The organism is Epilithonimonas arachidiradicis, from assembly GCF_003610695.1.
Classification (GTDB): Bacteria; Bacteroidota; Bacteroidia; order Flavobacteriales; family Weeksellaceae; genus Epilithonimonas; species Epilithonimonas arachidiradicis.
Map to the genome: position 1 here is coordinate 1 of NZ_RAQH01000007.1, position 115,343 is coordinate 115,343.

Sequence of the window (115,343 nt, forward strand, 5' to 3'; positions counted from 1 at the left end):
TAAAAAGTTATTTCCGAAAATTATTTTTGAGCTTTAGAGGGCTCAAAAATTTTTCAGAATAACTTTTTAACTTACACAGTTAGTGAGACGCTACCTCCTTAGAATTTTACTTATAAAAACAAAAAATGTCTGCACTACTGCAGACATTTTTTATATGGTATTTTCAGATTCTTAATCTTCATCGTCTTCTTCGAAAACATCATTATAACCAGTTTCTTCTTCGTCATCGTTGTAATCGTCATCTTCATCTTCGAAACTTGTTTCCTTGAATTCTGCATCGAAATCGTCAAAATCATCATCCATAAAAGGCATAGCGGATTTTTTTCCTTTTCCATTGTCGTTTCCGGACTTGCTTGGCGCTTTCAAAGGTACATTTCCAAACCTGTAAACTGTAATTGGATAGTTAACAGCAGGCTTCTCGTCATTAATTTCCAATAATTCACAGAAGAATTCCCAAAGGTCGATAAATCCGTACTGAAATCTCATTTTGCTTCCAACAGCAGGAAAACCTTCATTAAGGTAAACATCAGACATAATTTCTCCGTCACCTTCGTCGCTCATATCTTCCAAAGGCACAGCGTTTCCTTCATTCCATTCATCATCAGAAAAATAAAAAGATGACAACTCTTCGCCAGGTAAGCTGAAGGCACTTTTTATACCCAGATGCAGATTCCAAAGTGTTTGCTTGTCTTTGATTTCGATGTCTCGGAAAATTGTGTCTTTGGCGTCTAGAATTACTCTTATCTTATAAACCATTGTCGTTTTACTTTAACTTTATATTAGCTTGATTACAGTTGCAAATATAAAACAAATGAAATTCCAGAAAAGTTTCTTGGAAATTTTTTTTAAAAAAAGTTTTTTATAAATTTTGCGCTTCTCCAGGTCAGATTATTCATTAGAAATCTGTTTCATTTTTCTCAGTCTCTCCAGAGGTGATTTTTCTAATTTAAATTTAAACTTAGTTCCCGATAGATAAACACTTTCCACAATGATACCTTGTTTGTGGGCTTCCAGGATGTGTTTTACGATTGCTAAACCTAATCCGGATCCGCCGTCTTTCCTGTTTCTGCTACTCTCTACACGGTAGAATCTCTCAAAGATTCTTGGCAGATTTTCTGGTTTGATTCCCATCCCGTTGTCTTCTACGGAGATATGGATATTTCTGATTCCTTCTCTGGTAGAAACGATGATTTGAGCTTCCTCGCGGTTCGCATATTTTACCGCATTAGAAATCAGATTAATCAAAACCTGCGAAATCCTTTGCTTATCTGCGTAGACAAATAATTGGGACTGCGTGGTTTGTAGCAGCATCGTCATCGATTGCTTATCGGCCTCCATTTCTAAAAGATCAAACACTTCCTGAATCAAAAGATTGATATCAAAAGTGCTGTATTTCAAAGCAATTTGACCAGATTCGAAACGGTTGATCATATCCAGGTCTTTCACAATGTTCAGTAGTCGCTCTACAGAACTGTCGATTCTTTGCAGGTATTTGTCTCTGATATTAAGATCTTCCACACCGCCGTCCCGAAGCGTTTCTATGTAACCTTGGATGGAAAATAATGGCGTTTTCAGCTCGTGGGAAACATTGCCGATGTATTCTTTTCGGTAGTTTTCCATTTCCTTCATCATATCGATTTCCGCATTTCTCTGGTTCATCTCGTGAACTTTTTCTTCAAGCTCTTTGAAACCGATGTCGGAATCGAAGTCGTGAATGATATCTTCCGGAAGAATATTTGTGATTCTCCGGATTTGATTTTTACTGTAAAAGCTAAACAGAAATTCTAATACAAAATAATTAATAATGAATACCAGAAGAAGTGTGAAAATCACAAAGTAGTTAAAATCTTTGGTCTTGAAGTAGATGTCATTGGTATAGATCTCAAAAAGAACCACGACAAAACCAACCACAGCTACCAAAGTGAAGGATGCTGCGATAGATAACCAATTGACTTTAACCGAATTTCTTATTCTCATTTCAAAAAAAAGATTTTCTAAAAAGAAAATCTTAAACTACTAATTTATAACCTATTCCCTTGAGTGTCTGGATCGTATTGATTCCCAGTTTTTCTCGCAGTCTTCTGATGTGGACGTCAATGGTTCTCTCGCCTACAATCACGTCATTGCCCCAGACTTTTTCCAGAATCTCTTCTCTTTTGAAAACTTTCTCCGTATTAGAAGCCAAAAGATATAACAAATCGAACTCTTTCTTAGGTAGCAAGAACTCTTCTTTGCCTTTGGATACTTTGAAATTATCTTTATCAATAATCAAGTCGCTGATCTCGATATAATTAGCATTTTCCTGAGACTGAGCGCCCAGCTGTAGCAATGCCGCCACTTTGGAAATCAAAACTTTTGGCTTGATCAGTTTTACGATATAATCATTTGCTCCGGCTTGGTAACCTGCTAGCTGGGAGAATTCTTCGCTTCTTGCAGATAAAAACACGATCAGGGTTTTTTGTAATTCCTTGATTTTGCGAAGATCCTGGCAGGTTTCGATGCCGTCTTTTTCCGGCATCATAACGTCTAACAGAATAAGATCCGGCAATATTTCTTTTGCTTTTTCTATTCCTTCGTTACCATTACTTGCAGTAAAAACCTGATAACCTTCTTTTTCCAAATTATAAGAGATGATCTCAAGAATGTCCTGCTCATCATCAATTAAAAGGATTTTTTTACGATTCATTTCGATTTATTAATTATCCCAAAATTAAAAAAAAATGAACTGTATATCACTAATTGTTTAAAGTTCACAGAAATTTAACATTTACAAAACAATTATTTCAGCTTTTGGAAGAATTTTCGATACAGATATTCATCTATTTTTATAAGCTCGAATCGTTTTATTTTTCGAGGAAATTAAATTAAATTTGCACCTCACGTTCAGATTATGGAAGAAGAAAAAAAATCACTCAATTTTATTGAGCAAATTATAGAAGATGATTTGGAAAATGGCTTGGATGCGTCTAAGTTGCGTTTTCGTTTTCCACCGGAACCCAACGGTTATCTTCATATTGGCCATACGAAAGCTATCTGCATCAACTTTGGTTTGGGGCAAAAATATAATGCGCCTGTCAACCTTCGTTTTGATGATACCAATCCGGCTAAAGAAGAGCAGGAGTTTGTAGATTCTATCAAAGCAGATATCGATTGGTTAGGTTTCAAATATGACCAGGAACTATATACTTCAGATTATTTTGAACAGTTATATATTTGGGCTGTGGAAATGATCAAAGAAGGGAAAGCCTATGTTGATGAGCAATCTTCCGAAGAAATCACGGCACAAAGAAAAAATCCATTTGAGCCGGGAGTTAACTCACCTTTCAGAGATCGTCCTGTTGAAGAGAGTCTTGAACTTTTTGAAAAAATGAAAAATGGTGAATTCGAAGAAGGAGCGATGAGTTTGCGTGCCAAGATTGATATGGCTTCTCCGAATATGAATATGCGTGATCCTGTGATGTACAGAATCCTGAAAAAACCGCATCACAGAACCGGAGAAAAATGGAAAATCTATCCGATGTACGATTGGGCACACGGAGAATCTGATTATATCGAGCAAATTTCACATTCATTATGTTCATTGGAGTTTGAAAATCACCGTCCATTGTATGAATGGTATCTTGACCAAGTTTATGATAACGAAAGTGTGGCACCGAAGCAAAGAGAATTTGCAAGGATGAACGTTTCTTATATGGTGACTTCTAAAAGAAAACTTCAAAGATTAGTTCAGGAGGGCGTTACAACAGGCTGGGATGATCCAAGAATGCCGACTATTTCCGGACTGAGAAGAAAAGGTTATACACCTGCATCAATCAAAAACTTCATAGAAAGAGTTGGCGTCGCCAAAAGAGAAAACCTGATTGATATCCAATTACTGGAGTTTTCGGTAAGAGAAGACCTTAACAAAGTGGCAACTCGTGTAATGGCGGTTGTAAATCCTGTAAAATTAATCATCGATAATTATCCTGAGGATAAAGAAGAATGGCTGGAAACTGAAAATAATCCTGAGGACGAAAATGCAGGAACAAGACAAGTGCCGTTCTCAAGAGAGCTTTACATCGAAAGAGAAGATTTCCAGGAAGAAGCAGATAAGAAATTTTTCCGTTTAAAATTAGGTGGAGAAGTTCGTTTGAAAGCGGGCTATATCATCAAAGCTGAAAGAGTAGAGAAGGACGACAAAGGTCAAATCACTACAATTTTTGCAACTTACGACGAAGATTCCAGATCGGGAAGTGGAACCGAGGCAAGTCTAAGAAAAGTGAAAGGAACATTGCATTGGGTTTCTGCAAAACACGCTTTACCAATCGAGATCAGAACTTACGAAAGATTGTTCACAACAGAACAACCGGATGCTGAAAAAGAAGTAGATTTTATGAATTTTATCAATCCTCAATCTTTGAGAATCTCTCACGGTTTCGCGGAGCCAAGTTTAAAAGATGCCACTTTGGATGATCATTTCCAGTTCCAAAGAATCGGTTATTATATCAAAGACAGAGATTCTTCTGATGATCAATTGGTCTTCAACAGAACAGTTACACTTAAGGATGGTTACAAGCCTTAAAATAATATAAAATAAAATATTAAATTGAAAATCAGTCGTTTGGCTGATTTTTTTTGTTTGGATGTAACAGAAATAATTTTGTTGTTGTCTTATCATCAAGTAAGATAAAACTATGAAAACTAAATTTTGTATTCTTATATTAACACTCTTTTTTTGGCAAGTTTCTGCACAGAAAACGATAGCTGCAGATAGTATCTCCAGAAAGAAACTTCAAGCCATCAAGAAAGACCAGAATATAAAAATTGATGGAATATTGGATGACGAAATTTGGAAAAATGTTCCGGTTGCAACCAACTTCGTAGAAAGACAACCTAACAACGGAAAGCCTCAGGCTGATAGTTTAAAAACGGAAGTTAAATTTCTTTACGACGATACAGGATTGTACATTGCTGCACAAATGTACGACCCAGAACCTTCAAAAATTTTAAAAGAATTAACCGAAAGAGATAACATTGCAAATGATGATTTCTTTGGAATTATCATCAATGGTTATAATGATCATCAGCAGAGCTTAGAATTTATTGTGACTGCAGCTGGCGTTCAGGTTGACGGAAAATTAACCACAGAAAACGAAGATATGTCTTGGAATGCCGTCTGGTATAGCGCAGTTAAAATCAATGAAAAAGGTTGGGCTGTGGAGATGAAAATTCCTTTTTTCGAACTGCGTTTTCCTAAGAAAGATTTGCAGGAATTTGGTCTTAATATGATTCGGAAAATCAAGAGAACCAACACGATGTATGATTGGAATCACGTGGACAATCAAAAAGGAAATTATACCTTATATGATGGTGTTCTGAATGGAGTCGCAGAAGTGAAAACGCCAACCAGACTATCTTTCACACCATATTTTTCGACTTATGTTAACAGTTTCGACGGCAAAACAGAAATGAATGTCAATGGCGGAATGGACCTGAAATACGGGATTAATGATGCTTTCACATTTGATATGACTTTGATTCCGGATTTTGGCCAAGCCAACTTCGACAATTCGATTTTGAATCTGACACCGTTCGAGCAACAATTCGCCGAACAACGTTCATTTTTTATGGAAGGAACGGAGCTATTCAGCAAAGGCGATTTGTTCTATTCCAGAAGAGTTGGCGGAAGTCCGTCGAGATATCCAACCATTGATGAGGAAAAAGAAACCGTCACCGAATATCCGGGAAAAGTTAAGCTATTCAATGCTTTCAAAATTTCGGGAAGAACCAAAAAAGGTTTGGGTATTGGGATTTTCAATGGCGTAACGGAAAAAATGGAAGCTGTAATTCGGGATAATGAAACTGGCGCAACCAGAAAAGAAGTGGTGGAACCCTGGACCAATTATAATGTATTGGTTTTTGACCAGAGATTTGGAGATAACTCATCTGTAACTTTGGTTAACACAAGTACGCTGAGAATGGGTGATTTTCGCGATGCCAATTCCACAGGACTTTTATGGAATATTGCCAACAAAAAGAATACTTATAATTACTATGGAAACCTGAAGGGAAGCTGGGTAATGGATGATGCAACTAAGTTCGGAAACAGAGGAACTGTCGGAATTGGAAAATTCTCGGGCAAAAATCGTTTCGAAATTAATGCCAATTACGTCAACAAAGATTGGGATATCAACGACCTCGGATTTTCGACCAAAACCAATTACGGAAATCATAATGTTTGGTACGGTTACAGAATTCTTCAGCCAACCGAAAAGCTGAATAATATGTACTTGAATTTCAATCTGAACTATTACCACAGGTTGGAACCTTTTCTGAATCAGAAATTGATATTCAATCATAATAACTCTTTTACAAACAAAAAATTTCAAAGCTTTGGAGGCGGAATCGAATTCACTCCTTATGGCGAAAAAGACATCTACGAACCAAGAACTTTCGGACGCCATTTGAATGTTCCTGGCTATTTCGACAGCTGGCTTTGGTTCGAGAGTGACAGCCGAAAAAAACTTCAGTACAACATAACGGTTGATTATTATGCTTACGACCAAAAAGGCAGAAACTATGTTGTTCCATCATTGTATCTGCGTTACAGAGCTTCTGATAAAATGAAAATAGTTTGGCAGTTCAATCCGGTTTTTAGTAATAATGAGGTTGGATATTCCGGCAAAGATGCAAGCAATATTTATATGGGAAGAAGACAGAGAAATACCTATGAAAATGCGATTACAGGACAATATACCTTCAATGAAAAGATGACTTTGGCTCTGGCTTTCAGGCATTATTTTTCGGATGTCACATACAAGCAGTTTTATATTCTGAACAATGACGGAAGCTTGGATGCCAATACGGCCTACCACCCCAATCTCAACGGGACATACAATTCCTGGAACGTAGATTTGCGCTATTCTTGGTGGTTTGCGCCGGGAAGTCAGCTGACTTTGCTTTACAGAAACGCGACCAGCAATTATCTGGAAATGTCCAGAATGCGTTTCAAAAATAACTTTGATGAATTGTTCAATGCGCCAATGATCAATAATTTTTCACTGAGAATCTCTTATTTCTTAGATTACAACAGGATGAAGAATTGGTTCTAAGATTATAATACTTTGGGCAGCTTAATCCGCCTTCCGCTCCCAATCTTTTCACTCCACTACGTTGCGTAAAAAGGATTTCCGCTCAAGTCGGGCTGCGTGCAATTCAAAAATAAAAACTCCATTTCAAAACTGAAATGGAGTTTTTATATTATTCATAATTTATCATTAATCATTTATAATTCATCATTCATCATTAATAATTATAATACGTCTCTTATTTCTTCATTCTTCTGGAAAGTTGCTTTAGCAAAAGGACAAAGCGGAATGATTTTCAGGTTTTTTTCTCTGGCGAATTCTACAGCTTTGTAAACCATTGCTTTTCCAACACCTTTTCCGTTATAAGCAGGTTCAACTTCCGTGTGGTCGATAATAATTTTATCATCTCCAGCCCAGGAATAGGTCATTAATCCTGCAGGTCTTCCGTCAAATGTCGCGACAAATTCTCCTTTTGTTTCCCAGTTATGTTGTGTTACTTCTAGCATTTTTATTTGATTTTAGTTAATACTTCTATATCGTTGGTTAATATTTTATGAACCGGACAAGCGTCCGCAATTTTGAACAATTTATCACGGATGTCTTCGCTCACTTCCGTTGTTCCAAAGTCAATAACCCTGCAAAACTGTGCCGTTTTGGTTTGCGGATAATTTTCCAGCTCTACTTCTACATTAATTTGTGGGATTTCCCAGCCTTTTCTGTCAATATACATTCTGAGAGTTGCCGCTGTGCAGCTTGCTAATGAAGTTGCCAAAATCTCAAATGGATTGAAACCTTTGTTTCCACCACCTTTATCAACTGGTTCATCCGTAATGAGTTTGTTTTCTCCGGCAATCACTTCGGTGTAGTATTTTTCTCTTCCCAGACTTGCTCTTACTGTTACTCCCATTTTTTATGAATTTAATTTAAAGCTCAAAGCACCGGAAGGGCAGCGGTTGATTTGATTTTTCAATTCTTCGGCTGTTGCATTTTCTGGTTTCAGCCAAGGTCTTTCTTTCGGGTTATAAACTTTTGGCAACATTTTTACGCAAACAGCAGCGTGGATGCATACTTTTGGTTTCCAGATGATGGTGATTTCACCAGCATTATATTCGTGAGTTTCCATTATATTTGATTTTTAAAGTTTTCGATTTTAGAATTAAGTTCACTTAGAAGCTGAGGTTCAATAACGCCATTGTCAGCATCAAAGTTTTCATAGAATTTCGGAAGAGAAAAAGTCTCTTTGATATCTGCGCCAAATGCAGGAAAGAATTTCGCCGCCTCTGCCATTACATTTCCTCCACCATAACCGCCTGGTGAAGTTGTCATCAAAAACATTGGCTTATCCTGAAAAACTTTCACGTTGATCCTGGAAGCCCAGTCAAATATATTCTTAAACGCCGCACTGTAAGAACGGTTGTTCTCTGCTAATGAACAGATGATAACATCAGAATCTTCAATATTTTTCAGGAATCTGTGCGCTTCCTCAGGAAAACCATTCTTTTCTAAATCAACCGAGAAAACCGGCATCAGATAATCATTCAGGTCGATCAGGTTGATGTTATCGTTTGGGAAACTTTTCAGAACAAATTTCACCAGTTGTTTGTTAATCGAAGTGGAAGAGTTGCTTCCGGCAAATGCAAATATTTTCATAAGTTTATTATAGTTTGAGATTTGATTTTAAAGTTGATCGTAACCACCGAATTTTTCATCGACAATCGCTTTCCATTCCGGATGTTTTTTGATGTATGCAAAAACATAAGGACAGAATGGCAACAGTTTTTTACCGCTTTCTTTGATGAATTCTAACGTCTTTTCTACCACAGCAGCTGCAGCTCCGGTTCCTGCTAGTTCCGGTTCGGCTTCTGTATGGACAAGCGCGATCTGATGCTCTCTTTCGCCGTAATTGATAAAAGCAAAATGACCGTTAACTTCTATTTCAAAACGTTTTTTAGTTTCGTTTTTCACAAGCGGGATATTTTCGAATTCTGGTTTCATAATTTATTTTTTTAAAGTTACTTATTATTTGATTCCAAAATTAGACAAAGCAAAACTGCTGAAAATTGATGTAGGATATTTTCTTAAGATGGATGTAATTGCAACAAAAAAATCCTGCAAATTAGTTCTGCAGGATTTCTGGGTTAAATAAATTGTTTCAGAAACAATTATGAATATGCATTTGTGTTTTTAGAGTTGATCTTCAAACTTCATCCGTGAGCGCTTGATGAAGTTGGATATATTTTCCAGTTTTTCTGTGTTTTTTTCCGGCAGATTCCCTATCCTGTAATAGAAGCTTCTCATTCCCCTTTTTGTATTGATATTGATAACCATAAAATAGTTAACAATCCCTTTTTCCACCTTGAAGAAAAGAACTTTTTGTAACGGCACTTCCAGAACAGGATGATGGATGTGCGACAAAGGATGCTCATACTTCACAGAGAGGATGTGCTCAGAAACTTCCAGAGAAAAGGTCTTCAACATAGCTAACCTCCATACACAAAACAAAAGAATGAGTAACGAAGTGCTGTATAAAACGGCTTTACTAACTACTATAAATTGTTTGGCGAATATTAAAAATAATATATCCAAAACAAGAAGCAGGAAGAATCCATACATCGCCAATGCGATTTCTTTTCGGTTATTTATTTTCATTTCTTGGTGTTTTTGCCCAGCCCGATTTCTGGATTTGTGTTTTTTATTGGTCCTCCTTTATTCCATTAAAATGTTTTTCTTGGCTATTAGTTTATTTCTATGGAAAATTGTACTTCTCATTAGTACCTTTTACAGAGCCGGTGAAGACTCTGTAAATGGATACTAAGATTTCATTATTGTGTGTTTTCAGAATCAAAGTTTCAAATTGTAATCGGTTAATAGAATCTCTATTTTTTCTGATTATAATTATTAACTTTTTATTGATACAAAAATATCAGTATAGTAATATTGTATCCAAGAAAACACAATAGATGTATGTCGATAAGGTTGTAGATATTTTTCTACAAGCAACAATTTTAGAAATGAGGATTATTAATTGGATCTGAATTAATTATGATTATTTTTAATTAATTCTGCCAATTCTACGATATTTTCGATATTAAGCTTTTCAAATATCCTTTTTTTTACCGTACTGATGGTGTTTTGTTTCAGGTCTAACCGGCTCGCTATTTCCAGATTTCCCAAACCTTTGGCATATAATTCTGCGATTTCCAATTCTCTTTCGGTCAAACTTTCCAAGGGGTTGATAAGCTTGGGGTTTTGCATAGAATTCATCATAAGGGCTTGGGTCAGCGGTGAGATATATTGCCCGTAACGCAACATTCTCAGGATTGCCTGCTTTATTTCCTCTTCTTCGCTCAGTTTGCTTAGGAATCCGTTGGCGCCGGCATTGATGAATTTCAGAGACTGTGTCGCTTCATCAATACCTGTGAAAATCAGAACCTTGATCTCTGGATTAATTTCTTTTATCTTGGGTAAGATCGTCAGACTATTGCCATCAGGAAAATGTGCATCAATGATTGCAATATCTATTGCTTGGCTCTGAACAGTATCCAAAACCTGCGACAGGTTAGAAGCCTGAAAAATTTCGCAATCCAAACCAATTTCTTCCAGCATAAACACAAGGCCTTGTCTTATAAGGCTATGATCGTCGGCAAGTAGGAAAGTGGTTTTGTTATCTAACATTATTGATTAATATTTAAATTGATTGAAAATTTCACAGTTGTACCTTTGTTCAGTTCACTTTCAACAGAGATGTCTCCGGAATATAATTCTACAAGTTCCTTGCAAAGGCTCAATCCTAATCCTGCTCCCAGATTTTCGACATCTTCGGATAATACACCTTGATAATAAGGTTCGAATATTTTTTCTAAATCGGATTCCGAAATTCCCGCACCTGTATCGCTGATTGCTGTAACCAGACGAACGGTTTTGTCATCTACAGGTTCCGTTCTTGTATTAACGGTGATTTGTCCGTTTTCTGTAAACTTATTAGCATTTCCAAGAATGTTCATAAAAACCTGATTGATTTTTGCCTTGTCAGAATAGATCTCCAAATCCGGACTGATATTTTCATTAACGACAAATCTGTTGTTTCTGGTTTCTATAAATGGTTCTATCGAAGTCAGGATAGATGATACTTCATTTTTTAGATTAAATACTGTTGGAACCAATTTATTTTCCTTGTGCTGATTTTTGGTATATTCCAGGATTTGATTGGCTTGTAATAATAATGAATTGTTGGTAAAGCTGATCGATTTCAGGTATTCTTTGATGCTTTCGTCATTAGTTTTTTTATTGATTCTGTTAATAAAAATTCCAATAATCTTCAGAGGTGATCTCAACTCGTGGCTCAGCATTCCCAGGATTCTGTTTTTGAAGTTAAGATTTTCACTGATTTTTTTGTTTGCGGAATTGAGTCGCTTTTCATAGATAAAGGCGATTCTCGTAAAATACATGATCAGGATGGAAACGATAAACATCAGGATCATCGCACCAAAAACCAAATACATTCTGATTTTGTTGCTTTTGGAATTTTGCTTTTCGTATTCCTTTTCCAAGTCGGATTTAGAACCTTTGATCGCATCATCATAGATGTTCATCAGGTCGTTACCATAGATCAAAAGGCTGTTGAATATTTTGTAGAATTTGCTGCTATGATTTTTATTCCTGATTACATTAACCTGGATTTTCTGCACTTCCTTTGAATAGTGATTATTAATCGTTTTAACAATACTGTCCATATCAGATTTGATTCTTTCTGCATTGGTGATTCCGCCATTGTTGACTGTGATGACAGTACTTTCTTTTTGCACATCTACCTTGCCAGAGATCGCATCTCCCAAACGTCCGAAAAGGCCTTTCTTCTTAACAGTATCTGAAACGGTTTTGGTTTGGATGTCAAATTTTTCGTAGTTATAATTATTCAGGTTATATTTCTTGAACTTTGGAGCATCTTCGCCAATTTTGAAAGTCGATTTTGTCGAAAACTGGTACGTAGAATCAGCCAGCAACTTCAGTTTTTTGAACTCTGACGAATCTTTTTTCTGTGGCAGCAATATGTTTTCAAGCTTTGGATTTTTGTAGCTGTTAATGCTGTCTAGATTTTTTGTAAGCTTGTTGACAGATTCGAAATAGGAATCCAAATATTTTTTATCATCCGTAATCAGGTACTTCTGAAAATGATCCTGAGAATTCAGTAACTCTCTCTTAGAATCTTCTGTCAGGTTTTCTAATGAATGGATCTCCTTCAATTGATTTTCTATAAAGGTCAAATTCTTTCTGGACATAAATTCGTTATAGAAAAATCCTGCTAGAATAATCTGAATCAACAAAATGCATAGAATCAGGAAATAATGAACTATTTTTCTGAATCGGAAGCTTAGTGATTTTGAAGAATTGTTGGACTTCATATTTGTGTTATTAATTTAATTAATCAGTTATTGAAAAAAAAACCGATTGCCATAGTCTGTAAAATTAAAAAATCTAATAAAAATATCCTTTTATCATGTGTGTTTTCATATGATTTGTAAAATTAAACCTTTTACAGTGAGTTATCTATATAAAATTAATAAAAAATCCTGTAAAACTGCATTTACAGGATAGGATTAATATGTATAATATAGTACTTACAATGTTTTGAACTGCTCCAGCATTCTGATATCATTTTCAAAGAACATCCGGATGTCGCTCATCTGATAAAGGAGCATTACAATTCTTTCGATTCCCATTCCGAAAGCATAACCTGAGAATTTGTCAGGGTCAATATTAACATTCTTTAGAACTGCAGGATCTACCATTCCGCAACCCATGATTTCTAGCCAGCCTGTACCTTTTGTGATTCTGTAATCCGTTTCAGAATTCAGTCCCCAATAAACATCCACTTCTGCGCTCGGCTCGGTAAAAGGGAAATAAGAAGGTCTCATTCTGATTTTTGACTTTCCGAAAAGTTCCGTTGTAAAGAACTGAATGGTTTGTTTAAGGTCCGCAAAACTCACATTCTCATCAATATATAAACCTTCTATCTGGTGGAAGATACAGTGCGAACGGGAAGAAACCGCTTCATTACGGAAAACCCTTCCGGGAGCTAGGATTCTCATCGGCGGTTCATTGTTTTCCATATAGCGGATCTGAACCGATGAGGTGTGCGTTCTCAACAACACATCCGGATTTTGCTCGATGAAAAAGGTGTCTTGCATATCTCTTGCCGGATGATATTCTGGTAAGTTTAATGCGGTGAAGTTATGCCAGTCGTCTTCAATTTCCGGTCCGTCTGCCACAGCAAAACCGATCGATTTGAAGATGTCAATAATTTTATTTTTAACCAGATTAATAGGATGACGAGAACCTAATTCCAAAGGGAAAGCCGGTCTTGTAAGGTCTTCTTTTTCGAGAATAATTTTACTTTCCGAAGAAGATTTAAGTTCCTCCAGTTTTTCGTTAACAGCATTTCTTAAGATGTTGATTTTCTGTCCAAAATCTTTTTTCTGCTCATTTGGAATTTGTTTTAAGGAATCATAAAAATCATTCATAATTCCTTTTTTTCCGTTGAACTTCAGTCGGAATTGCTCAATTTCATCCTTGGCAGAAGATTGGAAATTTTGTACTTCTATCAGCAGGTCATCAATTTTCTCTAGCATTATCTCGTGTAAAAAAATAGACTGCAAAAATACGATTTTTAAAATAAAGTTGCCATAAAAAATCTGTTCCCGAAAAGAAACAGATTGTAGATTATCATTTATAAGACAAATTATTTTTTCTCAATCGCTTTCACTTTCATCTGAACATTAATTTCATTTTTGATTAATCCTTCAGCAGCAGGCATCTGGAATTTGATCCCGAACTCATCTCTGTTGATGTCTTTTGGTTCGGTTGCGATGCTCAGTTCACTGTCTTTTATTTTCACATTCGCGTTGAAGGTGGCCGGTTTTGTGATGCCTTTCAAAGTCAGATTACCGTCCAGAACAGTGTTGTAGTCGCTTCCTGCAGGCGCTTCGGATATTTTTGTGATTTCGAAAGAAGCCGTCGGGAACTTTTCTACATCAAAAAAATCAGCACTTTTAAGATGACCAATCAATTTTCCGTTGCTTTCCGAATCTTTCAAATCTTCATTGGCAATAGATGTCATATCAATCACGAATTGTCCGCTTTCCAGCTTCCCGTCTTTTACGGTCACTTCGCCACTTTCAAATTTCAGAGTTCCGATGTGGCTTGTATTGTCAGATTTTACAACTTTGAATCCTTTCCATTCCGCTTTACTGTTGAGGGTGTCCACGACATAGATTTGTCCGTCATTGGTCGTCAATACCTCGTTGCTCTCGCTGGTTACCGGTTTGTCCTTCCCACAAGAGATGACCAATACCGAAGCCGAAATGATTAATAATGCGGAGATTAAAGTTGCTTTTTTCATTTTAAAGTTTTATTTGTTACTTAGTTTTACGTTCTTTGCTAAAATAATAAAATTATTACACTTCCAAAAATACTATTTCCGTAAAATGTTGTTAGAAGTCAAAAATCTTTATTTCAATTATCAGACCAACCAGCCCCTTTTTCAAAACCTGAATCTGAATGTCGACGAAGGTCAGATTATCGCCCTGGCAGGCGAAAGTGGTTGTGGAAAATCCACTTTATTGAGTTTGATTTATGGTCTAATGGACTGGCAAAGCGGGGAAATTATTTTTGAAGGACAAAAGTTGTTCGGACCTAAAGGAAATCTGGTTCCCGGTGAATCTCAAATGAAATTCGTGGCTCAGAATTACGATTTGATGCCTTATGCGACGGTTGCCGATAACGTTGGGAAATTCATCTCTAACATCAATTTAAAATCGAAAAAAGAAAAGGTCGAAGAATTATTAGATATTGTTGGTTTGAAAGATTATGCTAAAGTCCTGCCCAAAAATCTTAGCGGTGGACAACAGCAGCGTGTGGCAATTGCCAGAGCTTTGGCGATTCTGCCGAAAATGCTTTTATTGGATGAACCTTTCAGTAATCTCGATTTTTCCAGAAAATTTGAATTGCGGGATAAGCTGTTCAATTACGTCAGGCAAAATAATATGAGTCTTCTGATTTCAACGCATAATTTGGAAGAAGTTTTGCCTTGGGCAGATAAAATTGTGGTTTTGCAACAAGGGCGATTGATTCAAAATGATTCGCCGAAAGAAACTTATGAAAATCCTTATAATGATTATGTTGCAAAGCTTTTAGGCGAGGTCAATATTTTTTCAGAGGAAGAAAAATCCGAATTTAATCTTTCCAAAAAACATTATTTTCCGCATCAGATAAAAATTGCAGAAAATGGAGTAGAAGCTGTTGTTTTAGAAAGCCTTTTTGCCGGTTCTCATTACCGGAACAAGCTTAGAATTAATGATAAACCAATCGTTGTTTATTCTCAAAATGTACTTTCCGGAAACGTATTTTTAAAGTTTTAATTATCCCATTTTATATATTGTTGATAAAATATGGATAACTTATACATTATCAGTTGGTTGGAAAATAAAATTTTCTTAGCTTTGGTTTACGAAAATTTAAAGGAATTTTTTGGTTAATTCTCTTTCTGCCTTAGGGACTGGAAATTAGTCTTGTTCAACACGGGACAATCAGAGTCTTTGAAAGTTTACCCTGCCAAAACTTTCCTTTTTTTATGCTTTCTTCACAAACTCAGATTTCAAAGCCATAGATCCGAAGCCGTCAATTTTGCAGTCGATATTATGGTCAGAATCCGGACGTAGGCGGATGTTTTTAACTTTTGTCCCTGCTTTTACAGGTTTGGGTGCGCCTTTCACCGGCAAATCTTTGATGACAATTACAGAATCGCCGTTTTGTAATTCCTTGCCAAGCGAATCAAAAATTTTTCCTTCAGATGAAACTTCCTTCGGGTCCCATTCGTGGAAACATTGTGAACAAACTTGCAAGTTATCTTGTTCGTAAGTAAATTCGGATTGGCATTTTGGGCAAAGAATAGTGTCGCTCATAGTTTTTATAGATGATAATTAATGAATGATAAATGATTTTTTATCACTTTAATGTTGCAAAGGTAACTTAATTACAAACAGACATCAACTAACATTTATCATCTTTTATCGTGAAAATATTTATTTTTGAAAAAAAACTTTATGAAGATTATTAGACGATTGATTTTTATTGGTTTAATGGTATTACTGGGCTGGATATTTGTAATTAATCTTTATGAGATTGATATTGTTCCTGTTAAAAATAAAGCTTATCAAAGAGAGCAAATAATGGAAATTGAGGAATCCAATTCTATCTTCGAACTTAAAAAAATTGCAAAATCAAAAGTACTTGTAATTCATAAAATTCATAAATCAAATCACGAAAAGTCTACAAAAGAATTATACTTATTGTTTGCAGTTATTACAATGATATTATTTTTATATATCACTCCAAAACCAAGCAAAACTCATAATTCATAACTCAAAACTAATTCTTAGATTTGTGCGCAACTAAAATAAATCTTCCTTTTAAAATGAAAAAAACCGCTTTATACGATAAACACGTTTCTCTGGGCGCTAAAATCGTTCCGTTTGCAGGATTCGAAATGCCTGTTCAGTATTCAGGAGTTACAGAAGAACATTTTGCTGTCCGCGAAAAAGCGGGAATTTTTGATGTCTCTCATATGGGACAGTTTTTCATCGAAGGTCCTTCTGCAAAAGCCTTGTTGCAGTTTGTGACTTCCAATAATGTGGATGCTCTGGAAAATGGAAAAGCGCAATATTCTTGCCTTCCGAATGAGACCGGCGGGATTGTAGATGATTTGATTGTTTATAAAATTGAAGATGAAAAATATTTCGTAGTAGTCAATGCTTCAAATATCGACAAGGACTGGAACCATATCGCCAAATACAATGAAAAATTCGGGGCAAAAATGACCAATGCTTCTGATGAGATGTCATTGATTGCCATTCAAGGCCCAAAAGCAACCGAAATTCTTCAGAAATTGACTGAGGCAGATTTGTCGTCAATTCCATATTATCATTTCACAATAGGTTCTGTGGCTGGTTTTTCGGATGTGATTATTTCGAACACAGGTTATACAGGAAGTGGCGGATTCGAAATCTATTTCAAAAATGAAAATGCTGAGCAACTTTGGGATGCGTTGACAGAAGCCGGAAAAGAATTTGGGATGATTCCTTGCGGATTGGCTTCCAGAGATACTTTGAGATTGGAGAAAGGCTTCTGCCTTTATGGAAATGATATTGATGATACAACGTCTCCACTTGAAGCTGGTTTGGGTTGGATTACAAAATTCGATAAAGATTTTGTGAACAAAACATTTCTGGAAAATCAAAAGGCTGAAGGTGTTTCCAGGAAATTAGTTGGTTTCGAAATGCAGGAAAAAGCCATTCCAAGACACGACTATGAAGTGATTGACGTGGAAGGAAATATCATCGGGAAAGTGACGTCCGGAACAATGTCGCCAATGAAAAAAATCGGGTTAGGTTTGGCTTATGTTGATAAACCGAATTTCAAATTAGGTTCAGAAATCTTCATCAGAATTAGGAATAAAGATATTCCTGCGAAGGTGGTAAAATTGCCTTTTGTTTAAGGATTAGGATTTAAAAATAAAAAAAGCGGCTGTTTTTGGTCGCTTTTTTTATTTCTGAGATTTTATTATAGTAAAAGTGAAGGTATTTTATTTGTATTTCTCAACAATTCCGGACAGGTAAGGTTTATATTTTTCGCTGACCGGGATTCTTTCATCACCAATCATTAAACTATTTTTTCCGACACTCTGAAGATACTGAAGCGAGATAATATGTGAGTTGTGAACCCGGATAAAATTCTCGAAATTGATTTTATCAACTATGGACTTCATGGTTTGATGGACAATAAACTTTCCTCCGGTAGTATAGATGACAATATAATCTTTGAGTGCACTGATTCTGACGATATCACTCATATTGATTTTGATGTTCTCATTATTGAAGCGAACGAATATGAACGCATTTTTCATTACATTGTCTTTTTCATGTAAGATTTGTGTATTATTATACATGTCAAAGCTTTTATAAGTAGCTTTCAAGAATCGTTCGAACGAAAAAGGTTTAAGGAGATAGTCTATGACATCCAGCTCAAAGCCTTGAACTGCACAATCATCATAAGCTGTTGTTATAACAACATCAGGAAGCTTTTTGGAACTTCTGAGAAATTCTATTCCGGAGATATTTGGAAGATTGATGTCAAGAAAAATAAGGTCTACAGTATTATTTTTCAAAGCCTGAACAGCTTCCTGAATATCATAGCAATTGGCCGAAAGATTTAGGAAGGGGATTCGGGAGATATATTCTTCGATGACGTGATGTGCCAGTACCTCATCATCTACAATTATGCAATTCATTGGTGTTGGTCTAATGTGAGTTTTAATTTGATTTCGTATTCTGAGTTATTATCGTTGATCTCAAGATGATATCTTCCGGGGTAAAGCAAGTCTAGCTTCATCTTTGTGTTTTTGATTCCGACATTGTTTTTTCGGTATTTTCATTTGATTTCCTATCATAAGAATTTTTTACAACAAAATACAAAACATTCATCTTTTAACTCAATCTTTATTATAGTGGCCACTATTTTCCAATATAAACTCCCGGTCAAATTGATTGTCTTTAACAATAGAAGCCTTGGCATGGTGAAACTCGAAATGGAGGTAGGCGGAATGCCTGATAACGAAACCGATATGATAAATCCTGATTTTGCTATGGTGGCCCACGCTATGGGATATCCGGGGAAAAACGTCCACAATCCGGAAGAAGTGGAGCAGGCTATCAAAGAATGTCTGGCGTACGACGGACCTTACCTTTTGAATATTTTTACCAACCCAAATGCCCTGGCGCTGCCTCCGAAGATTGAACTCCAACAAGTATTAGGGATGACTAAATCAATGGGACAGTTGATGCTAGGAGGAAAGCTTCAGGAAGCAATGGACACTGTGAAAAGTAATTATAAACATCTTAAAGATATTCTTTAAAAAGTCAGTACAGATCAGAAAGTCACACAAAGAGCAATATCTATGTGATATTGCTCTTTATTTTGATCCTTTACTGCTATTAATTTGTCAAAATAGGCTGGATATAATTATTTAATATTTAAAGAAATAGAAAAATTTCACACACATAGAACATACGACTTTATAATCCTTTAAATGGTTTTAATCTTCCTACCTTGCGGTAAGATTAAGAGAAATAGTCTGCATATTGCCGCTTCCTTCATATCTTTCAGCCCAGATTTCTAGATAATCATCTTTCTTCAGCTGAACGGTTCCGATAATAGGCAGTGCCAATATCCCGGACGTCGTAAAAAGACCGGTGGTACCTCTACCGTAGACTTTGGTTTCAGTAATGACAACACCATTCTTCGCAATATAAAGGATAATAGTCAAATCACTGTTACCTTGATAAGATACAGAGCCTGCGACCTGGAAATACCTTGGCTTGTTTCCTCTGTAGGTTATAATATTATCACCATCTCTTGTAAATCGGAACAGATTGTTAGAAGTAGTGGTTCCTGTAATTTTTCTACGCCCGGCAGTACCTGTCGTTGTAAATGTGGTCGTAAAACCGGTTCCTACCGCAGCCGATAAGTTGATATCCCCAGTAGCAGCATCATCACTTTCACGGGGTGTACCCGGAGCATCTACGGTCCAGGCATTACTGAAATAATAACCGGGATAGGCACCTGTCGTATAGCCTTTTATCACACCAGATGCTGCTGAAGTAGTACCAGAAAATACAGTACCCTGCAAAATGCCTGTACCCACGCTTAATGTGTTACTGCTGACATCCAAAGCGATATCGTTACCGTTAACGTTGCTGAAACCACTGGCTTTCTGAATGTGACCAAAAGTTCCTGTAAATGTTTCAAAAGTGCCGTTATTGCTGTCCGGCCAAGCCTGTGTATTAAGCAGTAGATTCCCAATGTTGGAATAGATAATACCGTTAGCATTATTAATAAAGTTGACAATATTACCAAAATAAAGACCATAGCCGGAGATGTTTCCCACACTTATGCTGGTATTCTGTACAATGGTGTTCTGAATTAAAAGCGAGGTGTTGGAAGAAGCGCCAGGGCCTGTCATATCAAAAGCTCTTGCACCGGTTATAGTGATATTTCTGATACTACCACCGGTATTACCTCTGAATACAGTGCCTCCTGGAAACGACAGAACATCCTCATTGGCATCAAGCCCCGAAACGTAGGCATCATTAAGATTAATCGGAAAAGCTAAAGCGATAGTGCCGTTAATCTCATAATACTTATTGCTGTCCAAAAGGTAACTGCTACCACCGCCAGCGGCCAGTTCAGGTGCTAAATCTGCTGCTGATTTGACAATTTTAAAATTATCTCTTTTGCTGCTGAGGTCGTTGGCAAGTTTTAGCCAGGAATTGTTTGCTGTATTGTAATAAAAAAATGCCTTCTCTGTGGTGTCAAAAACCAAAAGACTTTCTGCCGGATTGCTGATCGAATTACGTTCTAAGGTAGTCATCCGTGGTATAAGAACACCTCTTTGTGTGTTACCTGATTGGATTTCCAGTGCTGCAGATGGATGTGGATTAGCAGTGTTAACGCCGATTTGTGCGTAGGCGGATGCCATCGATAGTAATAGAACGAAAAAAGTAAATAATCGCATAATCAATGATAAAAATTAAATAATGGTATCGTTAAAAAGTTTCAATTTCAATTTTCAGATATACTGTGTAGTGAATAGTATTAATTTTTTACAAAACTAAAGCTATGATTATTAAAGAATTATGATCTGGATCATACACCTTGCCGTCATTACTGAAATCTGGAATAAAATTTTATGGCAAATAATTAATAGAAGAAAGATCAGGTTATCCGAAGAAAGTAGAAGCCAAAGTAAAGGTTTGCATCTGGGAACTTATCGATTTAAATTAAAATATGAAGATTTGTATCTGACGTTCACCAGTTTTGACAATCAATATTAATTAATTATTTCAAGTTTACAATTCAAAAATAGGTTACTGTTAAAATAGGATGAAGAAAAACGGTTATAAATTCATTGATATTTAAAATAGAATTACAGGTCAGGTAATATAGCAGTAATAGCTTAGCACAAAATCTATAAAAGAAATGAAAAGACTATTACTTATTTGCATGATGCTGATTTACGGTTTAATTTCAGCGCAGGAATTATTTCCTTATCTGCAGGCACCTTCGCCTTCATCTATTTATGTTAACTGGAAGACCGCATCAAACCCCGAATCTGTCGTTGAATATGGTTCCTCTCCAAATCAGTTGTCATTGACAAAAACAGGAACGAATAAAGTTATGTCAGATACGGGCTATCCAGCCAATTATTTTTACCACTCTGTAAAGATCGACGGTTTGGATGCCAATACAAAATACTATTATCGGATAAAGACAGGAAACAGTGTTTCCCAGGTGTATTCATTTAAAACCCTTCCTTTGCCTGGGCAGGCTGCTACAGCTGATGGACACATAAGGTTTTTGGTTCTTGGAGATAATCAGATGAAAAATGTGCCGCGTTTTGATTCATTGGTATCTGCAGCTAAAAGGCAGATTGCCAGAAAATGGGGCTATGACAAAGATCCTGCTGACAATATAGCAATGACGATTATGGTTGGGGATCAAGTGGATGTTGGAACCCTGGATCATTATGAGAATGTCCATTTCTCCAAGAATAAGGAACTGTCAGGTTTTTTACCCATCCAGACACTGGTCGGCAATCACGAAACTTATGGTACATTAGGAATGCAGGCTTATTACGATCATTACATTCTCGACGATGTTAGTTATAAAGGGATTTCATCAGGATCAGAAGCCTATTACGCAAGACAGGTTGGTAATGCTTTATTTTTAGCATTTGATACAGAGCATCCATCCAATGATCAAATCGCCTGGCTTGACAAAATCCTGCCTTTAGCTAATCAGGACAGTACTGTTGAATGGATTATTTCTTTAGGACACAGACCTTACCAGGCAGAACAATATGTTGGTGATATCTCTACCTGGATCAGAAATACAGTGATGCCCATTCTTAATACCAGTTCAAAACATATCCTTCATATAGGCGCCCATCACCATTTATATCATAGAGGACAGCTGAAAAACTTCCCGTCTTACCAGATCATTTCAGGCGGTGTTGCTTGGGATCAATACTGGGGTATGGCATCCGAACAGGATTTTGATGATGTTCAGAAAACTATCTCCAACTGGATTTACCAGATCGTTGATATTGATACGGTTAAAAAAACATTCGAAGTCGAAGCCTATTCCATTGGCAGTATATTCGAGTGGAAAGACAATGAGTTGATGGACAGTTTCCATCACGTTAAAAATAAACCTGCACCTGAAAAACCTTCGATACTAAATAACTATGCCGGTCAGGAAATGGAACTTCCCATCACTGTTGAAAGTTCGTCTTACCAATCGACTTCGGATGAGCTGTTGAATTCCACAGAATTTCTTTTTTCAAAAACCCAGGATTTTAGTATTATCGAAAAAGATATTTACAGAGATTTCGAAAATCTCTACGGGCCGGTAGGTAACAGAACGGATATCTCAAAAGACTTGAATGCAGGCGTTGATATTACAAAGGCGACAATTCCTTCAGGAGGATTGACCAACGGAAAGTATTATGTAAAAGTCCGCTATAGGGACAGGAATCTTCAGTGGTCGGACTGGAGTGACATAAAATCTTTCAAGATCATTAACAGTACAGTACTGAATACCCAGATTGTCCCGGATGCTATAGAATATGAGCAGAATAAACCGATAAAGATCAGTTTTACAGATACACCCGGTGGTGCGAAAGACTGGATCGGTCTCTATAAAAAAGGACAGAATCCGGGATCGGCGACACCATCGCAAACCTGGAAATATACCAATGGTCAGGTAAGCGGCAGCATGACTTTTACTTCCGGATTACCCAATAAAGGACAATATTATGCAGCAATAATGATTAATGATGGCTATACGGAAATTGCAGACAGAAAACCTTTTTATGTTGGTCCATCAGTAAGCTTATCTACAGATCAGAATACATATCCGGTAGCAGGAACCATAAAGCTTACTTATAGCAATGCTCCAGCATTGTCTAAGGATTGGGTGGGAGTTTATAAAGTGGGAACTACACCAAGCGCTGTGACTTCTCCTAAATGGGCTTATGTAACAGGTGCGAATGGCACATACACATTTAACGGATTGCCAAAAGGTTACTATTACGCGCAATATTTCCTTGAAGATGGCTATACAGCGATAGGTAATAAAATTTTCTTCCAGATAGGAGATGATATTACTCAGCTGATGATCAATAAAACCATTTACAACCTTAATGAAAATATCATTGCAACATGGACAGACTCTCCGGGGATAGTGAAAGACTGGTTGGGAATCTATCATAAAAATGATAATCCAAATGTAGATCCCTTGGTGAGCTATACTTATTTTAATGGTACAGCAAATGGTACGACGGAGATTCCTGACGACAAGCTGCCGACGGAACCAGGAAGCTATTTTATCGTGATGTTTACAGACGATTCTTATAATGAAGTTTCGAACAGGGTAGAGTTTGAAGTCGTAGGAGAAACCCTAGGAATCAATGACAATTCCTCAGAAAACGGAATCCAGGTTTATCCAAACCCCGTTAATAGCGGTGACAGAACTTACATCAAAGCTAAATATCCTATTGATAAGATTGATGTATATGATATGACAGGAAGTTTATTCTACACTTCAAAAAATATCAACAATAATTCAACATCCATCATCAATCAGAGTTTGCCAAAAGGGGTTTATATTTTAAAAATCTTCTCAAACAAGCTTTACACTGTAAAAATGATTGTTAAATAGATCAACACCAACTTCCATATTTTTAAAATATCCCAGTGCTTGCATTGGGATATTGTTTTATTGATAAAGTAAAAGCCCATTATATGGGCTCTTTATGTCATTATTAAGAGGTCTACATCAATTTCCTATTTGCAGATAATGTTAACAATCATAACGTTAGAAGATAAAAAGTGCAGTTTTTTAATAAAGCAAATGTTGTGAAGCAGATTGAATACAATAAAAAAGTCGGAAGATGTACTTCCGACTAATATAGGTTTTCTAAACCTGTTAAACGCTTGAAATTATGATATTTAATTTTTATTCTTTGATAAGTTTAAACGATTCATCTTTTCCTTCAGATTTAACTCTTAACAGGTAATTCCCGGCCTTCAGATCACCGACATTAATTTGCTTGGAATCCTTACTAAACGTTTTAAGTAACTGGCCTGTCATCGAAAATAGTTCTATACTCTTAACTGCTAGATCTGTACCAATATTCACTACATTTTTTGCAGGATTAGGATATATTTTGACAGTATTATGTTTAGCTATATCATTCACATCAAGTGCTGAAGTATCAACGACGGAAACGTTGTCAATATCAATTCCTCTTGCCCAGTTGGATGTTCCTTCAAAAGCGATCAGGTAATTTGTAGATTTATTCGGAAGAGGGATACTTACATCAATCCAAGTGGAATTTTCTGTGACGTAAGAACTTCCGATTTGAGTCCAAGCATCACCTGGATTAGCCTTATAATAGACTCTTAGTTCATCCACATCACCAAACCAGTTGACATTCGCTAAACTGAATTTTAGCTCCGGTGTTGTCAACGCAGAAATATTAAAAGGAGGCATTACCAATTTAGCTTTGTTTCCTGCGGTTGTCGTTCTGAATTCTGCCATTCTCGGAGCAGATCTAGGAGTAATACTGCTGTTACCGTTAGCAGTTACGTAAGTCCATACAGACGAACCTCCGCCAGAAACAGCTTCGTTAAGCCAACAAGAAGGAATGGTTGTAGCATCAAAGTTTTGTACATATGGGAATGTAGCAATTACTTCACAAGTTGTTGTGAAAGATTGCACTGCTGACCAGGCACTGAAGCCCGTTTCACCACAATTTGACCTAATATAAAACTGATAGGCTGTGGAAGGGGTAGGAAGTGAAAGTGTAGCAGACGCAGTGTTTGATGTAATAACTGTTCCAGTACCTTGAGTAAAGCCTGCTGGTCCGTACTCAATCTGATACGTTGCTCCTGCCGTACTTGAAGGAGTCCAGCTTATGTTGGCGGAATTTGAAGTTACACCACTCACTGATATCGTTGACGGAACATCACAGGAAGGTATTGCTCCGTTAAAAACGTCATCTATATCAAAATAAAATTGATCTGTAGTCGTAGAATAAAAGCCTACATAAATGGTTTGCCCCACATATTCGGACAGATTATACGAATATTTATAAAAGGTAGCTCCACTTGCAGGTGCAACAGATGCTGCCAAAGTTTTTGTAAAGGCATCCGCTGTAGGCGTAGTAGTTGAAATTTTAACACTGATTGTCTCAGGATATAAAGGATCTCTGCTTCTTGCATAAAAAGAAAGAAAGTCGCTTACTCCAGCAGTCACAGTAATGGCCGGCGTAACTAAATAATCATTGTGAGCGGTAGAACTGTAACCTATTGAGACTGTATTAGTACCACTATAGGCTGAAATATTTCCGCCAGTATAATTTACAATAGCCCAAGTATTTGTATCGCCGCCATTTAGAGCCGTCCAGCCGGCGGGAAGTGTCGCTGAAGCATCAAAATTTTGAAGAAATTGCGCAGTTGCAATTGAAGGGATTGCAAGCAACGCCAACAGTAATTTTTTTACCATAATATTTATTTTTTTTTAAATTCTTGGTTAAAATACAAATATTCTATCATTTAAACAAAAATAAATTATTATAATTGATATTTATTTGTATTTTTATCTATTAATGTTATTATTCTGTTAATGAATTCGATTAATGATAGCTTTCACAACAAGCTGTGCGGATAAAATTGTGCATTCAGTTATAGAATTATATTATTCTGACATTGTATGCGATTATCTTTTTACAAAAGGTACTAAATAAGTTAAGATGACATATAAAAAAATCTGAACATATAAGCCCAGATTAATTATTTGTTTATAAAGAGTTTTAAAAAGTTCTAATAAAACTTTCTAATTTTCGTGATCTATTGTGATACTAACGTTAAACAAAAACGCTGTAAACATTGATGTTTACAGCGTTTTAGCTTATTTTGGTTTCTAACCTGGCGGAGAGTGAGGGATTTTGTGCCCATTCCTCATCGCTTTATTGATAAGATTTTCGCTGTAGCATCTCTGTGGATGGCCTTAAATAGGACATTTGCAAAAAAATGGTAAAATCCTAATTTAAATTTTACGTAGTAAAACTAAAAATTTCTGCTCAAATCTGCAAGTAAAAAGACCAAAATTTGAACAAGTTTTTTAAAGTTCAAATCAAAAATTTAATCCTTCTCTTTCGCCTGAAATTTCTCAACTGAAATATTTCTAAAAGAAAACGAAGAAAAAAAATTTTAAAAAAGAAACAAAGAAAGCCTTTTGAAAATGAGCGTGGCATTCTGTCAAGATTTTTCAGAAAAAGTTTTGCGTAGATTTTATACGTAAAAACTTTTTCTGAAAATCCGGAGGACTTGACCTTGACAGAATTTAGCAGTTGGACTGGGAAGCGAATTATCTTTGGCTTCTATTTTTTTATTTTAATTTGTAGTTTTCAATATCCTTTCTGTTTGGTTTAAGTTTCAGAAAGGATTTATTCAGAGATTTATGAGGAGTTAATATTTTTTGTGACACGGGTTTGGTTTTTATTGATGTTTATCTAATTTGTTTTTTAAATTCTTCTTTACTTGGAAGTATAGCTTTGTATTCTTTCGCAAAAATGGTCTTATTATTTTCCAGAAGTGTAAATTCTATAACTGTTTTGTTCTCCTCTTTACAGAGAATGATTCCTATTGTAGGATTTCCATCCTTCGTCTTTATCTTTCTATCATAATAATTTACATACATCTGCATCTGTCCAATATCTTGGTGGGTTAGTCTTCCAATTTTTAAATCTAATAGAACAAAACATTTGATCAACCGATTATAGAAAACCATCCACAAAAAAGCTGTCACCGTCAAAAGCAAATCGCCGTTGCCTGCCTTCAAAAAGGAAACCTTTACCTAATTCTAATATAAAATGCTCCAGCTTATTGATGATTTCTGTTTCCAAATCACTTTCGGAATAGCGACTATCTTCTTTCAAATCCAGAATTCCAAAACATAATGACTTTTTAGAACGTCAGTTGGCTTTTCTATAATTTGCCCTTTTTGAGCTAATTGTTTCACACCTTCTTTATCCATGCTAAGAGCTAATCTTTCATAAATTGCAGAATTATATTGTCTGGCCAGTTCTCTTACGCTCCAATTGTTTTGAGAAGCTTCTATTTCATAAAAGTTTCTCATCTTCATTTTCAATTTTAAGTAATTGTACATAATGAGTCCACGATAATGTAAATGGTAAATTACGAGACGGCGTTTCATCATTTAAATTTTCTGCTGAAAGAGGCTGTCCCAAAAGTGAGACGGCCTCTTTTCTAAATTCCCAGTCATCGATTGGGAATTCTGTCTTGAAATGTTAAATAAAATTTTCTGAAATATGATGGAATACTAGATAGTTGCTTGTAAGTACCTACTAATTGCTGCCGGGTCCATTTCTTTTCAATTCTCTTTCGATTTCGTTGACTTCCGGCAGTGGCAAGTTATAACTGTTATTCATTGATTGCATTATCCGCTCATCATTGATATCATTTACTTTGTTAACGAAGAGACTATTACTTTCCGTCAGGAATTTCAGAAACTGGTTATAATAATTGTCTTTGCCTATCAGCGGTGGATTAAAAGTCGCTCTTTTGTCATCGTTCACAATAATATCATGGAAATCGGTATTCATTAAAACGGTCTGGAAGAACGATTCCGCTGGAAGCAGGGTGTGGAGATAATAGTCTTCAAAGTCCATCACCTTCTCATTGTTGATCAGGAAGGAACAGGTATCACGGCTAAAGATAAACCATTTGCCGCCTATATAAGGAATAACATTCCTCATAAAGTCTCTCTTGTATATCAGTGAGGATATCTTGTGACTGAGTTCCGTAAAATGATTCTGGATCCTTTGCAATGTGTCAGGTCTGTAAAACTTCTGGTCATAGTAGAAAATATAGTTTCTCCCTACATTGGCCGTCAGGAACTGCCTGATAATGTCTTGGGATCGTAAGGGAAGGTCCTCTCCGCTGAGGTTGATCAGGTAATCCCAATCCTTACTGGCATTAAGTAAAAATTCCATGGCGTTAAGCTCCGCCTGGATCATGCTGAAGCCACCTGACACGATATTTGTGCTTTCCAGAATGTAGACATTCGGATATTGGACGACATAATTCTGGATGGCTTCTGTTATTTCGGAGCTCGCCTTACGGTCAATATGGATCAGGTAGAACTGATCGCGGGTATATATTTTTTCAATCAAGGTTTTAAAAGCCTCAGGTCGTTGGTGTACCATGATGAAATAAGCGATACGAACCTGTGTTGAAGAATGCTCTTCAGAAGTTTGAGGCAAGGTCTGTGGTATTGTTGATGGAATCTGCATGTTTACGGAATTTTTGATCATCCGCACTGTGCAAATAATTCTTATGTGCACGTAATGTACGAATAAAATAATGATAATCAACTATTTATATTTTTTAATTTTAAGCAATATTGATCTACATTTGCAAAGTATTCATAAAGAAAGGTTCCTGCCTTCGCTTAACCGGTCCAATGACACCGATCGGTCTTGCTTCTACAGTTCCCCCGTTTATAGATCCGATTTTTTAATGATATTGCGAATCACGATTCCTTTGATCCTAAAAAATGAACAATATTGCCGGTATAGATGTTTAAATATCTTACACTTAGTATCAAAAGCCACGCAAAGCATGATTAGTCGAAGCGAAAGTTTCCCCTCTTATCAACATTTATAACAAAAATGAAATCTGTAAAGTGTACAGATCCCATTATATTAATTTTTAATTTTATTACAATGCAAAAAGGCACCGTAAAATTTTTCAACGAAGCGAAAGGCTTCGGTTTCATCGCACCATCAGAAGGTGGCGCAGATATCTTTGTACATACTTCAGGACTTGAGTCAAGAGGCATCCGTGAGAACGACGAGGTTGTTTTCAACGTACAGAAGGGAGATAGAGGTTTAAGCGCTATCAACGTTAAACTGGCATAATCTGATCGATATAGTAACTTATTATATTAATTGTATTACTGGCCTCCCGCATATTGCGAGAGGCTATTTATCTTTTTACGGAAATCATACTGCTGCCATTGAACTATTAAATCAGAAAATATATGCGTATCATCAATAATTACGAAGAATATAAGTCATTGGAGGGCGTCATAGTAGGCAGTTCGCCCTGGCATACGATTGACCAAAAGCAGATCGATCTGTTTGCAGATGCCACCCTGGATCACCAGTGGATCCATGTGGATAACGACAGGGCATCTAATGAAAGTCCTTATGGATCAACAATAGCTCACGGATATCTTACGCTTGCGCTGATCCCTTATTTGTGGAAGCAGATCGCGTTAGTACAGAATGTAAGCCTCGAAATCAATTACGGGATTGAAGACCTGAGATTCGGTATGCCTGTAAAGGTCAATTCCGAAGTCTCTTTGCAGGCAACTGTCAGATCGGTGAATGACCTCCGGGGAATGGTCAAGGTTATTGTCGGTGCAAGACTCGTCATTAAAGATGAATCGAAACCTGCCTACACCGGCAATGTGGTGTTTCTTTATCAATTCAGATAGAAACTCTCAGGTCTTTGTATTAGAACTCTTTAGATAAAAGTTTTATCAGAGTATTGATCATTTATCTTATTAGTATGATAGCGAACTGTAGTACTATACACATAATTAAATTGCATTCTTCTTTATGAATCAACACAAATATTTACGGTATTGGACGATTGTTGTGCCGGTTTTATCTTGGCTCTTCTACTTTGGGAGCTTCATTTTTTCATCAGGCTATTATTCGATCCTGCTAACGGCATTGTTACTGGGAAGCGTTCTCACGGCAGTCTATCACTCCGAAGTACTTGCACATCGGCTCGGTGAACCGTTTGGTACTCTTCTTCTTGCGTTTGCTATTACGGTCATTGAGGTGGGACTGATCATTTCCATTATGCTGGGAGCAGAAGGGCTGGAGACCATTACCCTGGCAAGGGATACTGTTTTTGCGGCAGTAATGCTGATTCTCAACGGAATTATCGGTATCTGTATTGTTATCGGATCAATAAGATACAGGGAGCAGACCTTTACTCTGAAAGGTGTAAGCACGGCTCTGATCACTCTTACAGCGGTGGTCGTGTTCGTTCTGATTTTGCCTAATTACACGGTAAGTCATGGAGGAGGCGAGTATACCTCTTTTCAGCTTTTATTTATAGCATTGCTATGTCTGGCATTGTATCTCGGATTTACGATGGTGCAGACGATCAGGCACCGCAGTTTTTTTATATCGCCAAGTGACAAAGCGAAGGAAAAAACTGTGGAATATAAGGCTAAGATCAAAGTTTCCGGAAAGACGATGTATATCAGCAGTTTCATGTTGATCGTCAGCCTGGGGGTGGTTGTTCTGATGGCTAAGCTTCTCTCGAAGGATGTTGAATATCTGGTGGTGGCCGTTGGTGCTCCAAAATCCGCAGTTGGGGTTATAATTGCGGGAGTGGTGTTGCTCCCGGAAGCGCTTGCAGCAATCAGGGCAGCCAGAAATGACCGGATACAGACCTCGCTGAACCTGGCATTCGGTTCTGCTTTGGCGAGTATCGGACTGAGCATTCCCGCCATTGCGGTCATATCGGTGATCAGCGGGATCCGGATGACATTGGGAATCGACATCAAATCAACCGTTTTGCTGGGATTATCGTTATTCATCATCACCATTTCACTGGCCACCGGAAAGACCAATATCATGCAGGGATTTGTGCTTCTCGGTATATTTTTGATCTACCTTTTTGTTACGATCGTCCCGTAATTCTATTTTAAAAGCTGGTCGCCAAAAAAGATTCTTATGCTGCAGATCATAAAATAAAGATGGGATAATGTCTACATTCATCAACAGTAAATATAATAGTATGATTGACGAGAAATGTTTGCGATCGCACGGCGCCGTGCTCAGAATATTTAACAGAGATACCTTTCTTTTTAATAAAGGAAGTGAGTTGGAGTATCATTTCCAGATTGTCAGTGGTCTGGCCAAGTTTGTCAGGGAGGACCAGGAAGGTCATCGAATCACCTGTCAGATCTTAGGTAGTGGTGATGCCAATTACCTCATATTGGCTGGATTACCACTTCCTTTTGACATGGTGGCCATTACAGACTGCACGGTCCTGATGATGCCGAAAGATGACTTTCTGTCGATGATAATGTCTGAGGAAGGAATGCTGAGGCATATCATGAAGTATATTTCCGAGCTGATGTATATTCAAATGGAAAGAAATCGCAAAGAGTTCAATAAAAGCCCCTCGGACAGAATCACAGAGCTCTTTCAGTTTCTTAAATATGAAGAGACAGATCAGGAAATTTTTTCCTTTGAAATCAATTTGAATGTTCATGAAATCGCTGAGATATCCGGAATCAGTTTGGAAATATGCATTGACACTCTGAAAAAGATGAAGGAACATGGATCTGTTAAAATACTGAATGCTCGAATACTCTTCTGAGCAGACCGTAAAAACGATCTATTCTGACGACTGGTATTATTTAAAGATTAAGCAGGTCCTATGAAACTATGAACCCGGGCCAAAAGATCATCCAGATCAAAAGGTTTGGAAATAAATGCATCAGGTTGACATTTCTTCTCAATTTCGAACGTTTTTGCATGTGCACTCATCATAAGAACAGGAGCCTCAATAGGATTACTTTTTAGAGTATTGCACACATCGATGCCGGACCCGTCAGGAAGCCTGACATCCAAAATAAAAAGATCTACCCTATCGGTTGAATACAATCTGTTGAAATCGCTTATAGCTGCAGCTTCTATGATATTGTAACCCTCAATACTGAAAAAGACATTCAGTAGGTCGCGGATGCTATCCTCATCTTCTAATATAAATATTGTCTTCATAATTTTGGAACTTTACGCAACGGACTATTTATATGAGCCAGATAAAAATGGCATGCTGCGGAATGGGTTATGCAAATACTATGCGACAAATATTTATTTTATATATAATTTTAGTAACGGTGGAAATGAAAGGAATTTTACGTAGCGTTTTTAACGTCTTTGTTTAAAGATAATATTATGTAAGAATTATAATGCTTACGTTAAGTCAACAGATCTTTTGTGATGGATTACTCTAATTAATATCTATTGACATCAAAGCATGATTACTGCTCAATCTTGCTAATTTTCTAACCATGTTAATATGCCTGAAGCTTGAAATATAATCTTTCAGCAGTAAAGCTAGATCAACAAGCACCTTGAGTTTTAGGTATTTTTTTTAACGACATCCACCAGGTGATCAATGTCAAAAGGTTTTTCAATATAGTCATCAGCTTTGCATTGTTCTGCTTTTTTAGCTAATTCGGGCGAGGTGGAAGTTAGTACAGCTGATAAGTCTTCAGTGGTAGGATCTGACTTTAATTCCTCAATCACCTCTGTTCCTCTTTTATCTCCTTTGATAAATTCATCAACAATAACAACATCAGGATTGATATCGTCAATCTTATCAATGGGATCGGTGTTTAATGATGGTGTTACATCATATCCTTCATTGCTCAAGATGTGATCCATAATTTCCAATATCTGTTCATCATCCTGGATAAGCACCACTTTTTTCTCCATAAGTCACTAATTTTTACGTAAATATATGAAAAAAAATGATCTAAATCAGCGTCCTTAAATATGTCCGTCACACTATAGAAGTGAAATGCCAGTATTAATTTATTAGGTTTATTTAACTACTTAATTAATTAAGTATTTAATATTCACGTTGTCTTCAGATAATGTTAAAATAACTGTTCAATCTTGGAATTTATGTACTATACTTAATGATGTAACTTGGATGCGCAAAAATTTGCGATAAAATGAGCTATATTCGTTAAACCAATCTTGATTATATTGTTTTATATGAAAGTTATATAAAAATATACAAATGGAGTATTTTTAAGTAGTAACTTTGATAGTATGAATTTGGGAATCAGATTTAAATTTAATTACAAAGAGAAAAATTGCACTACTTGTCTTAAATGGCGCCGTTTGGCTTTTTGTGACTTTGACGAGCATATCTTCAAACACTTTTATAGATGATTTGGTTCGATTGAATCAAATTAAACAGGAATTCCAAAGATCATCTTTATCAAGTATTTTTTATAGTTGAAGTTTCTGTCAACCTAAAAAATTGATATCTCTAATTAATCAAAACAAAGTCTTGCCATCACATAACTGATGGTGGATTCTGCACCTTGGTTTAGGTTTACGTTTTTTTCTTCGAGCCCGTCGTAACAGCCACCTGTAGCAGGATTGTAAATAATTTGATTCAAATGATTTTTTCCCAAAAACCAGTTAAAGGAATTCTTCATCATTTGCAGATACTTTTCATCTTTAAAAGTTTTATAAAATGAAGATAAAGCCAGAACGGTGTAGGCAACATCAATAGGTTGCTCTCCACCAATGGCTGGTGATACATTTTCAGTATTTTCTTTTTGCAGCCAGCCTTTATTGGAAATCACATTTATGCTGTCATCAATCATAATTTTAGACATTAAAAACTGGAAAGACTCTTCAGCAATATGCTTGTAAAGTTCATCCTTAGTAGAAATCCACGCACACAGTAAAGCTTCCGGCAATACGCTGTTTCCGTAGGTCAGATAATTCTCAAACCAATGCCAATCGTCTTTTGCTTCATGTTGATACATTTTCACCAGACGATTTGCTAGTTCTTTTAATAAAGGAAGGTTGTTTTCTGAGTTTTGATAATACAATCCTTTAATAATAAAAGCCATTGCTCTTGTAGAATGAATTTTTTCTGCCCAGACAAGATTTTTCTGAATGATTTTTTCCGCATTCTCAGACAATTCCTGTGGCAAAATTTCTTTTAATGAAATCAAATAACCTAAAGCCCAGATTGCTCTTCCATTGGAGTCATCCAGATTAGTTTCATAGTTTTGATTAGTGAATTGTTTTTGTTCATTTACATAGTTCAGGAAACTCCCGTCTTTATGCTGGCAAAATTTAATAAAGTTTAAATAAATTAAAATCAATTGCAAATCTGCTTTGTTTCTACTGCTTTGAAAATGCATGCAAATAGCGATCATCGCCCGTGAATTATCATCCAGCGTATATCCTGAATTGATATCCGGTTTGCTTATCTTTGAAAACTGAATCATCCCAAAATCGGTTGTCATATTTTGAATATGCCCAAGATTGATTTCCGGCAGAGTATAACTAAGTTCTGTTTTATTATTTCTTAGTTTCTGAAATAACAAAGCGTGTAAGATAGATGAATTTTCCCACGCTGTCGGAGCCATTTTTTCCAATGATTTCTGACGTAGCTCCTCTCGTTTGCTTTCATTTTCTAATAATGTGTTTACCGCAACAGCCAACTGCTCCGGAGATTCAAAATCGATAATAATTCCTGTATCTTCCTTTAAAACTTCCAAAGCATGTGGAATTGGAGTAGAAACAATGGCACATCCGCTGCTGATTGCATAGGAAAATGTACCGCTTACTGCCTGGTTTCTGTCTTTTGAAGTGAAAAGATAAACATCGGTAAGCTGAAGATATTCTAGTAATTCCGGGAGTGGAAGATAATCATTGATAAAGCGGATGTTGTTTTCCAGATGAAGGGTACAGGTAAGGTCTTCCAAAAAGTCACGATATTTTTCGCCTTCATGCCTTACTAATGCAGGATGTGTTTTGCCTAAAATTAAAAAAATAACATCAGGATTTTTAGAAATGATTTCCGGTAAGGCTTTCATTGTCGTTTCAATATTTTTTCCGGAACCTAATAATCCGAAAGTGGAAAGAACTTTTTTATTTTTAAGATGATACTTTTCTTTCAAAGTAATTTTGTCTACGAAGGGCAAAAGGTGTGTTCCGTGAGGGATTACCGTAATTTTATCAGGATAAATGTCATAAGTGTTCAAAAGAATGTCCGCTGAAATACTTGTCATTACGATAATAGATTTTGCATAATCTGCGATTTCTTTCACTTTTTCCTTCAGCTCTTTATCAGGGTTTGGCAAAACAGTGTGAAAGGTGATGATAATATCTTTTTTTAAGTTCTTGAGAAAAAGTAACAAACCATTTTGGGTTTCATTAAAAAATCCGAATTCGTGCTGAAGCATCACTAACTCAATAGCATCATTTTTGTTGATTTTTGCGGCTAATTCCAAGTAGGAAACGGCGTCCGAGATATTTAATTTATACTCGGTAAATTCTTGATATTCATAATTTTCCTCTTCTGTTTCCATCGGACAAATGGTTAATTTGAAAGATTCTCCGAACTTTGCCTGAAGAGATTTTATGAGATCTTGGGTATAAGTGGCGATTCCGCATACCTTTGGAGGAAAAGTACTTACAAAGACAATCTCTTTTTTATCGTAGGTTTTGTGTTTTATACCATTATAAGATTGTCTAATTGCTTTGTCCTCCACGTCTGAATTAATATTTTTATTCATTTTATTTTCATTTTCAAATTTGATAATCTGATGATTATCTTTAAACCGCAAACATCATCAGTTCTTTTAATAATTTTGAAATACTGAGTGATGCAACAGCTATCCTTTCGTCTGCAGCCCCATAATAAATATAGAGTGAGTCATTTTCTATAATGGTTCCTGTCGGGAAACATACATTGTTAACCTCACCCTTGAGTTCCCATTCTTTTTCGGGTTTGAAAAGCGGATAAGGAAGTCTGGAAATTTCTTTTTCCGGATTTTCAAGGTTCAGTAAAGCTGCACAAGCGTTGTAAACATAACCGTTAATGGTGTCATAAACACCGTGATAAATCATCAACCAGCCGTATTCTGTTTCTATTGGCGGACATCCACCTCCGATATAACTTGATTCGTGATCGTATTTTGGAGATAAAAGAACATGGTCTTTAAAATGTGAAAAGTAATCCTGCCAGAAATCAGAATTCAAGTCTTCAATATTTTTTATGCTGACAATCTGAATTTCAGGCCTTATTCTGTGAAGGAAATAAAATTTATCGTTTATTTTTCTTGGGAAAAAAATCAGATTTTTATCCCACAAAAAAACAGGATCGCTGTGAGGATGATTGGTTTGAAATTCGTTGTATCTTCTATATTTATCTGGGATTAAATCCTCTGATTCTGATAAAAGCTTAAACTCTTCATAAGAAATTTTTGGAACAATAATTTCCTTATTTTTCCAGGATTTGAGATCTTTTGAGATCTTTAAGGTTCCTAAAGCATTAATGCCGTCATAACTGGTGTAAGTAAGATAAAATAAATCATCTATTTTTACAATTCGAGGATCTTCTACACCGTGTTTTTCGTATTCAGATTCAGGAATAATGATGGGTGAATCTGACCGTTTTTCTACCGTAAGCGGATCTAATAATATACAATGACCGACAGTTGAAAAATTACCTTTAGCAACAGCGCGGTAAAATAAATGTATTTTGCCATTTTCCTTAATAACAGCAGGATTCAGAACTCCTTCGTTTTCAAAATTTAAGTCGGTTTTTCGGAGTATAATTCCTTCTTTTTTTATTTCTACCATTTAGGTTGTTGCGTTGCGACTTTCATTTTCTTTATCTTTCCTTTTGTTTTGTTTGTCTTCCCGCTTCTCTTTTAGTGATTTGGCAGCAGGTGTTTTATCTGTTTTTTTCTTTGTATCCTTTTCTTTTGCCATTTTAAAATATTTTTATTGTATGTAAAGGTCATCTATTAATAAAAGAAAGGTTTGTAATAGTCTTTCAATTTGTTACATAAATCATAGGTATTAAAATTTAAAGGACTAACTTTGAAAGGGTGGCTGTCAACATATGGATTGACAAACTCGAAATACGGTAAGGATTATGAAGTTATATATAAAATATATGGTAAGCCTGCGCTGCAAAATGGTGGTTCATCAGGAGCTTGAAAAACTGAATATCAGAAATGCCGTAGTAGATTTAGGACTTGTAGAAATATTGGATGATATTATGGATGAACATCGACAATTGTTAAAAGAAAATCTCCTCAAAACCGGACTTGAGTTATTGGATGATAAAAAAAGCATTCTGATCGAAAAAATAAAAAATGCAGTCACAGAAATGATCCATTATTCCGAATCTCTTCCTAAAGAAAATTTCTCAGATTACATCAGTGAAAAGCTTGGCTACGATTACACTTACCTTGCCAATACATTTTCTGAAGTGAAAGGAATGACTTTACAGCATTTTATCATTATCAATAAAGTGGAAAGGGTAAAAGAGCTCCTTTTGTATGATGAACTCAATCTTACTGAAATCTCTTATAAACTCAATTATAGCAGTGTTGCGCATCTTTCCAACCAGTTTAAAAAAATAACAGGACTTTCTCCTTCTTTCTACAAGCAACTGAAGCAAAAACGGTTGAAAAATTTAGAAGACTTATAAAAAAGTGTGATATATGTAAATTTATTATTGAAATGTGTAGCGAGATAAGATTAAAATAAATCACCTTTGGATTGTAATAATTCTGTTACACAAAAATTCGAATTATGAATACAAATCACAATAAAGCTCATGAGACATTTAAAATTACAGGAGATTGGAAAGAACAATCAAAATAGTTAAAAGAAAAGTTTTCACAACTTAAAGATTCAGATTTGGTGCTTGAAAAAGGAAAAGAAAATGAATTCTTAGGAAGATTACAAAATAAACTAAGCAAAAGCCGTGAAGAGGTTATTAAGATTCTTAGTAACACTCAACTTTCATAATGAGCTTATTATAATTCCAGTAAACAGCTTAATATGTTTAAAGGGGTTTTTAATACAAAGGAGGACGGGTACTTTTAGTCCCTGTCCTTTTTTTATTCTAATATTATGTTTCGTTTAAATAGAAAGATATGAAATCAATTGATAATTTGCAGAATCTTACCGGACAGATCTTCAATGTAACGGCTAAAATCCAGTCTTTATATCCCGAATTGTATTTTCTACTAAATGAGACTCCATTATTTATGTCACCGAACGAGAAAAATATTACAATGAAAGACTTTAAGTAATATCTTTCCTCTATTAGAATGCAGCTCATTACTTTCGAAAAAGTAAAAAATAAAAAAATGAAAACAATTAGATTATATAAATTTAAAAACTATATCACGCAGAAAATGCCTCTTCTGAAAGAAAAAAGTCTGCTTAGTTCACTTAATGATCTGATGGCAATTGATCTTCTGGATACAGAAATATTAACGGAATATACAATTGATGTTCCAGACGATTTTAATTTTGAATACCATAGCAATGAAGAATTGTTGGAATTATGCAAGGCTTCTAAAAGTTTTATTGATTATCATTTTGTAACAACTTTGAACGACTATGATGTTATCTGACTTTACCAACCAAAGTTCAATTCCCATATTGGCTTGGGTAGCCTATTTGCTACATTATTCACTAATGGGGTATTTATATTCTTTAATCCTTACATTTTTGCTTATAGGAGCTGTTTTAGCGGCGATTTATCATTCGGAAACCATTGCTTATCGTGTAAGTGAAGTTTCTCTTGAAACAATCAGCCTTGCAAGAGATATGTTTTTCGCAGCTATAATGATTATTCTTACAGGGATTATAGGTGCTTGTAATGCCGTTGGATCAATCCGTTTTATAAACAACAGATTTTATTTAGCAGGATGTAAGTACCGCAATGATACACTGTTGTGATTGTTGCATTTATACTTATTCTTCCAATTTACACGACAAGTCACAGTGAAAGAGAATATACGTCTCCACCACTGAACTGCTCTGTAACACAAGTAGATTCCGCTAAGAATATCAGTTATTAACTTTTAGTTTCAGATTAATTTTTTTCTTGGCAACCCAATCTCATATTCCAAAGGATAAGGATCACGTGATGTTTGCTTACATCTTCACGAAGACCCTGTTCCGTCTCTTTAGATTTTCCTTGTCCATCGAATACCGGGGATCAGCAATAAGTGGCATTTTGGCCATTCTTGTAATGGTCACCGTTGGAAAATGATAATACACTTCAACGGTTCCTAATAAAAGATAAATACTACCTTCCTTAAAATGAAACTTTTTCAGACTGTCTGGAAAATGTGCGGTGTCAAAATACTGTCCCTCAGCATCAATCTATGTCCCAAAATACATATCGTCTCGATGTCCATATTTATTTTTAATAGGAACTTACTTTCTCGAGATCAGTTAGGCTAGCATTTCTTGCGGTGTTTCAAAAGCGTTAACTATAGATAAAGCCTAAATAAACATCTGTTCCATATACGGTTGTCTGGAATTCGCTGAGATTAACACAAGGATTATGAATTTTAGCACTAGCCATTTTGGCTTCATGGACATAGACTTCCGTTCTGTAAAAGCCACCGCCATTATTAATGGCCGAGACCATAAACCCAATAGGTAGTACGCTTTTAAATAAAGACTCTGATAGCTTTCCACTGCATAAGAAGGAGAACGGGCTTTACAAAAAAGAATAGCTGGCGAAAGATTCGATCTGTCGATAGACCTCCGAGTGAGGGATTTTGTACCCTTTTCTCATCGCTTTATAGATAAGATTTACGCTGTGGCATCTCTGTGAATGGCCTCAAATAGGACATTGGCAAAAAAGTGGTAAAATCCTAATTTAAATTTTACGTAGTAAAGGTAAAAAAAATCTGATCAGGTTTGCAAGTAAAAAGGCTAAAAATTGTACAGGTTTTAGAATTTGGCTTCTACTTGAAGCGATGTTTTTTTTGGCTTAAACCTTCAGCTGAAAAATTAATAATCAGTTGACAAGCTTTTTAAAAGATTTACCATAGTTTTAAATAGAGATGATGAACAACTTAATTAGAACGTGCGTGCTTCAATTTCCGTAAATCTAATGATAAATCCAACATTATAACTTGGCTTCCTACAAAAGGATTGTATGACGGTTGATAATTAATATAACCAGACGCGTGCAAGTTCTTAAGGCATTTATGGTAAGTTGCTTTCGAATTGATTTTACTAATCCGCATCACTTCTTCCCGAGAAATACTGATAGGATTTCGGAACCGATTAAAATTCCAGAACTGGAATAATGCTAGATAAATACTCATATGTGTGGGTTTAAGCGTCGAATCACAGGCTACCTTTTCATAGAAACCGGTAAGATGTTTTATGTACTTCATTTTTTATTTTAATTATTTATTGCCATTTAGCATTTTTTCAATGTCTTTGTAATTATAATACAACGTTCCTCCTATACGAGTGTACGTTATAGTTCCCTCGTTGCGCAAATTTTGCAACGTGCCAGAAGAAATATTTAGGAGTTCTTTAACTTCGGAGGAACGTAACCACAGTTTTTGCTCAGAAATCTTAACATTGAACAAATTTTTAATATCCTTTAGTAGCTCGTCTTTGAATTCTTGAAGATCTTCTTTTGTGATAATGTTTACTATCATAGCCCGCTATAATTTATTTCTATAAAACTTTAGTGTAAAATTCAATATTTAATATCTATAAATCAATAGCTTTCAATAATTGTCGATCAAATAATAGTAGTAGCCATTATAATTAAACAAATGTCAACTATACGAGATTAAAATGGACAAAATAAGAAACTAAATGAAAACAATAATCCATGGTTCTTCAACCGAAAGTAAAATATATCAGCTGATAATCTTGTGGTTAAATATCTTATTTATTTTAAATAATCAAGTTTAATATTATGAGTAACTGTTAAATCATAAAATAGTCAGGATTCCAAATAATAAATAACTTGGTAGTGTAACTACAGAGTAAAAGAAGAATGAAAGTTAAATTGTATATTATATACATGTAGAAATGAATGGCTAATCCTGTCTTGTGAACATCACAGGACTATATTCAAACCAATTAATATTAGATATTGATAATATTTTGAATGTATTAAATGTTGTTTAATTTACATTCATTAAAATTGAAGCTAAAAAATATCTGTTTTTTAGCTGGGCAAATTCGGTTTGGTACTTTATCTATAAAGCAATAAAAAAAACATTGCATGGGATTATAAGGGATTAAAGTTTTAGCACAACGATTATACTTTTTCGTTGATGATTTGACCAATGAAAATGCTAAATGGAGAATCTCAATATATTTATTTCATAGCCTTTGAGCATAATTTTTTTAAACAAAATTGATAGTTTCGTAAAGCTTTAGCACAATCAGGATTGAAATAGTAGTAAATTTCAGTTATTTCAAAGTCCATTTCAGTAGCCAATTATTCCGTTTCGGTAAAGATAAAAGCCAGTTGTCGGCTTCTCGTTCATTTCTTTGTATTAATAAATATAAATAATTGAACCAGAATATTATGAAAAAATATTTTTTTCCAGCTGATTCCAAAAAACGTAAAACGGGAATCAGATTAGCAGGTATTGCCCTTACTGCATTGCTGCTAGTTTCAGCCTTTGCGTGGTCTGCAGGTCTTATCGGGCAACGTAATACGACCAGAACATTTTTAGAGAATACACCGGATTCATTTCCGGCAGGATACCGTCGGGCTCACGGCAAAGGTATTTGCTTTGAAGGCACTTTTCACGCTTCTGGAAATGCTGTGCCATTATCTATAGCACAGGTATTTGGACAGAAAGATGTTCCTGCAGTGGGTCGATTTTCTTTAGGTACCGGCAATCCGCACGCGCCGGATAATTCCAGCCGTACAGTAAGTATGGCTTTGATGCTGACATCTGCTGATGGCGAACAGTGGCGAATGAAATTGAATAATAAACCTTTTTTTGGCACTCGGGATGCCGTAGGATTTCTAAAACAAATTGAAGCTTTTAAGCCCGATCCTACAACAGGAAAACCTAATCCTGAAAAGGTTGCAGCTTTTCTTAAAGAATACCCTGAAGCAAAAAAGTCTATGGAATATGATGCCAAGGCACCCTGGACTAAAAGTTTTGCAGGCTCGGAATATTATGTTATCAATGCATTTCTTTTAATAGATTCCAACGGAAAAGAACATCCTGTTCGTTGGTCAATGCGTCCGCACGCTTCCTTTGTTTCGATGAGCGCAGAAGAACGAAAAAAGGCTGGCCCAAACTATTTATTTGATGAATTGAAAAAGCGACTGGAAAAAGCTCCTCTTTATTGGGATCTGGTATTGACTATCGCTGAACCCGGAGACCCTGTCAACGACCCCTCCCAACAATGGCCTGCAAACCGTAAACAAATCATTGCAGGGACTTTGGAAGTTAACCGTGTTTTTGATCAGGCAGAAGGTGGGTGCAGGGATATCAACTTTGATCCAACGCTTGTGCCGAAGGGAATTGCGTTGTCTGATGATCCTGTTTTAGCAGCAAGGGCAGGTATATATTCTCATTCGTACAATGACAGGGTAAGAGAAATCGGTTATGGCAAAGCGACCGATGCTGTAGGAAAACCTAAAAAAGACAACTCTCAAAACAAATAACGATGAATAATAAAAAGCTGACTCAGATGCCTCCTTCATCTTTTAATATTACGGCGCGAATCCTACATTGGCTGATGGCCGCAATGATATTAACAATGTTATTCGTGGGAGTAGGAATGATGACATCATTAACATTAAGGCCTTGGCTGCTGGATTTGCATATACCGTTGGGAGTAGCTGTACTGCTGCTGGTAATTGTCCGTTTGATCAACCGCCTGACCAGACCCGTTCCAAAGCTTCCCGGTGAAATGCCGGGCTGGCAGAAATATATGGCTACGATACTGCATTGGGTATTTTATGCGCTGATGTTTGCACTGCCTCTTTCCGGCTGGACACAGCTGTCAGCCGGTGGCTTCCCGGTGAGGCTTTACCCGGGTTTCCATCTTCCCGCGATATTAGAACAAAACCCAACTTCTTATGCCTTGTTGCACGATTCACACCGGATAATGGCTTGGGCGTTTTTCTTTATGATAGTCGGGCATCTTTCTGCGGCCTTGATTCACGGGTTTATTTACAGAGACAACATTCTGCAATCAATGATAGGGCAAAAAAAGCTAACTGATAAATCTGAGGAAATCTGTTCTGACCAATAAACTTAAGAAGGGCAAAATGCTATCGGTGTAAAAGTCTTTGTATATTTAAATTCTCTTTTTTTAATTTATAATGAATTTTAATAATATAATTCGACTTAACAATTGAGATCTATTTTATGAAGAAAGAACAAAATGCATTTTTGAATAACCGCTGGAAACGAATATTGATTGTTTGTTTTGCCTTTTTAATGATGTACCTCATTTCATTCATCATCGATCCGTTCTCTCCTTACTGGGGCAATTTTTTTAAAAGGGATTGGACGAAAGTAAGCCGGGATCTTGCAACCTCTTTTATTTTTTGCTTTATTGTATCAGAAGTGAGCATTCTCATCAGCAACAGGTTTAACCAAAGTGTTCCCTGGACCAATTATCCTGGAAAGCGTTTTACGATTGAAATATTTCTGAATCTTTTTGTAATCCTGGCAGTACAGCTGATTATTAACTTTTTCAAATCGAGGATGAATGGAAAACCTCTGACTTTTGGATTTGGTCCGGGAGGATCCGTAGAAGAGGCAAGAGGGATGATCCAGTGGCTTGTCGTTAGTACTATTATTGCACTATTTATCGTAGGAATTCATATTGGCAATTACCTGATATCAAATTGGAAAAACGAGGCATTAAAGGCTTCAGAGCTTAAGCAGGTAGCATTGGATGCTGAGTTACAGTCATTAAAACTTCAGATAGATTCACATTTTGTATTCAATAATCTGAGTGTATTGTCTGAGACCATCCTCAAAGATCAGATGCTGGGATATGCATATGCTGAAAACTTTTCCCGTATATACCGTTACCTTCTTCTAAATGCTAAAAAAGATATTATTACGCTGGAACAGGAGCTTAAATTTTTAGAGTCTTACCGATTTCTTATTGAACACCGGTTCTCTAATGGGGTACAGTTTCATATCTCTGCAGATGAGTCATCAAAAAATCTTTATATGCCGCCTCTTACCTTGCAGCTTCTTGTCGAAAATGCGTTAAAGCACAATAAAACGAACCGAAAAGAACCACTGATCGTACGCATCAGTACTGATAATGCGCAAACATTGACAGTTGAAAATAATATGCTGCCAATTGCAAAGGTTCAAGATTCTTTTGGTATAGGATTAACCAATATAAAACGTAGGTATCAATTGCTGTCAAAACGGCCGGTTGAGATCAGTAAAGCCAATAATTGTTTCAAAGTAACCATACCACTTCTTAAACTATGATGACAAGCAGGATTTTAATTATTGAAGACGAGATTCCCAATGCAGAAAGACTTGTTCGTCTGCTTGGTAAAGTACGACCAAATGCAGAGATAGTAGCTGTTATTGAAAGCGTTGCGGAAAGTGTGGAGTGGTTTAATGAAAATGAGCAGCCCGATGTTGTGATGATGGATATCAGGCTGTCTGATGGATTAAGTTTTGAAATTTTTGAAAAAGCGGAAGTCCTTTGCCCCGTTATCTTTACCACTGCATATGACGAATATGCAGTCAAGGCGTTCAGGTATAACAGTGTTTTTTATCTTTTGAAGCCTATTGAGCAGGATGAACTGAATATGGCTATAGAAAAACTCGAAGCAAAGACGATTGTAAAAATTGATCGTACATTAATGGAAACTCTTTTAACTTCTCTGAAGCCACAAGGTTACAGGAATCGTTTTCTGATATCATATAGAGATAGTTATAAGACTGTACTCGTTGATGATATAATGTACTTTTATTCAGAATTTAAAATGACGAAAGCCAGGCTGGCTAATGGTGAGGAGGAAATAATTCCGGAAACGTTGGAAGAACTGGAACAGCAACTTGATCCCAAATTATTTTTCAGAGCCAACAGGCAGTATATTATAAACATTAATTCTATTTTACAGATCAGCAATTATTTTAAGGGTAAGCTTAAAGTAAAACTAAAAAAAAGCGATGAAGCAATTATCATAAGTCGAGAAAAATCTGCACAATTTAAATCTTGGATCGGTTACTAATCAAGAGGTTGTCATTACGAAAATAATATTATAGCAATTGAGATTTTAGCTTAATAATATATTCTAATTTATTGTAAATTAAATGTTAAAATAAAGTATGGTATATAAAATATTTCCTCGTCACGTAGTCATTTAGAATTAAAATACATTGAAATTATATTGTAAAATTCTGGTAGCCACAAATTTCAATGTAGAAAAATCGAGATATAAAAAAACTTTCATACAACTGAGTTTGCGTAAGTGCACAATAACAAAATCGGTTCTTTAAATGTTCAAGCAAGTACAGTTAATTGAGTAAATTTTAAATAGACTGTTTTTTAATGATTGTCAATAGTTTCATCGCAGCCGTTTTTCCCATTTCATAGCCGTCGTTAATGATACATTCATAGGAATCGTCCAGATATTTTGGAAGAATTCCCTCCGTTATGGCAACGACTTTAGCTTTTGGGGAAGCCGTTTTTTTATTGACAAGGGAACTGTGCAGTCCGGCAAGAGTCTCATCACTCATTACAAAGTAACCGTCGAAGTCTTCATAATCAAAGATGATACTCATTTTCTCCTTTACCATATCGGCGGAATTGCAGTAGATGATCTTGCACTTTACATCTTTGTGCTTATCGATAACCTCTGAAAAATGATTTTTACGGGTTTGTGATATTTCCAGGTTTTCATCCCCGAAAATAGCAACAATATTTTTACAGCCAGCTTCTATGAGCTTTTGGGCGGCAGTTTGCGCATAAAGCCTGTTGTCAAATATCACCTCTTCAAAGACATTTTGTGGAATGGTCTTGTCGAAAATGACCAAAGGAAGTTCCAGCTCCTTAATTTTATTGAAATGGGTGAGGTCCTTTGTCTGTCTGCTGAGAGAAATCAAAATGCCGTCAACTCTAGAGTTGATGCAGGTGAGAAGGTTTTCCTCTTCCATACCCAGAGATTCTTCCGAAGAAAGCACAAAAAAGTTATAGCCTTCCGAATGTAGCACGGAGGAAATCCCTTTGATAATGGAAGGAATAAAAAACATCGAAATCTCCGGAATAATAAGGCCGATGACCTTGGATGATTTTTTTCTGAAGTTAATGGCAAAGTCATTGGGAACGTAGTTGAAAGTGTCTGCAACTTCCTTCACACGCTGTTTTACAGATGCGCTGATGTCCGGATGGTTTTTAAGTGCCCGTGACACCGTAGAGGTGCTTATATTGAGCATTTTTGCAATGTCTTTTATGGTAATTCTTTTCATTTTGGGTTAATAGAGTATATTTCTGGGGTAATTTAGGAATGATTTGTATCGTTTTGAGTGTTAAATTGTGTTAAATATAACTATTGAAAAGTTAATAAAAAGTTAAATTAAAATTTTGTTATTAACCGCAACCGTTTGCGCAATCGTTTGATATTAACGAAAAATTAATACAATATTCAAACTGCATTTTTGATAACTTAAAAAAAATACTTTTAACCCATAACAAAAAAACTTCATAAAGATATGGAATCAAAGATGTTCACTAAATTGCTGATTTTCGGTGCGATGAACACCGCGGCCTTTATGTTTTCGCAGAGTACTATAAATGACACAATATCAAGAGATAAAACAATTGATGAGGTGGTGATTACAGGAAACTCTAATCCTAAAGCATCCATCAAGACCAGTACTTCTATCTCTACATTAAAAATGAAAGATATTGAAAATGCTGCGCCCAGAACTACCGCAGAGATTTTCCGTACCATCCCGGGAATCCGTTCAGAATCTTCAGGTGGCGAAGGTAACTCTAATATTACGGTAAGAGGGGTTCCTGTTTCTGCCGGCGGTTCCAGATATTTGCTGATCCAGGAAGATGGTCTTCCGGTGATGCAGTTCGGGGATATCGCTTTCGGGACTCAGGATCAGTTTACAAGATTCGACTCGTTTGTATCGAGAGTAGAAGCACTGAGAGGAGGTTCGGCTTCGGTATTTGCGAGCAACTCTCCGGCGGGAATTATCAACTTTATCACCAAAACCGGTGAGAAAGAAGGCGGAAGCATTACCCAGCAGATGGGACTTAATTATAAAAATTACAGAACCGATTTCGATTACGGAACCAAAATAGGTGATGACACTTATATGGCAGTCGGCGGGTTCTACAGAATCGGGGACGGCCCAAGAAAAACAGGCTTCAATTCTAATAACGGCGGGCAGTTCAGAGTTTCTTTACTTAAAAAGTTTGAAAAAGGAAGCTTCAGGGTTTATGCAAAAGTTCTGGATGACAGAACGGCAGCTTACATGCCAATGCCTGTAGGCGTTACCGGAACGGATTCTGACCCGAAATGGTCTTCGCTTCCAAACTACAACATTCTTACGGGAGCTTTGCAAACCATTCACCTGCAGCACGACAGGACTTTGGGTAACGATGGTAATATCTTCAATACCGATGTATCAGACGGGATGCATTCTATGTCAAAAGTTATCGGCGCAGAATTCAATTATAATCTTGGAGAAGGCTGGAAATTTGAAGAAAAAATCAGATACGCCGCCAATGACGGACAGTTTGTGGCACCTTTTCCGGCAAGTGTGAGCAAGGGTAGCGATTTTTTCAATGCGACTAATTTCGCCAATTTCGGAAGCGCAGTCTATGCGGGAACCAACACGCCGATTGATATGAATGCGAATTACATGAAAATTGCCCTTTTCAATGTAAAGCTGAATAACTTCAACAATTTTGTGAACGATTTTAATATCAGCAAAAAATGGGATATCGTTAAGTTTAATGCAGGATTATACAAATCTTCGCAAAACATCAATATGTCCTGGATGTGGAACAACTATCTGCAGGAAGTGAGCGATAAAAATGCAAGATTAATTGATGTGAAAACTACCTCCGGACAGTACATTACAGACAACGGTCTGCTTAACTACGGAATGAAAGACTGGGGTAACCTGAAAAGAGACTACAATACCAAATATGACATTACCGCTCCGCACGCTCAGGTGGAGATCAATGCTACAGAGAAATTAACTATTGATGCAGGCGCAAGATATGACATCGGAAAAGTATCAGGCTATTTCTCCGGCGCGACAGTTACTTACACCAGCCTTGATATGAACGGGAACGGTGTTATTGATACTCCCGAGCAGATGGTTGGATCCAATGATAACATCAATGTTCCTGTAAACTACAGATACGGAATCTTCGGATATTCGGTAGGAGCCAACTATGCTCTGAGCAACAAAAATGCAGTTTTCGCAAGAGTGAGTCAGGGCGGAAGCGCATCTGCAGACAGAATCTTGTTCTCTGGTTACAATTATACCAATAATGACGATCCGGCCCTGGATGCTGTGAAAGTAAACAAGGTAAATCAGGTGGAAGCCGGTTACAAATTGAGAGGTTCAGGCTATTTCCTAAACACAACATTTTTCTACGCCGGAACAAAAGAAGCCAATTATGAAGCAACTACTCAGAGAAAAACGGAAAATAAATATCAGTCTTTCGGGGTAGAATTGGATGGTTATTATAAAATCACCCAAGGATTGGATATAAAGGCCGGCCTTACTTATACCCACGCAGAAATCAAAAATGCCATAGACCCTACTATTATCGGAAATATGCCGAGAAGAACACCAAAACTGATGTATTCCGTGAATCCTAATTTCAATGTCAGTAAGTTCAATGTAGGATTCTACCTGATTGGTGCTACCAAAGCCTTTACCCAGGATAACAACAAATTGTTAATGCCGGGTTACGCTATCGTAAATCCATATGTTTCTTATCAGGTGCTCAAAAACCTTTCCGTAAGTTTGAATGCTAATAATGTATTCAATACCATTGCGGTGACAGAGGCAGAAGAAGGTTCCATTGCCGGCGGAAACGGAATCGTGAGAGCAAGAACACTTCCGGGAGCCAGCTACAGCGTGAGTGTGAAATTTGATTTGTAGATAATTGATGACAGAGCAGAATATGATATTTTTAAAAATATTTTATTCTGCTTATACTCAACTTAGTTTTATTAATATGAATTTATTTTGAATCGATAAGGTAATACAGAAAACATTTAAGCCAAATTTTGATAGATTTTGGCTTCATATAAAAGTAAAAATTAGATATGTTTAAACAAGAAGCCATAGATATTATCAGGAAAGCAATTACGGAAGAAGGAATTTTAGCATCGGCGCAGCAAAGGGACAACTATGCCCGCGTCTGGGCAAGAGATTCTATGATGACAGGTTATGCCGGTATTTTGGTCAATGATGAAGAGATTCTGGCGGGCTTGGAACAATCTATCCGCACGCTTGCCAAACATCAGGCGGACAACGGGCAGATTCCGTCCAATGTTGTGAGCGGAAAAGCAAGCTACGGAACACACGTTGGCAGAACAGACGCCACCACTTGGTGGATTATTGTAACCTGCGAATATTTGAAAATTTATCAAAAAGATGACCTAAAACAATCTTTCGAAGAAAAAATACTGAAAGCACTGTCCTGCCTCAAAACCTGGGAATACAATCAGAAAGATCTTTTGTACAGTCCGTTAGGCGGCAACTGGGCAGACGAATATGTAACTTCCGGATACACGCTCTACGATAATGTTTTGCGCTACTGGGCGGTGAAAAATGCAGCCGAGCTTTACCAGAACTCCGAGTTGGAAATTCAGGCAACACACATCCGGAATTTGATTCAGGAAAATTTTTATAAGAACGATTCATCAGAACCAAAATACCACGAAACAGCTTACGCCAAAACCGATGCAAAACCTTATTTCTGGGCATCGCTTAATGCCAATGGCTACGATGACCGATTTGACCTGGCAGGAAATGCTTTGGCGATTCTCCTGGATTTCGAATTGGATCTCGAAGCTTTTACCGGATTTTTGGAAGGTCTTCATACAGAATTCGAACACTGGATGCTTCCCGTATTCTATCCCGTGATTTATCCCGGCGATTACGATTGGAAACTCCTGGAAAACAATTACAGTTATAGCTTCAAAAACGAACCACACCATTTTCACAATGGCGGTTCCTGGCCTATATTTTTGGGATGGCTTTGTTTGGCACTTAATAGAAAAGGATTGGCAGAGATCCCTGGAAAAATACTTTCACAGTACGAACAGTTGATGCAGGAAAAGGGTTTTCATTTCAGGGAATATTATTCCACCGATAAACTCCTGCCTCTGGGAACCGAGCAATTATGCTTTTCGGCTTCAGGATATCTGATGATGACCCTGGAAAAACAGAATTAATACATTAAGAAAGAATAAAATGATTGGAGATATAATAGAACTTAAAGAGATTCATCTGGCAACAGGTAAAGAAATATTTGAAATACTGAATACAAAATTGCCATTAAAAAGTAAACACATACTCACCATAGGAATTGCAGGAGAAAGCGGGAGCGGTAAATCTGTGACCGCTTTTGCACTTCAAAAGATTTTAAACGAAAATAACATCAAAAGTCTGGTGTGGCAGATGGATGATTATTTTAAACTTCCACCAAAGAGTAATCACGAAAATCGCCTGAAATCCATACAAAATGTAGGAATACAGGAAGTCGATTTGGCAAAGCTTTCCCAAAATATTTCCGAGTTTAAAAATGGGAAAACGGAAATAGAAAAACCTTTGGTACATTACAATGAGAATAGGATAGCCAGCGAAGAGACAGAGGTAGCAGATTACAAAGTTGTTATCGTGGAAGGCACCTACATTCTGGAAATTGATGATTTTGATTTTAAAATTTTCATCGACAGAAATTACAAAGATACCTATGAAAACAGGATGAGCAGAAACCGCGATGAAATGAGTGATTTTGTAGAACAGGTGCTGGAAATAGAACATCAGATTATTAAACAATTCAAAGCAAAAGCAGACCTCGTTCTTGGAAAGAATTACGAGCTCTTGCCGAAATAAATGATGTATTTAATAGTACTTTACCTTGTTGATTCTCACAAAGAAAAATAAATTATGACAACAAAGAAAATAATTCCGCATCTCAGTTTTTGGCAAATCTGGAATATGAATGTCGGCTTTTTCGGAATACAATACAGTTTTGGATTGCAGCAGACCGCGGTGAACCCGATATATACTTTTCTCGGAGCACACGCAGAGCAGCTTCCAATTCTAAATCTTGCCGGTCCTATTACAGGATTGCTGATTCAGCCATTAATTGGTGCCATCAGCGATAAAACCTGGAGTCCTAAATGGGGGCGCAGAAAACCGTTTTTTCTTTTGGGAGCCATTTTTTGCAGTATCTCTTTATTTTTGTTTCCTTTCAGTTCCGCTATTTGGATGGCAGTAGGATTACTTTGGATTCTGGATGCCGCCAATAATACGGCGATGGAACCTTACCGTGCTTTCATTGCAGACAAACTTCCGCACGAACAGCAGACTTTCGGATTTCAGATGCAGAGCTTGTTTGTTGGAGCCGGGATTACACTTGCTAACCTGTCATTGTTCATTTTCCAGAAATATCTCGGCGGCAATGCTTCCGGTGGTGGTATTCCTGTTTGGGTATATTATTCTTTTTTTCTGGGATCTTTCTGTTCTATAGCATCAGTGGTATGGTCGGTTTACAGAACACCTGAGATTCCTCCATCTGACGAAGAGCTTGAAGAACTCAGAAAGTTCAAGGAAGGAAGTACATTTTTTACACCATTCATAGAAATTTTTTCTGCAATACGGGATATGCCGAAATTACTCTGGCAGCTGGCTTTGGTCTATCTTTTCCAATGGTATGCGCTGTTCTGCTACTGGCAGTTCATCACGCCAATGCTCAAGCTGTCGCTATATGGAATTTCTGAAAGCGATGAGCAAAAGGCAGGCAAAATCATTGCACTGGCGAAGAGCGGAGTTTCTGTAGCAGAAAAAGATGTATCCTGGGCAAAAAACGTGCTTCACATAGTGGAAGTTGCTGTTGGACAAACCGGACTAATGAATGGCTCCTACAATATCGTAACGATGATTTCGGCCTTATTACTGGTGCCTTTTGCCAAAAAATTTACTTCCAAAAACACCTATATTTTCTGTCTTTGTATCACGGGATTTGGTATAATGACATTGCCATTCATCAAGAATGAGTATCTCATTCTGCTTCCGATGGTCGCGTTGGGAATAGGCTGGGCATCCATCATGGGACTGCCTTATTCGATGGTTTCTCCATCTATTCCATCGAAGAAGAGAGGAGTTTATATGGGCGTTATCAATATGATGATCGTAATACCGATGCTGTTACAGACTGTTTCTTTCGGATTCATTTACAAAACCTTTCTGAATGACAACCCTTCGTTGGTCATTGTTCTGACGGGATTTCTTTTCCTGATCGCTGGTGCGTGTGTGATGTTGATGAAGCCTGAAGAAAAAAAGTACGAATAGTAATTATGTAATCGAAGATCACTTAATTTTTAGATATCAAATTTACTTACTTAGAAATTATCGCAGATAGTTGGGTTTTTGAGAATTACAATTGTGTGGTATATAGTTAATAAGATAGCGATAATTATTTCCTATTTTTGTAAGTTAGTATGATAGCAATAATAAAGAAAATACCAGTAAATCTGTTGACAGAGCGCATTGTTGTTTTTCTGTGCTTATTTATTATTGCATTCTATACCCCGCAGACGCCGAATGATGTCGGAATCCTGAGAGAAGAGATCCTGGACAAGATGCAGTACGACAGTCAACAGCTGGAACCGCTGCTGAAGTATTATTCCAAAATTTCACCAGCCGACGCGCAGATTCTCCGCATTAAGTCATTATTAATCAAAGGCAATTACGAGGAAGCATTGAACAGTTTATCAGCATTAAAAAAAATTGCAACGAATGATAAAAAGTCTGAGATTTTCTTTCAATATCAATACTTGTACGCAGAACTTTGCCAGGCTTTAGGTCTAACCAGTGAGTTGAAAAACATAAGCAATGATGTTCAGAATTTTAAATTTTCAAAACAAATAATTTTTGCAGATCTGGCGATTGATAAAACCAGTTTTGAAGTATTTGCACCGTCCGAAAGAATTGCCATTCTGAAATCTGCCATTGAGAATTACAAAAAAGCAGGTAATAACAAGGCTTTGATTCAGAGCAGTATATGGCTTTCGGAATTATTGAACAAGAATAGTGCTGAATCGATGCTTGCAAGAAATTATGCCCGTGGACTAACAAACATCAATAAGTCTGGTATTTATTACGAGATTCTGGTTTTCAACTCTTTAGCTAAAATTGAATTGGAAAAGAGTAACCCAAAGGCTGCATTTGATTTACTCAAAAATTTCCAGAGTTCGGCTTCCGGTATTTCTAATATTGGACTGAAAGCAGATTTTTACAAAAATCTGGCAAAAGCTTCTGCAGGAATCAATGAATTCAATATGCTTGGTTCGGCGAATGATAATTATTTCAACATTATTCAAAACATCGAATCAAAAAAATCGGTTGCCAAAGCAATGTTGGTGAATTATATCAATAAGATGAATGAGGAAAAACTGGCAGCTCAGCAAAAGATGTTCCGGTATATCTATCTCGCAATTATTATGATTTTCATCATCGCAATAATACTGATTTGTTGGTCTATAAAGTATAAGTCCAGGCTCACAAAAAAAGTGCCTGCTAGTACAGAGGTCAAAAATTTCGTCATTCCGGATAAAACGGAAAAAAGGATTCTGAACAAGCTGGAAGAGTTTGAAAAAAATCATAAATACATCCAGAAAACGGTGTCGCTCAAAACTCTGGCGCAACAGTTCGATACCAATCCGAAGTATTTGTCCGAGGTGGTTAACAAACATAAAAACTCTAATTTTAATACCTATATCAACAATCTCAGAATCGATTATATTGTTGATAAGATCGAAGAAAATCCAGAATACAGGAAATATAAGGTAAGTTATCTTGCAGACGAGTGCGGATTCTCGTCACACAGCCTTTTTACAACGATTTTCAAAAACAGGATGAACCTTTCGCCAACAGAATTTCTCCAAAAAATAAATGGATGAGAAAATTATTGAACATACTATTGATGCTTTTCGCCTTCGCTGTATTTGGACAAAAAACGGAGCACGATAAACAGTTGGACGAAGCCGCGAATCTTATTTTTACCGATCCAAAAAAATTGGTGAGCATTTCTACGAAAATACTCCTGGAAACTAAGGATTATCCTACAAAAATTAGAGCCCTTTCCAAGTTGGTCAATGCGCAGATGGTTCTGGGAGACATCAGTCAGGTCATTAGAAATTGCAATCAGGGCATTAAGATGGCCAAGGAAAATGATGATAAAATCAATCAGGTTCGTTTTCTCTCGATGCTGGGAAACCAGTATCAGCAAATCAATATGAATGCTGACGCCAAGAGAAATCTAGACGAGGCAGAGAATTTAATCAATATAATATCGTTGCCCAAAGACCTTCTATTTATTCAAGGCAATGTCTATAATGTGAAAGGTATTGTCTTCAAAAATGAGCTCAACTGTGAGTTTGCCATAAAATATTTTGACAAGGCACTGACCGTATACGATCAGTTACCAGCTGAGGATGTGGTTGTTACAAACCGGCTTTTGATTGATATCCAGAAAGCCCATTGTTTGGAATCCATTGGGAAGACCCAAGATGCAGAAAAGCTCTACGCCGAAGTTCTGGACAGCAAAAAAGATGGATTAGGTTATAATAAATACTTTGCATCTGTGGGGCTGGTCGATATCTATTTAAAAAGAAAAGATTTGGATAGAGCTGGCCAATTACTAAAAACTATTGATGTCGATGATTTTGTTCAGTATGATGCAGAGCTTACATCTATTTATTATCGACTGATGGCTCAGGATAGTTATTTAAGAAAAAATTATAAATTATATCTTTATTATTTTGATAAATATAATCAAGTATTGTTACAAATTTCAAAATTTCAGAATGAAACAATTGAAAGGCTTGTAATTAATGATAATGCAAATTTTATCCATAAAAATAATAAAAACGTAATATGGAATTTCATAACGATTTCGATTTTAGTCATCATTTTAACTCTTTTAACTTCGTTTTTCTACCATTTTTCAATGAAAAAAACTTTTAATTGATATTGTTTCTTTTTGAAATGTAAATAATTCATTCAGAATTATTTAGATGGTCTTTTGTACTGTCATATTCAAGTATTTTTCTCAAATGTGAAAGCTTTTCTCTATTTTTTTTACGCTCATATTGATAATTTAGAAATCTAAAATGATGAGATAAAATATCTTTTAATCAATTTAATTGATAGATAATTTTTCTGAATCATTTTTAGAAACCTTATTTATTTAAAGATAATTTATTGATATGAGAAAAATCAACTTTTTAGCAATTCTTTTAGGGGGACTTTTATCCGCCCAAACTACTTTTACTCTTATAAGGGACATTTATCCCGGCCTAAACAATTCGGCCCCCTCTAATTTTATGGTGTTTAATAATAAAATGTACTTTAGTGCCACCTATGGTCAGACAGGTTCTGCCACAGGAACTGAACTTTGGGAAACGGACGGAACAGAGGCTGGTACAAAGATAGTGGCGGATATCAATCCTGGTGCACCTTCGTCATCGCCGACCAATCTTTATACCTTCGGAAACAAACTTTATTTTACAGCCGCTCTACCTGTGAATGGAGTCAGTAGTTCTGGTGTCCTGATGTCCTACGACAGTGTTGAAGGTCTTAAGACAGTTTCCACAACTGCTAAGTTTGCAACCACTTTTCTAACCAGCAACAATAAGCTTTATTTCAAGGCGACCAACAGCACAATGTCACCTAATACGCAGCGTCTTTATACTTTGGATGATAGTTTACAGCCTGTGATGGTCGATGATAATGTGACCGTGATGTTCCTCGGAAATGTGGGACAGCAGATTATCGCCAATGGCCAGTACAAAACGGCTACAAACCCAACTTGGTATCAGCTTTTCAGTTTGAACGGAAATACGCTGGATCTTTTAAAAACCATTAATTCTGCAGCTACTGCTTATCCTCAGAACTTTTATTACAGTCCCGCATTGGGAAAATCGTTTTTCTCTGCAAACGGAGGTAACGGTCCGGAACTGTGGATGTCAGACGGAACGGCAGACGGAACGGTTCAGGTCAAGGATATCAATACTACTACGGCAACGGCAGGATCCAGTGCTATAAACTTTACAGAGTATAATGGGAAAGTTTATTTTACAGCATCGGATGGTGCAACCAGTGGCAGCGAACTGTGGGTGACAGATGGCACCGAGCAGGGAACCAAGATGGTGAAGGACATCGTACCTGGTTCCACAAGTTCATTTCCTGATAAACTGACGGTTTTCAAAAATAAACTGTATTTCCTTCTGAACAATACTGGCAATGTGAGACAACTGTGGGAAACAGACGGCACGGAAGAAGGCACCAAGGTGCTTTCAACACTTCCTGCGGCATTTGGACTAGCCGTGTATAATGACAATCTGTATGCTTCCGCCAGGGTAGATGCTGCAGATCAGATCGGTGTGGAGCTTTACAAGGTCAATCTTCCCACTGAAACCCTTGCTGTAACGACTGCCTCCTCATCAAAGCTTAGTATATATCCTAATCCTTCTAATGGTGAAATTAAAATCAGCAATGTCAATGCCGGTTCGTTTGAGTTATTCGATACAACTGGTCGTGTGATCAAGGCTGGAAAATTTGACAACAGTAAAATCAATCTGAATTCAAAAGCAGGAAATTATATCCTTAAAATCACTTCTGATGACAAGAAGGTGAACGCATCTACCAAAGTTATTGTTAAATAATCAAGAAACATCATTATGAAAAAAATAGTATTTACCCTTTTTATAGCCAATGCGCTTAGCGCACAAAGCATTTCCCTGCTAAAAGATATCAATCCCGGTGCAAATCCATCTACGCCGGCAGAATTTTTTAATTACGGTGATAAGCTGTACTTTAATGCCAGCAATCCTACTTACGGTAATGAACTCTGGTCCACAGACGGAACCCCGGAAGGTACAAATCTCGCTTTTGATATAAATCCGGGAACTCCCAGTTCTTTACCGATCTCTCTGATGAATTACAATAACAAACTGCATTTTCTAACAATGATCGGTACGACAGGTCTTTATTCCTATGATAACGTCGAAGGTGCGAAGCTTGTAAGCTCGGGACTTTCCACTGCCGCAAATCTTTTGCAGAGCAATGGAAAGATCTTTTACAGATTAAATAATAAATTATGGTACTTTTCTGATAACGCTATACATGATATCAGCACGCCCGTTGTTATTACCGGACAGATGGGCGCTGTCAACGGCAAAATTGTAATGGCCGCATCCGCAGTAGCAGGCGTTAACAATGCTCAGATATATGTGTATGATGGCACATCGGTTTCTCTTCTTAAAACAATTAATCCTAATACAACTTCCAATCCTCAGAATTTCTTTTACAGCAGCCAGCTAAATACTTTATTCTTTTCGGCTGGTTCTAACACATCTGGATTTGAACTCTGGAAAACAGACGGAACAACGGAAGGTACTGTAGAGGTAAAAAATATTAATCCGGGCACATCAAACTCTTTCCCTGGGAACTTCCGACAGGTTGGTGACAAGGTTTTCTTCAGTGCCAATAATGGATCCAACGGTACGGAACTTTGGATAACAGATGGCACCGAGGCAGGGACGAAACTGGTTAAAGATATCAACCCCGGTTCTGCGGCATCCAATCCCAGCAGTCTGACCGAACTGAACGGTAAGCTCTATTTCCTTGCAAATGATGGTTCCGGCGAAGCAAGGCTGTGGGAGAGTGATGGAACAGCGGATGGAACTAAGCTTACTTTGGAACTTAAACCGGGATACGCCAATTTTGTTCTTGGGAAGATGGAAGCATATAATGGGGCTCTTTATCTGTCAGCGAAACTCAACGTCACGAACGGACAAGAACTTTACAAGATAGAGTTTCCAACTCTTTCTGTCTCTGACATTAACAAAAAAAGCGAAATGGTTTATCCTAATCCTACCACTGGCGATATTTTCTTCAGCGGAAAAGACTATGTGAGCTATGACCTCTACGACCTGAACGGGCGTCTTCTGAATCAGAATGTTAAAATCAACGGTAACAAAACGCATTTATCAGTTCCTAATGGAAACTACATCCTGGTAGTTAAAACCAATGAAGGAACTGTTAACACCACTAAATTAATTGTAAAATGAAAAAAACTCTAGCAACTATAGGATTGATGCTCTTTAGTGCCAGTTTCACGACAGCAAACGCACAGAACATCAATTTCACAGACGAAAATTTCCTCGAGTATATCCTGCTCTATACCGGTATTGATACCAATAATGATGGCGAGATACAGGTGACCGAAGCCGAGGCGTACACCGGAGGATTTACTTTTACGGGAAACATCAAAGACGTTCCGGAGGTCAAGTATTTCAAGAATCTTACCTCGCTCACCATCAATGGTTCGAATGTTGCAAATGTCGATGTAAGAGCTAACAAGGAAATCAATCAAGTGCGGATCAACAATTCTCTCCTCACCAAACTGGATCTGTCACAAAATTCCAAACTCTTAGCAGTAGACATTAGCAAATCATCGTACCTGAAAGAATTGACCTTCGGCTCACATCCTCAATTGTCTTATATAAGCCTTATGTTCAACGCGATAGAAGCATTGAATGTTACTGGATGTCCGAGATTGACCTACTTATACTTCGCATCCAACAAAGTATCAAGTATTGACCTCACTCAAAACCCAAGACTTGCGGAATTAAACACAGCAGCCAATCAGATCTCTACGCTTGATGTGACAAAAAACACGCGTCTGACCTACCTCAACGTAGGCCTTAACAAACTTCAGCAGATTGATGTCACCAATAATCCTTTGCTGGATACTTTTATGATTCAGGCCAATCCTATAACATCTATTGACATCAGCAAACAACTTTACTTAAGGCAATTTATAATGGATGGTACGCAAATACCCGTAGTCGACTTGACCGGTCATTCTATGTTGCAATATTTCTATGCTAATTATTCGCAGCTGACCGAGGTGGATGCTTCTACAAATGGAGACCTGATTTATGTTAATGCGATTGAAAATCAAAAGATGAAATTCATCAATGTGAAAAACGGAAACAATAAAAACGCCATCGGTTTTTTTGCACATACAAGCCCGAATCTAAAGTGCATCCAGGTGGATGATGTGGCCTACAGCTCCAGCCAGACACTTTGGCAAAAGGATGCGACAGCGGTATTCGCTACGGATTGCAGTAATATTTTGGCCACTCAGGAGGTAGGAAGCACAGCAAAAATGTCTTTCTATCCCAATCCTACATCAGGCTATCTGTTCCTGAAAACTGAAGTCAAAGATGCTACTGTTTTTAATATGGCGGGTCAGAAAGTGGCGAGCTATCAGAATGCCAAGATGATTGACATCAGCCATCTTCCGATCGGTAACTATATCATCAATTTTACCGATGCAACAGGCAAAATATCATCACAGAAAATCATTAAAAATTAATTTTTGGTCTAATGAAACTAAATCATAAACATACATTTAAAATTACTATAGCAGCAATTTCCTTGTTTGCGGGCACCGTGATGCAAGCTCAGAACAGCGATAAGGTTATCATAGAACAATATCTGGCTGCTGGCAAAACAACTTTTGGTCAGACCTTTGACATTATTCATTCCGAGGCTAAAAAAGATTCGGAGGGCAAAGTTGTTAATATCCAGCAGACATACAAAGGTATTCCGGTTTACGGTGCTATTTCGTCTGTGTTGATGCGAGGCAACACGGTGAAATATATGTCTGACAAATTTATTTCCGTATCGGATAATGTTACTGCTGCCAAGCCTTCTGTAGATGTTGCCAGAGATTTCTCGGCCATTTTATCATCAGCCGATCTGAAAGGCGACAAAAGCGATTATACCTTCGAAGGACGAAAAAATAATTCAGTATTATCTAAATTAGTTTATTTTCCAACAGAAAAAGGACAACTGCAATTGGCTTATGCCATCAATTTCTTCGAAAAGGGAACTAACAATTATTGGGACATCATCATAGATGCAGTAACAGGTGCTATTATTGGCAAAACGAATCTCACAGTATCTTGTCAGTTTCACGACCATTCTTTTTCTTCTGAACATCAGTTGGATAGTATTCATTATAATTCTGAAAAGCCAACAGACCAACAAACTGAAGAGCACAAGTCTGCACTTGTAGATAATGCCTCTTACCGTGTGTATGCATTTCCAATCGAATCGCCTAATTTTGGTCAGCGCACGTTGGAAACCAGCCCGTGGTTTCTCGATGCTTCTCCATTAGGATGGCAAAATGACGGTGACGAAACTTATAGCATCACGAGAGGAAATAATGCCTACGCCTACGTAGACCTCAATGGTTCCAATGCATTTGGACCTAGTGCCGATGGAGGGGCACAGAAACTTTTTGATTTTCCACTAGATTTGAATCAGCCAGTAACTACCTATGCCAATGCTTCTATTACAAATCTTTTCTACGCGTCCAATAAGATGCACGACATATTTTACAAATTTGGATTTGATGAAGCGGGGCGTAACTTTCAGTCAAATAATTTTGGAAAGGGCGAACCTTACACCGATTTCGATCCTGTTTTATCAGAGGCCAGAGACGGCTCCTCCCTTAATAATGCCAACTTTGCAACTCCTCCGGACGGCTTTTCTCCAAGAATGCAGATGTATCTTTGGAGGTACGGCTATTTGCTGAGCTACAATGCACCAAGTGATTTGGTGAACAGAAAACCTGCTGCAGGCTATAATGCTGACTTTGGAGGTGCCTTTCCAATAAACTCACCATTAACCGGTGATGTTGCAATAGCTACACCTGCAGACGGTTGTACGAACTTGGACAATACCAATCTGAACGGAAAAATTGCACTAATCCAGAGAGGAACCTGCAACTTTGATGTCAAATTCAAAAAAGCACAGGACAAAGGAGCGAAAGGTGTTATCATATATAATCCTACTCCGGGTCAAACGATCATCAATATGAGTGGTACCGATACCACTGTAACAATCCCCGGAATCTTAATTGACAATGAGGAAGGAGAAATCATCAAAAGCAAAATAGACCAGAATATTAATGTAAATGTCAACCTGAAATACAATACTTTCGATGTAGATGGAAGTCTCGATAACGGTGTTATAGCACACGAATATACGCACGGCATCTCTACAAGAAGTACAGGTAACGGCTACAGCTGTCTCAATGCCGCTTATGCCAATGAACAGATGGGTGAGGGTTGGTCCGACTTTATGGCACTAATGGTCACTGGAAAAGCAGATGCCACAGCTGCGCTGCCAAGGTCTACAGGAAGTTTCGTAGCGAATCAAGGAGCCGACGGTCCAGGAATCCGACCTGCTAAGTATTCTCCTGATTTTGCCATCAATGATTATACGTATGGAGACACAAACGGGAAATACATAGACACGGGCGGCGGTGCCCTTGCCGTAGATGTTCATGGTGTGGGCTTTATCTGGGCAACGATGCTGTGGGACCTTCATTGGAAATTTGCTGATAAGTATGGTTATTCTAATGACATCGCAAACAATCCAAACTCCGGAAGCGGAAAAGTGGTTCAACTGGTAATGGAAGCAATGAAAATACAAGGTTGCTATCCAAATTTCGTAACTGGCCGAGATGCAATCATAGCAGCGGATGCTGACCTGAACAATGGTCAAAACAAATGTATGATCTGGAGCGCATTTGCCAAACGTGGTCTTGGGGCTAATGCCAGCGCCGGCGCTACAAGAGGAGCGTTGCCTAATGCGATCTCTGACCAGATAGAAGATTTTTCTGTGCCGGCAGAGTGTTCTTTGGGGACTTCTGAAATTACAGTCAATAAGAAAATTTCTATCTATCCTAATCCGGCCAGCAAGGAAGTTTTTATTAAGACCAATGGCGTACAGATTTCCGGAAAGATCAAGGTCTCTATCTATGATATGTCCGGGAAAAAGGTGGATGAACAGTTGATCAATGCTGATGAACCGGTTCTGACCTCAGCGCTTCAGAAAGGTACTTACATTCTGACCGGTGATGGTATTGGTGTTACATTCAGCAGTAAGCTGATTATTAATAAATAAAAGTTATTCCTCAGAAATTATTAGTATGTAAAATCAATACGACTGTAGTTTACAATCAGGAGAAGAGAAGCTGTCTCATTTGAGAGACAGTTTTTTTGTGGAATAATACAACTTTAAATTAGGTTTGTAATTTTAAAGATTTTCTGATCTTTATTTCTTATAACGGAATTGCTAAAAAGGAAGTTTGCTACAAAATTTCTGTAATGGGAGAGCTCAGAGTATGTAGCCTATTTTCGGATTGTAAGAATTTTATCAAAAGTTCAGTATGAAAATAGATTACCTAAGAATATCGACCATAGATCAAATTATAGAACTTCATAGAGACTCACAACAAGTCTGGCTGCGAAAAAAGCAATGAAGATGTTTTACTCTGCGCGATACGTGGAAGACCTGGACTAAAAAATAGCAAAAAGTCTCGAAAGATCTATGGCAACTCTCTATTGCTATATTCCCGCTTTAGGAAAAGGATGTTAGGTTAGGAAAGATATTTTAGGATACTTGATAATTTCTAAACAAAAGATATTATATAGTACTATTATTAAAAAAATTGGATCTCGCCTCACTAAACTCATTGATATTATCGGCAATCCAAAACCAAAGAGGTGTTACCTGTACTAATAATCCTCTGCCTAATGTCGTGATTTCATATTCAACTCTCGGTGGCACTTCGGGATAAATATTTCTCGACACCAATCCGTCCCTTTCTAATTCGCGAAGGCATTTTGTCAACATTTTTTGACTGATGCCGTTAATATGATTCTGTAGATTTGAAAAACGCATTTTGCCATCTATTCCCAGAGCGTGTATGACAAAAAGTGACCATTTGTTACCAACGTGATTCAATACATCTCGTTTAAGTTCATCCTGATCTTTATTCAAAACTTTACAAATGTCGTCCCAAGCTTTTACGATCTCTTCATCTGACATCAATCTTTCCATATTCTCTTATGTTTAAATAAAATATTTTGCTTAAAGATAAATGATTCTGATGAGAAAATTGAGAATAATGAGAATTTTAGAGACTATTATTATTTGAAAATTATTTGAAATTAATGTGGCTATCAATCAAAATACTAACATATAGGTAACTAGCTGACATCATTGTACCTTATTGTTTTACAGGTTTTAACGGTTTAAATTTGTAGAAGAAAAAGGAAGTGAATTGATCAGCAATGAACGAATTTCAATTCCAATACTTAATTTTTTTACAATGAAAAATAAATCAATTTTAATTTTGGGCGCAGGCGAATTAGGAATGCCGGTGATCAGAAATATAGCAAAAAAGGCTAAAAGCTACCATAACGTTACAGTCACCGTACTGCTTAGAGAAACAACGATCAATTCTGAAGATCCTGATAAGAAAAGGAATGTCACAGAGATCCGGGAGTTAGGGGTGGAATTGCTTGCAGGCGACCTTTCCGCTTCCTCTGCTGAGCTTATCGATATTTTCAGAAATTACGACGCTGTTGTTTCATGTACAGGTTATGGAACAGGCGCAGGAGGTTTTCAGCTGAAATTGGCCAATGCCGTACTGGATGCCGGTGTCAAAAGATACTTTCCCTGGCAGTTCGGCGTGGACTTTGAGGAAATAGGACGGGGAAGTGCGCAGGACCTTTTTGATGAGCAGCTTGATGTAAGAGAGCTTTTGAGATCGCAAAGTGCCACAAGATGGGTCATCATCTCCACAGGCATGTTCACCAGTTATCTTTTTGAACCTTTCTTCGGTATTTTAGATCTGGAAAATAAGTCGATCAATGCCATTGGCGGATGGGATACGGCAGTTACATTGACCACACCGGATGATATTGGCCGTCTTACCGCTGAGATCTTCTTTACAGAACCGCAGATAGAGAATGAGATTGTCTATATTGCGGGTGATACAATAACCTACGGAGATCTTGCTGATATTGCAGAATCATTATCAGGCCAGAAGTATGAGCGTACACTTTCCGATATGGGAGAGATCACAGATGACCTTAAAAACGATCCCACCAATTTCGTTAAAAAATACCGTTCGATATTCGGAGCAGGAAAAGGTGTTTCGTGGCCGTTAGAGAATACCTTCAATGGGAAGAACGGAATCCCGACAACCTCTGCCAAACAATGGGCAAAAGATAATATTGACTGGAAATCTTACAATAAGTATTAAGAACACTATAATGAGATTCAACAAATTATAATTGTTATCCGTTAAATTGAATTACAAAGTTTGTTGCAGATCACAGTTATAAAAACGTCATTTTTTAATCCCGGGATTATGTGTCACGAGTTATATCATCCTCAGACAATCAATATGAGGTATAGGACAAAGCCTATAACTCATATTGATCTGATGGATGTTTACTTCTTTACAACCCGTCGAAATAGATCTTTTTGATCTCTTTGACAGAAGCTTCCGCTCCAATTTGCTGACGTCTATCGTAAATAGCCTGTGCCTTTGTTCCTGCAAAATAACGCAACTTGTCTTTTTGGTCGGTTGCTGCTACAAAGATCACTTCCGCAATCTCATCAGGTGAAGAATCGGGTTTGATCATACTAAGCATTTTTTCTTCCGCTGAATCATAATACGGTAGTGCAGTGACATCTGAATTATGGTTAAACAGCTCCGTTTTCGTGGCGCTCGGAGCAACGGTCTTAACACCGACACCAAACATCGATAGCTCTATTGAAAGACATTCGCTCCAGCCTTCAACCGCCCATTTCGTACCATTGTAAATACTGGTGAACGGGAAGCTGGTATGTCCGCCGATGGATGTTATATTGATGAACAGTCCATTTTTATTTTCTCTGAAGTGAGGTGTAAAAGCTTGTGTTACCCGAACTGTTCCCAGAAAATTCGTTTCCACCTGTTTCACGATGTTCTCATCGGAAAAGGATTCCAACGCACCCATCAGCCCATATCCCGCATTGTTCACGACCACGTCGATCGGTCCAAGCGATAAAGCTTTTTCTACGGTCGACCTGATCTGTTCCGGGTCAGTAACATCCAAAGGCAAAAGAATAACATGGTCCAATTGATCAAGTTCCGTTTCCTTTTCAGGATCGCGCATTGTAGCGATGACCTTCCAGCCTCTTTGTTGAAATAATTTAACGGTTGCCTTGCCTATTCCTGATGAGGTTCCGGTGATGAATATTGTCTTCATTTTATAAAATTTTAAATGTTCTTTTACAAAATTACTGGCAAAAAGATATACATTTGATACCTGTATACAAAAGTATACTTAAATTGTTATGACGGAAAAAGAACATTATTTCCAGGAAAAGATCAACGCCATCCAGGATACCATGTTTGTCATCGGCGGCAAATGGAAGATGCCGATTATCCTATCTATTTATCAAGGCAATACAAGATTCAACGAAATTCTAAATTCAATACCGAAGATAACCAACCGGGTTTTATCTAAGGAATTAAAACATCTGGAAGAAAATCTATTGATCGACAGAAAGGTCACAGACGATTATCCAGTCAAGGTAGAATACACCATGACCGACTATGGATTAAGCTTACAGGAAATTGCAAAGCCCCTGGAAAAATGGGGAAGAGATCACAAGAGGAAGATCAGGGAAAAATAATCATATAGAATATAGGTGATCAAAGGTGTTTTGATCAACAACTGAAATTGATCAGAATACTCTTTGTTATATTTCTAGGCGATCATCTGTTAGAGGTGAATAAACAGTCTGTCTTAAAATCCCGGATACTTTTCTGGATTGATCATTTGAAAATTTCTCCTGTGTAGGGTATACGTAAAAATGACAATCAAACAGGCTGTCTAAACTTGTTTGATTTTCGTAATATATTGTTTCAATTCTGTTACAACAGACTTCGGCAGTCATTCTAATTTTGTATCATAATAAGATCAAGATATGGAAACAGACAAAGTATGGTTAGTAACGGGAGCATCCAAAGGAATGGGGCTTTCACTGGTGAGAAAACTTATCGAAAGCGGTTATAGGGTCGCTGCAACAAGCAGAAAAGCGCAGAGTTTAATGGAGGCTGTCGGAGAATTTGACAAACAGCAGTTCTTACCGTTGGAAGTAGATCTGACAAGCGGAGAATCTGTCAGCAAGGCATTTGAAAAGACTGTCGGACACTTCGGGAAAATAGACGTTTTGGTCAATAATGCGGGCTATGGCATTGGTGGTGCTGTGGAAGAATTGAACCAAAAAGAGATCACGGACAGTTTTGATATTAACGTCATGGCTGTGATCAAGACGATGCAATCGGTCATGCCTTACTTCAGGGAGCAGAAGTCAGGAAATATCATCAATATTTCTTCTATCGCAGGATTTGCCCCGGGAATCGGTTGGGCTATGTACGCCGCAACAAAATATGCCGTAACAGGACTGTCCGAGGTCATGGCAGAAGATGTAAAAGAGTTCGGTGTTAAGGTAACGGTGGTAGCACCAGGTGCTTTCCGGACCGAGTTCCTTGAAGAAAGCTCCCTCGTTTTCGCTGAGAATAAAATTGAAGGATACAATGCGATCAGAGCTTCACACCAAAAATACGCTGCTATGAACGGAACGCAGGCCGGAGATCCCGACAAGCTGGCCCGTGTCTTGATCGATCTCGCTGAAAATCCGAATCCGCCCCTACGTCTGTATGTGGGGAGCGATGCCTACAACCGTGCAAAGGACAAGATAAAGTTGCTATCAGAGGAACTGGAGATCAATAAGGATATTTCGTCTTCTACTGATTTTTAAATGATCATCTAAATTAATAAAGCTGCCATTTAAAATGGCGGCTTTTTTTGTTTGATTTTCGTACATTTAGTCAATGGAAAAAATGCAGTCACTGGAAGAATTTTACCAGTCAAAATTTGACAGGGTTCCTGAAAATATCCGTAACGGGGTAGGGCACTTCAATGTCTTTACCATAGATGAGTATATCGGTAAAAATGCTAATCCAGTGGTCTACAGCCGGAAAGATTATTTTAAGATCACCCTGATCGTCGGCCGAAACCGGATCCATTATGCTGACAAGGTCATTGATATCCAAAAGCAGGCACTTTTTTTCACCAATCCGCAGATCCCTTACAAATTTGAATGGATTGACGATCATAAGGCGGGATTCTTCTGTGTGTTTACACCTTCTTTTTTTCATCATTTCGGAAACCTGAATGATTATGAGGTTTTTAAACCTGACGTGACACCTGTCTTCGAGCTGACCGATGAGCAATTGGAAGATGTAAGGCAGATTTACAAAAAAATGCAAACTGAATTGGCCTCGGATTATGCCCATAAATATGATCTGTTGAGAAACCTGGTGTTTGAATTACTTCATTATGCACTTAAAATGAAACCGACTTCAAAAGCTGAAAAACAACAGGCTAATGCTTCTCAGCGGATCACCCATCTGTTCCTTGAGCTGTTGGAGCGTCAGTTTCCTATCGAAGATGCGAGACAGCGGATCAACTTCCGTTCGCCTTCTGAATTCGCCGGTCAGCTTTCCGTTCATGTCAATCACCTCAACCGGGCCGTTAAAGAGATCACTGAAAAAACGACTTCGGAGGTCATTGTGGAGCGTTTGTTACAGGAGGCAAAGATATTACTGAGACATACCGAATGGAATGTTGCCGAAATTGCCTATTCACTGGGGTTCAAAGAGGCTACGCACTTTAATAATTTCTTCAAAAAGAATATGCGGATGACACCGATGCGGTTTCGTGCGATGGATTAAATAACGGAATAAGAATAGCGAGCAATTTGATATGTTGAGTTTATCCAATAAAAATGTTTATAGTCAATATCAGTTGCTAACTTTTACTTTCAGATCAATTTTTTTCTAGGCAACCCAATCTCAAATTCTTGTGGATAAGGAGCGCGAAAAGTCAAGCTCACATCTTCCCGCAGACCATTTTCAACTTCCTTCGCTTTTTCCTCATCCATTGAATATCTGGGATCAGCAATAAGCGGCATCTTTTCCATTTTGGTAATAGTAACGGTAGGAAAATGATAATCTACTTCAACAGTACCCAATAAAAGATAAATTCCACCCTCTTTAAAAGGAAACTTCGAAAGGCTGTCCGGAAAATGAGCTGTATCAAAATAGTCGCCATTGGCATCAATCCAGGTTCCGAAATACATATCATCTCTATTTCCATATTTATTTTTGATAGGAACGTGTTTTCTGGAAATCAGATAAGCTAACATTCTCACCTGCTTCTTATGGTACTTCAAAAGATCTTTAACCATTACATCGCCTCTGTATTTGATCTTCAATAAATCGAAAATAGAATAAGACACAGGAAAGCCCAATATTTCAATTTCGTCGAACGCATCTTCAAAAGGATTTCTTTCTATAAGAGGTAGCTGATAATCTTTTTGAGGTTCTTCAAATAAAGAGATCATCTTAGTTTTATGTTGATTTTTTGACAAAAGAAACCTTGCATCGATCAATAGCTCGTGTTTCTGTTTGCCTGTGAATCTGAAAGCCCCGACAAAAATAAGTGTCTGTAAAGTTTCAATACCGATGTTGACTCTTTTGACAAAATCTTCTAACGATTTGTAATCACCATGTTCTTTTCGTTCCTGAGGAATAAATAGTTTAACGGCAGCTTCCAACTTCTCAATATGCATCAACCCTAAGTACACATCTGTTCCATATACCGTAGTTTGAAATTCGCTAAGGTTTACACAAGGATTATGAATTTTAGCACCAGCCATTTTGGCTTCATGGACATAAACTTCGGTTCTGTAAAACCCACCGCCATTATTAATTGCGGATACCATAAATTCAATAGGATAGTAGGCTTTCAGATAGAGACTTTGATAACTCTCCACGGCATAGGAGGCAGAATGGGCTTTACAGAAAGAGTAGCCGGCAAAAGATTCGATCTGTCGATAGACCTCCTGAGAGAGCTGCTCAGGGTGACCTTTTTTCTTACAGGATTCGAAAAAATCATCTTTTAATTGTTGCAAAGCTGACAGTGATCTTCCTTTTCCGCTCATCGCCCTACGCAGAACATCACCATTCTCTGCGGAAACTCCGCCATAATGAAGAGCAATTTTGATTACATCTTCTTGGTAGACCATTATGCCATAAGTCTCACCCAGTTCCTTTTCAAACACTTCATGGAAATATTCAAACTGACCGGGATGGTTATGGCGGAAAATATACTCCCGCATCATACCGCTTTGTGCTACACCCGGACGAATGATAGAGGAGGCGGCAACCAATACTTTGTAGTTGTCGCATTTCAGCCGTCTCAATAATCCGCGCATCGCAGGTGATTCGATGTAAAAACAGCCGATCGTTTTTCCAATACTTAAAAACTCATTACATCTAGCTTCATTTTTTGAAATCGCCGTATCTTCAATATCTATGGTAATTCCTCTTTTTTCTTCTATGAGATTAACCGCATCTTTAATCGTTCCAAGACCCCTCTGCGACAAAATATCAAATTTTTCCAATCCTATTTCTTCTGCTGTATGCATATCGAACTGTACAATCGGGAATTCTTTCGGTGGAAATTCCAGGGCCGAATAATTGGTAATCGGTTCTTCAGAAATCAGAATCCCACAGGAATGCATGCTTCTTTGATTAGGAAAACCGATCATCATCTGTTCGTATTTATAGATATCCTGAACAACAGCATTCTGATCATGCTGTTCTTTTGGTTTTTTAGACAGCTGATCCAGTTCATCTTTAGGCAATCCGAATACTTTTCCCAGCTCCCTGAACCTTGATTTTCTTTTAAATTCAACGTTGGTTCCGCAAAAAGCCACGTGATCCTTGCCGTATTTATCAAAAATATATTCCAAAATAGCATCCCGGTTCTTCCAGCTCCAGTCGATATCAAAGTCGGGAGGTGTTTTCCTGTTGAGGTTCAAAAAGCGTTCAAAGTAAAGATCCAGTTCCAAAGGACAGATATCAGAAATACCTAAACAATAGGCAATAATGCTGTTGGCTCCGCTTCCTCGACCCACATGCATAAATCCCATTCGGTTACTGTACTGGATAATGTCCCAGGTAATCAAAAAATAACCACAGAAATTCAACTGATCAATCACGGTCAGTTCTTTTTCAACCCGTTCAACGGCCTGCCTGTTTCGATCAGGATATCTTCGGGCTAATCCTTCATAAGCCAGTTTTGACAGTAATTTAAAATCACTTTCCTTGCTGTCGGTAAAATGCTTTTTATTCTTGGGTGTTTTAAAATCAAAATTAAAGCTGCATTCAGCTACAATGATTTTGGTGTTTTCAATGATCTGGGGGTAGTCTGTAAATTGATCCAAAAGCTTTTTCTTATCGACAAAGGATTCATTGTTTCTGCAATGATCCGTTTCAGCCAGTTTTGTAAAGAGCGTATTGCCATCGATCGCACGCAGCACTTTATGAAGTTCATATTCTTCATCCGTCTTAAAAGTTACCGGATGAAGGATAACCATTTTATGGATGAAAGATTTGAGTTCTGGCTTGACCAACAAATTCAATTCATCATGCCTGATACCTATAAATTCGTGTTCCAATAATACTTCAGGTATATTCTGCAAAGAATAGATGACGAAACAATTTTCCAATTGAGGATTAACCTTAGGAATCTCAATGCCTTCACAATTATAATCAGTCAAAAGTCTGTTAACTTCACCAATCCCTTTTGGGTTCTTCGCTAAGCAGATATAATGCTGTTCATTCTCGACCCTGATATCAACACCGACAATCGGCTGAATACCTCTATCTTGGCACAATTTATAAAACTGGTAGATCCCGGTTACGGTATTAATATCGGTGAGTGCCAAAACCTTCAGCTGATATTCCACAGCCAGCTGAACCAGATCTTCAACAGAAATAGTCCCATAACGAAGGCTATGATAGGTATGACAATTCAGAAACATAATGTATCTATTCTATTGAGTTAAAAAGCCGGAAGCCCTTCCAAGGCTTTTAGCACCAAAACGGTCTTTCATTTTATCCATTGCCTGATATAATGAGATCAGCTCTTCGGTATCTTCAAAAAGATCCATCTGATGACTTCCGTGCACCAGTCCTGTAAACCTGACCCCGACCAAACGAATTCTCATTCTTCGGGTATATACTTTTTTAAAAAGCTCAAGGACATATTTCAGCAAGGTATGGTCTGCTGAGGTATACGGAACTTTGCATTGTTTTGTTTCCGTATCAAAGTTGGCATACCTGATTCTTACAGAAACCGTTGAGGTCAGCCATTTCTCATGTCTCAGCTGGTAGCATAGCTGTTCCACCATCCCGGAAAGAATGCTTCTGATATTCTGAACATCGATGGTATCTTCAGCAAAAGTCGTTTCAGTAGAAATCGATTTCCGCTCCGAATACTGAACTACAGGATTCAGGTCAATTCCATTGGCTTTCTTCCAGAGTTCCGTTCCGTTCTTGCCAATCAATTCCTGAAGAACATCCACAGGCATCTTGGACAAAGTTTCAATCTTTCTAACACCTAATCTTGAGAGCAGTTCAAAAGTCACATCGCCCACCATGGGAATCTTTCGTACGGATAAAGGATTTAAAAAAGGCTGTATAAATTGCGGTTTTAATTCTAATTTTCCGCTAGGCTTGGCTTCCCCGGTTCCGATCTTTGAAACGGTTTTATTGGTTGACAATGCAAAACTAATAGGCAAGCCTGTGTTTTTTCTTACAGCTTCTGCAATTTCTGATGTCCATTGATAGCAGCCGAAGAACTTATCCATTCCGGACAGATCCAAATAAAATTCATCTACGCTTGCTTTTTCCATAACAGGAACTTTTTCCTGGATAATTTCAGTCACCAAATGTGACATTTTGGAATAATACTCCATATCACCTTTGATGACCTGCGCTTCGGGGCATAAACGCAAAGCCATCCTTAAAGGCATGGCAGAACGGACACCGAATTTCCTAGCTTCATACGAGCAGGATGCCACCACACCACGATCCCCGCCACCTATGATAACAGGCTGTTTCTCCAATACAGAGTCTCTTAGCCGTTCACAGGAAACAAAGAAGGTATCCAGATCCATATGTGCAATTGCTCTTTCCATTTGACAAAATTATTACGATTTGTAGCAAAAAATTGTATATTTGTTGCTATAATTTATAGCAATGTCAATTTTATCAGAAAACATGCGGTATTTAAGAGGTAAGCTTAATCTCTCACAACAAAAGGTAGCTGATGATCTCTTAATCACCAGAGGCAGATACGGTAAATATGAAGATGATGCCGCATCACCTCCCAATGAGATCTTAATCAAAATCTCAAAATATTATAATGTCAGCATCGATTTACTTCTGACTATTAATCTCAGCAAATATTCTATCGATGAGATTATGGAATTGCCGGACAACAGGATTGTGCTGCCCATCAGGGTCGATCATAATGGAAACGACCAGATCGAGATCATTCCACACAAAGCTTCGATGGGATACTTGAACGGTTACGGCGATCCGGAATACATTGAAGGTCTTGATACGATCTCCTTACCCTTCTTAAAAGGCGGAAAGTTTAGGGCGTTTCCTGCTGACGGAGACTCAATGCCACCCTATAAGAACGGCACCTACATCGTAGGCAAATACGTTGAAAATCTTTCTGATCTGAAAACAGACCGGACGTATGTTTTCATCACCACCAATGATGGGATCAGTTATAAAAGATTCCAGTTCCACGAAGCAGATGGAATTTGGGTGAAAGCAGACAATAGTTTCTACGAGCCTTATAAAATTCCATTACCTGACATTAAAGAGATCTGGGAATTTGCCTGTAGTATCAATACCATAGAATATGGAGCTGATGAATTTGCAGAACGCAATATTCAAAACTTCATCACAGAGATCAAGACCGATATCAGACAGATCAAGGAAAAAATGGGAGAGAAGAAATGAATTTATTTGAATTAGGGCGAAAAAAGTTATTTAATACGATATTTAGCAGAAACTACAATGACTCAGCTTGAAGGATAGCAATGTTGATTTCAAATGTTGTGATATGCCAGAAGCTAACTCGCTTACGATTGGAATAATGGCGGTTCTTGCACAGGAAGAACGTTTGCTGATAAGTAAGCGTACTATTGATGCATTGCAAGAACTCAAATCTAAAGGTGTAAAACTTGGCAATCCTAAAAATCTAACTCCAGAAGCCAGAAAGATGGGAAGCGAGGCAATGAGGTTGAAGGCTTTACAAAATGAGAACAATCGCAAAGCAACCGCTCTCATCGTTTCATTACGAAATGCAGGCAATAGCTACAACAAAATAGCAGATGAACTCAATAAAAGCGGTTTCAAAACTAGCAGAGGTTGTGAGTTTAACTCATCTCAGGTTTTAGTATTATATGATAGATTCTTGGAAACTCAAATAGGGGTTTAAAATCTTTTCAAACTTTAACAGCAAAGGGATAACCCCATTTGAAGAACAAACGGTCTACATCCCATTAAAAAGTGCTAAATTCCGGATGTAAATTTATTTTAAAAATCACTCAAAACACCTATGGATAAGTGAATTTTCGCTGATACGAAATTTTTATGAGAACAGTCTTTGTTATTTCAATAGTACATTTCTTCTTAAAAATAATAAAACTATCGAAACTTAATTGCCTTCTAATTACTATCCTACAAGTTAATATTTTTCTATATCTTTGCGCAAATCTGGTGAGCCGTAAAAAGCACTTAAAAGGGAATCCGGTGAAAATCCGGAACAGACCCGCTGCTGTAAGCTTCACATCAAAAGTTTTTGAAGATAATATCCACTGTCCGCCTTGGCGCGATGGGAAGGATTTCAAAAATGAAGTAAGTCAGAAGACCTGCCAGAAGTTTAACGTTTGACGCTTTCGTGGAATAAAGCTTAGGACAACAATGATTCTGTGCAGGTTTTGCTGTGCTTTGTCATTGCTTTCTTACCTCCATTAGCGTCATCATTATTCGACAGAGCTAATGGTGACACAATTTACTTTCCGGGTTTACAAAGCCGTTGTTACAATATTTGTTACAACTTCATCTTTATGTTTTTCTCAGTCAAAAAAAGATACTATCCGGGAAACAGAGATAGTTCCCGTCAATGTTTACAAAAAGAATTTTAAAGAAATTTTGCCTGCACAGACGCTCTCCGGGGAAGAACTGGAAAGACTTAACAGTCATTCTGTTGCCGATGCTTTACGGTATTTTTCCGGCGTTCAGATTAAGGATTATGGAGGAATTGGCGGACTAAAAACCATTAATATCCGAAGTATGGGCAGTCAGCACGTCGGTGTTTTTTATGACGGAATCCAGCTCGGCAATGCACAAAACGGAGTCGTTGATTTGGGACGTTTTTCTCTCGATGATATGGAAGAAATTTCGCTCTATAATGGACAGAAAAGCGAGATATTCCAGCCTGCAAAAGATTTCGGCTCTTCCGGTTCGATTTATTTACAGCCTAAAGTTCCTGCTTTCAATGCGAACCGAAAAACCAATCTCACACTAAGAATCAAAAATGCTTCGATCCAACTCTTCAATCCGTCTTTCCGGCTGGAGCAAAAGATTTCTGAAAATATTTCGGCAAGCGTCAGTTCAGAGTATATTGAAAGTGACGGAGTTTATAAATATAGATACTTTAAGAAATACCCTGACGGAGAAATCGCAAATGACACGATTGCCAAAAGATTCGACTCTGATATCAGAGCCAAACGTTTTGAAACCGCATTTTACGGAAATCTGAAAAACGGCAGCTGGAACATTCGTGGTTACGGATATATCTCTGACCGCGGGATTCCTGCACCTATTGTTAATAACGGATTCGGAGAAAAAGGACAACGAATGGCGGACGAGAATTATTTTATTCAGGCTAATTTTATAAAAAAGCTGTTTCCAAAATTAGAAACACAGCTTAAAGCGAAATTTGCTTACGATTATACCCATTTTATGGATACAGTTAAGAGCACAAGAGTTTTGCGGGTAGATAATTCTTATATCCAACGAGAAGTTTATTTGTCGTCTTCCAACCTCTATTCTATTACTCCGAATTGGGATTTTAGTGCCAATGCAGATTTGCAGTATAACAATCTGGATGCTTTTGGAAATGGAATTAATAATTATTCTTTTTACAATTTTTCTTTTCCTGTGAGATATAGCTCTTTGTTTTCTTTTGCAACGACTTATCAATGGGGAAGATTAAAATTTTTGGGAAGCATTCTGGGTACTTTCGTCCGGGAAGAAGTAAAAATGAATACCAAATCTCCCGATAAAAATGAATGGACACCAGCAGTTTTTTTAAGTTATCAGTTTTCCAAAGACTTTACCCTAAGGGCATTCTATAAAAATATGTTCCGAATGCCTACCTTCAATGATCTGTACTACACAATAATCGGAAACACCGCCCTGAAACCGGAATATGCCAAACAATATAATCTTGGTTTTACTTATCAGAAATTTTACCAGAATCAGGTCTTCCAGTCTTTTTACATCAAAGTTGATGGCTATTTCAACAAAGTCAAGGACAAGATTATTGCTGCGCCAAACGGAAGTATGTTCCGATGGACGATGATAAATCTGGGACAGGTAGAGATTATCGGAACCGATGTCAATCTGCAGGCAGATTTGAATTTTGGTAACGTAAATCTAAGACCTTTGCTGAGTTATACTTACCAAAATGCGCGGGATTTCACAGACAGGGGCGAATCCTATTTTGGAAATCAGATTCCTTATACGCCTTGGCATTCCGGGACTTTCTCATTGATGTCGGATTATAAGGATTGGTCTTTTAATTACAGCTTTGTTTATGTTGGAGAGCGTTATGATGTTAATCAGAATAATATCGCTGTCAATTATGTCCAGCCTTGGTACACGCACGATTTATCGGTTCAGAAAAAAATCAACTGGAAGGATCATCAGTTTAAAGTCAGCCTAGAAGCCAATAATATTCTTAATCAATATTATGATGTGGTACTGAATTATCCGATGCCGGGAAGAAATTTTAAACTCATCGTCAATTTTAATTTATGAAAAAAATGAAACCCATTATAGCATTGTTGGTTTTAGTCTTTCTGGTTTCGTGCCGGACGGATGACATCATTCCGAGAGAAGAAATCGTTCCTGGACTTGCTCCGCCAGAAAATACGGCGATTAAAGGTTTTTATCTTCTGAACGAAGGCAATATGGGAACCAACAAATGTACGCTGGATTTCTTCGATTACACCACAGGAACTTATCATAGGAATATTTACGCAGAAATCAATCCGGAAGTTGTAAAAGAACTTGGCGACGTAGGTAACGACATCAAAATCTACGGAAGCAAAATGTATGTAGTCGTGAATGTTTCCAATAAAATTGAAGTTCTGGATGCAAAAACAGCCAAAAGAATCAAGACCATCCAGCTTCAAAACTGCCGCTATCTCACTTTCAAAAACGGAAAAATATACGCAAGCAGCTATGCCGGACCTGTGGTTCTCGACCCGAATGCACCCATTGGAAAGGTTGCGGAAATCGATACACTTTCACTTTCTATTCAGAGAGAAGTTACTGTTGGTTATCAACCGGAAGAAATGCAGATTATCGGGAATAATCTTTACGTTGCCAACTCCGGGGGTTACCGTTTCCCGAATTACGACAGAACGGTTTCTGTGGTTAATTTGAACACCTTTACGGAAACCAAAAAAATTGATGTGGCAATCAATCTTCATCACATTGCCAAAGACGATTACGGAAATTTGTATGTAAGTTCCAGAGGTGATTATTATACCATTCCATCAAGTTTATTTTTGGTTGACCCGGTTTCGGGCACGGTAAAAAAAGATTTCCACGTTGCAGTTAGTGAAATGACGATTGTAAATGACAAGCTTTATTTCTATGGCAACGAATTCAATTACAACACACACGCCTATACCAAATCCTTCGGAATAATCGATGTAAAAACCGAACAGATTATTTCCAGTAAAATTATTGATCAGGAATATGTGGATGCCATTAAAACGCCTTACGGAATCGTTGTGAATCCGATTACAGAAGACATTTACCTCACTGATGCTCGGAATTATGTTTCCACAGGATTTGTGTATTGCTTCGATAAAAACGGAAAATTCAAATGGAAAACAGAAGGTGGGAATATTCCTGCGCATTTCGTTTTTCTTTATAAATAAACCGATATAAAAATGAAAAAACCTAACATTTTAAACTTCGTATTGTTCTCATTCCTTTTTCTGGGAATAATTGCCTGCAAAAACGATAGAGACGAAGATATTAACGCCGGAGCGTCAACTGAGGTTCTAAAAGATTCTTACAGCATTGACCGGTTCAAAATTCTCAATATTACACCTAATATTTCTGGAAAGGCAAAACTAACCTGGACAATTAAAGATTCTGCAACTTCCGGAAATAATACATTAGAATTTATTAGTCCTTATGCAAAAACCTATCCTCTGACCTTAAAAGTAGAAGCTAACGGAACAACGACAACTTATACTTCAAAGATTATCGTTAACAGAGAATCAGTTTCTTATAGTAAATACATTTCCAATGTTTTCGATTTTCGTCCTGCCGTTGGACAATTTATGAATGAGATTCCTGAATATTCTGCCGGAAACACATTAGAACAAATGATTCAGAAAGCGAAGCAATCCTTGGTTGGTTCTAATTCCACAATGATTTCTTTAGGCGGTTTCGGCGGTTATGTAGTTTTCGGGTTTGACCATACCATTCCGAATATGAATGGCAAAGATTTCAAAATCCTCGGAAATGCGTTTTGGGCAGACAATGCATCTCAGGAAAGATACGGTTCTTGTGAGCCCGGAATTATTATGGTGGCTTACGACAAAAATAAAAACGGAAAACCTGATGATGACGAATGGTATGAGATTGCTGGCAGCGAATATTTTAAAAATACCACTGTAAAGAATTACAATATAACTTACTTCAAGCCTGATGAAAACAAGCCACCTGTTCCCGGAACAGAGTTCTGGCAGACGGATATAGAATACATCAAATGGCAGGATAATCTCGGGAATTCGGGTTATAAAACAAAAAATACATTTCACGTCCAAAGCTATTATCCATTATGGTTTTCAAATGCATCATACAGTTTTACGGGAACAAAGCTTGCCGATAATTTTTACGACCAAAGTGGAACAGGAAATTACTGGGTAGGAAAATCCTATGAATTCGGATATGCGGACAACGCTCCTAATAATGATGAAGCCTCCAATATCGATATTTCCTGGGCAGTAGATAAAAACGGAAATTATGTAAAACTCCCCGGAATCGATTTCGTAAAGGTTTATACCGGAATCAATCAGGAAGCGGGTTGGCTTGGCGAAGTTTCTACGGAAGTTGCCGGGGCTTACGATTTATATTTAAAATAACATTCAATAATAAAAATTCTTACAATCAATTAACAATGAAAAAGTTTTATCTTTTAACATTACTGCTATTCTTTGCATTTTTCACCAATGCACAAATTACAGTTCAGGGAGTTCCGAGAAATGACCTCAAAACGAACTCTATTAAAAAAACTCAATCCAAAAAGGCGGATTTCTCAATGAATGACATTGTATATTGGGTTGGTACAGGTTCTAACAAGGCTGCTTTTGTAGTACAATGGAATGATTCCAAAAATCCTGATGCATTGGTATGGGGATTCAAATGGGACGGAAGTGCGAGTGGAGAAGATATGCTAAAAGCGATTGCCAAAACTGATAAACGTTTCTTTTCCTTATTATATCAGGGAACACAGTATGGTACAGCAATCGGTGGATTAGGTTTTGATCTTGATGGAAACGATACCAATGCATTATATAAGAATGGAAATACCACTTATCCGCTTTATCCTGTAGATGGTGTTGTTAATATTACTGCATACGATTTTGATTATTACACAGCAAAAGACACTAATGATCATTGGCAGTCCGGTTGGATGAGTAAAGGATATTGGTCATATTGGGTTAAAGACCCGACTGATTCTGATTTTGGTTATTCAGGATTAGGAGCAAGTAGCAGGCAATTAGAAAATGGCTCTTGGGATGTTTGGAATTTCAATCCGGAATTTAATTCACAGGATATTTCATCTACATTAACTCCTGTTTCGGTTTATTCTTCTCAGGCAGATTTTACCAAAGGTTTCTTTATGGTAAATGAAGAATGGTTTGGTCATACTAACGGTTCAGTAAATTTTGTTGGAGATAATGGACAGATTTATTACAGAGTATACAGCGATGCAAATAACAATCAGGCCTTCGGAGCAACTACGCAATACGGAACAATTTATGGAGATAAGTTTTATTTCATTTCAAAACAAGCTGCTGACGGTGGGGATTCTCAATACACTCCTGGCGGGAGATTAGTTGTTGCCAACGCTCTTACAATGCAAAAAATCGCAGGATTTGATAATATCGGCGGCGGAGATGGAAGATCTTTTATTGGTGTTAATGAACATACCGGCTATATCGGTGCTTCCAATGGTATTTATCTTTTTGATATTGATAACTTATCTGTGGGCAGTTTAATTGCCGGAACAGGCGGTGGCAGTCAGTATGCCGGGCAAATCGGCAATATGATCAGGACATCACAATATGTTTTCGCGGTAAAACAATCAGCTGGAATTTTGGTCATCGACCCAAAAACCAATACTTTGGTACAAACAATTTCCGGGGCATTCCATTCTATTGTCCAGGCAAAAGATGGAAGTGTTTGGGGAATTCAAAATCAAAAACTTATCAATATTCATCCCACCACTTTTGCAACAACGGAATATGCGCTTTCTACTGCCACTCAGTATCTTGGTTCTTGGGGTGCTTGGAATGCGGGAAGTTTTACTTACAGTAATCAACAGAATGCGCTATATTGGATGAACTCTGTTAATGCTTTTACATCAGGGACTAAGGTTATCAAATTTGATGTAACAACAAAAACAATTGTTGACAGTTTTATCACGATTCCCGGACAAACAGGAACATATAAGCAGATTCCTTATGGTGCCGCACTAAGAGTTGACCCTGTTTCGGATAAATTGATTTTGAACACTACGGAGAGCGGCTATGGTGCACACTATCAGAAAAACTGGGTTCATACTTATGATAGTAACGGTACGCTTATCGATACCAAAACACTGAACGATTATTACTGGTTCCCTGCGGTTACAGTATTCCCGGACAACAATGCACCAGTGGTAAGCTCGACCTTTCCTTCAGAAGTTACACTAAGCGGAACGACAACCATTGATTTGAAAAATGTAGTATCTGATAATGACAATCTTTCCTTAGCGATTGTAAAAAGCATAAAATCAAACAGCAATCAGACAGCAGTTTCTGCGGAAGTCAATGTAAATGACGAACTGGTTCTCACACCTCAGAATGCGGGAACAGCCTCTGTTATAGTAATTTTCAATTCCAATGGGAAAGTCGTGGAAAAAAGCTTGACCGTTATTTCATCGTCTCTGGCAGCAACATCAGAGAACAAAAAACTTGAATTGAGCATCTATCCAAATCCAACAACGGATGTATTAAATATCAAAACGCAGGATAAGGTTGTTGATGTTTTTGTTTATGATATTTCAGGTAAACTGTTCAATATCAAAGTAAATAACGGAAAAGTTGATGTCAATACACTTCCGAAAGGAAATTATATCCTGAAAGTGGAGACTGACAAAGCCGTTTATCAGCAGAAATTTATAAAACAATAATTTTTCAGAAGCGGGTCGATTGACCCGCTTTTTTAATCATATAAAATTGATATTTCAAAAAGATCAAATAGCCTCCAAAATACTGAAACAAAATCCTCATACACTCGTCATGATAATAACCGTTTATGAGGATACCAACAAGATTTTTAAATCACTGTGTGCCGGCGCTTCGGAATATATTGTTAAAAATTTGGGAAATGGAAGAAATACTCCATTCAATTGATGAAGTGGTAGAGGGTGGTGCTCCTATGAGCCTGAATATTGCGATTATGGTAATGATCTTTCAAGCTGTCTTCGGACTCGCCTTTGAGCGAACGGGAAACACCTGTTTTACAGGGAATAATACAAGGTAAAACTTGTACTAAGATTGCTGCGGAGCTCTATATCAACAAAGAAATATTCGTAATATTTATCACAAGCTGTCTGTTAACAGCAAGGCTGATGTTTTACGGGCGGAAGATAAAAGATGGATTGGATAATAAGTTTAGTTGATATACTATTGAAATGTTTGATAACCGAAATAAATTGCAGTCGTTAAGGATACCTGTCAAAACAAGCATTTTTCGTTATTTTGTTGTATAATATTCAAAATGCATTTTTAATCCATGAACGCCACCAGAAATCAATTAGAGTATGTATTATTTAAACCTGACAATCCATTTACAGATATAGTGGAAAGCATCTGGATGGTAAAAATCATGCTGATGAAAAAAGGGAAGTTATCATCATTCCTGACGGGAAAATAGATCTATCCTGTTTATTAGGGAAGATGAAAGTTTTGAGATCTTTATATCCGGAATCTCTACCGGACCTGTCATTAAGCCGCCATTCCCCAAATCGATCATGTTTGCCATCAGCTTTCATCCAATAGCCGCTGAGTATATTTTAAGCAATCCTTTGCAGATTTAAAAGACCGTAAAAAGATTCTCTCTAACGATTACTGGGGATTTTGTAAATGCGACCTGGCGGATTTTGAGCAATTTTACAGAAAAGCCTTTGAAATTATTGCTATACAACTGGAAAATCAAATCGATGGCCGCAAAAAGAAATTGTTTGAACTCATTTATTTATCGAAAGGAGAAACTACGGTTAAGGAATTAACGCAAAAGGTCTCGTGGAGCAGCAGGCAAATAAACCGGTACTTTAATAAACGGTTGGGCCTGATAAGAGGTGGGGGAGACCGTCAAAGTATGGAGACCTTCAATGACCTAAGTTTATCGGAGTATTTTATCACTATGGACGCTTTGACGGTGACTGCCATTGGTCATACGGTTGATGAAACATTGCTGGACCGTTTAGCAGACAAGCGGTTTCATCTGCCTCACGATTACGGTGTCAGTCTGCACAGCATTGCTGAAAAACTATCCCTCGAAAGATCCAACTCAAGAGCCTTACTTATAGACGAGGTTAAAAAAGACGTCAGAAAGCAATTTTCCGAACAGGTCGAAACATTAGAGAAGCAGCTGAAAAAGAAAAACGAAGAGTTTACCGAGGTACAGAAAACCTATAAAGAGCAGGTAGAGAACCAGTCCAAAACATTTGCCGATCAGCTGAAGGTACGCAACGACGAGTTTCATAAACTTCAAACCAGCTCAGCCAGGCAGTTGGAAGAACTGCAGAAAAACTTCCAGGATCAACAGAAACAACGGGCACTGGAACTTGACCATTACAAAAAGGAGATTGCAGCGCTGCATGAGAAAAACGTCCAGTCAGTAGTTAATGAAAAAACAGCCACATTACAGGCTAATCTCGAAACAGTACGGCAGGATAACATCCGCCTGAAAGAAGAAGCGCAGAAGGGAAAGACCAACTACATTGTGATACTTGTGGCTGTGATCATAGCTTTAGTACTCGGATTCATATTGGCTAAAATAACCTAGCCTTTTTAGTTGCCTACCGCTGAGCCACCATCCTGATTCATTTAATTCGTTCCAGAATGAATCAGGATTAGCAATAGATCCGTCATCGAAGACCCTGAGCCCCGTCTCTCTTTACTATGAACTAATAGCGAAAGCCTTCAGTTCAGCTAATTTACCATTGTCAAACCGCCATACATCACAATAATCATAATCAACCCATTGTGAATCCTCCTCAAATAAACTGATCGTACCTAGGACGGTCAGGTAGTTGTCTTCTTCAATCATCAATTCGACGCTAAACTTCGGCGGTTCTTTGTACGCTTCAGCCATATACTTCCTTACTTCGTTTATTCCTTTTAAGGTACGGTCTCCTACAAATTTCCATAAGGTATCTTCGGTGCAGTATGTCAAGAATTTTTCATAGTCGCCTGCCGTGATGCATTTATTGGCCTCTTCTAATATTGATTTCAAGTTCATTGATATATATTATTTAAGATAACTTAAAACCATCGAAAAATATGCCTTTCTATCGATCAAAACCGGCACATTCGTTAAAAATTACATAAAATAAAACATCAATATCTTCGGTACTACGAAAAAGTAGTGATTTTATCTCAACTCCAATATTCAACTTTACACCAACAGAGCTGATCAGCTGTTCACTTCATTTTAACATTAAAAACTACGGTTATGACTATTGAAAGAACAGAATTTACCGCATGGATGGAAAGGATCATGGAACGATTCGACCTCCTCAAAGAACACATCGCAGCAAAACAATCCAAGTACATCGAGATCGACGGCGAACAGCTGCTCGACAACCAGGACGTCTTGCAGCTTCTTAAAATAAGTTCCAGGTCTCTCCAGAGATACCGAACTAATAAAAAGCTGCCTTATTATACCATCAGCGGCAAGCTCTACTATAAGCTGTCCGATGTGCACCAGCTCATCAGAAGCAGTCTTAACAAATAAAAACAAAGACAATCACAGCCAAATCTATCGATACCGCTCTTATTTCAATTGGTTAACCATAAGCCGGTCTATCTTCATCCTGTCAAAAATATCAGCGATGGAAGATACCGATCAAAATAAGACCACAGAAATCAAACCAACAGCGGATACGCTTTTGGTCTTGAACACTTATAACAACAAAATAGAAATGGTCAAGGGAATCGATAAAGAAGGCAATCTTCAGAAGGTACCTCCGGAAAACAAGAAAGACAATGACCAGCTTATCAGGGTCGATAAACACGGCGATCTGTTCTCCAACTTCTTTTCCAACTTTTACCGGCAGCTTAAGAACCCTACGCATTTCAACTTTTTTAAAGTTTCGGAATACGATGCTGTCGATACCGCTAAAGACCTTCAGCAGTATGTCGATCAGGCATCGCCTGAAGAAAAAGAAAAGCTCAAGGAATATGAAATTATACCTAAAAATACCAACCCATTAAAAAATCAGAATACAATGGAAAACAACACAGACAATCAGGAATACCGTTTCCAGCCGGAACAGATCGACTGGAAGACGATGGAAAAACTCGGGTTAAGCCAGGAAAAGCTTGAAAAGATGAATGCCCTAGATCCTCTATTGAGAGGCTACAAGACCAATACCTTAATTCCCATCACCATCAATCTCGGCGCTGCCGTCAGTAAAATGGACGTCAGGCTGTCCTTGCAGGAAGGAGATACCGGTGACATCGGCATTAAGCTCCACGGCATCCGCAGAGAACCCAACCTCAACCTCAAATTCTTAGGTCACGAGTTCACCGAGGAAGACAAGAAGAATCTGATGGAGAGCGGCAATATGGGAAGAGTCGTTGATCTGGTCAATCCCAAGACCGATGAGATCATTCCATCCGTTATCAGCCGTGACCGCCTGACGAATGAACTGGTGGCTTACAGGGCAGAGTATATGAAGATCCCTGACGAGATCAAAGGCATCAAGCTGGATGAGCATCAGAAACAAACTCTTTTGGAAGGCAAGGCTCTCTATCTTGAAGGAATGACTTCTACCAAAGGAACCTCCTTCGATGCTACCGTCCAGTTCAATGCCGATAAGCGTTATGTCGAATTTATATTTGACAACAATCAAAAGCAGCAGCAAAGCCAATCCAATCCACAACACCAGAACCAGAACCAAAACCAAAATCAAAATAAAATTAAAAACAGCGAACCCCCAAGAATTTTCAGGGACAAGGAACTGGATGACAAGCAGTATGAGAAATTCAAAGCAGGAGAGACGGTCTACGTCAGCGGCTTTGTGGACAGTAAAGGCAAAGAATACCAAGGCTATATTACCTTCAACAAAGAGACCTCTAAGACCGACTTCTCATTTACCAATCCTAACAAGCTCAGGGAAAAAGCCCAGCCATCAGAATCCCACAAAACTCAAACGGCAGTTAACACCGATGGTAAATCCAATGAAGCGACAAAGAACATCAAAGAACCGCTTCAGTCCAAACAGCAGCAACCTGCCAACAAGCAGCAACAGGAACAACAGAAAAAGCCAGCCAGATCAAGAGGAAGAAAAATGTGAATCAATTCTACATAAAATTCACAGAATTTAATCTAAGATAATCTTCATTAATAACAACAATAAAATCCAAACCTATGAAAGCCATCATTGCAGAAAAACCGAGTGTTGCCAGAGAAATTGCCCAGATACTCAATGCCAACCATAGAAAAGACGGCTACTTTGAAGGAAACGGCTACTGCGTGACCTGGGCATTGGGTCACTTAGTATCATTGGGAATGCCGGAAGATTATGGCATAAGAGGCTTTGACAAAGCCTCTCTGCCTATCTTTCCCAATCCATTCATTCTCACTCCAAGAAAGACAAAACAGGCTAACTCAAAAAACTACCAGTCAGACCCCCCTGCCTTAAAGCAGCTTAAGATCATTAAAAATGTCTTCAGTCAATGCACGAGCATTATTGCTGCGACCGATGCAGGAAGGGAAGGAGAGCTGATCTTCCGCTATATCTATGAATATCTCCAATGTAATAAACCATTTGAAAGACTCTGGATCAGCTCACTCACAGAAAAAGCCATACAGGATGGATTTAAAAACCTTAAAAATGGTTCAGATTTCGATGGACTTTACAAAGCTGCAAAAGCCAGAAGCGAAGCTGATTGGCTGGTAGGAATCAATGCTACCCAGGCATTAAGCATTGCAGCTAACAACGACGTTTATAGCCTAGGAAGAGTTCAGACCCCAACATTAGCACTGATCTGCAAAAGATTCCAGGAGAACAAAGATTTCAAGCAAAAGAAATATTGGCAAATTCAGTTACAGCATCGCAAGGACTATTTAAATTTCACCAGTCTTTCCAACATGCAATGGGAAGATAAAAAACAGGCAGAGAAGATCTTAAAAGCCATAGAGCGTGAGGGGAGAGCCACAGTAGAAGATGTCTCCATCAATACCATTAAAGAACAGTCTCCATTACTTTTTGATTTGACAGAACTTCAAAAAGAAGCCAACCGAAAGTTGGGATTGTCGGCAGATGAAGTTTTACAGACCGCACAAAGTCTCTATGAAAAAAAGTTCATCACCTATCCAAGAACCGGAAGCAAATATATTCCCGAAGACCTTTGGCAGGAAATCCCTGAACTGATAAGAATACTCAATCAAACCGAGCCATTCAAACCAGCGATTTCAATACTCAAGTTCGGCAACTTCAACAAGCGTATTGTCAATGACTTGAAGGTCACCGACCATCATGGTCTTTTACCTACTACTAAAATTCCATCCGCTTTAAACGCCAGTGAAAAAGTTATCTATGATATGATTGCCTTCCGACTATTAGAATCTTTATCAGAGCATTGTACCAAGCAAGTCAGCCACATTACGATCAAAATCCATCATTACGAATTCAGTATCAATGGTTCCAAGATACTCCACAAAGGATGGCGAGCCATCAAAGGCTTATTGTCTGGTGAAATGAGCCTAAACCAACATAATAACAGCAAGAACAATAGCAATAATAGCCAGACACAGGAGCCACAACTTACTGAACTCCCTGAATTCAAAAAAGGCGATGAGCTCAAAATATCAACAGCCGAACTCCAGGAAAAACTGACCAGTCCTCCAAAACTCTACACAGAAGCTGACCTTCTTTCTGCTATGGAAAATGCAGGCAGACATATTGACGATAAGGAACAGCAGAAAACTTTAGCGAGTATCGGCATCGGAACTCCAGCAACAAGAGCTTCCATTATTGAAACCTTAATTAACAGAAATTATATCACCAGAAAAAGCAAAACATTAATTCCGACTGATAAAGGCGAAAAGGTGTATGATCTCATCAAAGACCAAAAAATTGCCAATGTCCAGATGACCGCAGAGTGGGAGATGGAACTCCATCAAATTGAAGCAAAAGAAATCAATTCAAAACAGTTCATCACTGATATCAAAAACTACACAGCAGAAATCACCCAAGAACTATTATCAATCAACATTCCGCAAGAAAACATTCCAGAGATCAAATGTCTCAAATGCCAGCAGCATAATCTCATCATTAAAGACAAAATTGTTAAATGCCCTGATGAGCAATGCCAATGGATTTTATTCAGAATAATATGCGGCGTTCAGCTCAGGATTGATCATATCACTTCCCTCATAACAACAGGAAAAACACCACTCATCAAAAATATGAAAAGTAAAAACGGGAAGAAATTTGATGCCTTTTTGGTTCTCACAGATCAATGCGAAACAATCTTTGAATTTCCCCAAAATAGATAAAATTAAATAATATAAAAACCCAGTATAAGCTCTATCATTAAAAAAGTCCGAAGAATCATTTATTCTTCGGACTTTTTTAATCAGTTTTTACCAAGCCTTCGGTTGGCGCATTCCCAAATTTTTTCTTAAAAGAATAAGAAAAATGAGACAGGCTTTCAAATCCAAGGTCAAGGTAGAAAGAAGAAGGTTTTCTATTTTTACTTTCAATAAGATGCTTTGCCTCAATCAGTCTTTTATCTTGCAGCCATTTTCGCGGCGGCATTCCGAATGTCTTCTGAAAATCCCTTTTAAATCCTGATAGGCTTCTTCCGGTCAATTGTGCCAGCTTCTCAACCGGTACATTAAAATGAAAGTTACTTAACATAAATTTCTCAAGATCTATCTTATGATGCTCTGAAAAGTCGAACAGAAAATTTCGAAGCTCAGGAACGGCAAGCAACATTAACTTGATGCCTTCCTTCACTTTCAACAGTCCCAATTCGTCTGTCATTTCAGCACCGGAGCTTCTGGCATAAGGGACAATTGACTGAAAATAACCTTGAAGAAAATCATTGTTCGGAAGGCAAAGATTCGGCATTCCGGTATATTTGCCATTAGCTTCCAGTTTTTCTTCCAATGCGATCTGGCGCATCAGATCCTCTTGCAGGGATATGACGATGGTTTCATAATGACCATTTGGTCCCGGTGTTTTAGTTAATGTTCCCAGCTGGTTCTTATGAATCAATAATACATTGCCTGCAGAGATACTGATATTCTGCTCAGAAGTCTCCAGAATCATGTGACCAGAGACCTGCAATACCAGTGTGTGGTGATTCCAGACACAGGCCTTTTCCTTCCGTTCCGAAGAAAGGTATGAATAGAAAATAACACCCGGAAGAATTTCTGCTGGACTTTCCATTTATCTTTGTAGGTAAGTACCGCCTTGCATGGCACCAATTGCAAATGTACTGTTTAATAAGTTCATTTCTTCAGGCGTAAATACAATTTCCATCGCAGCAATATTTTCAGGCAGTCTTGACCTGCGGCTCATACTTACCAACGGCATAATATGGTCGCCCTGCTCTTTGACCCAGGCAATGGCAAGCTGTGTTGGAGTGACATTCTTAAGTCGAGCCATTTCTTTTAGGGTTTCAACTTTTTCAAGATTGTGGACCAGATTTTCACCTTGAAAACGTGAAAAATGATTTCGGTGGTCATCCGCAGCAATAGGCGCTTTGAGATCACCCGTCAAAAGACCTTCCGCCGTATTGGCAAATGCTACGACACCAATCCCCAATTCTTTGGCAGTTGGCAACAGCTCATTTTCGATTTGACGGTCTGCTAGAGAGTAACCGATCTCCAATGCACTTATGGGATAAATGCTATTGGCTTTCCGAAGCTGATCAGCAGTAATTTCCGATACACCAATATGGCGTACTTTTCCTTCCTCAACCAAGCCTGCGATCGTTCCGATAATGTCTTCTATCGGCACACTGTCGTCCATCCTGCTGGGCTGATACAGGTCAATGGTCTCAATGCCCAGGCGGGTCAGCGAGTAATTGACAAAGTTTTTGATTGCTACAGGTCGGAGATCCAGTCCGATCCATTGACCATTGTGGAAGATTGCTCCGAACTTCACACTGATAAAGGCATCATCCCGTCTTCCTTTGATCGCATTTCCGACAAGCATTTCATTATGACCTGCACCATAAAAATCGCCTGTATTAAGGAAGTTGATTCCGCTATCCAAAGCCTGATGAATTGTTGCAATGCTTTCTGTTTCATCCGGTGTCGGTCCGCCCCAGATCGAAGACATCCGCATACATCCAAGACCCAGCTTAGATACCATTGGTCCATTTTGACCCAATTGAATTTTTGTAATTTCTGACATGTGATTGATTTAATGTAATAAAACAAAGATCACCATTTATCAACCAATTTACTTTCCTGTACGGTTCAATTTATTTACCTGTACAGTTCAAAGTAAAAATACAGAAAGATTTATATGACAATTCTTCTTAAACCATCTTTCAGTTTGCGAGTATAGTTTCTTTTCACGATTATGTTGTCGTGTGCTATCTTAATTTTAAATCAAACAATTTATCTTATACGATAAACTACTTGGGTAAATGTGCAACCAATTCAACTTCCAGCTTAGAATCCTGCATATATAATTTTTGAACCTGTACCCATGATGCAGCCGGAAAATCATTGCTGTAGAATTTCTTACGGACATCATTATGCTTCTTCATTGCCTCAATATCAGTAGTGTATAAGTTTTCCTTGACCACGTTGTCAAATGTAGCACCATAATTCGAAAGCACTTTTTGAAGATTATTGTACACCGATATAATCCCTTCAGGAGTGATATTATTGGTCACAACACCGGAGATATAGATGACATTATCCACTTTAACAGCCTGCGCATATCCCGCAATGCTATCCTGTGTCTTATTATTCCAATGCCATTTCTCTTTCTGGATTTTATTTTCTTGTGAAAACAAGTTGCAGAAAGCTAAAAAAAAGCCAAACATTAAGATATTTCTCATAGTTCATATTTCTGTAAAAGTTAAGCATATATATGATTAAAATGTAACAAAAAAAGCAGCCCTAAAGCTGCTAATTTCATCCATCCTAATTAATCACCTTTCTCATGTTCATGCGGTCTTAATTTTGGATGTTTAGGTTGATTGGGAGGCGTAACTCTCCTTCTTCTGTCGGGCTCACCATCTGGTTTTTTCGGTTTAGGTCCCGGCTTGATTGCTTCGATCGTGCTCATAGCAAAATGAATTGGTTAATACTTAGTTCTGATATTAAAACAGATTAATATCAACTTCAAAACTAAAATACCATTCTATAAATTCATTACGGAAAACCGTATTGTTATTATTGATACAATAGAATAAGAGACCTTCTGTGAAATAAGCCTCAATTCAATATTACCTTCTTCTCGGAGCACTTCTGGTATGGGGTCTAACATAAGTACCATCCTTTCGGGTATATCCCCTAACACTTACCGATCCTCCTGAACTTGATCCTGAATTATAGCTAGATCCTGAGCTGATTGTAGGAGAATTATATGATGATGTCTTAGTATAGTTGCTGTATGTTGAATGCTGCGGATTATTTGCGCAACCATAATAATTTCCCCATTTGATCCTTCTGTAATTTTTCCTGTTGGGTTTTGATGATAAATAAACCTGTGTACCTTTAGGAATAACTGTGGTAGAAGTTTCGCTGTTACTGCTGGGATATAGGGGTGTATCTTCCTCTAGTAGGACAGTGTAATAATTTGTACAGGAAATTACTGAGAGTAGTAATACAAGATAAAGTAATGATTTTTTCATTGTAAATAATTTTTATTGATCTACAAATCTAAATTCAATCCAAAGAAAATGATTACGGTTTTCCGTAATCACTTATACCTAAAGGGATAGATTATATTTTAATTAATTACATTAATAATTTTTTTGATTAATTTCAAAATGTCTTTTCAAAAAGTGTATGTTCCAGATCTTCTAAAGGAGTCCAAATGCCTGACTTGACCTTTAAATAAGATTTACATAACGACACTATCTTTTCTTCACTACCAAACCTTATCTTTTTTCTTTCGATTTCCGCCAGACCTTCGAAAGCATTTGCAGTAAAACCAAAAGGTGATAACAATAATCCACTTTCTTGTGTCTCATTACAGATTACATTTAAAAATTCTTTCACATACTTTTGACCTATTTCCAGTGTTTTATTTCAACCAAGTATTTTTTTGTGATTCCTCTTTTGTTTATTTCTAAAATGAGATCTTTTCCAACGTCTTTGCTAGGCGGTGTTAGTTTTACATCAAAGGCTAAGCCCTCAAAAATTTCTGCAATCATCTTTTCTAAGTCTCTCCATTCGATTTTTAAAAGAAAATCAGAATCCTCAATAATTTTCTCAATGAAAGTCTTGCTGACAATTTTTATGATGTTTTCGTAATCATTGATACTAAAGTCGGATTCAATTTCTATTTTAGATGTCCAAGATTTCAGGTCATTTAAAGTTAGAAGTTCAACTTTTACAGGATCTGTAATATTTACAAAACGGTAACATGAAGCGGTAAATCCAACAGGCGCAAACATAATAAGACGATCATAAGGGTAGTGAAAAGCAAAAGCAACTCTCTCATGAACACGTTCTTCTGCAATACTTTCCGTCGAGTTTTGGAGAGAAATACATATTCTGTCTCGTGAATTCTCTTTGAAACACATAAAATCAAAATTACTTCTATCAGGACTTGGATTAAGAATGGTTGTAAAACCATCATTGGATAATAACTTTGCAATAACTTGATGAAATGTAAAGCATATTTCTCGGTCGTCTTTAGGTCTTGTTATAGAGTTTTCCAAAACAAGAATATCGCGGATTAGTTGATCTTTTGCTGTCGGAATCATAATTAATTATTAATGAGAGCTAATTTTATTTTAACTGCAAGAATTCATCTCAACGGATATCTCCTCCAGATTCCGGATATAGAATGTTGCCTTATCCATAAAAATATTATAATCCAATCTTCCTATGTAATCTGGATAAGGAAAGTCTGGATAGCATGATTGCCAGACCCCAAGAGCTACTTCAAGAGCCAATCTTGAAAAATTTTCTGCTTTATTGATCCAGTCAGCCGGCTTTAACCAAATTTGTTCTTTGTTAGGAGAAAAGTGTACCGTTGAATTTCTGAGATTTTCGTAAATATTAAAGAATGAAATAAAAGGTTCTTTAGTTTGATTCTCATCCGAAGTTACAATGATGGTTTTGCCATCAGCTCTGATTAGTGACTGGTAGCGTTCTATTTTAGATTTAAGCTGCAAAAACCTACCATTCTTCTTCCCGTTAAGTATTTCAAAGTTTACTTCAGTTAAAGCTAACTTATTCCTTTCAGCGTGACTGTAGCCCAGACTGTTGACGAAACATTCAACAAACGCGTAAAACGAAATTACGGACAGTCTACAGTTAGCTGAAACTTCATACTTCAGATCTGTTATTTTTCTAACCGTATGTTCATCAAAGCCCTCCTTTCCTTCTTTCTCCAATAATTTCTGCTTAATATCTCCATATTTTTTTAGCTGATCAAAAGCTTTTTGAGCTTTTACAAGGATATTGAATGAATCTTTAAGCAAAAACTCTTCTTCAATGCCAAAATTCCCCTTGTGCGCATATAATCCAATCCTGAAATGATAAGGTATATGGTTGTACAATATTAGCCCTTGAATATTCATCCGATCTTCCAGCCAGCCATATTCCAAACCATAAGAATAAATTTCAGAATCATTTTTAAAAAACTGATCCCAGTCGGCAACAATTTCATCTAAGCTTTTTTTGAGAGGAAATCTTTTTAAAAGTGGTGCCGCCATTTTTTCCAAATTTAATCGGACGAAAGGAAGTTTTTCCACTATATCTTGCTCCTCGGAAGTTTTGAAAAAATCATAAAGATCAGCTACCATCTGGCTCGCCTGCTCAAAATTTGCGTCAGGCAGAAATGAAGCCATCAACTTAATATAAACAGCAATATTAAAAACCGAATTTACTTCTTTCTCTGTATTTTCCATTTAACTTAGTTCTTGGTGAAAAATTAATACCTTATCCTTCGTAGTACAAACTGTCAAGAAATGCGGAACGCGCTAAACTAATTTTTCTTTCCATTGCATTTGTAGGAGTAGGTTTTTGATACCATTCACAATCATTGATTCTTAAAATAATTTCATTCCAATATCTTTCATGGTTCATACCACTTTTATTAATTTCAAAATCTCTACATAGAGCATCGTTATTCTTGCTGTCATAGCAAACAAATATATCTGGTCTCTTCATTGCAAGTAATCTGGTACTGGTTGCTAAATAATTTCCAGGCAACGCCTCTGTAAAGTATTCCAAAAAACTATCATAGTTTGTCTTTTCAATATGCCCACTGATGGGAATTTCATCCAACGCCTTTGATATTAAATCACTATTGTCGTTAATAAGTTTGCTAAACTTACCGGCTCCCTTCATGCTACCAAAAAAAGCCCAGTCTTCCGCACCTGAGATTGTATGTTTTAAGTTAGTCGGAAGGCCTGCAATGAATTTCCTTTCATTGTCATCAAGTTCTTTAAAGTGTCTTACACTTTGAAATAATTCTTTAGCGATTTCAATTACTCTTATTCTTCTTTTAATAATGCTTTTGCCTTCATCGTAAATTTCATCAATATAGTCATTCCAAGATTTCGTTTGCAGTGCAATTTTATAAGCCGGCTTGGGCTTATCTTTGGCACTTCCGTACTGACCTGACAAACTTTGAATCTTGGATTGCTGAATATTCCAAATCGTATTATAGTTTTCCCAGTCTGATTCGCTAAATATCTTTGCCTGATCAAACGATGAATCTATAATTTGTAATGTACTCTGGTATACTTCTTCAGCATTATTATCTTTAGCATTCACAAGAGCGCAAACTTCAGTATTTTTCGTAAATGCGCTTGCTGTAAAATTGGCACTACCTATGAGTAGTTCCCAATCTTTTTTTTCATTTGAGAACAAATATACTTTTGGGTGAAATGTCCCATCTGGTTGTTCTATAAAACGAACGTTTTCATCATCGATAAACTCTTTGATAAAATCAGGATGAGTTTGATAAAAGTGTATTCCTACCGTTATTTTATTAATTTTGCATCTATTTTCAATTAGCTCTACAAAGAGTTCATTTCCTGCACTTGCCCATGCCATAGCCCATTGAAAATTTCGATATTGTTTTACTAATCGTTTAAATTCTTTCTTTAAACTGTCTGTGTTAGTTATCAATTTCATTTTAAAAAAGTATAAATGACTACATTGTTTTAATTAAAAAGGAGATTGTAAGCGATTTTTAATAGTCAGTCTATAAATTTTTTAATTTTAGTATCCTTAGTTTGTAAAACTATCAAATACGCAGCTTCATATGTTAAATATTAGGAAAAATTGTTTGTAATAATTGTAATTACATATCTTGCAATTTCAACCTGATGAATTAAAAATTTTCCAATTGAGAATCGCCCATTTCAAATAAATCATCAGTTAATCCAATTCTTTTACGCTTTGATACTAAAAGTTTAAGCATATTTAGCAAGTAAGCATTTTGTGGCATTTCAGAATACCAAAGATTGTGAATCATTTTATACTTTGTGAAAAAATGATTAGTGTCATCTTCCCAAGATTCGCCATACTTAGCAAGCCAATTATAAAATAATAGTGCTTGCTCATGATTAGATAGTTGTGCCCTAAGCAATCTAAGAAAATTAGTCTTTTCAACTTCATCAAGAATTTCAGGATTGTAATTGACGACAAATTTTACAGTATGAAAAAGATGACGATAGTAGTGACCTAAAAAATTTGAGTGCCCTCGAAAAGCAGGAGTATTAAACGGAACATCAGAGTTGAAGCTAAAAATTTTGTCTGAGTATTGAGAAATTTGAATTTGATAAAGAATATCTTCATATTTTTGTGATTCTTCTTCTGTAAATTTGCTAGCGAGAGAATCATAACCATTTAAGCCCCAGAAAAAAATTTCATAAATTTTTCTAAACGACTCTGAATTTAATATTGGAGTATCAGATAATTCTAATTTTGAAACGAGGAACTCCAATTCTTTTAGCATTTCAACAAATGCATTTCTTTTTGTTACATTGTAATCAATATACTCATATGAAACTTGGGGGATAACGCCTTCGATAACTGGAGCTTCAATTTTTTCAATCCTTTTTTTTGCCTCGATTTCTATTTCATTAACGTTTTCTTTGTGAAGCCGTAGCATCTCGTAAAACTGACTTTCAAATTGTTGCTTTCTAGAGTTTTTTTCCTGCTTATCTTGCTCACTTTTAAATTGTTCTTTAGTCTCGTCTAATTGTCTCTTGAAAATTTTTACCTGTAGCTGATTTGCCTTTAACTGCATGTAAAAAGCGAGACCCGTAACTATTACAGCAGAGAGACTTATAAAAGGACTCATTAGTCCACCTATTGTATCACCAATGGGCCCGGTCAAAGTGAAATTGAAGTCATTCGAAACGCTGGGTCGAGTTAATATAAATGGTGTGCAGAAGGATGCAAGTACAAATCCAATTGCAGTTAGCAGCATCATTACATCTCCTACTCCTAAATGAGTTTTAAATTCATCACTTTCTTCTTTAATTATTCGGTTAACTATCAAACCGCTGATTTTATATATTAAATATATAAAAGCTAAAAAACAGAATATAAATAGTATTATAACTAAGGTTGTCATGAATAGTGTAATTATTTTAAACTGTGGAAAAAGTAGTTATTTGTCAAAATAACATTTTAACATAAGATTATCCGTCTTAAACTTATATTTATTTATATACCAACCCCGGTTACAAATCTTCTTCTAAAACTATATGAGATTCCATCAGTTTTTTTTCTGCATCTTGAATAGACTTGTAATATGATACTAATGATTTATCAAAACTTTTGGCTTTAGCTTCTCTTATTTTGTCGTCGGCAAGTGGAAAATCAATTAATTTAAAATCTTCTTCATTTAATCTATATCTACTAGGTGTTCCCCCTCGCGTTTTAGAATACATATATTTTAACATTAAATCTGTTCTTAACACCCCCGTTATGTAAAAAGAATCCTTCTCTTTTTTTGGTCTTATTACAATGAATTCTGGCGATGCTACAAAATAGTCAATGCTATGTGAAATTTTTGGAACCACAACTATTTTTCTGTTTAACATACTTGGCCCCAATCTAGCTAACAAGATATCACCAGGCTGAACAATTTTAAGACTGCCCTCAATCTCACTCCCCAAACAATAAATTATATTTTCTATTTTTACTGGATTATTTTGAAGTTCGTCCATCCTAATCAATGCAAAATTTGAGAACTCGTTTTCTTTAGAGCTAGGAGTTATTTTATCATTAACAATATTAGCAATATCTTCAATTTTACCCGTGATATTTTTAAACTTTGGCTTCCATATGTATCTGGTTGCATTGAAGGGACCTTCTGAATTAATTTCTGAAAGTTTAACTGTGTAACAGTTTTCTGTATTTTTATAACTTAATTTGTTTTTAAGATATAGTTTCCATTGATTATATATAGATTCTGAATGCTCAGAAAAAAGATCATTTCCTTCCTCTCGCCCAGTAGAACTGATTCCAACTTGTTTAGCAACAGCCATAAAAACATTATAGTTACCAATGTTTTCATTATCTTTTTTTCGTCTTAAAAATAATACAGATGATTTGATTCCTGCTCCAAAATGACTAAATGCAGATTCTGGCAAAGAAATTGAAGCTAGTAGTTGACAATTAGCAAGAATATAATCTCTTACATACTGTAATGAACTATTAGTCATTATTCCTTCTGGTACTACGATTGCTATCTTTCCAGTACCTTTCTTTGCAAACTTTATGCATCTTTCGATAAACAAAATTTCACTTTTTTGAGTTTGTCTTTCTAGACCGCCATTTTTACCTAAATCGAAAGATTTGAGATACTTGACTTCTTTAGCTTTAATCTTTGCTCCGAAAGGAGGATTTGATAAAATAATGTCAAAAGAATTTTCCTTAAATTCAGAGTTTTGTATTTGCATTTTTGACAGCAAATCCAAAGCGTCGTGCCCAATGACATTCGTATGACCGTCGTCATGTATAATCATATTCATTTTACAAACTCTAGCAATTTGATCATTTATTTCGATTCCAAATAGTTTTTTTTCTGCAAAAGAATGCCAATGCTTAAATGCTTCAAATTCATCATAGTTTTCTTCGGCATATTGTCGAACCTCATCCATAGCATAAAGCAAGAAACCACCACTACCACAGGAAGGGTCTAAAACCTTTAGTGATTGTTGAGGCTCCATCATTTTTACGCAAAACTGTACTACTGGTCTTGGAGTGAAAAATTGACCCATTTTGCCAATAAAAAAATCCTGCATAAAAATTTCAAATGCAACACCTTTTGTATCTAAATCAGTTTTATTTAAAGATAAGCCTTGAAGGTGTTCTACCACATTGTATACTATTTCAGAAGTAAGATTTATCCTATCTTTAAAAACCTGTGGGTCATCGATTTTTGCCTCTTCATAAATCTTTTGAATTCTGGTAGCCACATCGTCAGGTGTTTCTTGAGTTCCAATCTGAAACTTGTATGTTTCATTATTCTTGGTTCCTTTTTCATCCTTAAGTTTACAGAATAACAATTTAGAAACTTCATCAAAGGCCGTTGTCGGTGCAAGTTTTCCTCCCTGCCAAACACTACTGTGAGATTTTTTTAGAGCTCCGATAAGATCTTCTCTATATGCAATTTTTAAATCTTTCGATGCATCGCCTTTTACAAATTTATACTTAGGTGTTTTACCATATTTTATAGGAATATCTGCGATTACATTCTTCTCCCTTTCACTAGAATTAAAACCCAAAACATCAAATGCGGTTTTAGTATTTCCCGCTACAACAATTGCAAATTTCGCTCTTTTACTATTGGCATTTCCAAATGCCTGTTCAATTGCTTGCGTAAATTCAGAATCACTAATTCCATCTCGTTTGGTTTCTACAATTATATAAGGGGATTTTAATTCTTTATCTTCATAAATAACTATATCAGCTCTATCATCTGGAATTCTTCTCTCAACCTTTACCTCAATATCTATATTTTCTTTTGGATATTGATAATCCAATACAAGTTCAACAAAATATGATGCTCTAACTTTTTCCTCTTGATTTTTAAAATTTGTCGCATATTCTCTAGAGCAGCTATAAATTATTTTACTCTCACTTTCATTGAACGTAATTAATCCGCTCTCTATCCCTCTATTTATGTTTTCTTGAAATATTGAATCGTTGCCTGAGTTTTCAATCATAATTTTTAATTTCTTATTGCCAAAATTAGACAAAAAAAATAATAACAGAGAGACAAATACTAGAAGAATACTGAAATTTTATGTGGCATTTATCACATAATTTCAACATAGTATTTTTACATAATCATTAGTATTTTTAATGTTATAGAATAGACAGAAATCGATAAAAATTTATTACATCACTGCAATAGAGATAATAAATAGTAATAATAATTGAAATATGTAAATATAATTAGTAAGTATAACTAAAAAAATAAATCGTTACTACCTAGTTAGGATTTTCAGTTATCTTAAAACTAAATAATTCTTGAGGATGAACTTCTAATCCCTTTGATAGTTCTTGTATTGTGGACATTCTGATATCAACTTCTCCTTTTTCAATTTTGCTGATATTACTATGATCAACATCACATTTTTGAGCTAGTGCACGATAGCTTAGGCCTAGTTTTGTCCTAAACTTTTCAACTTGCTTACCAAAAGCTATTCGAAATTCAATTCTATCCATTGAAATCAGCATTCAGAAGGCAATTTGTAAAGATTTTAAAGATTATTTGTAGTTGAATTAACCCACAAATGAAAACTTTTGTTATATTTGTAAAATAAGCTACAGAAATGTAACTTTGCGATACTTCAAAGAAATATAGAAGCTATTGCTTAGAGTCTCGGTTCGAAAACTGGTAATTTTTAAATCCCTGAGATAATAAGTAAGCGGCTCACGACCTAGGCGTGGGTCTCTCTTATCTTGGGATGGGTATACCAGTACCTCGAATCGGATATGTAGAGTACCCACGCCGTCTTTTTCCAATGCAGTTCGCTTTATCTCTACATTACAATCTAAGCCCGCTTCCTAAAATAGTATCAGACACGATACAATAGGAGGGTACAACCTATTGCGGCTTTAAAAAGCTTACACGGGACACAGATTCATTCATATTAAATTCTTTCCGGTGCCTTGCGGTCACTGCTTACAGAACCTCACCAGTCCTTTTTCATACCAAAGGGCATCAGGAAAGTTTTACTAAAAAAGAATCAAAAAACTACTCAACTTAAAAACAGAAGAATGTAAAAAGCCCTTTCCTGTCAGTCGACTAAAACATCAGGAAAGAGCGTAGTTCAGTAATTAATCTTTAGAAAATTAAAAACCTTTACAAATCTATGAAAAATTCCTATTACAATATAGGAGGTATTTTCTTTGGCCTTATATTGACCGCTGTCACCACTCATTCAAAAGCCCAAACTCGCAACATTTCCGGTACCGTCACCTCATCTAATAAACCGCTTTCGGGAGTCATTATCTCCCAAGAAGGCAGTGATCAGGTAACCATGACCGCTAATAACGGAACCTACACCATACAGGTTTCAGCAGAAAATCCCATCCTATTGTTCAGACACCCTGATTATGCAGAAGAAAAAATCACACTCACTAATCAGACGGTCGTTAATATCAGCTTAGAACAAAAAGTAAAGGGAATCGAAGAAGTTATTCTCAACGCAGGCTACTACAAGGTTAAAGACAGAGAGAGAACCGGTAGTATCGCCAAAGTTTCAGCAAAAGACATCGAAAACCAGCCTGTCAACAACGTCCTGTCAGCTTTACAGGGCAGAATGACGGGCGTAAGCATTACACAAAATTCCGGAGTTGCCGGTGGAGGCTTTGATATAAAGATCCGAGGACGAAACAGCTTACGAGGCTATTCAACGACCGGTTATGACGGCAATAAACCGCTATACATTGTTGATGGTGTTCCTCTTCCTCTGGTCAATGATTTCAATAGTGGAATGACCGCCAGCATCCTTCCATACAATGAAACGAACCCTTTAAATGCAATCAATCCCGATGACATTGAATCGCTTGAGGTCCTTAAAGACGCCGATGCTACTGCCATTTATGGAAGCAAGGGGGCCAACGGCGTTATCTTAATCACCACAAAGAGGGGCAAGAAAGAAAAAACGGAGGTCAACCTGAGAACAAGTTATGGATTGGGACAGATGACCAACCTGCCAAAAATGATGAACCTGGAAGAATATACTGCAATGCGTAAACTGGCTTTTGCCAATGATGGCGTAGCAGTGCCTTCCAATGCCTACGATATCAATGGGGTCTGGAATCCAAATAAAACAACGGATTGGCAGAAATACTTCGTCGGAAATACTTCGTCGGTTTCGGATGTACAGCTCGGTGTATCAGGCGGCAGTGGCAATACACAATTCTCAGTTTCTGGCGGCCACAATGAGGAAACAACTGTTTTTCCGGGAAGCTACCGCTATAAGAGAAATAACCTGGGAGTCAGTGTCAACCATACCAGTGCCGACCGAAGGTTCCAGATCGGTTTTAATGGCACTGCGGCATTGCAGGATAATGTTCTTCCACCGACTGACTTCAATATTGTATATCCGGTCTTAGCACCTAATGCTCCGGATTTGTATACTTCCAGCGGAATGATCAACTGGGAGAACAATACATTTAACAATCCTATGGGACCTGCCACGCAGACCTTTTCAGTAAAAACCAAGAGTTTAAATGCGAATATGACTTCCAGCTACCAATTCGGAAGCGGATTCAGTGCTAATCTGAATAGTGGTTACAGTACTTACAACAGTTATGAGCAGAAGATCTTTCCAAAGACCACCTATAATCCGTCCAGCAATATCGGCAGCAGCAGTTCTTCTCTCAGAAAAGCCCAGAAATTGAACGAGAGCTGGATCCTTGAGCCTCAGCTGAACTACGAGAAGCGACTGGAGAAACACCAGTTTTCCGCATTGGTCGGGGCGTCATTTCAGGAACAGAAATCCGATAACATCGTTATTCTCGGAAGAAATTTCCCATCAGATGACCTGTTGACCAATATGGCAGCCGCAGCTTCCATTACGGTTCCCAGCGCCAGTGAATCCTTGTACCGCTACCAAGCCGTTTATGCCAGACTCAATTACGGCTATAACAAAAGGTACTTTTTAAATTTAACAGGTCGACGTGACGGGTCCAGCAGATTCGGTTCGGAAAGAAGGTACGCCAATTTTGGCGCTGTCGGGGCCGCGTGGTTATTTTCGGAAGAAAAACCATTCAAAGATAGATCCTGGTTAAGTTTCGGAAAACTGAGAACCAGCTATGGTATAGCAGGGAATGACCAGATCGGAGACTATCAGTATTACGACACCTATCAGTCCACCGGCGGATCCTATGGTGGGAATTCCGGATTGGTCCCACAACGGCTGTACAACAAAAACTTCGGATGGGAGCTGACCCGCAAGTTCGAGGCTGCTTTAGAAATGGGGCTATTTAAAGAGCGGCTAAATCTGAACATAGGCTATTACCACAACACCAGCTCCAACCAGCTTGTCGGTATCCCGATGCCTGCCACAGTAGGATTCAGCAGTATTCAGGCCAATCTGGATGCTACGGTAAGAAACCGTGGTCTGGAAGTGTCTGTGGAATCGGTTCCTGTTAAAACCAAACACTGGAAATGGACGACCAGTCTCAATTTTACGTTGCCAGAGAACCACCTCATGAAGTTCCCCAATCTTGATAAGTCGACCTACGCCAGCAGATTTGAAATCGGAAAATCTATTTCCCTGGTAAAATTATATCAATATACGGGCATCGATCCTGTCACCGGTCTATATACCTTTTATGACACGAATCAGGATGGAAAGATCAATACTGCCGACCGTACCGTCAGCAAAGAGATCAAGGAATACTGGTATGGCGGGCTACAAAACAGTATCCAGTATAAAAACTGGAGTTTCGATCTGCTGTTGCAGTTTGTAAGCCAGAGCCAGTACAATGTGAAATCGATGTACGGCAATATCGGTAACATGTCCAATATGCCGGCCATATTCACCGATTACTGGACACCGGGAAATCCTGATGCCGAGTTTCAAAAGCCCAGTGCAGGGTATAACACAGCCGCAGCGACAGCGAGTTCCCTTTTTCTCCTCAGCGATGCTACCGTTTCTGATTCGTTCACCGTCAGAGTAAAAAATGCAACCTTGAGCTACAGGATACCATCGGACAGCAACGGCAAGCTGAAAGCCAGGCTTTTTATAAGCGGGCAAAATCTCTTTGTTTTTTCCAGTTATAAAGAAGGAAATCCTGAATTTATGGCGGCAGGCTACACCAGCCCGCTCCGAGTAGTCAGCTTTGGTCTTTCATTAACCTATTAAATTGCATTATTATGAAAAATACAATTTTAAAACATATTATATTACCAACCCTTTTGATTCTGTCCCTTCTGATCACTAACAGCTGTGACCGCTTTACGGAAGTTGGACTCCCTAAAAATCAAATAACAAGAGAAGTCGTCTTCAAAGATGACCAGCTGGCTAAATCTGCCATGGCAGGTGTTTACCGTTCATTAGACGAACAGGGGTTTTTGTCAGGAGCTCCATCAGGGGCTCAGCTCGTGCTGGCAGCCTATGCAGATGAGCTTCAGGCCTATGGTTTAGCTACAACAGATGCTGCCATCTTTTATAACCTGAGCCATATGGCCACTACCGATAAGATCAAGAATCTGTGGACGATCACCTACACTCAGATCTACAACATCAACGCCGTTATTGAAGGGGTTGAAAATTCGGACAGCCTGAGCTCAGAAGTTAAAAACCGATTAAAAGGGGAAGGCCATTTTCTCAGGGCTTTGCTGCATCTTTACCTAACCCAGACATTCGGTCCAGTCCCTTACGTCACCTCGACAAATTATCAGGTTAACCAGAGCATCGGTAAGCTAAGTACCAGTCAGGTTTATGGCCAGTGTAAAACAGATCTCGAAACAGCAGTACCACTCTTACCCGCCACTTTGGCCGCAGGAAACAGGGTATATCCGACAAAGATGGCAGCCTATACTGTATTGGCAAGAATGGCCTATTATGAAAAAAACTGGGATTCCGCGCTTCAGTATTGCAACCATGTCATCGCAGATGTCCAATATAAAATGGAAGCTGACTTAAACAAGGTATTCCTGAAAGACAGCTCAGGAAGTATATGGCATCTGTTACCTTTTGGTGCTACGTACAATGCATATCAGGGGAATGTATTTATCCTGAACACAGCCCCGCCGACCAATGTTGCGCTACGACAGGATTTTATAGATGAATTTGAGACTGGCGATCAAAGAAAATCCGCTTGGATAGGGCAAAAGACCGATGCACAAAATAAAACGTATTATTATCCATATAAATATAAACAGTATTATACCAGCCCGACCTCATTAGAATATTCGGTCATTTTAAGAGTAGAGGAACTGTATTTAATAAGAGCAGAAGCTTATATTAAAAAACGCCAATATGACTTGGGAATTGCAGATATCAATACGATCAGGAACCGTGCTGGTTTAGCATCATTAGCCAATACAATTGATCAAAATATCTTGATCAATGCTTTAATTCAGGAAAGGAGGTCAGAATTATTTACTGAGTTCGGACACCGCCTCTATGACTTAAAGCACTACGACCTTGCAGATGTCATAATGCCTTCAAAGAAAGGGCAGTGGAGACCCTATTTTAAATTACTGCCCCTACCTGCAAGTGAATTGCTACTAAATCCTAACTTAAATCCGCAGAATGATGGTTACTAGGTTTTATATTCTGGCATTCCTCTTAATTCAGGGACTTTGCTGGTCTCAGAATATTGACAGTTTAAACGCAGTTTACAAGCAATATTATGAAACAGCATTACGGGCGAACAGCCCTAATGGGCGTTACGTTATTCTAAACCACAGCAATACTTATGGAAAGAATGACTATGAATTGTTGGATGTCAAAATGGATAAAACGACAATGCTGGGTAATTATGATCAATTTCAATTTTTAAATGATGATTTACTGCTGATGCGCAATAGTAATCATTGTCGATTCACAGATTTAAGAACCGGTCAGTCCACGGAAGTTTCAGGTAACTATATAATCCAACCTACACAAGAATCGGCTCAAGTGATTCTATTTAATCCAAGTTTAAGAGAACTTCTGTTAGTTTCCATAGAGGGAAAAGTATTGTGGAGAAAACAGGATGTAAGGGTTTATCAACTTGATACGACTACCAATAACCTAATCTATACATCAGGAAATGACCTTGTTGTAACGAATCTGACAAGTTATCGCTCTAAGACCTATAAGGTTAATAGTGATATCCAATGGATTTCTTCAGTTGATCAGCGAATATATGCCGCCAATGTCCAACCCAAGCAAATTGAACTCTACAGTGTTGACCTTCGATCAGAAAAGTTAACCAAGCAGCTGGTAGCTGTGCCCGAAGGATTTGAATCAACCACCCGGTTAATTACCTATTTGGAAGTTCGGGAAAATGAACATTTCATATTTCCGTTGTATTTGAAAAGTAAGCTGGAGCGTTATGAAAATCCCGAATTGAAGATCACCTATTCCAATAGGAACGGCGAGGATAAAATGCTCTATTACCATTTGGGCATTTATAATCTTAAAAACGAACAATGGGATTATCTACCTGATGTGAATGATGAAATACCGGTCTATAAATTTTTAAATGACAAAGGAGATTTCATCGTGTATGATTTAGCGGATGATGTTGTGGAAGAGCAACAAAATAGAATCCTTGATCTAAATCTGTTTTTAAATTATGGTAAAAATTCATATTTATTGCCCCAAAAAAGAATAGAGGAAGGCAATTATCTTTGGGATCGCGATACAAAACAGTTTGTCTATTTTAATGATACGACTTGGATATCCCATAATATTATTACGGGGAAAGAGGTTGATCTTATACCTCCTAATACAAAGGGTTGGACCAGTCTGGAACATAGCGGCTTAGCTAAAGCCCCTGCTACTAATCCTGTTAAAATTAAAGGCAAATGTGCGATAATGATTTCCAACCATTTTGATTATTTTGTAATCGACCTGAAAACCATGCAATTAAAAAGAGTCACCATGGGAGAAGTAGCCAAAACGAAATATCAACTCATGTTGTCAAAAGAGCATTACCCGAAATCATCCTGGAATATAAGAATAGCAGAAATAGATCTATCGAAGGATTTACTATTTAAGACTTTCAATAAGCTGTCTTATGATTCAAGATTTGCCACCGTTACCGATAAAAACAATAAAACAACATTTTTCCAGCAAGGTCATTACAGGGATATAATACCTTATGATAACGGATATTTTTTAACATCTGGTTTTGCCTTGGAGCCTTTTAAGCTGACAATCCTCGAAAGAGGCAAATATCACACTGTTTATGAGTCTCTAAAAAAAGAAAAGAAAGGATTCGAAGGAGCTAGGTACGAGATATTTCAATATAAAACCGATTTAGGAACTTCCAACGCAGCACTCTTATTACCTGTCAACTATGATCCCAACAAAAAATATCCGATGATTGTGAATATTTATGAGGAGCTTTCGCACGATGTGTTATTTTTCTTGCAGCCTTATTTAAATATAATGACCGGATTCAATTATATGCATTATCTGATGAATGGCTATATCGTTTTACTTCCGGATCTCCAATACGAAGTAGCAAATGTTAAAAATAGCGTTTTATTGTCTTTGGAAAAAAGCATCGATTCAGCCAAATCGCTGGCATCAATCGATGACAAAAATATTGGATTGATAGGACTGTCATACGGGGGATATGAGACAGGTCTTGCACTGACCAATTCGAAGTACTTTAAGACAGGTGTGGCGGGAGTTATGATTTCTGATTTGGTTTCCCATGCCCTTAGCCAATCTGAATTCATGACTAAGCCGAACTATATGAGGGCTGAAAATCATCAGATGAGGATGAACAATAGTGTCCTGGATCATTGGAGTCTTTATCTGGAGAACTCGCCTGTTTATCATGTGAAAAATATTGAAGTTCCTGTATTGCTTTGGACAGGGTTGAAAGATAAAAACGTATCACCTGCTCAGGCAAGGATGTTCTTTATGGGAATAAAAAGACAGATGAAAAAAGCTGTTTTGCTGGAATACATCAATGAAACCCATAACGTCTTACAACCTTTCAATCAATTAGATTTTAATATTAAAATCTGGCAATGGTTCGAATATTACCTGAAGAATAAAAAGCCGGCAGACTGGATTCGCCCACTAACTCAATAAAAAACTCCCGAAAGGGAGTTTCTTAGTCTAGCCTATATAATTCAACGTTAGCCGTCTCCGGATGATCAATTTCAGGGCCATCAGTCCCAAAAACCTGCTGTCCGTTTGGTAAACCATTAACAGTACAAATGGTCCCATCTGTTCCACACATGACGCTTCGATCCCATTGATTGGTTGAGTGATTAAAAATATAGCCTTGTCTAACAGCTGCATTTTCCATGTTACTTCTTGCAGTTTTTGTAATGGCAACAGCTCCGATTCCTAATAAAATGGGGACTGTAAATAATATATAATTTTTCATTTTGGTCAATTTAATGTTGTATTATAATTAGTCAAAAGATTTTATAAAAAGTTTTTCTGCTGATAGCAGTAATTTTTAACTCAAACCATTAAAATAAGCTCCCTTTCGGGAGCTATTTTTAGTTGATTTTGTATAATTCGACATTAGCCGTTTCCGGGTGATCAACGTCAGGCCCAGTCGTTCCAAATACCTGCTGTCCTGATGGCAGACCATTAACTGTGCAAATAGGATCAACCTCTTCTTTACACATGATGCTTCTGTCCCATTGATTGGTTACATTGTTAAAAATATAGCCCTGTCTAACTGCTAAATGTTCCTTGCTACTTTTTTCTTTTTGAGTAGCGAATGCAGTTCCTGTTCCTATCAGAATTAGAACTGCGGGTAAAATGAAATTTTTCATTGTAATAAAATTTGATGTTATGCCTACTCTAAATCAACAGGTTTTCGGCAATCCCTGTTCTGTCGGCCAACAGATATTATTTAAATGTATATCTTGAAATTTTGTTACCAGACAGTACATAGAAATAATGTTTTGTGCATAATATTCCTCTGATTTTATCTTTATCATGATTCCTGATATAAAAGCTGTAGAGATATTGTTTCGTTTGATTATTATAGACATCAATGATAAAATTATTTCTGTATACTTCAGGGGATTCGTCTCTGCCCCTTATATTTGATACATTATAAAACTTATTATCATATAAAGTTTGCGCCTTGTTGATGACACTTGGAGATCGCAATAACTTTTGTTGTCCGTTTTTAAGTGTTTTGGTTTCAATTGCGATATGGGACAGGGAATCAATCGTTCTGTTTCTTTGAATATTATGGAAATTAAAATCCGCTGTTATCATCTCGTTGAGATAAAAATGAGTGTAAATAATTTTTTTGTTGTGATGGTCTATAGCCATATCGCCGTCTGTGTCAAAAACGCCGTCTGTCTTTTTCTGTAATACATCCGGAAAGATTTGATATTCCTTTTTTGCAGTATTTAAAATGCCCAGTTCACTTTCTTTTGTTTTAACAAGCATTGTTTTAAATACATATTTTTGTGGTTCAATCATATAGAACCGCGAAAAATAAAGTCGGTTAATACCTGTCTCGCAGGCCATTAAAGTTGGGAACTTTCCTTCAAAAATTACCGGCACCTTTCCATCAGATACGCTGAAATAAGGGTATAAGACATTAATTGTAACACTGACAAAATCATACTTATAGTTATCTAGTCTGATCGTGTCCAGTTTAATAGAATTGTAATCAGGTGTTATGGTTGAAAGAAGCAATGGTGTTTTACGGTTTGCTAAAAATAGAGAATCACCATAACTACCTGCAAAATAATAGTTGTTCATAGGAAACTTCAATATTTGACATTCCATTGTTAATGGTTCAATCACATTCCTTTTAAAAGACCCTTGGGGCTCATCAACACTTATATCAAATACAAGCACTACAGACAATAATGGCAGGATTGTAGACAAAGCAAGCCGACTCATTAACTTTATCCTGTTTGTAAAGCCATTAAAGATAATTGCCACGATCAATAAGAGAACACAACATACATTAAACATTAGGTGTTGATTCCAATCCATTTTCTCAAGTATACCTCCGCAGGAGCAGGGAATAGAAGCACTGTAATTTAATATAAGATAGATGTACACCGTAAAAGCGGACATGATACCAAGAGCTGCATAAAGCCCTGTTATGCGAAATTTTCGGATGACTAAAAGATAGACAATTACCAGTTCAACAATAATAACGAGCAATGAAACGATGCCTGAATAGGCTCCAAGCATCGGTGACTGCGCTAACTGTACATGGAAATTCTCAAAGTCCAACAGTTTACTCACACTCGCATAAATAAACAGCAGGATAAAAAAATAGGAAACACCTTTGACAAAAATCGTCTTAAAAGATTTCATGGCTTTCTTTTTAATATGTTTAACAGACCTGAATCAATCTCCATTTGATCTTCATTCCGCAGTAGTCAGGCATCAGTTCACCTTTAAATAATGTTACAGTTGTTCTGAAATTCCCCATACTTTCCCAGATGCCGCTTTCCGGACATGGTAAGCCTGTGGCAGCTGATATGGAGGTATGAGGAATCATAGGTCATAGAATTGATTTAGTTATCTGGTTTAATCCTCCAGTTATCACCGTCTCTTACCGGCGGATCGGGATCTACAATCCCCTCAGATGATTTGGCAGAATCTTTTCTCATCACCTGTTTTTTTTGGATATCATCTGACTCATTAAGATCCAAGATTTCTAGATCTCGGTTCGAACAGTTTTGTAAACTAAATGCAGCTATCGCTATACTAAAAATTGGGATAAACTTTTTCATTGTAATTGGATTTGATTTGGTTATCCCGACGTCGGATTGAATTAGAATTCTGAAGCCAAAGTTAGAAGGCTGCAATGCACAAAAAAACTGTCCTGTGGGGCAATTTTAGAATTGAGACGTCTCTATTTTAAAATCGTACCATCACGAAAAAGCCCTTAAAGGCGTAGTTATCGATGGCACCAACATATTAATGTATCGAATGGTCCTCATTGGCTGCCAAAGGCATTATTTAAGATCAAAATCCGTATTTTTGAGATGGTGAGGTTCTAATAATCAGTATATGAAAAAGTTAAACTACTTTCTCGTCCTGCTTTCTGCATTTTCACAGTTACTATCAGCACAGCAAAAAATAGAAAGTACTTTCAGGGAGATCAGAGGTCATTATGAAAAAATGACCATTGACGACATCACTGCGATGCCTAATGTTAAGTTGTATATAGAAAAAGCCAAAGCCGAACATAATATTCCCAAATTGCTTCAGGGCTACAGAGACGGAAGACAATTCGATCTGAAAAACAAAATAAAATATGCTGACAGTGCTCTAATGCTCAGCTTAAAACATGGAACAAAAGATGACATCAGCAAAGATTTTCTGAGCAAAGGAATCATATACTATTTCTACCATAAAAAATATAAACAGGCCCTAAATCAGTATTTGAAAGCTTATGAGTACTCTAAAGGCTCGAAAGATGAATACCATAAGTATAAGGTTATTTATCACCTGGGAATTGTGAAAGAGCATCTCGGTTATTATGACGAGGCGCTGGAGCATTTTGAGGATTGTGCTGCATTTTACAGCTCTCAAGATTATCAAAAGCTTCACGAAAACCTCCAGTTTAACTACAAAAAAGCATATTTCAATTCACTGCATCAATTGACAGTGATCAACAGGTATTTAAAAAACTTCTCTAAAAGTGACAGTCTCAGTCTATTAGGATATCGACTAACAAAAAATAATCCTGATTTTATACTGGAAAACAGCTATTTTTTAAAATGTATTGGAATTTGTGAATTTCTAAAAAAAGACTACACCTCGGCAAAAGCTGACCTTGAGACCGCTTTACCAAACATTATCAGGAGAAATGATTTTGCATGGGCATCTGTAATTTATTATTACTTAGCAAAAATCGCTGAATTTGAAAATAATGAAAATAAAGCCATAGCTTATTACAGTGAAGTTGATTCTATTTTTCAAAGAGAAGACTTTATTCTCCCTGAGGTCTTCAAAAGTTATAATTACCTGATTGATTATTATCAAGGAAAGAATCTAAGTAAGGAGCTATATTATACCAAACAGCTTCTTGAAGCTGACAGTTTAATGACAAAAGATTATCCTTATCTGTCCGCAAAACTACATAAGGATTATGATCGTAAGTCCCTGATTGAGCAAAGAGACGATATAGAGAAGGCGAGTCTGCGAAAGATCAGATTAGCACAGGTATTAATACTTTCAGGAACGCTTGTCCTATCATTTTTCGTGATCCGGTATGTGAAAGACCGAAAAATAAAAAAGCAGTACGATTTGCTTCAAAAAAGAATGGCAGAGGGTACTTATGAAAAAAGAGATATTGTTACAGAAGAACCAGAAGATTATGCAATCAGAAAAACTTTCCTTAGCCCGGAAGTGACTGTTGAAATAAAGCAAAAACTTGAAAAATTTGAACGGGAGTTGCAATTTACGAAGAAAGGTATTACTCAGAACAGCATAGCCGGTAAGCTCAATACCAATGCTCATTATTTGTCGGTGTACATCAATGAAAATAAAGGCATGAACTTTACAAAATATATTGCTCAACTCCGAATACAATACATTACCCATCTCCTGAATACCAACAATAAATATCTTCACTACACCGTAGAAGCTTTGGCTGAAGAGTGCGGAATAGCAGCACGTCAGAATTTTTCAAAACTGTTCTTCGAAATTAACGGTATACGACCTACGGATTATATCAAAAAGAGAAAACAGGAATTAGGAATTAAGTGAAGCTCCCTTGGCTAAACGTTTTTTTGTAAATTTCTAAAAAAAGGACATGGTAACAAAAACTATTTTTAGAAAAATTGCAAAGCTGCATGAAGAACTGGAGCTTAAAATCAATGAAGCTTATGATGAAGACAACATGCTCAAGGTTGCAGAAAAATCTTTACTGTTAATCGATGATTCTATCAGAAAATTGAAGTCTTTTGTCTCTGCTCATCATTTTGAGAATAAAGGCGAAGAAATTCATTTCTTCAAAAAGCTGAAACCAAAATTCATTTCGAAGTTTATTTACTATTCAACAGTTTTAGATTTAGAATCCCACAAGCCCAATGCCGGAAAGAACGCACTGAAGGAATACTATGAGGCAGAACAGGAAAAGCTTAAGAATTTTTATAAGGAACAATCTGATTTTTACAGTTATTACAGAAGGGAAGCCACGTACCTGGATCATAAAATATTTGTCCGGAATTCCTACGATCTTAAAATGAAACTCTCATTAGGCTTTTACAATTTCGACACAAGCTTCACTACCTCTCATGATCAGCTGATCGCAAAATTTATGGCGAATGAAAAGATTGACTACTACTTAAAAAAACAAATTGATAGTTTATCAGAAAATAATGAAAATCAAAATTCATCCAGACTGGTCTGGTCCGCGTCGAAGGTTGGACTTATCGAATTGGTATATGCCCTGTATCATATGCGCTGCTTCAACGGTGGTAATGTGGAACTCAGTGAAGTCATTCGATTTGTGGAAAAATCACTCGGCACAGACCTTGGAAATTTTCACAAGACCATCTTTGAAATCCGAAACCGTAAGCAGGGACCGACCAAGTTTTTGAACATAGTCAGCGATAATCTTGCCCAGCATTTTCAACAAACAGAAGGGGAGTGAAATGCGTTGTATAAACCATAAACTCAATAACGTTTATGGTTTATACATCTTTATTGATGAGGTGTTGCAAATCGGGATCCTTAGAAATCCTTTCCATCTCATGTGTAATGATTTTTAAAATTTCAGATTTTATACTTTTATAATTTTTTTCTATTTCATCCCGCATACAATCGTTGCCCTCCTCATCAGCAAAAGAACGAATTTCCGGTATCTTTTGGTAGTGCTTTTCCTCTGCTGCAAGTTTTGCAGCATCAACGACAATCTCAGAATGAAAAATCTTCTGTTCTATTCTTTCATCAAAATTATCAGAAACAGCGCCTACAAAAAATCCCTGTGTTAAAGTGGATATCTTGGAAGCAGGAATTAAACTGTCCAATTGTGTGGAGATGGATGTCGAAGTATCGTTTCTGTTAATTGATATACTCTGTCTTTTCTGTAACACTTTGCCAAACCTATCAGATAAAGCCTTCGCCGTTTCACCGACTACTTGTCCACTGAAAATATTTCCGACTGTATTTTGGATGACCTTACTTTCTTTATCACCATAATCTCTGGTAAGCTGGGAAAAATCCTGAAATCCCAGGCAAACAGATACTTTGTTGCTTCTTGCGGTGGCAATCAGATTATCAAGACCTCTAAAATAAATAGTAGGCAGCTCATCAATAATGATTGAGCTTTTCAGCTGGCCTTTTTTATTGATCAGTTTTACAATCCTCGAATTGTAAAGCCCCAGCGCCGCAGAATAGATATTCTGTCGGTCAGGATTATTACCAACACATAAAATTTTTGGTTCTTTAGGATTATTAATGTCCAAGGAAAAATCATCTCCCGTCATTACCCAGTACAGTTGGGGTGAAATCATTCTTGATAAAGGGATTTTCGCTGATGCGATCTGACCTTGCAACTGATCCTGCGCACCGCCCTGCCAGGCATCCATAAAAGGGGAGAGGTAGTTTTCCAATTCAGAATAAGAGGTAAGAATGGTAAAAACATCTTCGTATTTCTTATTCAGCAGTTCAATAGCGTGTGGAAAAGTACAATACTTGCCATTATCATAGATTTTCAAAAACCAGATAATAGCCGCTAACAAAATGATAGGCGATTCCACAAAAAAGTCTCCTTGTTTCTGTATCCAGCTTCTATTCAAATTCAGCATAATGGTATAAGCCGCTTCATAGGCATCCGAAATATCGGTCATAAAATCAGGATTTAGGGGATTGCATCGGTGGCTTTTTCTGGGGTTGTCAAAATTGATAATATAAAACTTAGGCTTTATGGTATAAGCATTGGAATGATTTAAAAGGTGATTATAAGCGATTGTTGAAAGGTCATCAAATTTAAAATCATAGATATACATTGAAAATCCCTTTTCGATATGCTGCCTGATGTAATTATTGACTACAGCATAAGATTTTCCGGAGCCCGGTGTTCCTAAAACAATGGTCGCACGAAAAGGGTTAACGACGTTGATCCATCCGTGATGCCAGTTCCCTTGATAATAGAATTTTGTAGGAAGGTTGACAGAATATTCATTATGGAGTAGTTTTGTCTCTTGCTGGAAGCTTTCATTTTCACTGTTGAAGACATCATTCATCAAATTGTTTTTCAATATGCGGCTCATCCAGACTCCAGCCTGCATTAACAAAACATACCCCAGTCCAGTCGAAAAAAAATACAGATATGCTGCAAGATGAATATCAACTTTCAGCAACCAATCGTTCAGGAAAAACAGTAGGAACCCCGTTACAAGTGTAAGGTTGATTTTATTCCAGGTTATCTTTTCATTTTTTACGCCCTTTGTTCCAAGACAGCTCAGGCCTAATAGTACGACTGCAAAAATTTTAGTATAGAAAGGATTAGAGAATAAAGCAGCTGTCCGATTAAAATTATGCAGTATCTTTGTGGCGATGTCTATTGTCCATTGACGTTCATCAAAAAATCCATAGCAGAACCAGTAAAGGTGCATCATTACAATGATAATGCTCACTGCCCTCATAAATGCCATAATTTTGGCCAATCCCCTCAAGTCGTCTTCTCCCTGCATTTTCCTTATAATAAATGTTAAGGCTCGAATTTATTTAGTCAATAGAGACGCAAACTCATTGGGCAACTTTTGTAGCTGTATGGCAATATTAGGCAGTATGCCTCGCACATGAATAAAATAATAATTAAATTACTGTAAAGTGAAACTCTATATAATCACCGGCGGTCCCGGTGCCGGTAAAACAACTTTAATCAATGCACTTCAGAAGAAAGGATTTAAAATCGTACCTGAAGAAGCTAGGCGACTCATTAAGGAACAAATACTTATCGATGGCAATGGATTACCTTGGAAGAACAAGGCACTCTATGCCCAGCTGATGGCCGAAGCTTCTATACAAAGCTATTGGAACGTTATCAACGAGTCTTCAGAAAACACCATTTTTTTCGACAGAGCATTACCCGATACAATCTGCTATATGAAAATGGAAAAGCTGCCAGTCTCTAAAGACATTACACAGTTGACAGAAACCATTGTATATAACAAAAAAGTATTTATACTTCCGCCTTGGAAGGAAATCTATATAACCGATGCGGAAGGCAAACAAAACTGGGAAGAAGCCGTCGAAACCTATGAACAAATGAGGATGACTTATACGAAATTTGGGTATGAACTTGTTGTTGTTCCAAAAGATACTGTTGAAAAACGCTGCCAGTTCATATTAGACTTGATTTAGTTATCTCCTTTTTCTTATTTTTCTTTTCTTCATTCTGTTGGCAAACTCAATTTCTTCATGATCATTTTCATCACTTAAAGTCGGAAGAATTCCACCAAAGGATTCGAAAAAAGAATCTCTGCTACTTTCAACTGCAGTGAAAAGATGATGACTGTTTTGAGTAGGTCTTAGATGAAGAGTATGTTGATCTTTCATTTCCTCATCTGTCTTCTTGCTTGGATTATTCCATTTATCATTAAAAACATTCGCTGAACATTCTTTTCCCAAACGTGATCCATTCCAGACCGTTTTTGACTGTTGATCAATAAAAATCATTCCGTAAATTCTTTCCTGAGCATTTTTACGAATCACCGTATCAATTCCTTCTTTTTGCAATTTTTTAATAAATGATTTTTCATTGTTTGAAGATTGTAATGACAAAATGATTTTCTCTTGTAGCTTCTCTTTCGTACGAAGATTTTTCATTTTTGCCTTATTAGATTCAAAGTGCTTTTCCAAAGAACCAAGACCAGCCTTTTTTCCAAACAGCGATGCTTTAAAAGGCTTTCCAATCTTTTTACCCTTCCTGTCTGTTGGAAAGTACAGTAAACCTTTTTGCAAGTGACCTTGCAGTTCTCCTTCCACTTTTTCCGCAGTAATATTATAAAGAGAGAGTAGAGCATTGTACTCACCCAGGGACTGAAATTGATATTGAGAACTGATATGTCTTACCACTGAGGCAATCTGACTTTTTATATCGCCTCTCTTATAATCGACCGCTTTAAAAATCGGGCTGTTCAACTTATTTTCTTTTTCCAGTGCTGAAATCAATCCGAATTGCTTTTCCAGTTCCCGACATATTTTCATCGAACGCACTTTTTCGAATTTGTCGGATAT

The 115,343-nt window shown here is 37.3% G+C and carries 102 protein-coding genes, 2 pseudogenes and 1 riboswitch (1 of these 105 running past the window's edge); of the genes and pseudogenes, 52 read left to right on the top strand and 52 right to left on the bottom strand.

Features of this window, described 5'->3' with window-relative positions; all coding sequences use genetic code 11:
- Window positions 1-171: 171 nt before the first annotated feature.
- The 3 genes from BXY58_RS11485 to BXY58_RS11495 all read right to left on the bottom strand — a co-directional run bounded on the left by BXY58_RS11485 (window position 172) and on the right by BXY58_RS11495 (window position 2,686).
- Window positions 172-756: an IS1096 element passenger TnpR family protein gene (locus BXY58_RS11485; RefSeq protein WP_120214011.1), complete on the bottom strand. Its 585-nt coding sequence runs from the start codon at window positions 754-756 to the stop codon at window positions 172-174.
- A 132-nt stretch (window positions 757-888) separates the two neighbouring features.
- The gene (locus BXY58_RS11490; RefSeq protein ID WP_120214012.1) at window positions 889-1,977 is read right to left on the bottom strand and encodes a sensor histidine kinase; all 1,089 of its coding nucleotides are present in this window, start codon (window positions 1,975-1,977) and stop codon (window positions 889-891) included.
- A gap of 31 nt (window positions 1,978-2,008) precedes the next feature.
- Window positions 2,009-2,686, bottom strand: a complete 678-nt coding sequence (locus BXY58_RS11495) for a response regulator transcription factor (RefSeq protein ID WP_120214013.1) — start codon at window positions 2,684-2,686, stop codon at window positions 2,009-2,011.
- Window positions 2,687-2,890: 204 nt separating this feature from the next.
- On the opposite strand from BXY58_RS11495, the gene BXY58_RS11500 reads away from it, so the two are divergent.
- Complete coding sequence (locus BXY58_RS11500; protein WP_120214014.1) at window positions 2,891-4,561, top strand: glutamine--tRNA ligase/YqeY domain fusion protein; 1,671 nt, start codon at window positions 2,891-2,893, stop codon at window positions 4,559-4,561.
- Between the two features lie 112 nt (window positions 4,562-4,673).
- Complete coding sequence (locus BXY58_RS11505; protein WP_120214015.1) at window positions 4,674-7,091, top strand: DUF5916 domain-containing protein; 2,418 nt, start codon at window positions 4,674-4,676, stop codon at window positions 7,089-7,091.
- A gap of 200 nt (window positions 7,092-7,291) precedes the next feature.
- Here BXY58_RS11505 and BXY58_RS11510 read toward each other — a convergent pair whose 3' ends face one another.
- The 10 genes from BXY58_RS11510 to BXY58_RS11555 all read right to left on the bottom strand — a co-directional run bounded on the left by BXY58_RS11510 (window position 7,292) and on the right by BXY58_RS11555 (window position 14,466).
- Window positions 7,292-7,573 (bottom strand): GNAT family N-acetyltransferase, encoded by a 282-nt coding sequence (locus tag BXY58_RS11510; RefSeq protein ID WP_120214016.1) that lies wholly within the window; start codon window positions 7,571-7,573, stop codon window positions 7,292-7,294.
- Between the two features lie 2 nt (window positions 7,574-7,575).
- A complete protein-coding gene (locus BXY58_RS11515) occupies window positions 7,576-7,974 on the bottom strand; it encodes an OsmC family protein (RefSeq protein WP_120214017.1) in 399 nt (132 codons plus the stop codon).
- 3 nt (window positions 7,975-7,977) lie between these two features.
- Window positions 7,978-8,190: a (4Fe-4S)-binding protein gene (locus tag BXY58_RS11520; protein ID WP_120214018.1), complete on the bottom strand. Its 213-nt coding sequence runs from the start codon at window positions 8,188-8,190 to the stop codon at window positions 7,978-7,980.
- On the bottom strand, window positions 8,190-8,717 hold the full coding sequence (locus BXY58_RS11525) for an NADPH-dependent FMN reductase (RefSeq protein ID WP_120214019.1): 528 nt from the start codon (window positions 8,715-8,717) through the stop codon (window positions 8,190-8,192). Before BXY58_RS11525 ends, BXY58_RS11520 begins: the two co-directional genes overlap by 1 nt.
- A gap of 27 nt (window positions 8,718-8,744) precedes the next feature.
- Window positions 8,745-9,062, bottom strand: a complete 318-nt coding sequence (locus tag BXY58_RS11530; RefSeq protein WP_120214020.1) for a GNAT family N-acetyltransferase — start codon at window positions 9,060-9,062, stop codon at window positions 8,745-8,747.
- A 189-nt stretch (window positions 9,063-9,251) separates the two neighbouring features.
- Window positions 9,252-9,716 carry a hypothetical protein gene (locus tag BXY58_RS16860; protein ID WP_147366842.1) on the bottom strand — a complete coding sequence of 155 codons (465 nt, stop codon included), beginning with the start codon at window positions 9,714-9,716 and terminating at the stop codon, window positions 9,252-9,254.
- A gap of 387 nt (window positions 9,717-10,103) precedes the next feature.
- Window positions 10,104-10,742, bottom strand: a complete 639-nt coding sequence (locus BXY58_RS11540; protein ID WP_120214022.1) for a response regulator — start codon at window positions 10,740-10,742, stop codon at window positions 10,104-10,106.
- On the bottom strand, window positions 10,742-12,469 hold the full coding sequence (locus tag BXY58_RS11545; protein ID WP_120214023.1) for a sensor histidine kinase: 1,728 nt from the start codon (window positions 12,467-12,469) through the stop codon (window positions 10,742-10,744). The genes BXY58_RS11540 and BXY58_RS11545 overlap by 1 nt, the downstream gene beginning before the upstream one ends.
- Window positions 12,470-12,685: 216 nt before the next feature.
- Complete coding sequence (gene pheS, locus BXY58_RS11550; RefSeq protein ID WP_120214024.1) at window positions 12,686-13,696, bottom strand: phenylalanine--tRNA ligase subunit alpha; 1,011 nt, start codon at window positions 13,694-13,696, stop codon at window positions 12,686-12,688.
- A 110-nt stretch (window positions 13,697-13,806) separates the two neighbouring features.
- Complete coding sequence (locus tag BXY58_RS11555) at window positions 13,807-14,466, bottom strand: YceI family protein (protein ID WP_120214025.1); 660 nt, start codon at window positions 14,464-14,466, stop codon at window positions 13,807-13,809.
- Window positions 14,467-14,551: 85 nt separating this feature from the next.
- Between BXY58_RS11555 and BXY58_RS11560 the strand changes: the two genes are divergently transcribed.
- Window positions 14,552-15,484, top strand: a complete 933-nt coding sequence (locus BXY58_RS11560; RefSeq protein WP_120214026.1) for a sulfate/molybdate ABC transporter ATP-binding protein — start codon at window positions 14,552-14,554, stop codon at window positions 15,482-15,484.
- A gap of 210 nt (window positions 15,485-15,694) precedes the next feature.
- On the opposite strand, the gene BXY58_RS11565 is transcribed toward BXY58_RS11560, so the two are convergent.
- The gene (locus BXY58_RS11565) at window positions 15,695-16,027 is read right to left on the bottom strand and encodes a zinc ribbon domain-containing protein YjdM (protein ID WP_120214027.1); all 333 of its coding nucleotides are present in this window, start codon (window positions 16,025-16,027) and stop codon (window positions 15,695-15,697) included.
- Between the two features lie 141 nt (window positions 16,028-16,168).
- On the opposite strand from BXY58_RS11565, the gene BXY58_RS11570 reads away from it, so the two are divergent.
- Window positions 16,169-16,486: a hypothetical protein gene (locus BXY58_RS11570; RefSeq protein ID WP_120214028.1), complete on the top strand. Its 318-nt coding sequence runs from the start codon at window positions 16,169-16,171 to the stop codon at window positions 16,484-16,486.
- A 53-nt stretch (window positions 16,487-16,539) separates the two neighbouring features.
- A complete protein-coding gene (gene gcvT, locus BXY58_RS11575) occupies window positions 16,540-17,619 on the top strand; it encodes a glycine cleavage system aminomethyltransferase GcvT (protein WP_120214029.1) in 1,080 nt (359 codons plus the stop codon).
- An 87-nt stretch (window positions 17,620-17,706) separates the two neighbouring features.
- Here the strand turns inward: gcvT and BXY58_RS11580 are convergent, their stop codons facing one another.
- Window positions 17,707-18,411: a LytR/AlgR family response regulator transcription factor gene (locus tag BXY58_RS11580; RefSeq protein ID WP_120214030.1), complete on the bottom strand. Its 705-nt coding sequence runs from the start codon at window positions 18,409-18,411 to the stop codon at window positions 17,707-17,709.
- A gap of 105 nt (window positions 18,412-18,516) precedes the next feature.
- Here BXY58_RS11580 and BXY58_RS11585 point away from each other — a divergent pair, with 105 nt between their 5' ends.
- The gene (locus BXY58_RS11585) at window positions 18,517-19,035 is read left to right on the top strand and encodes a thiamine pyrophosphate-dependent enzyme (protein WP_262891356.1); all 519 of its coding nucleotides are present in this window, start codon (window positions 18,517-18,519) and stop codon (window positions 19,033-19,035) included.
- Window positions 19,036-19,224: 189 nt separating this feature from the next.
- Here the strand turns inward: BXY58_RS11585 and BXY58_RS11590 are convergent, their stop codons facing one another.
- Complete coding sequence (locus tag BXY58_RS11590; RefSeq protein ID WP_147366843.1) at window positions 19,225-20,694, bottom strand: hypothetical protein; 1,470 nt, start codon at window positions 20,692-20,694, stop codon at window positions 19,225-19,227.
- Window positions 20,695-21,158: 464 nt separating this feature from the next.
- Here BXY58_RS11590 and BXY58_RS11600 point away from each other — a divergent pair, with 464 nt between their 5' ends.
- Entirely contained in the window at window positions 21,159-23,900 is a 2,742-nt protein-coding gene (locus BXY58_RS11600; protein ID WP_120214033.1) for a fibronectin type III domain-containing protein, read from the top strand.
- A 297-nt stretch (window positions 23,901-24,197) separates the two neighbouring features.
- Here the strand turns inward: BXY58_RS11600 and BXY58_RS11605 are convergent, their stop codons facing one another.
- The 4 genes and pseudogenes from BXY58_RS11605 to BXY58_RS11615 all read right to left on the bottom strand — a co-directional run bounded on the left by BXY58_RS11605 (window position 24,198) and on the right by BXY58_RS11615 (window position 28,560).
- Entirely contained in the window at window positions 24,198-25,748 is a 1,551-nt protein-coding gene (locus BXY58_RS11605; RefSeq protein WP_120214034.1) for a T9SS-dependent choice-of-anchor J family protein, read from the bottom strand.
- A 1,005-nt stretch (window positions 25,749-26,753) separates the two neighbouring features.
- Window positions 26,754-27,183 (bottom strand): annotated as a pseudogene (locus BXY58_RS16935) (PDDEXK nuclease domain-containing protein).
- Complete coding sequence (locus tag BXY58_RS17045) at window positions 27,180-27,383, bottom strand: hypothetical protein (RefSeq protein ID WP_221408295.1); 204 nt, start codon at window positions 27,381-27,383, stop codon at window positions 27,180-27,182. Before BXY58_RS17045 ends, BXY58_RS16935 begins: the two are co-directional and overlap by 4 nt.
- 229 nt (window positions 27,384-27,612) lie before the next feature.
- A complete protein-coding gene (locus BXY58_RS11615) occupies window positions 27,613-28,560 on the bottom strand; it encodes a beta-1,6-N-acetylglucosaminyltransferase (RefSeq protein ID WP_120214185.1) in 948 nt (315 codons plus the stop codon).
- A 432-nt stretch (window positions 28,561-28,992) separates the two neighbouring features.
- On the opposite strand from BXY58_RS11615, the gene BXY58_RS11620 reads away from it, so the two are divergent.
- The 4 genes from BXY58_RS11620 to BXY58_RS11635 all read left to right on the top strand — a co-directional run bounded on the left by BXY58_RS11620 (window position 28,993) and on the right by BXY58_RS11635 (window position 31,678).
- On the top strand, window positions 28,993-29,187 hold the full coding sequence (locus tag BXY58_RS11620) for a cold-shock protein (RefSeq protein ID WP_027378543.1): 195 nt from the start codon (window positions 28,993-28,995) through the stop codon (window positions 29,185-29,187).
- 122 nt (window positions 29,188-29,309) lie between these two features.
- Window positions 29,310-29,768, top strand: coding sequence for a MaoC family dehydratase (locus BXY58_RS11625; protein WP_120214035.1), 459 nt, complete (start codon window positions 29,310-29,312; stop codon window positions 29,766-29,768).
- Window positions 29,769-29,892: 124 nt separating this feature from the next.
- Entirely contained in the window at window positions 29,893-30,990 is a 1,098-nt protein-coding gene (locus BXY58_RS11630; protein ID WP_120214036.1) for a calcium:cation antiporter, read from the top strand.
- Between the two features lie 67 nt (window positions 30,991-31,057).
- Window positions 31,058-31,678 (top strand): Crp/Fnr family transcriptional regulator, encoded by a 621-nt coding sequence (locus tag BXY58_RS11635; RefSeq protein ID WP_120214037.1) that lies wholly within the window; start codon window positions 31,058-31,060, stop codon window positions 31,676-31,678.
- Window positions 31,679-31,725: 47 nt separating this feature from the next.
- Here BXY58_RS11635 and BXY58_RS11640 read toward each other — a convergent pair whose 3' ends face one another.
- The 5 genes from BXY58_RS11640 to BXY58_RS17155 all read right to left on the bottom strand — a co-directional run bounded on the left by BXY58_RS11640 (window position 31,726) and on the right by BXY58_RS17155 (window position 36,840).
- Window positions 31,726-32,082: a response regulator transcription factor gene (locus tag BXY58_RS11640; RefSeq protein WP_120214038.1), complete on the bottom strand. Its 357-nt coding sequence runs from the start codon at window positions 32,080-32,082 to the stop codon at window positions 31,726-31,728.
- A gap of 363 nt (window positions 32,083-32,445) precedes the next feature.
- On the bottom strand, window positions 32,446-32,802 hold the full coding sequence (locus BXY58_RS11645; protein WP_120214039.1) for a response regulator: 357 nt from the start codon (window positions 32,800-32,802) through the stop codon (window positions 32,446-32,448).
- 569 nt (window positions 32,803-33,371) lie between these two features.
- The gene (locus BXY58_RS11650) at window positions 33,372-35,639 is read right to left on the bottom strand and encodes a glycosyltransferase (RefSeq protein WP_229728447.1); all 2,268 of its coding nucleotides are present in this window, start codon (window positions 35,637-35,639) and stop codon (window positions 33,372-33,374) included.
- 40 nt (window positions 35,640-35,679) lie between these two features.
- Window positions 35,680-36,708, bottom strand: coding sequence for a glycoside hydrolase family 130 protein (locus BXY58_RS11655; protein ID WP_120214040.1), 1,029 nt, complete (start codon window positions 36,706-36,708; stop codon window positions 35,680-35,682).
- Window positions 36,709-36,840, bottom strand: coding sequence for a hypothetical protein (locus BXY58_RS17155; protein ID WP_262494428.1), 132 nt, complete (start codon window positions 36,838-36,840; stop codon window positions 36,709-36,711). It abuts the gene before it with no gap.
- Between the two features lie 166 nt (window positions 36,841-37,006).
- Between BXY58_RS17155 and BXY58_RS11660 the strand changes: the two genes are divergently transcribed.
- The 4 genes from BXY58_RS11660 (at window position 37,007) to BXY58_RS11675 (ending at window position 38,832) form a co-directional block, all read left to right on the top strand.
- Entirely contained in the window at window positions 37,007-37,567 is a 561-nt protein-coding gene (locus BXY58_RS11660; RefSeq protein WP_221408296.1) for a helix-turn-helix domain-containing protein, read from the top strand.
- A gap of 451 nt (window positions 37,568-38,018) precedes the next feature.
- The gene (locus BXY58_RS16950; RefSeq protein WP_170144227.1) at window positions 38,019-38,177 is read left to right on the top strand and encodes a hypothetical protein; all 159 of its coding nucleotides are present in this window, start codon (window positions 38,019-38,021) and stop codon (window positions 38,175-38,177) included.
- Between the two features lie 57 nt (window positions 38,178-38,234).
- On the top strand, window positions 38,235-38,504 hold the full coding sequence (locus BXY58_RS11670) for a heme oxygenase (RefSeq protein WP_229728446.1): 270 nt from the start codon (window positions 38,235-38,237) through the stop codon (window positions 38,502-38,504).
- Window positions 38,491-38,832 carry a calcium:cation antiporter gene (locus tag BXY58_RS11675; RefSeq protein WP_120214043.1) on the top strand — a complete coding sequence of 114 codons (342 nt, stop codon included), beginning with the start codon at window positions 38,491-38,493 and terminating at the stop codon, window positions 38,830-38,832. Before BXY58_RS11670 ends, BXY58_RS11675 begins: the two co-directional genes overlap by 14 nt.
- Window positions 38,833-38,963: 131 nt before the next feature.
- Here BXY58_RS11675 and BXY58_RS11680 read toward each other — a convergent pair.
- From BXY58_RS11680 to BXY58_RS11690, 3 genes and pseudogenes are all read right to left on the bottom strand, one after another.
- Window positions 38,964-39,652 (bottom strand): annotated as a pseudogene (locus tag BXY58_RS11680) (DNA polymerase III subunit alpha); the annotation flags it as partial.
- Between the two features lie 313 nt (window positions 39,653-39,965).
- The gene (locus tag BXY58_RS11685; RefSeq protein WP_221408297.1) at window positions 39,966-40,292 is read right to left on the bottom strand and encodes a hypothetical protein; all 327 of its coding nucleotides are present in this window, start codon (window positions 40,290-40,292) and stop codon (window positions 39,966-39,968) included.
- 12 nt (window positions 40,293-40,304) lie between these two features.
- The gene (locus BXY58_RS11690; RefSeq protein ID WP_120214044.1) at window positions 40,305-40,565 is read right to left on the bottom strand and encodes a helix-turn-helix domain-containing protein; all 261 of its coding nucleotides are present in this window, start codon (window positions 40,563-40,565) and stop codon (window positions 40,305-40,307) included.
- A gap of 965 nt (window positions 40,566-41,530) precedes the next feature.
- Between BXY58_RS11690 and BXY58_RS11695 the strand changes: the two genes are divergently transcribed.
- The 4 genes from BXY58_RS11695 (at window position 41,531) to BXY58_RS11710 (ending at window position 45,109) form a co-directional block, all read left to right on the top strand.
- Window positions 41,531-42,553, top strand: coding sequence for a catalase family peroxidase (locus BXY58_RS11695; protein WP_221408298.1), 1,023 nt, complete (start codon window positions 41,531-41,533; stop codon window positions 42,551-42,553).
- A gap of 2 nt (window positions 42,554-42,555) precedes the next feature.
- The gene (locus tag BXY58_RS11700) at window positions 42,556-43,146 is read left to right on the top strand and encodes a cytochrome b (RefSeq protein WP_221408299.1); all 591 of its coding nucleotides are present in this window, start codon (window positions 42,556-42,558) and stop codon (window positions 43,144-43,146) included.
- Window positions 43,147-43,334: 188 nt separating this feature from the next.
- A complete protein-coding gene (locus tag BXY58_RS11705) occupies window positions 43,335-44,354 on the top strand; it encodes a sensor histidine kinase (RefSeq protein ID WP_221408300.1) in 1,020 nt (339 codons plus the stop codon).
- Complete coding sequence (locus BXY58_RS11710) at window positions 44,351-45,109, top strand: LytR/AlgR family response regulator transcription factor (protein WP_221408301.1); 759 nt, start codon at window positions 44,351-44,353, stop codon at window positions 45,107-45,109. The genes BXY58_RS11705 and BXY58_RS11710 overlap by 4 nt, the downstream gene beginning before the upstream one ends.
- A 301-nt stretch (window positions 45,110-45,410) precedes the next feature.
- Here the strand turns inward: BXY58_RS11710 and BXY58_RS11715 are convergent, their stop codons facing one another.
- Window positions 45,411-46,346: a LacI family DNA-binding transcriptional regulator gene (locus BXY58_RS11715; RefSeq protein WP_120214047.1), complete on the bottom strand. Its 936-nt coding sequence runs from the start codon at window positions 46,344-46,346 to the stop codon at window positions 45,411-45,413.
- Between the two features lie 243 nt (window positions 46,347-46,589).
- Here BXY58_RS11715 and BXY58_RS11720 point away from each other — a divergent pair, with 243 nt between their 5' ends.
- From BXY58_RS11720 to BXY58_RS11765, 10 genes are all read left to right on the top strand, one after another.
- A complete protein-coding gene (locus tag BXY58_RS11720; protein ID WP_120214048.1) occupies window positions 46,590-49,013 on the top strand; it encodes a TonB-dependent receptor in 2,424 nt (807 codons plus the stop codon).
- Window positions 49,014-49,180: 167 nt separating this feature from the next.
- Entirely contained in the window at window positions 49,181-50,314 is a 1,134-nt protein-coding gene (locus BXY58_RS11725; protein ID WP_120214049.1) for a glycoside hydrolase 100 family protein, read from the top strand.
- Between the two features lie 19 nt (window positions 50,315-50,333).
- On the top strand, window positions 50,334-50,978 hold the full coding sequence (locus BXY58_RS11730) for a uridine kinase family protein (protein WP_120214050.1): 645 nt from the start codon (window positions 50,334-50,336) through the stop codon (window positions 50,976-50,978).
- 54 nt (window positions 50,979-51,032) lie between these two features.
- The gene (locus BXY58_RS11735) at window positions 51,033-52,439 is read left to right on the top strand and encodes an MFS transporter (protein WP_120214051.1); all 1,407 of its coding nucleotides are present in this window, start codon (window positions 51,033-51,035) and stop codon (window positions 52,437-52,439) included.
- A 149-nt stretch (window positions 52,440-52,588) separates the two neighbouring features.
- Window positions 52,589-54,049, top strand: coding sequence for a helix-turn-helix domain-containing protein (locus tag BXY58_RS11740; RefSeq protein ID WP_120214052.1), 1,461 nt, complete (start codon window positions 52,589-52,591; stop codon window positions 54,047-54,049).
- Window positions 54,046-55,119 (top strand): tetratricopeptide repeat protein, encoded by a 1,074-nt coding sequence (locus tag BXY58_RS11745; RefSeq protein WP_120214053.1) that lies wholly within the window; start codon window positions 54,046-54,048, stop codon window positions 55,117-55,119. The genes BXY58_RS11740 and BXY58_RS11745 overlap by 4 nt, the downstream gene beginning before the upstream one ends.
- A gap of 373 nt (window positions 55,120-55,492) precedes the next feature.
- The gene (locus tag BXY58_RS11750; protein WP_170144228.1) at window positions 55,493-56,815 is read left to right on the top strand and encodes an ELWxxDGT repeat protein; all 1,323 of its coding nucleotides are present in this window, start codon (window positions 55,493-55,495) and stop codon (window positions 56,813-56,815) included.
- A gap of 15 nt (window positions 56,816-56,830) precedes the next feature.
- Window positions 56,831-58,222: an ELWxxDGT repeat protein gene (locus BXY58_RS11755; protein WP_120214055.1), complete on the top strand. Its 1,392-nt coding sequence runs from the start codon at window positions 56,831-56,833 to the stop codon at window positions 58,220-58,222.
- The gene (locus BXY58_RS11760) at window positions 58,219-59,535 is read left to right on the top strand and encodes a T9SS type A sorting domain-containing protein (RefSeq protein ID WP_120214056.1); all 1,317 of its coding nucleotides are present in this window, start codon (window positions 58,219-58,221) and stop codon (window positions 59,533-59,535) included. The genes BXY58_RS11755 and BXY58_RS11760 overlap by 4 nt, the downstream gene beginning before the upstream one ends.
- 11 nt (window positions 59,536-59,546) lie before the next feature.
- Window positions 59,547-62,138, top strand: a complete 2,592-nt coding sequence (locus tag BXY58_RS11765) for a T9SS-dependent M36 family metallopeptidase (protein ID WP_120214057.1) — start codon at window positions 59,547-59,549, stop codon at window positions 62,136-62,138.
- Window positions 62,139-62,660: 522 nt separating this feature from the next.
- Here BXY58_RS11765 and BXY58_RS11770 read toward each other — a convergent pair.
- Window positions 62,661-63,077, bottom strand: coding sequence for a winged helix-turn-helix transcriptional regulator (locus tag BXY58_RS11770; RefSeq protein ID WP_074234339.1), 417 nt, complete (start codon window positions 63,075-63,077; stop codon window positions 62,661-62,663).
- 271 nt (window positions 63,078-63,348) lie between these two features.
- Here BXY58_RS11770 and BXY58_RS11775 point away from each other — a divergent pair, with 271 nt between their 5' ends.
- Window positions 63,349-64,287, top strand: coding sequence for an aromatic alcohol reductase (locus BXY58_RS11775; protein ID WP_120214058.1), 939 nt, complete (start codon window positions 63,349-63,351; stop codon window positions 64,285-64,287).
- A gap of 199 nt (window positions 64,288-64,486) precedes the next feature.
- On the opposite strand, the gene BXY58_RS11780 is transcribed toward BXY58_RS11775, so the two are convergent.
- On the bottom strand, window positions 64,487-65,281 hold the full coding sequence (locus tag BXY58_RS11780; RefSeq protein WP_120214059.1) for an SDR family oxidoreductase: 795 nt from the start codon (window positions 65,279-65,281) through the stop codon (window positions 64,487-64,489).
- Window positions 65,282-65,369: 88 nt separating this feature from the next.
- Between BXY58_RS11780 and BXY58_RS11785 the strand changes: the two genes are divergently transcribed.
- From BXY58_RS11785 to BXY58_RS11795, 3 genes are all read left to right on the top strand, one after another.
- The gene (locus BXY58_RS11785) at window positions 65,370-65,711 is read left to right on the top strand and encodes a winged helix-turn-helix transcriptional regulator (RefSeq protein ID WP_120214060.1); all 342 of its coding nucleotides are present in this window, start codon (window positions 65,370-65,372) and stop codon (window positions 65,709-65,711) included.
- A gap of 294 nt (window positions 65,712-66,005) precedes the next feature.
- Window positions 66,006-66,842: an SDR family oxidoreductase gene (locus BXY58_RS11790; protein WP_120214061.1), complete on the top strand. Its 837-nt coding sequence runs from the start codon at window positions 66,006-66,008 to the stop codon at window positions 66,840-66,842.
- 82 nt (window positions 66,843-66,924) lie between these two features.
- Window positions 66,925-67,818 (top strand): helix-turn-helix domain-containing protein, encoded by an 894-nt coding sequence (locus tag BXY58_RS11795; RefSeq protein ID WP_229728445.1) that lies wholly within the window; start codon window positions 66,925-66,927, stop codon window positions 67,816-67,818.
- An 89-nt stretch (window positions 67,819-67,907) separates the two neighbouring features.
- On the opposite strand, the gene BXY58_RS11800 is transcribed toward BXY58_RS11795, so the two are convergent.
- Both BXY58_RS11800 and dinB read right to left on the bottom strand, forming a co-directional pair.
- Complete coding sequence (locus tag BXY58_RS11800) at window positions 67,908-70,976, bottom strand: DNA polymerase III subunit alpha (protein ID WP_120214063.1); 3,069 nt, start codon at window positions 70,974-70,976, stop codon at window positions 67,908-67,910.
- A gap of 12 nt (window positions 70,977-70,988) precedes the next feature.
- The gene (gene dinB, locus BXY58_RS11805; protein WP_120214064.1) at window positions 70,989-72,134 is read right to left on the bottom strand and encodes a DNA polymerase IV; all 1,146 of its coding nucleotides are present in this window, start codon (window positions 72,132-72,134) and stop codon (window positions 70,989-70,991) included.
- A gap of 61 nt (window positions 72,135-72,195) precedes the next feature.
- Between dinB and BXY58_RS11810 the strand changes: the two genes are divergently transcribed.
- The 10 genes from BXY58_RS11810 to BXY58_RS11845 all read left to right on the top strand — a co-directional run bounded on the left by BXY58_RS11810 (window position 72,196) and on the right by BXY58_RS11845 (window position 82,608).
- The gene (locus tag BXY58_RS11810) at window positions 72,196-72,972 is read left to right on the top strand and encodes an XRE family transcriptional regulator (RefSeq protein ID WP_120214065.1); all 777 of its coding nucleotides are present in this window, start codon (window positions 72,196-72,198) and stop codon (window positions 72,970-72,972) included.
- A gap of 103 nt (window positions 72,973-73,075) precedes the next feature.
- Entirely contained in the window at window positions 73,076-73,453 is a 378-nt protein-coding gene (locus BXY58_RS11815) for a serine integrase family protein (RefSeq protein WP_120214066.1), read from the top strand.
- A gap of 262 nt (window positions 73,454-73,715) precedes the next feature.
- Window positions 73,716-73,908: riboswitch (cobalamin riboswitch) on the top strand.
- A 108-nt stretch (window positions 73,909-74,016) separates the two neighbouring features.
- Window positions 74,017-76,062, top strand: coding sequence for a TonB-dependent receptor plug domain-containing protein (locus tag BXY58_RS11820; RefSeq protein ID WP_120214067.1), 2,046 nt, complete (start codon window positions 74,017-74,019; stop codon window positions 76,060-76,062).
- On the top strand, window positions 76,059-77,195 hold the full coding sequence (locus tag BXY58_RS11825; RefSeq protein WP_120214068.1) for a YncE family protein: 1,137 nt from the start codon (window positions 76,059-76,061) through the stop codon (window positions 77,193-77,195). Before BXY58_RS11820 ends, BXY58_RS11825 begins: the two co-directional genes overlap by 4 nt.
- Before the next feature lie 12 nt (window positions 77,196-77,207).
- Complete coding sequence (locus tag BXY58_RS11830; RefSeq protein ID WP_120214069.1) at window positions 77,208-78,413, top strand: cell surface protein; 1,206 nt, start codon at window positions 77,208-77,210, stop codon at window positions 78,411-78,413.
- Between the two features lie 35 nt (window positions 78,414-78,448).
- Window positions 78,449-80,728: a DUF5074 domain-containing protein gene (locus BXY58_RS11835; RefSeq protein WP_120214070.1), complete on the top strand. Its 2,280-nt coding sequence runs from the start codon at window positions 78,449-78,451 to the stop codon at window positions 80,726-80,728.
- 197 nt (window positions 80,729-80,925) lie between these two features.
- Window positions 80,926-81,081, top strand: coding sequence for a hypothetical protein (locus tag BXY58_RS16955; protein ID WP_170144224.1), 156 nt, complete (start codon window positions 80,926-80,928; stop codon window positions 81,079-81,081).
- Window positions 81,035-81,220 (top strand): hypothetical protein, encoded by a 186-nt coding sequence (locus BXY58_RS17230; RefSeq protein WP_170144229.1) that lies wholly within the window; start codon window positions 81,035-81,037, stop codon window positions 81,218-81,220. The genes BXY58_RS16955 and BXY58_RS17230 overlap by 47 nt, the downstream gene beginning before the upstream one ends.
- 113 nt (window positions 81,221-81,333) lie before the next feature.
- Complete coding sequence (locus tag BXY58_RS16960) at window positions 81,334-81,474, top strand: hypothetical protein (protein ID WP_170144230.1); 141 nt, start codon at window positions 81,334-81,336, stop codon at window positions 81,472-81,474.
- 303 nt (window positions 81,475-81,777) lie between these two features.
- Entirely contained in the window at window positions 81,778-82,608 is an 831-nt protein-coding gene (locus tag BXY58_RS11845) for an exodeoxyribonuclease VII large subunit (protein WP_170144231.1), read from the top strand.
- Window positions 82,609-82,722: 114 nt separating this feature from the next.
- Here BXY58_RS11845 and BXY58_RS11850 read toward each other — a convergent pair whose 3' ends face one another.
- On the bottom strand, window positions 82,723-83,064 hold the full coding sequence (locus BXY58_RS11850; RefSeq protein WP_120214073.1) for a nuclear transport factor 2 family protein: 342 nt from the start codon (window positions 83,062-83,064) through the stop codon (window positions 82,723-82,725).
- A 213-nt stretch (window positions 83,065-83,277) separates the two neighbouring features.
- Between BXY58_RS11850 and BXY58_RS11855 the strand changes: the two genes are divergently transcribed.
- From BXY58_RS11855 to BXY58_RS11865, 3 genes are all read left to right on the top strand, one after another.
- On the top strand, window positions 83,278-83,559 hold the full coding sequence (locus tag BXY58_RS11855; protein ID WP_120214074.1) for a helix-turn-helix domain-containing protein: 282 nt from the start codon (window positions 83,278-83,280) through the stop codon (window positions 83,557-83,559).
- Window positions 83,522-85,123 carry a DUF3945 domain-containing protein gene (locus tag BXY58_RS11860; protein ID WP_483400853.1) on the top strand — a complete coding sequence of 534 codons (1,602 nt, stop codon included), beginning with the start codon at window positions 83,522-83,524 and terminating at the stop codon, window positions 85,121-85,123. The genes BXY58_RS11855 and BXY58_RS11860 overlap by 38 nt, the downstream gene beginning before the upstream one ends.
- A gap of 74 nt (window positions 85,124-85,197) precedes the next feature.
- Window positions 85,198-87,330 (top strand): type IA DNA topoisomerase, encoded by a 2,133-nt coding sequence (locus BXY58_RS11865; RefSeq protein ID WP_120214076.1) that lies wholly within the window; start codon window positions 85,198-85,200, stop codon window positions 87,328-87,330.
- Window positions 87,331-87,406: 76 nt separating this feature from the next.
- Here the strand turns inward: BXY58_RS11865 and BXY58_RS11870 are convergent, their stop codons facing one another.
- From BXY58_RS11870 to BXY58_RS11920, 11 genes are all read right to left on the bottom strand, one after another.
- Window positions 87,407-88,228 (bottom strand): helix-turn-helix domain-containing protein, encoded by an 822-nt coding sequence (locus tag BXY58_RS11870; RefSeq protein WP_120214077.1) that lies wholly within the window; start codon window positions 88,226-88,228, stop codon window positions 87,407-87,409.
- Entirely contained in the window at window positions 88,229-89,200 is a 972-nt protein-coding gene (locus tag BXY58_RS11875; RefSeq protein WP_120214078.1) for an aldo/keto reductase, read from the bottom strand.
- A 226-nt stretch (window positions 89,201-89,426) separates the two neighbouring features.
- Window positions 89,427-89,858, bottom strand: a complete 432-nt coding sequence (locus BXY58_RS11880) for a RidA family protein (protein ID WP_120214079.1) — start codon at window positions 89,856-89,858, stop codon at window positions 89,427-89,429.
- A gap of 390 nt (window positions 89,859-90,248) precedes the next feature.
- The gene (locus BXY58_RS11885) at window positions 90,249-90,656 is read right to left on the bottom strand and encodes a hypothetical protein (RefSeq protein WP_120214080.1); all 408 of its coding nucleotides are present in this window, start codon (window positions 90,654-90,656) and stop codon (window positions 90,249-90,251) included.
- Between the two features lie 133 nt (window positions 90,657-90,789).
- On the bottom strand, window positions 90,790-91,026 hold the full coding sequence (locus tag BXY58_RS11890) for a hypothetical protein (protein ID WP_120214081.1): 237 nt from the start codon (window positions 91,024-91,026) through the stop codon (window positions 90,790-90,792).
- Between the two features lie 11 nt (window positions 91,027-91,037).
- Entirely contained in the window at window positions 91,038-91,736 is a 699-nt protein-coding gene (locus tag BXY58_RS11895) for a restriction endonuclease (RefSeq protein WP_120214082.1), read from the bottom strand.
- 30 nt (window positions 91,737-91,766) lie between these two features.
- Window positions 91,767-92,888, bottom strand: a complete 1,122-nt coding sequence (locus BXY58_RS11900; RefSeq protein ID WP_120214083.1) for a hypothetical protein — start codon at window positions 92,886-92,888, stop codon at window positions 91,767-91,769.
- Between the two features lie 31 nt (window positions 92,889-92,919).
- On the bottom strand, window positions 92,920-94,122 hold the full coding sequence (locus BXY58_RS11905) for a phospholipase D family protein (protein ID WP_120214084.1): 1,203 nt from the start codon (window positions 94,120-94,122) through the stop codon (window positions 92,920-92,922).
- A gap of 199 nt (window positions 94,123-94,321) precedes the next feature.
- Window positions 94,322-95,572, bottom strand: a complete 1,251-nt coding sequence (locus BXY58_RS11910; RefSeq protein WP_120214085.1) for a putative phage abortive infection protein — start codon at window positions 95,570-95,572, stop codon at window positions 94,322-94,324.
- A gap of 109 nt (window positions 95,573-95,681) precedes the next feature.
- Window positions 95,682-98,174 carry an N-6 DNA methylase gene (locus BXY58_RS11915; RefSeq protein WP_120214086.1) on the bottom strand — a complete coding sequence of 831 codons (2,493 nt, stop codon included), beginning with the start codon at window positions 98,172-98,174 and terminating at the stop codon, window positions 95,682-95,684.
- Window positions 98,175-98,442: 268 nt separating this feature from the next.
- A complete protein-coding gene (locus tag BXY58_RS11920; protein ID WP_229728444.1) occupies window positions 98,443-98,679 on the bottom strand; it encodes a helix-turn-helix domain-containing protein in 237 nt (78 codons plus the stop codon).
- Between the two features lie 650 nt (window positions 98,680-99,329).
- On the opposite strand from BXY58_RS11920, the gene BXY58_RS11925 reads away from it, so the two are divergent.
- Genes BXY58_RS11925 through BXY58_RS11935 form a run of 3 tightly spaced genes read left to right on the top strand, consistent with a single transcriptional unit; the run spans window position 99,330 to window position 106,235 of the window.
- Complete coding sequence (locus BXY58_RS11925) at window positions 99,330-102,335, top strand: SusC/RagA family TonB-linked outer membrane protein (protein WP_120214088.1); 3,006 nt, start codon at window positions 99,330-99,332, stop codon at window positions 102,333-102,335.
- A gap of 11 nt (window positions 102,336-102,346) precedes the next feature.
- Window positions 102,347-103,744: a RagB/SusD family nutrient uptake outer membrane protein gene (locus tag BXY58_RS11930; RefSeq protein ID WP_120214089.1), complete on the top strand. Its 1,398-nt coding sequence runs from the start codon at window positions 102,347-102,349 to the stop codon at window positions 103,742-103,744.
- On the top strand, window positions 103,731-106,235 hold the full coding sequence (locus BXY58_RS11935; RefSeq protein ID WP_120214090.1) for an alpha/beta hydrolase family protein: 2,505 nt from the start codon (window positions 103,731-103,733) through the stop codon (window positions 106,233-106,235). The genes BXY58_RS11930 and BXY58_RS11935 overlap by 14 nt, the downstream gene beginning before the upstream one ends.
- A 22-nt stretch (window positions 106,236-106,257) precedes the next feature.
- Here the strand turns inward: BXY58_RS11935 and BXY58_RS11940 are convergent, their stop codons facing one another.
- From BXY58_RS11940 to BXY58_RS11955, 5 genes are all read right to left on the bottom strand, one after another.
- The gene (locus BXY58_RS11940; protein WP_120214091.1) at window positions 106,258-106,536 is read right to left on the bottom strand and encodes a hypothetical protein; all 279 of its coding nucleotides are present in this window, start codon (window positions 106,534-106,536) and stop codon (window positions 106,258-106,260) included.
- Between the two features lie 118 nt (window positions 106,537-106,654).
- A complete protein-coding gene (locus BXY58_RS11945; RefSeq protein ID WP_074234186.1) occupies window positions 106,655-106,936 on the bottom strand; it encodes a DUF6520 family protein in 282 nt (93 codons plus the stop codon).
- A gap of 76 nt (window positions 106,937-107,012) precedes the next feature.
- Window positions 107,013-108,455: a MauE/DoxX family redox-associated membrane protein gene (locus tag BXY58_RS11950; protein ID WP_120214092.1), complete on the bottom strand. Its 1,443-nt coding sequence runs from the start codon at window positions 108,453-108,455 to the stop codon at window positions 107,013-107,015.
- Window positions 108,456-108,474: 19 nt separating this feature from the next.
- A complete protein-coding gene (locus tag BXY58_RS16965) occupies window positions 108,475-108,642 on the bottom strand; it encodes a hypothetical protein (protein ID WP_170144232.1) in 168 nt (55 codons plus the stop codon).
- Window positions 108,643-108,658: 16 nt separating this feature from the next.
- Window positions 108,659-108,877: a hypothetical protein gene (locus BXY58_RS11955; RefSeq protein WP_120214189.1), complete on the bottom strand. Its 219-nt coding sequence runs from the start codon at window positions 108,875-108,877 to the stop codon at window positions 108,659-108,661.
- Window positions 108,878-109,157: 280 nt separating this feature from the next.
- Between BXY58_RS11955 and BXY58_RS11960 the strand changes: the two genes are divergently transcribed.
- Both BXY58_RS11960 and BXY58_RS11965 read left to right on the top strand, forming a co-directional pair.
- Window positions 109,158-110,861, top strand: coding sequence for a helix-turn-helix domain-containing protein (locus BXY58_RS11960; protein WP_120214093.1), 1,704 nt, complete (start codon window positions 109,158-109,160; stop codon window positions 110,859-110,861).
- Between the two features lie 46 nt (window positions 110,862-110,907).
- Complete coding sequence (locus BXY58_RS11965) at window positions 110,908-111,750, top strand: RteC domain-containing protein (protein WP_120214094.1); 843 nt, start codon at window positions 110,908-110,910, stop codon at window positions 111,748-111,750.
- Window positions 111,751-111,790: 40 nt separating this feature from the next.
- Here the strand turns inward: BXY58_RS11965 and mobC are convergent, their stop codons facing one another.
- Window positions 111,791-113,794 carry a conjugal transfer protein MobC gene (gene mobC, locus BXY58_RS11970; RefSeq protein WP_120214095.1) on the bottom strand — a complete coding sequence of 668 codons (2,004 nt, stop codon included), beginning with the start codon at window positions 113,792-113,794 and terminating at the stop codon, window positions 111,791-111,793.
- A 139-nt stretch (window positions 113,795-113,933) separates the two neighbouring features.
- Between mobC and BXY58_RS11975 the strand changes: the two genes are divergently transcribed.
- Window positions 113,934-114,467, top strand: coding sequence for an AAA family ATPase (locus BXY58_RS11975; RefSeq protein WP_120214096.1), 534 nt, complete (start codon window positions 113,934-113,936; stop codon window positions 114,465-114,467).
- On the opposite strand, the gene mobB is transcribed toward BXY58_RS11975, so the two are convergent.
- Window positions 114,468-115,343, bottom strand: partial view of a conjugal transfer protein MobB gene (mobB, locus tag BXY58_RS11980; RefSeq protein WP_120214097.1) — the 3' portion only. It continues 384 nt past the right edge of the window; the window shows 876 of its 1,260 coding nt (coding positions 385-1,260); the start codon falls outside the window, past its right edge — the gene reads right to left on this strand; it ends in the stop codon at window positions 114,468-114,470. It abuts the gene before it with no gap.

Bases quoted from the DNA above. Each gene is read 5' to 3' on its own strand.
- BXY58_RS11875 (WP_120214078.1), bottom strand. From the start codon at position 89,200: ATGTCAGAAATTACAAAAATTCAATTGGGTCAAAATGGACCAATGGTA.
- BXY58_RS11705 (WP_221408300.1), top strand. From the start codon at position 43,335: ATGATGTACCTCATTTCATTCATCATCGATCCGTTCTCTCCTTACTGG.
- BXY58_RS11655 (WP_120214040.1), bottom strand. From the start codon at position 36,708: ATGGTAGAAATAAAAAAAGAAGGAATTATACTCCGAAAAACCGACTTA.
- BXY58_RS11745 (WP_120214053.1), top strand. From the start codon at position 54,046: ATGAGAAAATTATTGAACATACTATTGATGCTTTTCGCCTTCGCTGTA.
- BXY58_RS11700 (WP_221408299.1), top strand. From the start codon at position 42,556: ATGAATAATAAAAAGCTGACTCAGATGCCTCCTTCATCTTTTAATATT.
- BXY58_RS11750 (WP_170144228.1), top strand. From the start codon at position 55,493: ATGTACTTTAGTGCCACCTATGGTCAGACAGGTTCTGCCACAGGAACT.
- BXY58_RS11915 (WP_120214086.1), bottom strand. From the start codon at position 98,174: ATGATTGAAAACTCAGGCAACGATTCAATATTTCAAGAAAACATAAAT.
- BXY58_RS11570 (WP_120214028.1), top strand. From the start codon at position 16,169: ATGAAGATTATTAGACGATTGATTTTTATTGGTTTAATGGTATTACTG.
- BXY58_RS11770 (WP_074234339.1), bottom strand. From the start codon at position 63,077: ATGGAAAGATTGATGTCAGATGAAGAGATCGTAAAAGCTTGGGACGAC.
- BXY58_RS11870 (WP_120214077.1), bottom strand. From the start codon at position 88,228: ATGGAAAGTCCAGCAGAAATTCTTCCGGGTGTTATTTTCTATTCATAC.
- BXY58_RS11860 (WP_483400853.1), top strand. From the start codon at position 83,522: ATGTGCACCAGCTCATCAGAAGCAGTCTTAACAAATAAAAACAAAGAC.
- pheS (WP_120214024.1), bottom strand. From the start codon at position 13,696: ATGCTAGAGAAAATTGATGACCTGCTGATAGAAGTACAAAATTTCCAA.
- BXY58_RS16950 (WP_170144227.1), top strand. From the start codon at position 38,019: ATGAAATCAATTGATAATTTGCAGAATCTTACCGGACAGATCTTCAAT.
- BXY58_RS16965 (WP_170144232.1), bottom strand. From the start codon at position 108,642: ATGATTCCTCATACCTCCATATCAGCTGCCACAGGCTTACCATGTCCG.
- BXY58_RS11945 (WP_074234186.1), bottom strand. From the start codon at position 106,936: ATGAAAAATTTCATTTTACCCGCAGTTCTAATTCTGATAGGAACAGGA.
- BXY58_RS11560 (WP_120214026.1), top strand. From the start codon at position 14,552: ATGTTGTTAGAAGTCAAAAATCTTTATTTCAATTATCAGACCAACCAG.
- BXY58_RS11490 (WP_120214012.1), bottom strand. From the start codon at position 1,977: ATGAGAATAAGAAATTCGGTTAAAGTCAATTGGTTATCTATCGCAGCA.
- dinB (WP_120214064.1), bottom strand. From the start codon at position 72,134: ATGGAAAGAGCAATTGCACATATGGATCTGGATACCTTCTTTGTTTCC.
- BXY58_RS11485 (WP_120214011.1), bottom strand. From the start codon at position 756: ATGGTTTATAAGATAAGAGTAATTCTAGACGCCAAAGACACAATTTTC.
- BXY58_RS11720 (WP_120214048.1), top strand. From the start codon at position 46,590: ATGGAATCAAAGATGTTCACTAAATTGCTGATTTTCGGTGCGATGAAC.
- BXY58_RS11715 (WP_120214047.1), bottom strand. From the start codon at position 46,346: ATGAAAAGAATTACCATAAAAGACATTGCAAAAATGCTCAATATAAGC.
- BXY58_RS11590 (WP_147366843.1), bottom strand. From the start codon at position 20,694: ATGCGATTATTTACTTTTTTCGTTCTATTACTATCGATGGCATCCGCC.
- BXY58_RS11900 (WP_120214083.1), bottom strand. From the start codon at position 92,888: ATGGAAAATACAGAGAAAGAAGTAAATTCGGTTTTTAATATTGCTGTT.
- BXY58_RS16955 (WP_170144224.1), top strand. From the start codon at position 80,926: ATGGAAGAAATACTCCATTCAATTGATGAAGTGGTAGAGGGTGGTGCT.
- mobC (WP_120214095.1), bottom strand. From the start codon at position 113,794: ATGCAGGGAGAAGACGACTTGAGGGGATTGGCCAAAATTATGGCATTT.
- BXY58_RS11540 (WP_120214022.1), bottom strand. From the start codon at position 10,742: ATGTTAGATAACAAAACCACTTTCCTACTTGCCGACGATCATAGCCTT.
- BXY58_RS11625 (WP_120214035.1), top strand. From the start codon at position 29,310: ATGCGTATCATCAATAATTACGAAGAATATAAGTCATTGGAGGGCGTC.
- BXY58_RS11645 (WP_120214039.1), bottom strand. From the start codon at position 32,802: ATGGAGAAAAAAGTGGTGCTTATCCAGGATGATGAACAGATATTGGAA.
- BXY58_RS11815 (WP_120214066.1), top strand. From the start codon at position 73,076: ATGCCAGAAGCTAACTCGCTTACGATTGGAATAATGGCGGTTCTTGCA.
- BXY58_RS11675 (WP_120214043.1), top strand. From the start codon at position 38,491: ATGATGTTATCTGACTTTACCAACCAAAGTTCAATTCCCATATTGGCT.
- BXY58_RS11670 (WP_229728446.1), top strand. From the start codon at position 38,235: ATGAAAACAATTAGATTATATAAATTTAAAAACTATATCACGCAGAAA.
- BXY58_RS11965 (WP_120214094.1), top strand. From the start codon at position 110,908: ATGGTAACAAAAACTATTTTTAGAAAAATTGCAAAGCTGCATGAAGAA.
- BXY58_RS17155 (WP_262494428.1), bottom strand. From the start codon at position 36,840: ATGGCAAAAGAAAAGGATACAAAGAAAAAAACAGATAAAACACCTGCT.
- BXY58_RS11920 (WP_229728444.1), bottom strand. From the start codon at position 98,679: ATGGATAGAATTGAATTTCGAATAGCTTTTGGTAAGCAAGTTGAAAAG.
- BXY58_RS11780 (WP_120214059.1), bottom strand. From the start codon at position 65,281: ATGAAGACAATATTCATCACCGGAACCTCATCAGGAATAGGCAAGGCA.
- BXY58_RS11600 (WP_120214033.1), top strand. From the start codon at position 21,159: ATGAAAAGACTATTACTTATTTGCATGATGCTGATTTACGGTTTAATT.
- BXY58_RS11790 (WP_120214061.1), top strand. From the start codon at position 66,006: ATGGAAACAGACAAAGTATGGTTAGTAACGGGAGCATCCAAAGGAATG.
- BXY58_RS11880 (WP_120214079.1), bottom strand. From the start codon at position 89,858: ATGAGAAATATCTTAATGTTTGGCTTTTTTTTAGCTTTCTGCAACTTG.
- BXY58_RS11785 (WP_120214060.1), top strand. From the start codon at position 65,370: ATGACGGAAAAAGAACATTATTTCCAGGAAAAGATCAACGCCATCCAG.
- BXY58_RS11740 (WP_120214052.1), top strand. From the start codon at position 52,589: ATGATAGCAATAATAAAGAAAATACCAGTAAATCTGTTGACAGAGCGC.
- BXY58_RS11520 (WP_120214018.1), bottom strand. From the start codon at position 8,190: ATGGAAACTCACGAATATAATGCTGGTGAAATCACCATCATCTGGAAA.
- BXY58_RS11885 (WP_120214080.1), bottom strand. From the start codon at position 90,656: ATGAAAAAATCATTACTTTATCTTGTATTACTACTCTCAGTAATTTCC.
- BXY58_RS11650 (WP_229728447.1), bottom strand. From the start codon at position 35,639: ATGAATAAAAATATTAATTCAGACGTGGAGGACAAAGCAATTAGACAA.
- BXY58_RS11515 (WP_120214017.1), bottom strand. From the start codon at position 7,974: ATGGGAGTAACAGTAAGAGCAAGTCTGGGAAGAGAAAAATACTACACC.
- BXY58_RS11735 (WP_120214051.1), top strand. From the start codon at position 51,033: ATGACAACAAAGAAAATAATTCCGCATCTCAGTTTTTGGCAAATCTGG.
- BXY58_RS11925 (WP_120214088.1), top strand. From the start codon at position 99,330: ATGAAAAATTCCTATTACAATATAGGAGGTATTTTCTTTGGCCTTATA.
- BXY58_RS11825 (WP_120214068.1), top strand. From the start codon at position 76,059: ATGAAAAAAATGAAACCCATTATAGCATTGTTGGTTTTAGTCTTTCTG.
- BXY58_RS11710 (WP_221408301.1), top strand. From the start codon at position 44,351: ATGATGACAAGCAGGATTTTAATTATTGAAGACGAGATTCCCAATGCA.
- BXY58_RS11660 (WP_221408296.1), top strand. From the start codon at position 37,007: ATGAAGTTATATATAAAATATATGGTAAGCCTGCGCTGCAAAATGGTG.
- BXY58_RS11830 (WP_120214069.1), top strand. From the start codon at position 77,208: ATGAAAAAACCTAACATTTTAAACTTCGTATTGTTCTCATTCCTTTTT.
- BXY58_RS11795 (WP_229728445.1), top strand. From the start codon at position 66,925: ATGCAGTCACTGGAAGAATTTTACCAGTCAAAATTTGACAGGGTTCCT.
- BXY58_RS11905 (WP_120214084.1), bottom strand. From the start codon at position 94,122: ATGAAATTGATAACTAACACAGACAGTTTAAAGAAAGAATTTAAACGA.
- BXY58_RS11725 (WP_120214049.1), top strand. From the start codon at position 49,181: ATGTTTAAACAAGAAGCCATAGATATTATCAGGAAAGCAATTACGGAA.
- BXY58_RS11940 (WP_120214091.1), bottom strand. From the start codon at position 106,536: ATGAAAAATTATATATTATTTACAGTCCCCATTTTATTAGGAATCGGA.
- BXY58_RS11505 (WP_120214015.1), top strand. From the start codon at position 4,674: ATGAAAACTAAATTTTGTATTCTTATATTAACACTCTTTTTTTGGCAA.
- BXY58_RS11865 (WP_120214076.1), top strand. From the start codon at position 85,198: ATGAAAGCCATCATTGCAGAAAAACCGAGTGTTGCCAGAGAAATTGCC.
- BXY58_RS11910 (WP_120214085.1), bottom strand. From the start codon at position 95,572: ATGACAACCTTAGTTATAATACTATTTATATTCTGTTTTTTAGCTTTT.
- BXY58_RS11730 (WP_120214050.1), top strand. From the start codon at position 50,334: ATGATTGGAGATATAATAGAACTTAAAGAGATTCATCTGGCAACAGGT.
- gcvT (WP_120214029.1), top strand. From the start codon at position 16,540: ATGAAAAAAACCGCTTTATACGATAAACACGTTTCTCTGGGCGCTAAA.
- BXY58_RS11950 (WP_120214092.1), bottom strand. From the start codon at position 108,455: ATGAAATCTTTTAAGACGATTTTTGTCAAAGGTGTTTCCTATTTTTTT.
- BXY58_RS11895 (WP_120214082.1), bottom strand. From the start codon at position 91,736: ATGATTCCGACAGCAAAAGATCAACTAATCCGCGATATTCTTGTTTTG.
- BXY58_RS11775 (WP_120214058.1), top strand. From the start codon at position 63,349: ATGAAAAATAAATCAATTTTAATTTTGGGCGCAGGCGAATTAGGAATG.
- BXY58_RS11685 (WP_221408297.1), bottom strand. From the start codon at position 40,292: ATGAAGTACATAAAACATCTTACCGGTTTCTATGAAAAGGTAGCCTGT.
- BXY58_RS11820 (WP_120214067.1), top strand. From the start codon at position 74,017: ATGGTGACACAATTTACTTTCCGGGTTTACAAAGCCGTTGTTACAATA.
- BXY58_RS11500 (WP_120214014.1), top strand. From the start codon at position 2,891: ATGGAAGAAGAAAAAAAATCACTCAATTTTATTGAGCAAATTATAGAA.
- BXY58_RS11930 (WP_120214089.1), top strand. From the start codon at position 102,347: ATGAAAAATACAATTTTAAAACATATTATATTACCAACCCTTTTGATT.
- BXY58_RS11635 (WP_120214037.1), top strand. From the start codon at position 31,058: ATGTCTACATTCATCAACAGTAAATATAATAGTATGATTGACGAGAAA.
- BXY58_RS11640 (WP_120214038.1), bottom strand. From the start codon at position 32,082: ATGAAGACAATATTTATATTAGAAGATGAGGATAGCATCCGCGACCTA.
- BXY58_RS11760 (WP_120214056.1), top strand. From the start codon at position 58,219: ATGAAAAAAACTCTAGCAACTATAGGATTGATGCTCTTTAGTGCCAGT.
- BXY58_RS11690 (WP_120214044.1), bottom strand. From the start codon at position 40,565: ATGATAGTAAACATTATCACAAAAGAAGATCTTCAAGAATTCAAAGAC.
- BXY58_RS11555 (WP_120214025.1), bottom strand. From the start codon at position 14,466: ATGAAAAAAGCAACTTTAATCTCCGCATTATTAATCATTTCGGCTTCG.
- BXY58_RS11530 (WP_120214020.1), bottom strand. From the start codon at position 9,062: ATGAAACCAGAATTCGAAAATATCCCGCTTGTGAAAAACGAAACTAAA.
- BXY58_RS11835 (WP_120214070.1), top strand. From the start codon at position 78,449: ATGAAAAAGTTTTATCTTTTAACATTACTGCTATTCTTTGCATTTTTC.
- BXY58_RS11810 (WP_120214065.1), top strand. From the start codon at position 72,196: ATGTCAATTTTATCAGAAAACATGCGGTATTTAAGAGGTAAGCTTAAT.
- BXY58_RS11580 (WP_120214030.1), bottom strand. From the start codon at position 18,411: ATGAATTGCATAATTGTAGATGATGAGGTACTGGCACATCACGTCATC.
- BXY58_RS11615 (WP_120214185.1), bottom strand. From the start codon at position 28,560: ATGCAGATTCCATCAACAATACCACAGACCTTGCCTCAAACTTCTGAA.
- BXY58_RS11620 (WP_027378543.1), top strand. From the start codon at position 28,993: ATGCAAAAAGGCACCGTAAAATTTTTCAACGAAGCGAAAGGCTTCGGT.
- BXY58_RS11955 (WP_120214189.1), bottom strand. From the start codon at position 108,877: ATGAAAAAGTTTATCCCAATTTTTAGTATAGCGATAGCTGCATTTAGT.
- BXY58_RS11855 (WP_120214074.1), top strand. From the start codon at position 83,278: ATGACTATTGAAAGAACAGAATTTACCGCATGGATGGAAAGGATCATG.
- BXY58_RS11495 (WP_120214013.1), bottom strand. From the start codon at position 2,686: ATGAATCGTAAAAAAATCCTTTTAATTGATGATGAGCAGGACATTCTT.
- BXY58_RS11935 (WP_120214090.1), top strand. From the start codon at position 103,731: ATGATGGTTACTAGGTTTTATATTCTGGCATTCCTCTTAATTCAGGGA.
- BXY58_RS11545 (WP_120214023.1), bottom strand. From the start codon at position 12,469: ATGAAGTCCAACAATTCTTCAAAATCACTAAGCTTCCGATTCAGAAAA.
- BXY58_RS17045 (WP_221408295.1), bottom strand. From the start codon at position 27,383: ATGAGAAACTTTTATGAAATAGAAGCTTCTCAAAACAATTGGAGCGTA.
- BXY58_RS11510 (WP_120214016.1), bottom strand. From the start codon at position 7,573: ATGCTAGAAGTAACACAACATAACTGGGAAACAAAAGGAGAATTTGTC.
- BXY58_RS11755 (WP_120214055.1), top strand. From the start codon at position 56,831: ATGAAAAAAATAGTATTTACCCTTTTTATAGCCAATGCGCTTAGCGCA.
- BXY58_RS11565 (WP_120214027.1), bottom strand. From the start codon at position 16,027: ATGAGCGACACTATTCTTTGCCCAAAATGCCAATCCGAATTTACTTAC.
- BXY58_RS11765 (WP_120214057.1), top strand. From the start codon at position 59,547: ATGAAACTAAATCATAAACATACATTTAAAATTACTATAGCAGCAATT.
- BXY58_RS11850 (WP_120214073.1), bottom strand. From the start codon at position 83,064: ATGAACTTGAAATCAATATTAGAAGAGGCCAATAAATGCATCACGGCA.
- BXY58_RS16960 (WP_170144230.1), top strand. From the start codon at position 81,334: ATGAACGCCACCAGAAATCAATTAGAGTATGTATTATTTAAACCTGAC.
- BXY58_RS11800 (WP_120214063.1), bottom strand. From the start codon at position 70,976: ATGTTTCTGAATTGTCATACCTATCATAGCCTTCGTTATGGGACTATT.
- BXY58_RS11525 (WP_120214019.1), bottom strand. From the start codon at position 8,717: ATGAAAATATTTGCATTTGCCGGAAGCAACTCTTCCACTTCGATTAAC.
- BXY58_RS11630 (WP_120214036.1), top strand. From the start codon at position 29,893: ATGAATCAACACAAATATTTACGGTATTGGACGATTGTTGTGCCGGTT.
- BXY58_RS11605 (WP_120214034.1), bottom strand. From the start codon at position 25,748: ATGGTAAAAAAATTACTGTTGGCGTTGCTTGCAATCCCTTCAATTGCA.
- BXY58_RS11960 (WP_120214093.1), top strand. From the start codon at position 109,158: ATGAAAAAGTTAAACTACTTTCTCGTCCTGCTTTCTGCATTTTCACAG.
- BXY58_RS16860 (WP_147366842.1), bottom strand. From the start codon at position 9,716: ATGAAAATAAATAACCGAAAAGAAATCGCATTGGCGATGTATGGATTC.